The sequence below is a fragment of the Massilia sp. CCM 8734 genome, from assembly GCF_011682155.1.
Taxonomy (GTDB): Bacteria; Pseudomonadota; Gammaproteobacteria; order Burkholderiales; family Burkholderiaceae_D; genus Telluria_A; species Telluria_A rubra.
Genome location: NZ_WHJI01000021.1, coordinates 1 through 114,012 on the forward strand (window position 1 = coordinate 1; position 114,012 = coordinate 114,012).

Annotated in this window: 106 protein-coding genes (1 of these 106 only partly in view); 48 read left to right on the forward strand and 58 right to left on the reverse strand. The window is 63.4% G+C overall.

The features are described 5' to 3' along the window. Positions 1–156: 156 nt before the first annotated feature. Both rpsI and rplM read right to left on the reverse strand, forming a co-directional pair. Positions 157–549, reverse strand: coding sequence for a 30S ribosomal protein S9 (rpsI, locus tag F2P46_RS19325; RefSeq protein ID WP_054266290.1), 393 nt, complete (start codon positions 547–549; stop codon positions 157–159). A gap of 9 nt (positions 550–558) precedes the next feature. Next, positions 559–993: a 50S ribosomal protein L13 gene (rplM, locus tag F2P46_RS19330; RefSeq protein WP_054266289.1), complete on the reverse strand. Its 435-nt coding sequence runs from the start codon at positions 991–993 to the stop codon at positions 559–561. Positions 994–1,355: 362 nt separating this feature from the next. Between rplM and F2P46_RS19335 the strand changes: the two genes are divergently transcribed. The 4 genes from F2P46_RS19335 to F2P46_RS19350 all read left to right on the forward strand — a co-directional run bounded on the left by F2P46_RS19335 (position 1,356) and on the right by F2P46_RS19350 (position 5,178). Beyond that, the gene (locus F2P46_RS19335; RefSeq protein WP_166893142.1) at positions 1,356–2,762 is read left to right on the forward strand and encodes an alpha/beta fold hydrolase; all 1,407 of its coding nucleotides are present in this window, start codon (positions 1,356–1,358) and stop codon (positions 2,760–2,762) included. 14 nt (positions 2,763–2,776) lie between these two features. After that, positions 2,777–3,508 carry an ATP-binding cassette domain-containing protein gene (locus F2P46_RS19340; RefSeq protein ID WP_166893144.1) on the forward strand — a complete coding sequence of 244 codons (732 nt, stop codon included), beginning with the start codon at positions 2,777–2,779 and terminating at the stop codon, positions 3,506–3,508. Beyond that, entirely contained in the window at positions 3,505–4,689 is a 1,185-nt protein-coding gene (locus F2P46_RS19345; protein WP_166893146.1) for an ABC transporter permease, read from the forward strand. Before F2P46_RS19340 ends, F2P46_RS19345 begins: the two co-directional genes overlap by 4 nt. Positions 4,690–4,755: 66 nt before the next feature. Next, a complete protein-coding gene (locus tag F2P46_RS19350) occupies positions 4,756–5,178 on the forward strand; it encodes an OsmC family protein (protein WP_166893148.1) in 423 nt (140 codons plus the stop codon). A gap of 138 nt (positions 5,179–5,316) precedes the next feature. On the opposite strand, the gene coq7 is transcribed toward F2P46_RS19350, so the two are convergent. Together coq7 and F2P46_RS19360 are read right to left on the reverse strand one after the other, a co-directional pair. Beyond that, complete coding sequence (gene coq7, locus F2P46_RS19355) at positions 5,317–5,961, reverse strand: 2-polyprenyl-3-methyl-6-methoxy-1,4-benzoquinone monooxygenase (protein ID WP_166893150.1); 645 nt, start codon at positions 5,959–5,961, stop codon at positions 5,317–5,319. A gap of 28 nt (positions 5,962–5,989) precedes the next feature. After that, positions 5,990–6,457: a hypothetical protein gene (locus F2P46_RS19360; protein ID WP_166893152.1), complete on the reverse strand. Its 468-nt coding sequence runs from the start codon at positions 6,455–6,457 to the stop codon at positions 5,990–5,992. A gap of 98 nt (positions 6,458–6,555) precedes the next feature. On the opposite strand from F2P46_RS19360, the gene F2P46_RS19365 reads away from it, so the two are divergent. The 9 genes from F2P46_RS19365 (at position 6,556) to F2P46_RS19405 (ending at position 20,097) form a co-directional block, all read left to right on the forward strand. Next, entirely contained in the window at positions 6,556–7,335 is a 780-nt protein-coding gene (locus F2P46_RS19365; protein WP_166893154.1) for an ATP-binding cassette domain-containing protein, read from the forward strand. A 3-nt stretch (positions 7,336–7,338) separates the two neighbouring features. Continuing rightward, the gene (locus F2P46_RS19370) at positions 7,339–8,535 is read left to right on the forward strand and encodes an ABC transporter permease (protein ID WP_166893156.1); all 1,197 of its coding nucleotides are present in this window, start codon (positions 7,339–7,341) and stop codon (positions 8,533–8,535) included. Positions 8,536–8,862: 327 nt separating this feature from the next. Then, positions 8,863–9,753, forward strand: coding sequence for an ABC transporter ATP-binding protein (locus tag F2P46_RS19375; RefSeq protein ID WP_166893158.1), 891 nt, complete (start codon positions 8,863–8,865; stop codon positions 9,751–9,753). Positions 9,754–9,764: 11 nt separating this feature from the next. Continuing rightward, a complete protein-coding gene (locus F2P46_RS19380; protein WP_166893160.1) occupies positions 9,765–13,331 on the forward strand; it encodes a M1 family aminopeptidase in 3,567 nt (1,188 codons plus the stop codon). A gap of 188 nt (positions 13,332–13,519) precedes the next feature. Next, the gene (locus F2P46_RS19385; protein ID WP_166893162.1) at positions 13,520–16,987 is read left to right on the forward strand and encodes a response regulator; all 3,468 of its coding nucleotides are present in this window, start codon (positions 13,520–13,522) and stop codon (positions 16,985–16,987) included. Continuing rightward, the gene (locus F2P46_RS19390) at positions 16,987–17,814 is read left to right on the forward strand and encodes a CheR family methyltransferase (RefSeq protein WP_166893164.1); all 828 of its coding nucleotides are present in this window, start codon (positions 16,987–16,989) and stop codon (positions 17,812–17,814) included. Before F2P46_RS19385 ends, F2P46_RS19390 begins: the two co-directional genes overlap by 1 nt. Next, positions 17,811–18,425 carry a chemotaxis protein CheB gene (locus F2P46_RS19395; protein WP_166893166.1) on the forward strand — a complete coding sequence of 205 codons (615 nt, stop codon included), beginning with the start codon at positions 17,811–17,813 and terminating at the stop codon, positions 18,423–18,425. The genes F2P46_RS19390 and F2P46_RS19395 overlap by 4 nt, the downstream gene beginning before the upstream one ends. Beyond that, positions 18,422–19,600, forward strand: a complete 1,179-nt coding sequence (locus F2P46_RS19400; RefSeq protein ID WP_166893168.1) for a hybrid sensor histidine kinase/response regulator — start codon at positions 18,422–18,424, stop codon at positions 19,598–19,600. The genes F2P46_RS19395 and F2P46_RS19400 overlap by 4 nt, the downstream gene beginning before the upstream one ends. After that, positions 19,597–20,097 (forward strand): hypothetical protein, encoded by a 501-nt coding sequence (locus F2P46_RS19405; RefSeq protein ID WP_166893170.1) that lies wholly within the window; start codon positions 19,597–19,599, stop codon positions 20,095–20,097. Before F2P46_RS19400 ends, F2P46_RS19405 begins: the two co-directional genes overlap by 4 nt. Here F2P46_RS19405 and F2P46_RS19410 read toward each other — a convergent pair. Next, complete coding sequence (locus F2P46_RS19410) at positions 20,094–20,702, reverse strand: TetR family transcriptional regulator (protein ID WP_166893172.1); 609 nt, start codon at positions 20,700–20,702, stop codon at positions 20,094–20,096. The two genes, F2P46_RS19405 and F2P46_RS19410, sit on opposite strands and share 4 nt — an antisense overlap. Positions 20,703–20,814: 112 nt before the next feature. Here F2P46_RS19410 and coaE point away from each other — a divergent pair, with 112 nt between their 5' ends. From coaE to F2P46_RS19425, 3 genes are all read left to right on the forward strand, one after another. Then, complete coding sequence (coaE, locus tag F2P46_RS19415; protein ID WP_166893174.1) at positions 20,815–21,420, forward strand: dephospho-CoA kinase; 606 nt, start codon at positions 20,815–20,817, stop codon at positions 21,418–21,420. A 3-nt stretch (positions 21,421–21,423) separates the two neighbouring features. Then, positions 21,424–22,578, forward strand: a complete 1,155-nt coding sequence (gene coaD, locus F2P46_RS19420) for a pantetheine-phosphate adenylyltransferase (protein ID WP_166893176.1) — start codon at positions 21,424–21,426, stop codon at positions 22,576–22,578. A gap of 70 nt (positions 22,579–22,648) precedes the next feature. Continuing rightward, complete coding sequence (locus F2P46_RS19425) at positions 22,649–23,668, forward strand: alpha/beta fold hydrolase (RefSeq protein ID WP_166893178.1); 1,020 nt, start codon at positions 22,649–22,651, stop codon at positions 23,666–23,668. A 9-nt stretch (positions 23,669–23,677) separates the two neighbouring features. Here the strand turns inward: F2P46_RS19425 and F2P46_RS37765 are convergent, their stop codons facing one another. From F2P46_RS37765 to F2P46_RS19455, 6 genes are all read right to left on the reverse strand, one after another. After that, positions 23,678–23,899, reverse strand: a complete 222-nt coding sequence (locus F2P46_RS37765; protein WP_368737931.1) for a GNAT family N-acetyltransferase — start codon at positions 23,897–23,899, stop codon at positions 23,678–23,680. A gap of 54 nt (positions 23,900–23,953) precedes the next feature. After that, positions 23,954–24,346, reverse strand: coding sequence for an SMI1/KNR4 family protein (locus F2P46_RS19435; protein ID WP_166893181.1), 393 nt, complete (start codon positions 24,344–24,346; stop codon positions 23,954–23,956). Positions 24,347–24,494: 148 nt separating this feature from the next. Continuing rightward, positions 24,495–27,167 (reverse strand): DNA topoisomerase III, encoded by a 2,673-nt coding sequence (locus F2P46_RS19440; protein ID WP_166893183.1) that lies wholly within the window; start codon positions 27,165–27,167, stop codon positions 24,495–24,497. A 258-nt stretch (positions 27,168–27,425) separates the two neighbouring features. Next, positions 27,426–27,890, reverse strand: coding sequence for a DUF494 family protein (locus tag F2P46_RS19445; RefSeq protein ID WP_166893185.1), 465 nt, complete (start codon positions 27,888–27,890; stop codon positions 27,426–27,428). Positions 27,891–27,966: 76 nt separating this feature from the next. Then, a complete protein-coding gene (gene dprA, locus F2P46_RS19450; RefSeq protein ID WP_166893187.1) occupies positions 27,967–29,097 on the reverse strand; it encodes a DNA-processing protein DprA in 1,131 nt (376 codons plus the stop codon). A gap of 7 nt (positions 29,098–29,104) precedes the next feature. Beyond that, positions 29,105–30,208, reverse strand: coding sequence for a LysM peptidoglycan-binding domain-containing protein (locus F2P46_RS19455; protein ID WP_166893189.1), 1,104 nt, complete (start codon positions 30,206–30,208; stop codon positions 29,105–29,107). Positions 30,209–30,491: 283 nt separating this feature from the next. Here F2P46_RS19455 and def point away from each other — a divergent pair, with 283 nt between their 5' ends. Both def and fmt read left to right on the forward strand, forming a co-directional pair. Continuing rightward, positions 30,492–31,034, forward strand: coding sequence for a peptide deformylase (def, locus tag F2P46_RS19460; RefSeq protein ID WP_166893191.1), 543 nt, complete (start codon positions 30,492–30,494; stop codon positions 31,032–31,034). 217 nt (positions 31,035–31,251) lie between these two features. Beyond that, positions 31,252–32,208: a methionyl-tRNA formyltransferase gene (gene fmt / locus F2P46_RS19465; protein ID WP_166893193.1), complete on the forward strand. Its 957-nt coding sequence runs from the start codon at positions 31,252–31,254 to the stop codon at positions 32,206–32,208. A 20-nt stretch (positions 32,209–32,228) separates the two neighbouring features. Here the strand turns inward: fmt and F2P46_RS19470 are convergent, their stop codons facing one another. Then, the gene (locus tag F2P46_RS19470) at positions 32,229–32,426 is read right to left on the reverse strand and encodes a BrnA antitoxin family protein (protein WP_368737932.1); all 198 of its coding nucleotides are present in this window, start codon (positions 32,424–32,426) and stop codon (positions 32,229–32,231) included. Positions 32,427–32,725: 299 nt separating this feature from the next. On the opposite strand from F2P46_RS19470, the gene metH reads away from it, so the two are divergent. Further along, a complete protein-coding gene (gene metH / locus F2P46_RS19475; RefSeq protein WP_166893340.1) occupies positions 32,726–36,484 on the forward strand; it encodes a methionine synthase in 3,759 nt (1,252 codons plus the stop codon). 223 nt (positions 36,485–36,707) lie between these two features. On the opposite strand, the gene F2P46_RS19480 is transcribed toward metH, so the two are convergent. The 8 genes from F2P46_RS19480 to rsmB form a co-directional block, all read right to left on the reverse strand. Next, on the reverse strand, positions 36,708–37,949 hold the full coding sequence (locus F2P46_RS19480) for an EAL domain-containing protein (protein ID WP_229509356.1): 1,242 nt from the start codon (positions 37,947–37,949) through the stop codon (positions 36,708–36,710). A gap of 109 nt (positions 37,950–38,058) precedes the next feature. Further along, a complete protein-coding gene (locus tag F2P46_RS19485) occupies positions 38,059–38,832 on the reverse strand; it encodes a class II glutamine amidotransferase (RefSeq protein ID WP_166893199.1) in 774 nt (257 codons plus the stop codon). A 145-nt stretch (positions 38,833–38,977) separates the two neighbouring features. Further along, the gene (locus F2P46_RS19490; RefSeq protein WP_054266260.1) at positions 38,978–39,235 is read right to left on the reverse strand and encodes a DUF3567 domain-containing protein; all 258 of its coding nucleotides are present in this window, start codon (positions 39,233–39,235) and stop codon (positions 38,978–38,980) included. Between the two features lie 70 nt (positions 39,236–39,305). Beyond that, on the reverse strand, positions 39,306–39,710 hold the full coding sequence (locus F2P46_RS19495) for a GTPase (RefSeq protein WP_166893201.1): 405 nt from the start codon (positions 39,708–39,710) through the stop codon (positions 39,306–39,308). Further along, the gene (locus tag F2P46_RS19500) at positions 39,707–40,426 is read right to left on the reverse strand and encodes a response regulator (RefSeq protein ID WP_166870248.1); all 720 of its coding nucleotides are present in this window, start codon (positions 40,424–40,426) and stop codon (positions 39,707–39,709) included. The genes F2P46_RS19495 and F2P46_RS19500 overlap by 4 nt, the downstream gene beginning before the upstream one ends. A 65-nt stretch (positions 40,427–40,491) precedes the next feature. After that, positions 40,492–42,795: an ATP-binding protein gene (locus F2P46_RS19505; protein ID WP_166893203.1), complete on the reverse strand. Its 2,304-nt coding sequence runs from the start codon at positions 42,793–42,795 to the stop codon at positions 40,492–40,494. Positions 42,796–42,817: 22 nt separating this feature from the next. Further along, positions 42,818–43,348, reverse strand: coding sequence for a DUF4390 domain-containing protein (locus tag F2P46_RS19510; protein WP_166893205.1), 531 nt, complete (start codon positions 43,346–43,348; stop codon positions 42,818–42,820). An 88-nt stretch (positions 43,349–43,436) separates the two neighbouring features. Continuing rightward, positions 43,437–44,858 (reverse strand): 16S rRNA (cytosine(967)-C(5))-methyltransferase RsmB, encoded by a 1,422-nt coding sequence (gene rsmB, locus F2P46_RS19515; RefSeq protein WP_166893207.1) that lies wholly within the window; start codon positions 44,856–44,858, stop codon positions 43,437–43,439. 432 nt (positions 44,859–45,290) lie between these two features. Here rsmB and argS point away from each other — a divergent pair, with 432 nt between their 5' ends. From argS to F2P46_RS19550, 7 genes are read left to right on the forward strand one after another with little or no spacing between them, the layout of a single operon-like run. Beyond that, a complete protein-coding gene (argS, locus tag F2P46_RS19520) occupies positions 45,291–47,000 on the forward strand; it encodes an arginine--tRNA ligase (protein WP_166893208.1) in 1,710 nt (569 codons plus the stop codon). A 24-nt stretch (positions 47,001–47,024) separates the two neighbouring features. Further along, a complete protein-coding gene (locus F2P46_RS19525; protein ID WP_166893210.1) occupies positions 47,025–47,711 on the forward strand; it encodes an SPOR domain-containing protein in 687 nt (228 codons plus the stop codon). 15 nt (positions 47,712–47,726) lie between these two features. Further along, positions 47,727–48,407 carry a thiol:disulfide interchange protein DsbA/DsbL gene (locus F2P46_RS19530; RefSeq protein WP_166893212.1) on the forward strand — a complete coding sequence of 227 codons (681 nt, stop codon included), beginning with the start codon at positions 47,727–47,729 and terminating at the stop codon, positions 48,405–48,407. 19 nt (positions 48,408–48,426) lie between these two features. Next, a complete protein-coding gene (locus F2P46_RS19535; RefSeq protein ID WP_166893214.1) occupies positions 48,427–49,218 on the forward strand; it encodes an SDR family oxidoreductase in 792 nt (263 codons plus the stop codon). A gap of 14 nt (positions 49,219–49,232) precedes the next feature. Beyond that, positions 49,233–50,003, forward strand: coding sequence for a biotin--[acetyl-CoA-carboxylase] ligase (locus F2P46_RS19540; RefSeq protein WP_229509362.1), 771 nt, complete (start codon positions 49,233–49,235; stop codon positions 50,001–50,003). A gap of 1 nt (position 50,004) precedes the next feature. After that, positions 50,005–50,757: a type III pantothenate kinase gene (locus F2P46_RS19545; RefSeq protein ID WP_166893218.1), complete on the forward strand. Its 753-nt coding sequence runs from the start codon at positions 50,005–50,007 to the stop codon at positions 50,755–50,757. Continuing rightward, on the forward strand, positions 50,751–51,506 hold the full coding sequence (locus tag F2P46_RS19550; protein WP_166893219.1) for an SPOR domain-containing protein: 756 nt from the start codon (positions 50,751–50,753) through the stop codon (positions 51,504–51,506). Before F2P46_RS19545 ends, F2P46_RS19550 begins: the two co-directional genes overlap by 7 nt. Before the next feature lie 21 nt (positions 51,507–51,527). Here F2P46_RS19550 and F2P46_RS19555 read toward each other — a convergent pair whose 3' ends face one another. The 6 genes from F2P46_RS19555 to F2P46_RS19580 all read right to left on the reverse strand — a co-directional run bounded on the left by F2P46_RS19555 (position 51,528) and on the right by F2P46_RS19580 (position 58,615). Beyond that, a complete protein-coding gene (locus tag F2P46_RS19555; RefSeq protein ID WP_166893221.1) occupies positions 51,528–52,538 on the reverse strand; it encodes a septal ring lytic transglycosylase RlpA family protein in 1,011 nt (336 codons plus the stop codon). 13 nt (positions 52,539–52,551) lie between these two features. Continuing rightward, on the reverse strand, positions 52,552–53,664 hold the full coding sequence (rodA, locus tag F2P46_RS19560) for a rod shape-determining protein RodA (RefSeq protein WP_166893223.1): 1,113 nt from the start codon (positions 53,662–53,664) through the stop codon (positions 52,552–52,554). Positions 53,665–53,668: 4 nt separating this feature from the next. After that, positions 53,669–55,651, reverse strand: a complete 1,983-nt coding sequence (mrdA, locus tag F2P46_RS19565) for a penicillin-binding protein 2 (protein ID WP_166893225.1) — start codon at positions 55,649–55,651, stop codon at positions 53,669–53,671. Between the two features lie 15 nt (positions 55,652–55,666). Next, positions 55,667–56,179, reverse strand: a complete 513-nt coding sequence (gene mreD / locus F2P46_RS19570) for a rod shape-determining protein MreD (protein ID WP_166893227.1) — start codon at positions 56,177–56,179, stop codon at positions 55,667–55,669. Next, positions 56,176–57,330, reverse strand: a complete 1,155-nt coding sequence (gene mreC / locus F2P46_RS19575; protein ID WP_166893229.1) for a rod shape-determining protein MreC — start codon at positions 57,328–57,330, stop codon at positions 56,176–56,178. Before mreC ends, mreD begins: the two co-directional genes overlap by 4 nt. Before the next feature lie 241 nt (positions 57,331–57,571). Next, positions 57,572–58,615: a rod shape-determining protein gene (locus F2P46_RS19580; protein WP_166893231.1), complete on the reverse strand. Its 1,044-nt coding sequence runs from the start codon at positions 58,613–58,615 to the stop codon at positions 57,572–57,574. Between the two features lie 342 nt (positions 58,616–58,957). Here F2P46_RS19580 and gatC point away from each other — a divergent pair, with 342 nt between their 5' ends. The 6 genes from gatC to F2P46_RS19610 all read left to right on the forward strand — a co-directional run bounded on the left by gatC (position 58,958) and on the right by F2P46_RS19610 (position 63,926). Further along, on the forward strand, positions 58,958–59,260 hold the full coding sequence (gene gatC, locus F2P46_RS19585; protein WP_166893233.1) for an Asp-tRNA(Asn)/Glu-tRNA(Gln) amidotransferase subunit GatC: 303 nt from the start codon (positions 58,958–58,960) through the stop codon (positions 59,258–59,260). A gap of 71 nt (positions 59,261–59,331) precedes the next feature. After that, on the forward strand, positions 59,332–60,807 hold the full coding sequence (gene gatA / locus F2P46_RS19590) for an Asp-tRNA(Asn)/Glu-tRNA(Gln) amidotransferase subunit GatA (protein WP_166893235.1): 1,476 nt from the start codon (positions 59,332–59,334) through the stop codon (positions 60,805–60,807). Positions 60,808–60,863: 56 nt separating this feature from the next. Beyond that, complete coding sequence (gene gatB / locus F2P46_RS19595; RefSeq protein WP_166893237.1) at positions 60,864–62,324, forward strand: Asp-tRNA(Asn)/Glu-tRNA(Gln) amidotransferase subunit GatB; 1,461 nt, start codon at positions 60,864–60,866, stop codon at positions 62,322–62,324. Between the two features lie 152 nt (positions 62,325–62,476). Beyond that, a complete protein-coding gene (locus F2P46_RS19600) occupies positions 62,477–63,019 on the forward strand; it encodes an endonuclease V (protein WP_166893239.1) in 543 nt (180 codons plus the stop codon). A 77-nt stretch (positions 63,020–63,096) separates the two neighbouring features. Further along, positions 63,097–63,492, forward strand: coding sequence for a hypothetical protein (locus tag F2P46_RS19605; RefSeq protein WP_166893241.1), 396 nt, complete (start codon positions 63,097–63,099; stop codon positions 63,490–63,492). Between the two features lie 20 nt (positions 63,493–63,512). After that, positions 63,513–63,926, forward strand: coding sequence for a hypothetical protein (locus F2P46_RS19610; RefSeq protein WP_166893243.1), 414 nt, complete (start codon positions 63,513–63,515; stop codon positions 63,924–63,926). Positions 63,927–64,124: 198 nt separating this feature from the next. Here the strand turns inward: F2P46_RS19610 and pyrE are convergent, their stop codons facing one another. Continuing rightward, positions 64,125–64,787 (reverse strand): orotate phosphoribosyltransferase, encoded by a 663-nt coding sequence (pyrE, locus tag F2P46_RS19615; protein WP_166893245.1) that lies wholly within the window; start codon positions 64,785–64,787, stop codon positions 64,125–64,127. A 67-nt stretch (positions 64,788–64,854) separates the two neighbouring features. On the opposite strand from pyrE, the gene F2P46_RS19620 reads away from it, so the two are divergent. Then, the gene (locus F2P46_RS19620; RefSeq protein WP_166893247.1) at positions 64,855–65,625 is read left to right on the forward strand and encodes an exodeoxyribonuclease III; all 771 of its coding nucleotides are present in this window, start codon (positions 64,855–64,857) and stop codon (positions 65,623–65,625) included. A 35-nt stretch (positions 65,626–65,660) separates the two neighbouring features. On the opposite strand, the gene F2P46_RS19625 is transcribed toward F2P46_RS19620, so the two are convergent. The 13 genes from F2P46_RS19625 to F2P46_RS19685 all read right to left on the reverse strand — a co-directional run bounded on the left by F2P46_RS19625 (position 65,661) and on the right by F2P46_RS19685 (position 77,909). Beyond that, on the reverse strand, positions 65,661–66,569 hold the full coding sequence (locus tag F2P46_RS19625) for an RluA family pseudouridine synthase (RefSeq protein ID WP_166893249.1): 909 nt from the start codon (positions 66,567–66,569) through the stop codon (positions 65,661–65,663). Beyond that, entirely contained in the window at positions 66,570–67,487 is a 918-nt protein-coding gene (locus F2P46_RS19630; RefSeq protein ID WP_166893251.1) for a M48 family metallopeptidase, read from the reverse strand. A gap of 97 nt (positions 67,488–67,584) precedes the next feature. Continuing rightward, positions 67,585–68,202 (reverse strand): methionine biosynthesis protein MetW, encoded by a 618-nt coding sequence (metW, locus tag F2P46_RS19635; protein ID WP_166893253.1) that lies wholly within the window; start codon positions 68,200–68,202, stop codon positions 67,585–67,587. Next, complete coding sequence (locus F2P46_RS19640) at positions 68,199–69,353, reverse strand: homoserine O-acetyltransferase (RefSeq protein ID WP_166893255.1); 1,155 nt, start codon at positions 69,351–69,353, stop codon at positions 68,199–68,201. Before F2P46_RS19640 ends, metW begins: the two co-directional genes overlap by 4 nt. A gap of 122 nt (positions 69,354–69,475) precedes the next feature. Continuing rightward, complete coding sequence (ptsP, locus tag F2P46_RS19645) at positions 69,476–71,227, reverse strand: phosphoenolpyruvate--protein phosphotransferase (RefSeq protein WP_166893257.1); 1,752 nt, start codon at positions 71,225–71,227, stop codon at positions 69,476–69,478. A 32-nt stretch (positions 71,228–71,259) separates the two neighbouring features. Continuing rightward, the gene (locus F2P46_RS19650; protein WP_166893259.1) at positions 71,260–71,529 is read right to left on the reverse strand and encodes an HPr family phosphocarrier protein; all 270 of its coding nucleotides are present in this window, start codon (positions 71,527–71,529) and stop codon (positions 71,260–71,262) included. A gap of 61 nt (positions 71,530–71,590) precedes the next feature. After that, positions 71,591–71,998 (reverse strand): PTS fructose transporter subunit IIA, encoded by a 408-nt coding sequence (locus F2P46_RS19655; RefSeq protein ID WP_166893261.1) that lies wholly within the window; start codon positions 71,996–71,998, stop codon positions 71,591–71,593. 12 nt (positions 71,999–72,010) lie between these two features. Next, positions 72,011–72,958 (reverse strand): glutathione synthase, encoded by a 948-nt coding sequence (gene gshB / locus F2P46_RS19660; RefSeq protein ID WP_166893263.1) that lies wholly within the window; start codon positions 72,956–72,958, stop codon positions 72,011–72,013. 291 nt (positions 72,959–73,249) lie between these two features. Further along, positions 73,250–73,675: an Imm7 family immunity protein gene (locus tag F2P46_RS19665; RefSeq protein WP_166893265.1), complete on the reverse strand. Its 426-nt coding sequence runs from the start codon at positions 73,673–73,675 to the stop codon at positions 73,250–73,252. A 125-nt stretch (positions 73,676–73,800) separates the two neighbouring features. After that, positions 73,801–75,102 (reverse strand): glutamate--cysteine ligase, encoded by a 1,302-nt coding sequence (gene gshA, locus F2P46_RS19670; protein WP_166893267.1) that lies wholly within the window; start codon positions 75,100–75,102, stop codon positions 73,801–73,803. 159 nt (positions 75,103–75,261) lie between these two features. Then, positions 75,262–76,791, reverse strand: a complete 1,530-nt coding sequence (locus F2P46_RS19675; RefSeq protein WP_166893269.1) for an ammonium transporter — start codon at positions 76,789–76,791, stop codon at positions 75,262–75,264. Between the two features lie 16 nt (positions 76,792–76,807). Further along, positions 76,808–77,146 (reverse strand): P-II family nitrogen regulator, encoded by a 339-nt coding sequence (locus F2P46_RS19680; RefSeq protein WP_166893271.1) that lies wholly within the window; start codon positions 77,144–77,146, stop codon positions 76,808–76,810. Positions 77,147–77,156: 10 nt separating this feature from the next. Then, complete coding sequence (locus F2P46_RS19685) at positions 77,157–77,909, reverse strand: TorF family putative porin (RefSeq protein ID WP_166893273.1); 753 nt, start codon at positions 77,907–77,909, stop codon at positions 77,157–77,159. A 267-nt stretch (positions 77,910–78,176) separates the two neighbouring features. Here F2P46_RS19685 and F2P46_RS19690 point away from each other — a divergent pair, with 267 nt between their 5' ends. Beyond that, on the forward strand, positions 78,177–78,431 hold the full coding sequence (locus F2P46_RS19690; RefSeq protein WP_166893275.1) for an accessory factor UbiK family protein: 255 nt from the start codon (positions 78,177–78,179) through the stop codon (positions 78,429–78,431). Between the two features lie 109 nt (positions 78,432–78,540). Here F2P46_RS19690 and F2P46_RS19695 read toward each other — a convergent pair whose 3' ends face one another. Beyond that, entirely contained in the window at positions 78,541–79,104 is a 564-nt protein-coding gene (locus tag F2P46_RS19695) for a TetR/AcrR family transcriptional regulator (RefSeq protein ID WP_166893277.1), read from the reverse strand. Positions 79,105–79,290: 186 nt separating this feature from the next. Between F2P46_RS19695 and F2P46_RS19700 the strand changes: the two genes are divergently transcribed. Next, positions 79,291–79,584 carry an antibiotic biosynthesis monooxygenase gene (locus F2P46_RS19700; RefSeq protein WP_166893279.1) on the forward strand — a complete coding sequence of 98 codons (294 nt, stop codon included), beginning with the start codon at positions 79,291–79,293 and terminating at the stop codon, positions 79,582–79,584. Positions 79,585–79,770: 186 nt separating this feature from the next. Here the strand turns inward: F2P46_RS19700 and F2P46_RS19705 are convergent, their stop codons facing one another. Both F2P46_RS19705 and F2P46_RS19715 read right to left on the reverse strand, forming a co-directional pair. Beyond that, positions 79,771–82,329 (reverse strand): alginate lyase family protein, encoded by a 2,559-nt coding sequence (locus tag F2P46_RS19705; protein WP_208296696.1) that lies wholly within the window; start codon positions 82,327–82,329, stop codon positions 79,771–79,773. Positions 82,330–82,604: 275 nt separating this feature from the next. Further along, positions 82,605–84,080, reverse strand: coding sequence for a hypothetical protein (locus tag F2P46_RS19715; RefSeq protein ID WP_166893283.1), 1,476 nt, complete (start codon positions 84,078–84,080; stop codon positions 82,605–82,607). 459 nt (positions 84,081–84,539) lie between these two features. Between F2P46_RS19715 and F2P46_RS19720 the strand changes: the two genes are divergently transcribed. Next, positions 84,540–85,505, forward strand: coding sequence for a TerC family protein (locus F2P46_RS19720; RefSeq protein WP_166893285.1), 966 nt, complete (start codon positions 84,540–84,542; stop codon positions 85,503–85,505). A 158-nt stretch (positions 85,506–85,663) separates the two neighbouring features. Here F2P46_RS19720 and F2P46_RS19725 read toward each other — a convergent pair whose 3' ends face one another. The 9 genes from F2P46_RS19725 to F2P46_RS19755 form a co-directional block, all read right to left on the reverse strand. Next, on the reverse strand, positions 85,664–86,116 hold the full coding sequence (locus F2P46_RS19725) for a hypothetical protein (RefSeq protein WP_166893287.1): 453 nt from the start codon (positions 86,114–86,116) through the stop codon (positions 85,664–85,666). A 7-nt stretch (positions 86,117–86,123) separates the two neighbouring features. Continuing rightward, a complete protein-coding gene (locus F2P46_RS38280) occupies positions 86,124–86,252 on the reverse strand; it encodes a hypothetical protein (RefSeq protein ID WP_267875872.1) in 129 nt (42 codons plus the stop codon). Next, complete coding sequence (locus F2P46_RS19730) at positions 86,249–87,133, reverse strand: hypothetical protein (RefSeq protein WP_166893289.1); 885 nt, start codon at positions 87,131–87,133, stop codon at positions 86,249–86,251. Before F2P46_RS19730 ends, F2P46_RS38280 begins: the two co-directional genes overlap by 4 nt. A gap of 90 nt (positions 87,134–87,223) precedes the next feature. Beyond that, positions 87,224–87,577, reverse strand: coding sequence for a DUF4150 domain-containing protein (locus F2P46_RS19735; protein WP_166893291.1), 354 nt, complete (start codon positions 87,575–87,577; stop codon positions 87,224–87,226). 65 nt (positions 87,578–87,642) lie between these two features. Next, on the reverse strand, positions 87,643–89,016 hold the full coding sequence (locus F2P46_RS19740; protein ID WP_166893293.1) for a DUF2169 domain-containing protein: 1,374 nt from the start codon (positions 89,014–89,016) through the stop codon (positions 87,643–87,645). 11 nt (positions 89,017–89,027) lie between these two features. Next, a complete protein-coding gene (locus tag F2P46_RS37770) occupies positions 89,028–89,888 on the reverse strand; it encodes a type VI secretion system Vgr family protein (protein ID WP_229509358.1) in 861 nt (286 codons plus the stop codon). Next, positions 89,885–91,222, reverse strand: coding sequence for a type VI secretion system tip protein TssI/VgrG (locus F2P46_RS37775; protein WP_229509359.1), 1,338 nt, complete (start codon positions 91,220–91,222; stop codon positions 89,885–89,887). The genes F2P46_RS37770 and F2P46_RS37775 overlap by 4 nt, the downstream gene beginning before the upstream one ends. Positions 91,223–91,348: 126 nt before the next feature. Beyond that, positions 91,349–92,182 (reverse strand): hypothetical protein, encoded by an 834-nt coding sequence (locus tag F2P46_RS19750; protein ID WP_166893295.1) that lies wholly within the window; start codon positions 92,180–92,182, stop codon positions 91,349–91,351. A 156-nt stretch (positions 92,183–92,338) separates the two neighbouring features. Continuing rightward, positions 92,339–92,854, reverse strand: a complete 516-nt coding sequence (locus tag F2P46_RS19755; RefSeq protein ID WP_166893297.1) for an SRPBCC family protein — start codon at positions 92,852–92,854, stop codon at positions 92,339–92,341. 413 nt (positions 92,855–93,267) lie between these two features. On the opposite strand from F2P46_RS19755, the gene F2P46_RS19760 reads away from it, so the two are divergent. Beyond that, positions 93,268–94,782: a YifB family Mg chelatase-like AAA ATPase gene (locus F2P46_RS19760; RefSeq protein ID WP_166893299.1), complete on the forward strand. Its 1,515-nt coding sequence runs from the start codon at positions 93,268–93,270 to the stop codon at positions 94,780–94,782. A 35-nt stretch (positions 94,783–94,817) separates the two neighbouring features. Here the strand turns inward: F2P46_RS19760 and F2P46_RS19765 are convergent, their stop codons facing one another. Then, on the reverse strand, positions 94,818–95,321 hold the full coding sequence (locus tag F2P46_RS19765; protein WP_166893301.1) for a hypothetical protein: 504 nt from the start codon (positions 95,319–95,321) through the stop codon (positions 94,818–94,820). 108 nt (positions 95,322–95,429) lie between these two features. After that, positions 95,430–98,159, reverse strand: coding sequence for a TonB-dependent receptor (locus F2P46_RS19770; protein WP_166893303.1), 2,730 nt, complete (start codon positions 98,157–98,159; stop codon positions 95,430–95,432). A 784-nt stretch (positions 98,160–98,943) separates the two neighbouring features. On the opposite strand from F2P46_RS19770, the gene F2P46_RS19775 reads away from it, so the two are divergent. The 10 genes from F2P46_RS19775 (at position 98,944) to F2P46_RS19820 (ending at position 109,012) form a co-directional block, all read left to right on the forward strand. After that, positions 98,944–99,750 (forward strand): metallophosphoesterase, encoded by an 807-nt coding sequence (locus F2P46_RS19775; protein WP_166893305.1) that lies wholly within the window; start codon positions 98,944–98,946, stop codon positions 99,748–99,750. A gap of 267 nt (positions 99,751–100,017) precedes the next feature. Then, positions 100,018–101,295: a hypothetical protein gene (locus F2P46_RS19780; RefSeq protein WP_166893307.1), complete on the forward strand. Its 1,278-nt coding sequence runs from the start codon at positions 100,018–100,020 to the stop codon at positions 101,293–101,295. A gap of 717 nt (positions 101,296–102,012) precedes the next feature. Then, positions 102,013–102,336: a hypothetical protein gene (locus tag F2P46_RS19785; RefSeq protein ID WP_166893309.1), complete on the forward strand. Its 324-nt coding sequence runs from the start codon at positions 102,013–102,015 to the stop codon at positions 102,334–102,336. A 358-nt stretch (positions 102,337–102,694) separates the two neighbouring features. Next, positions 102,695–103,543: a class I SAM-dependent methyltransferase gene (locus tag F2P46_RS19790; protein ID WP_166893311.1), complete on the forward strand. Its 849-nt coding sequence runs from the start codon at positions 102,695–102,697 to the stop codon at positions 103,541–103,543. A gap of 66 nt (positions 103,544–103,609) precedes the next feature. Then, positions 103,610–104,155 carry a hypothetical protein gene (locus tag F2P46_RS19795; protein WP_166893313.1) on the forward strand — a complete coding sequence of 182 codons (546 nt, stop codon included), beginning with the start codon at positions 103,610–103,612 and terminating at the stop codon, positions 104,153–104,155. A 4-nt stretch (positions 104,156–104,159) separates the two neighbouring features. Further along, the gene (locus F2P46_RS19800) at positions 104,160–105,416 is read left to right on the forward strand and encodes an MFS transporter (protein WP_166893315.1); all 1,257 of its coding nucleotides are present in this window, start codon (positions 104,160–104,162) and stop codon (positions 105,414–105,416) included. Further along, entirely contained in the window at positions 105,413–106,150 is a 738-nt protein-coding gene (locus F2P46_RS19805) for an ABC transporter ATP-binding protein (RefSeq protein WP_166893317.1), read from the forward strand. Before F2P46_RS19800 ends, F2P46_RS19805 begins: the two co-directional genes overlap by 4 nt. Further along, positions 106,150–107,703: a hypothetical protein gene (locus F2P46_RS19810; RefSeq protein WP_166893319.1), complete on the forward strand. Its 1,554-nt coding sequence runs from the start codon at positions 106,150–106,152 to the stop codon at positions 107,701–107,703. The genes F2P46_RS19805 and F2P46_RS19810 overlap by 1 nt, the downstream gene beginning before the upstream one ends. 110 nt (positions 107,704–107,813) lie before the next feature. Beyond that, on the forward strand, positions 107,814–108,158 hold the full coding sequence (locus tag F2P46_RS19815; RefSeq protein WP_166893320.1) for a DUF1840 domain-containing protein: 345 nt from the start codon (positions 107,814–107,816) through the stop codon (positions 108,156–108,158). Then, positions 108,158–109,012, forward strand: coding sequence for an alpha/beta hydrolase (locus F2P46_RS19820; protein WP_166893322.1), 855 nt, complete (start codon positions 108,158–108,160; stop codon positions 109,010–109,012). Before F2P46_RS19815 ends, F2P46_RS19820 begins: the two co-directional genes overlap by 1 nt. A 20-nt stretch (positions 109,013–109,032) precedes the next feature. Here F2P46_RS19820 and F2P46_RS19825 read toward each other — a convergent pair whose 3' ends face one another. From F2P46_RS19825 to F2P46_RS19840, 4 genes are all read right to left on the reverse strand, one after another. After that, positions 109,033–109,743, reverse strand: coding sequence for a phosphatase PAP2 family protein (locus F2P46_RS19825; protein WP_166893324.1), 711 nt, complete (start codon positions 109,741–109,743; stop codon positions 109,033–109,035). Further along, positions 109,733–111,373, reverse strand: a complete 1,641-nt coding sequence (locus F2P46_RS19830; RefSeq protein WP_229509360.1) for a phosphoethanolamine--lipid A transferase — start codon at positions 111,371–111,373, stop codon at positions 109,733–109,735. The genes F2P46_RS19825 and F2P46_RS19830 overlap by 11 nt, the downstream gene beginning before the upstream one ends. A gap of 91 nt (positions 111,374–111,464) precedes the next feature. Next, positions 111,465–112,718: a HAMP domain-containing sensor histidine kinase gene (locus tag F2P46_RS19835; protein ID WP_166893326.1), complete on the reverse strand. Its 1,254-nt coding sequence runs from the start codon at positions 112,716–112,718 to the stop codon at positions 111,465–111,467. Continuing rightward, complete coding sequence (locus F2P46_RS19840; RefSeq protein ID WP_166893328.1) at positions 112,705–113,394, reverse strand: response regulator transcription factor; 690 nt, start codon at positions 113,392–113,394, stop codon at positions 112,705–112,707. Before F2P46_RS19840 ends, F2P46_RS19835 begins: the two co-directional genes overlap by 14 nt. A gap of 124 nt (positions 113,395–113,518) precedes the next feature. On the opposite strand from F2P46_RS19840, the gene F2P46_RS19845 reads away from it, so the two are divergent. Further along, positions 113,519–114,012, forward strand: the 5' end (the start) of a protein-coding gene (locus tag F2P46_RS19845; RefSeq protein ID WP_166893344.1) for a sodium-dependent transporter. 868 nt of this gene lie beyond the right edge of the window; 494 of the gene's 1,362 nt are visible here — the first part of the coding sequence; it begins with the start codon at positions 113,519–113,521; its stop codon lies beyond the right edge, outside the window.

The window sequence follows — 114,012 nt, forward strand, 5'->3', positions numbered from 1 at the left end:
CCCCCCCCCCCCCCCCCCCCCCCCCCCCCCCCCCCGGGCGGCCCCCCCGCGGCCCCCCCACCACCCCCGGTCGGGATGCAGAAACAAAAAAGCCGCCAACTTCGCAGTTGGCGGCTTTTTTGAAGGGGGCGCACCGAAGTGCGCGCCAGAGGCGAATTAACGCTTCGAGAATTGCTTTGCGCGACGTGCTTTGCGCAGACCAACTTTTTTACGCTCGACTTCACGTGCATCGCGGGTAACGAAACCGGCACGTGCCAGGTCGCCCTTCAACGATGCGTCGTAGTCGATCAGTGCACGGGTGATGCCGTGACGAACCGCGCCAGCTTGGCCGGACTCGCCACCACCGTGAACGTTGACCTTGATGTCGAAACGCTCGACATTGCCGGTCAGTTCCAGCGGTTGACGGATGACCATCAGGCCCGTTTCGCGCGAGAAGTAGTCAGCGGCAGGTTTGCCGTTAACGATGATTTGGCCGGTGCCAACTTTGATGAAGACGCGAGCGACTGCACTCTTGCGACGGCCGGTGCCGTAATTGTAGTTACCGATCATGTCAGCTCCTTACTTGAACAGCACGAGTGCTGTAGGTTGCTGGGCAGCGTGCGGGTGGGAACCTTCCGCGTACACTTTGAGCTTCTTGATCATGGCGTAGCCAAGCGGGCCTTTAGGCAGCATGCCCTTGACCGCTTTTTCAAGCGCGCGACCAGGAAAACGCTCTTGCATTTTCTTGAAGTTGGTTTCGTAGATACCACCTGGGTAGCCCGAGTGACGGTAGTACGTCTTCTCGGTTGCCTTGGTACCGGTCACGCGCAGTTTGCCTGCGTTGATCACGACGATGAAATCGCCCGTGTCGACGTGAGGAGTGAATTCGGGTTTGTGTTTGCCGCGCAACCGGAGTGCCACTTCGCTGGCAACACGTCCGAGGATCAGATCCGTCGCGTCAACCACGAACCAATCGCGCTGGACTTCATGGCCCTTAGCGGAAAAAGTTTTCATGTTGACTTCCTAAATATAAAACTTATTAAATCGCTCAAATGGTGGTTCCGCTCGACCTACCCGCGGACTCTGCCTTATTGTCTTTTCCTGAGCAAACGGAAAGCCGGCTACTATAGCGCACTTCCCACAGCCGGGTCAAGCCCTTCAAGCGCCGTTCCGGTGATGCCGAAATGACATCGGCGCCATCCCTAGATAAATCGCAAATTGCCTGCGAGCAGCCCGCCCTAGACTGCACCACAGTCGCGTATTTAATTGACGGGGAAAAACTTTCTTGACCACTGAAACAATGTCAACCTACTATGTCTGAGCGCTTATCGTCGGGAGACCTCGTGATATTGAAATACTGCCTTGCCGCTTCATTGATGTCCCTGCTGTCGACGCTGGCGGCACCCTGCCTGGCCGACGCGCTCCCGCCGGCGCGCATCTGCCACCTGCCCGGCGCCGAGGAAGGCTTGCGCTGCAGCACCTTGAACGTGCCGCTCGACTACCAGCAAAAAACCGGCGCCTCCCTGCCCCTGCACATCACCGTGGCCCCGGCTTTCCGCGAATCGGCGCGGCCCGACCCCGTGTTCGTGCTGGCGGGCGGTCCCGGCCAGGCCGGCAGCGACGTGCTGCCGGTGCTCTATTCCATTTTCCGGCGCGCGCGCGCCACCCGCGACATCGTCTTCATCGACCAGCGCGGCACCGGCCTGTCCGGCAAGCTCGACTGCGACGAGGAAGACTTGCCCGACAACCTCAGCGACGACGAGCAGAACGCCGCCATACGCCGCTGCCTGGCCGGCGTGCGCGCGCCGCTGGCGGCCTACACCACCGAGAACGCGGCGCGCGACATCGAACAAGTGCGCCTGGCGCTCGGCTACCGGACCATCAACGTCTGGGGCGCCTCCTACGGCACGCGCCTGGCCCAGGCCTATGCGCGCGCCTTTCCCGACGCCGTGCGCAGCCTGTTGCTCGACGGCGTGGCCGCGCCCGACCAGATCATCCCGGCCGGCGGACGCGACGGCCAGGCCGCGCTCGACACCCTGTTCCGCCAGTGCGCGGCCGACCCCGGCTGCAACCAGGCATATCCCGCCCTGCGCAGCGAGTTCAACAGCCTGCTGGCCAGGGTCAGCGCCACGCCGGTGCAACTGAACCTGCCCAATCCGCGCACCGCCGAGCCTTTGCAGATGAGCATGACCAAGGAGCGCTTCCTGAACACCGTGCACAACGTGCTGTATTCGGCGCTCGACGGTCGCCGCCTGCCGTTCCTGATCCACAGCGCCTGGCAGGGCCGCTGGGCGCCGTTCGTGGCGCGCCGCAATGTCGGCGCCGACCTGGCCGGCGAAGGCGGCACCGCGCTGGTACTGCACATGGCGGTGATCTGCGCCGAAGACTATCCGCGCATGACCCCGCAATTGCTGGCCGAGGACGCCAACAATTCCTTCCTCGGCAGCGGCCGGGTCGGCCAGTTGATGGAGCAGTGCAAGTCGCTCAAGCTGCCGGCCGTGCCATGGCGCACGCCGACCCCGATCCTGGCGCCGGCCTTGCTGCTGTCGGGCGCGCTCGACCCGGTCACGCCGCCGCGCCGCGCCGAGGCCGCCGCGCGCCATATTCCCAAGGCCCAGCACCTGGTGGTGGCTAATGCCGGGCACGGCATCTCCTCGCTCGGCTGCGCGCCGCGCCTGCTGCGCGAGTTTCTCGACGCCCCCTCCAGGCAGGTCGCCGCCGCCTGCCTGCGGGAAATCCCGGCCGCCAATTTCCAGGTCGGCAGCGCCGGTCCGCACCCTTAAGCACCGAGGCCACGATGATTGTCGTAGACGATGTAAAAAAACAATTCGGCGCCTTGCAAGCGCTGGGCGGGGTCAGCTTCGCCGCCGCCGACGGCCAGATCACGGCCCTGCTGGGACCGAACGGCGCCGGCAAGACCACCCTGCTGCGCCTGCTGGTCGGCCTGCTCAAGCGCGACCAGGGCAGCATCAGCATCGGCGGCATCGATCCGGCCGTCGATCCGATGGCGGTGCGCAAGGATATCGGCTTCCTCACCGACCAGTTCGGCCTGTACGAGCGCCTGAGCACGCGCGAATACCTGGCCTATTTCGGCGAACTGAACGGCATGACCCTGCCCGCGCTCCAGCGCCGCATCGACGAAGTGGCCGACCTGCTGGTCATGCACGACATCCTGGAGCGGCGCGGCAAGGGGTTTTCGCAAGGCCAGCGCATCAAGGTGGCGCTGGCGCGCACCCTGCTGCATCAACCGCGCCACCTGCTGCTCGACGAACCGAGCCGCGGCCTGGACGTGATGAGCACGCGCGCCCTGCGCACCGCGCTGGCCGCCCTGCGCCGTGAAGGTTGCTGCGTGATCATGGCGACCCACGTGATGCAGGAAGTCACGCACCTGTGCGACGACGTGATCGTCATCGCCAAGGGCCATACGGTGGCCCAGGGCTCGCCCCAGGAGCTGTGCCGCCGCACCGGCATCAGCAACCTGGAAGACGCCTTCGTCAGCCTGGTCGGCGAAGAAGGAATCTCGACATGAAGCCGGCTTTCCTCATCGTTTTTCTGAAGGAATTCAAGGAAACGCTGCGCGACAAGCGCGCGCTAGGCCTGCTGGCCCTGTTCACATTGATGTACCCGCTGATGCTCGGCTACATGCTGAACCAACAGATCAAGCGCGCCACCCAGTCCGAACGCGAGGGCATGGAACTGGCCGTGATCGGCGCAGCGCGCGCACCGAACCTGATGGCGCAGCTCAAGCAAAAGAACATCACCGTGCAAGAGGCCGGGGAGATGGATGAAGACGCCATCGGCGCGCTGCTGCGCGCGCGCAAGGTGGTCGGGCTGCTGCGCCTCGATCCCGAGTTCGGCGAACACTACCAGGCCATGCGCCCGGCCAGTATCGAGCTGTGGTACGACTCGGCCAGCGACAACAGCCAGCGCCAGCGCGATGTCGAGGAAGTGCTGCAAAACTACAGTTCGAGCATCAGCAGCGCGCGCCTGCTGGCGCACGGGGTCTCGCCCGCCATCATGACGCCGATTCGCCTGCAGCGCTACGACACCGGCAGCACGGCGGCGCGCTCGGCCGGGCTGATCGGCGCGATTCTCGGCTTCCTGTTTTTCCCGGCGTTCATTTGCGGTTTGTCGGCGGCGGTCGACAGCACCGCCGGCGAACGCGAGCGGCGCTCGCTGGAAGTGCTGATGGCGCAACCGGCCAGTCCCTGGTCGCTGATCACCGGCAAGTGGCTGGCGGCCGGTTCGCTGGCGGTGATCGGCATCACCCTGGAACTGGCGCTGGCGCACGCGGTGCTGTCCTGGCTGCCGCTGGAAGAAATCGGCATGAGCTGGCGCGTCACCTCGGCCCAGCTGGCGTGGGTGTGCGTGGCCACCCTGCCGTTGTCGCTGCTGGCCGCCGGCCTGCATATTGCGCTGGCGATGAATGCGCGCTCGTTCAAGGAAGCCCAGAGCATCCTCAGCCTGGTGACCCTGATCCCCATGCTGCCCGGCCTGGCGGTGTCGATGCTGGAATTGAAAACGGCGATGTGGATGTATGTGGTGCCGATGCTGTCGAACCAGACCCTGCTGCGCGAACTGGCCAAGGGGCAGGAACTGGGCGTGCTGCCGTTTTTGCTGACCTTTTTGAGTTCGATGCTGCCGGCGCTGGGCGCGGTGGCGTTCGCCAGCTGGCGCATGAAGAGCGAGCGCTACGTGCTGTCGGTGTAGGGCTGGCGGGCAAGGCTGGCGCGGCTCCATTACAATAGGTCGGGAACGCACTCATCGGAGAATGAAATGGAAGTCACAGTCAGCTGGAACGGCCCGTCGGGCATGAGTTTTCGGGCGCAAACGGGGTCGGGCCACATGGTCAGCATGGATGGCGCACCCGAAGGCGGCGGCCACAACCTGGCGCCGCGGCCGATGGAAATGGTGTTACTGGGAACCGGTGGATGCACGGCGTATGACGTGGTGCTTATTCTCAAGCGCGGCCGGGAAGATGTGCGCGGCTGCGACGTGACGCTCAAGGCCGAGCGCGCCGAGACCGATCCCAAGGTGTTTACCAAGATTCATTTTCACTTCACCGTGACCGGGAAGAATTTGAAGCCGGGGACGGTGGAACGCGCGGTGAGCCTGTCGCACGACAAATACTGCTCGGCGTCGATCATGCTGGCCAAGATGGCCGAGATCACGCATTCGTTTGAGATTGTGGAAGGCTGAGCCGTTTAGCCGTTTAGCCGTTTAGCCGTTTAGCCGTCGTTCCCGCGCAGGCGGGAACCCAAGTTTGCTGATCTGCCGGTGGCAACGGAACGAACTTGGGTCCCCGCCTGCGCGGGGACGACGGAGGTGGGGCGAACACTAAACGTAATACGCGGTCGTCGTCATCACCTTTGCCATGGCCGTCATCACGCCGCGTACCGGCAGCGGCACCGCCACCGCGCCCAGCGCCTGCGCGGCCGCCCCGTGCGCAATTTCGTCGATCCGCATCTGGTCCACGACCGCGCGCGACTTGGCGTCCTGCGCCGGCAGCAAGTCGAGATGACTGTTCAGATGCGCCTCCACCTGGCGCTCGGTCTCGACCACGAATCCCAAACTGCGCGCATCGCCCAGTTGCGCCGCCACCGTGCCGAGCGCATACGCGCCCGCATACCACAGGGGATTGAGCAAACTCGGGCGCGAGCCGAGCTCGGCCAGCCGCTGGGCCGTCCACGCCAGGTGATCTTCTTCCTCGCGCCCCGCTTCGGCGAACTGCGCACGCATCTCCTCGCTCTTGGCAAAGCGCGATTGCGAGTTGTACAGCGCCTGCGCGCACACTTCGCCCACGTGGTTGACCCGCATCAGGCCAACGCTGCGGCGCTGTTCGGCATCATCGAGATGGCCGTCGTCCGCGTGCGCCGCCGGGGTCGGTCGCGATGCCGAGGCCACGCCCGCGATCACGCGCAGGGCCTTGTCCATGCTGACGATCAGCTGGTCGAGTGGATGGATGGATCGTTGTGCTGACATGCGCTGCCCCGGTGGCGATAAAACACCATTATAGGACGTCCGGCCCCACCGGGTCGCCGGCTGCCGGGCCGCCCTGGCCCGCCACCGGGGCCGCCTGGGCCTCGATCCAGTCGAGCAGCGGCCCGCCGGGATCGATCCCGGAAATGTTTTTCGCCACGCCCAGGTTCAGCTGCAACAAAAAGGGGATGGTGTCGGACGGCACGTCCGGGCAATGCGCGCCGAAGGCGGCGATAAAACGGCTCGAGGACACCACCGGCACCACTTTCGCCCCGCTCATGAACTGCAGCACGCTGGTAATCGTGTGGCCCTTGCCGATGGTATGGTAAATGAACTGGTTGAAGTCCCTGTCGACTTTCTTGAAATCGATGGTTTCGGACGTCATCAGCCCGGCCAGGTAGTACAGGCCGAGGGTGACGCGGAAGTACGCGGTCCACTCGGCCGCGTTGCGCCCGCTGCTCGCGACGGCAAGAACTTTTTCTTTGATGGCACTGTCCATGGGCCCATTATCCACATTTCCGACCCGCTGTGGCGGGCTGCCGTGCTTGCGGCGGGCAATTTGTGCTGCTACCCTCACGCTTTGAGAGAAGGAACCCGATGATCGAGGTGAAACACCTGGCCAAGCGCTTCGCCGCGACGGTACACAAGGAGCGGCGCGCGCGCCAGCGCGACGTGCGCGAGAGCGATGGCTGGTTCCATGCGGTGCGCGATGTCAGTTTTTCCTGCGCCCCCGGCGAAGTGCTGGGCCTGTTGGGTCCGAACGGGGCCGGCAAGACCACCACCTTGCGCATCCTCTCGACCGCCCTGCGCCCGGACGCCGGCAGCGCCTTCATCGACGATATCGACATCGTGGCCGATCCGATCCGGGCGCGCCAGCGCGTCGGCTTCCTGTCCGGCAGCACCGGTTTGTACGGACGCTTGAGCGCGCGCGAAAATGTCGAGTATTTCGGGCGCCTGCACGGCATGGCCCCGGAGCGCCTCAAAAAACGCTGCGACGCTTTGTTCGAGCAACTTGACATGCACGCCTACGCCCACAAGCGCGCCGATGATTTGTCGACCGGCATGAAGCAGAAATGCGCCATCGCCCGCACCGTGGTGCACGAGCCGCAGGTGGTGATCCTGGATGAACCGACCACCGGGCTCGATGTGATGTCGGCGCGTGTGCTGCTCGAATTTATCGCCAGCTACAAGGCGCTGCGCATTCCCCTGATCTTTTCCACGCATCACCTGCACGAGGTGGAAAAACTGTGCGACAAGGTCTGCATCATCAACCACGGCCGCAGCGCCTTCAACGGCAGCGTGGCCGAGTTGCGCGAGCTGGGCGGCAGCCACGATTTGTACGATGCCTTCGTGCATATCGTCAACCAGGAAGGCTGAGCCATGTGGACCGTGTATTTCAAGGAATTACTGGAACTGCTGCGCGACCGCAAGACCTTCATCTTCACCCTGCTGCTGCCGATCGTCGCGATGCCGATGATTTTCGGCGGCCTGGCCTATCTGTCGTCGACCATTTTCAAGAAAGCCCAGCACAAGGAACTGACCTACGCCGTGTTCGGCAAAGAGCATGCACCGGGCCTGAGCGAGCGCTTCAAGCGCGAAAAAGGCTTGCGCGAGGTGGCGTTGGCCAATGAAGGCGCGATCAAGGCCGCCATCGACACCGACCGCATCACCTTCGCCATCGTGGTTCCCTCCGGTTTCGAGGAGGCCATGGCGGCGCACCGCCAGGCCCGCGTCACTTTGCACTACAACAACGCGGTGGCGCTCGACATGACCCATAAACGGGTGGCGGCGGTGATCGAGGCGCACAACGGGGCGCTGCGCGAGCAAGCCTTGTCGGCCATGAACATGAGCCGGGCCGAGCTGCGCTTTGCGCTCAATCCGATCGAGCTGGAAGAACTGTCCACCGCCGGCACGCGCGAGCGGATGGGCGCGCTGGTGGGCGGTTTTCTGCCCTACATCCTGCTGATGGTGTGCCTGATGGCGGCGATGTACCCGGCTATCGACCTCGGCGCCGGCGAGAAGGAGCGCGGCACCCTGGAAACCTTGCTGCTGGCGCCCATTTCGCGCACGGCGCTGGTGCTGGCCAAGTTCCTGGTGCTGTTTACGGTGGGGTTGACGTCGGCGCTGCTGATGGTGGCCAGCATGGGACTGCTGCTGGCCGTGTTCGGCGGCTCGCTCGAAGGCGGCCTGGCGCAGATGGTGCGGGCGATCGGCGCGCGCGACCTGGCGATGGTGGCGCTGATGCTGGTGCCGACGGCGGCCATCTTTGCCTCGATCCTGCTGTCGATTTCGATTTACGCGAAGAGCTACAAGGAAGCGTCGGGCATGATTTCGCCGCTGATGATGCTGTTGATCGTACCGATCGTAGTGGCCATGATGCCGGGGGTGGAGCTGAACTGGTTCTGGTCGATGGTGCCGCTGACCAATGTGTCGCTGGCCATGAAGGAACTGGTCAAGGGGACCATGGATTACCGCATGTTTTCGGCGATTTTGCTCTCCACCACCCTGATTGCGGGGGCGCTGCTGGCATGGTGCAGGTGGTGGTTCAACCGGGAGGAGGTGTTGTTTCGGAGTTAAGTTGCAGAGCCGGGAACAGACCCTGTTGGCGTTAAGTCAAGCGTATTTTTCGCCAGCTTCAACACCGTCGTTCCCGCGCAGGCGGGAACCCAAGCTTGTCGGTTCAGTCGCGGGCAGACGAGCGAGCTTGGGCCCCCGCCTGCGCGGGGGCGACGGCGCAGACGCCCGCACTCACCCCACTCCCCCAATCGTGCAATCTGAACCCATCAAAACGCCGCGCGTCGCAACAGGCGGCCCGTGTCCACTCAAATTTTATACAATGCAACTCTAGAAGTGCACCCGGCTACCCGCCGAACGTACGCACAGCGACCGTATCAGGAGTCAGGCATGGAATTACGCATCAGGAATTTATCCAAGACCTACGCCAATGGCGTAGTTGCCTTGGATAAAGTTACCCTCACCATCCCCAGCGGGATGTTCGGCCTGCTCGGCCCGAACGGGGCGGGCAAGTCGACCCTGATGCGTACCCTCGCCACCTTGCAGGAGTGCGACGCCGGCTCGGTCTTCTTCGGCGACCTCGACGTGCTCGACGACAAGGACGATATCCGCCGCCTGCTCGGCTACCTGCCCCAGGACTTCGGGCTGTACCCCAAGGTCACGGCCTACGAACTGCTCGACCATTTCGCCGTCCTCAAGGGCCTGTCGCAGCGCACCCGGCGCCGGGAAGTGGTCGATGGCCTGTTGCAGCAAACCAATCTGTTCGAAGTGCGCAACCAGCGCCTCGGCACCTTTTCCGGCGGCATGCGCCAGCGCTTCGGCATCGCCCAGGCCCTGCTGGGCGACCCGCAACTGATCATCGTCGATGAACCGACCGCCGGCCTCGACCCGCAGGAACGGGTGCGTTTCCACAACCTGCTCTCCGACATCGGCGACGACAAGACCGTCTTGCTCTCGACCCACATCGTCTCCGACGTGTCCGACCTGTGCGCCAATATGGCGATCATCAACAAAGGCCACGTGCTGCTGTGCGGCGAGCCGCAAAAGCTGATCGACGATATCGATGGCAAGATCTGGGCGCGCTTCGTCGCCAAGCACGAACTGGCCCATTTCCAGCAAGAACACGCGGTGATCTCGACCCGCCTGCTGACCGGCCGCACCCTGATTCACGTGTATTCAGAGCAAGATCCGGGCGAGGGCTTCGAGCCGGCCGCCGGCGACCTCGACGATGTCTACTTCGCCACCATCGCCGGACGCCACGTCGCGGCCAGCAACTGTTGAAGGTGGCGTCCATGTTGGCAATCGCACTGTTCGAAGCGCGCCAGCGGCTCAAGCTGCTCTCGACCTGGGTCTACTTCGGCATGTTTTTCGCGCTGGCGCTGCTGTGGATGGCCGCCGCCGGCGGGGTCTTCAAGGAAGCCCAGATCACCTTCGGCGGGCGCCTGTTCATCAACGCCCCGCGCTCGATCTCGCTGACCGTCGCCTTCCTCGGCTGCCTGGGCGTGATCGTGATGGCCGCCATGATGGGCCGCTCGGTGCAGCAGGATTTTGAGTACGACATGCACCACTTCTTCTTCAGCGCGCCGATCGCCAAGCACGATTACGTGTTCGGGCGCTTTTTCGGGGCCGCGCTGACCCTGGCGGTGGTGTTTTCGAGCATCGTGCTGGGCGCCTGGCTGGGGACCTACATTCCCGGCATCGAAGCCGACCGGCTGGGGCCGTCCGGGACCTGGATGTACCTGCGGCCCTACCTGTTCCTGACGCTCCCCAACATCTTCATCTTCGGCGCCATCTTCTTCGTGCTGGCCGCGCTGACGCGGCGCATGCTGCCGGTGTACGTGGCCAGCGTGGTGATGATGATCGGCTACATCGTGGCGCCCTCGCTGGCGCGCGACCTCGACTACAAAACCCTGGCCGCGCTGATCGACCCCTTCGGCACCACCGCCCTGATCCGCATCACCGAATACTGGACCATCGCCGAGCGCAACAGTCGCGCGATTCCCTTCGACGGCGTGTACCTGCTCAACCGCGCGCTGTGGTGCGGCTTCGCGCTGGTGGTGCTGCTGCTCGGTTACTGGCGCTTCCACTTCATCGGCGGCGCCGACGCCCGCCCGGCCGGGCGCGCGGAAGGCGAGGCCGCCCCGCGCCTGTCCAGCGTGGCCACGGCAACCCAGGAGGCGCCCGACTTCCTGGGCCGCAGCCTGGCCCTGTTGCTGCTCAAGTCGAGCTGGCTCAACTTTCGCGAATCGGTCAAGGATGTGTATTTCGCCGTGATCGCCCTGGCCGGCGTGCTGGCCGTGTTCGGCGCCTCGATCAACCTCGGCTCCCTGTACGGCACCAACACCTATCCCGTCACCTACCAGGTGCTGGAACTGATCAGCGCCGCGTTTTCGCTGTTCATGCTGGTCGTCACCACCTTTTACGCGGGCGAGCTGGTCTGGCGCGAACGCGAAGCGCGGGTCGGCCAGATGCTCGACGCCCTGCCGCTGCCGAGCTGGCTGCCGATGCTCTCCAAGCTGTTCGCCCTGGTCGGCCTGCAAGTGCTGATGCTGGTGCTGGTGATGATTTCCGGCATGCTGATCCAGCTGTTCCGCGGCTACTTCGCCATCGACGTCGGCCTGTACCTGCAAAGCCTGTTCCTGATCCAGCTGCCGCAATACGTGCTGGTGGCGGTGCTGGCGATCGCGCTGCAGGTGCTGATCAACCAGAAGTACCTGGCCTACTTCGCCATGATCTTGTACTACTTCGCCACGATCACCTTCGGCTCGCTCGGCCTCGACCATCCGATGCTGCTGTACGGCACCTCGCCCTCCTTCATGTATTCCGACATGAACGGCTACGGCCACTTCCTGGTGCGCGAACGCTGGTTCGAGCTGTACTGGGGCGGCGCGGCGCTGATGCTGCTGGTGGCCTCGCTGGTGTTCTGGCCGCGCGGCTTCAACGCCGAACTGGGCAGCCGGATCCAGCTGGCGCGCCGCAACCTGAGCCTGCCGGTGCTGGCCACCTTCGGCGCCGCTCTGGCGCTGTTCCTCGGCAGCGGTGCGATCCTCTTCTACAACCTGCACATCGAAGGCGACTACCAGACCGCCTGGCAAAAAGACCAGGGCCGCGCCCAGTACGAACTGCGCTACAAGAAATATGCGGCGCTGGCCCAGCCGCGCATCAGCGCGGTCGACCTGAAAGTGGCGATCGTGCCCGAACAGCGGCGCCTGACGGTGACCGGCGTCTACCAGCTCGACAACAAGGGCACGGGTCCGATCGACCGGGTATTCCTCAGCCAGGACCGCCTGTCCAGCCTGAAAGTGCGCTTCGGCCAGAAAATCACCCCGCTGGTGAGCGACCGCGAGCGCGGCTTTTACGGCTACCAGCTGAGCACACCGTTGCTGCCGGGGCAGCGCCTGGCGCTCGAATTCGATGTCGAGTTCGAAGCGCGCGGCATCCTCGGCCTGGAATCGGACACCCCGGTGCTCACCAACGGCACCTTCTTCAACAATAGCCAGCTGCCGCGCATCGGCTACCAGGCAGCGGCCGAGCTCGAGAACGACCGCGACCGCAAGCGCCACGGCCTGGGGCCGCACGCGCCGCTGCGTTCGCCGCTCGATCCGGTCGGCCTGGCGAACAACTACCTGGGCCAGGATGCCGACTGGATCGATTTCAACGCCGTCATCAGCACCAGCCCGGACCAGATCGCGATCGCTCCCGGCACCCTGGAAAAGGAATGGATGTCGGCCGGGCGGCGCTACTTCCATTACCGCATGGACAAGCCGATCCTCAACTTCTACGCCTTCCAGTCGGCCCGCTATGAAGTCCGGCACGACCGCTGGCAGGATGTGACGATCGACGTGTTTTACCATCCCGGACACGACTTCAACGTCGAGCGCATGATCCGCGGCGTCAAGGCCGGGCTCGAATACAACGCGAAGCATTTCAGCCCCTACCAGCACAAGGTGCTGCGCGTGATCGAGTTTCCGCGCTACGCCGCGTTCGCCCAGTCGTTTCCCGGCACGATCCCGTTTTCCGAGAGCGCCGGCTTCATCGCCCGGGTCGACGACAAGCATCCCAAGGATATCGATTACCCCTTCTACGTGGCCGCGCATGAAGTGGCGCACCAGTGGTGGGGACACCAGCTGGTGCCGTCGAACACGCGCGGCGCCACGGTGCTGAGCGAAACCCTGTCCGAGTACGCGGCCCTGATGGTGATGAAGCAGCACGTCGGCCCGGAACGCATGCGCCGCTTCCTGCGCTACAACCTCGACAAATACCTGATAGGGCGGGCGGTCGAAACCAAGTACGAGTTGCCGCTGGCACAGAACGAAAACCAGAGCTACATCCATTACCACAAGGGCGCGCTGGCCATGTACCTGCTGCAGGATGTGCTGGGCGAAGCGAAGGTCAACGCCGTGCTGCACGAGCTGCTCACCAGCCACGCCTTCCACGGCGCGCCGTATCCGAGCGTGCTGGCGCTGACCGACGCCTTGCGCCGCGCCACCCCGCCCGAGCATGCCTACCTGATCGACGACTTGTTCGACCATATCGTGCTGTATGAAAACCGCGCCACCAGCGCCAGCGCGACCAGGCGCGCGGACGGCAGGTACGAGGTGCTGGTGCGCGCCAGCGTCGTCAAGCAGCGCGCCGGCAAGCTCGGCGACGAGACCGAAGCGCCGTTGAAAGACGTGATCGAGTTCGGCGTCGACGACAAGGATGGCAAGCCACTGCTGCGCGAACGGCGCGTGGTCGAGCGCAATACCGTCAGCGTGACCATGGTGGTGGGCACGCGACCGTACAAGGCGGGAATCGATCCGGATAACAAGCTGATCGACCGCAAGCCGGGCGATAATATGATCGAGGTGGAGCAGTAGCCACGCCGCTACCTGTCCGCAATTGAGCGACAGGATCGTTCAATTGCGGAAACAACACCGCTCAAACACCGCTCACTTTGCGCGCACGGGCTTGCAGCAGTACTAACAGTTGTACAAGGTCCATCCCGAATCTTGCGCGACAAATATTTCTTTTCGTATAAACTTCCACCTTTTCCGTGGAAGCTAGCATGCCCAGCGCAAAAACGATCGACCAGACCAGCTTTCGCCGTATCCTCGCCCGCAACGTCGCGTTGCCGCTGGCGATAGGCGTCGGCAGTGCGCTCATTTTTGTCGCCGTCATTTCTTACCTCCTGTCGGTCCTGAGCATGGTGGAACACAGCGAAAAAGTCATCGGCCACGCCAATGAAGCGGCCAAGCTGTCGGTCGACCAGGAATCGGGCTTGCGCGGCTATTTGCTGAGCAACGACGAAGCCTTCCTCGCCCCTTACACGCTGTCGAAAGGCAAAGCCGCCGCCACCATGGAAGCGCTGACCAAGCTGGTGTCGGACAATCCGCCCCAGGTCGCGCGCCTGCGCCAGATTGCGGCCATGCAGGAGCAGTGGGAGCTCTACGCCAACAATGCGATCGCCCTGCGGCGCGCCAACAGCGACGTCATTACGCTGGTGCGCAGCGGGCGCGGCAAGGTCGCCTTCGACGAAATCCGCACCACCTTCAACGAGTTCCTGGCGGTCGAACAGCGCCTGCTCAAGCAGCGTAGCGACAGCGCCCAGAGCGTCACCCGCTGGGGCGTGGCCCTGTACCTGCTGGTCAGCCTCCTTCTGTCGGGCCTGCTTGCCTATTTCGGCCGGCGCGAGCTGATGCGCCTGTCGGAGGTGTTCGGCGACGCCATCGACCAGCACCGCACCCACGGCGAAGCGCTGGAACGCCAGGCCTGGCAGCGCAGCGGGCAAACCCAGCTGGCCGAACGCAGCATCGGGCACAACAGCCTGCCGAGCCTCGGGCGCGCCACGCTCGATTTCATGTCGGAATACACCGGCGCGGCCGTGGCCGCCCTGTACGCGCGCGACGAAGACGGCAGCCTGCGCCGCATCGCCGGGTACGGCATGAGCCGCGAAGAACGCGAGCGCGAAGTGCGCTACAACGGCGCCGACACCCTGGTCGGCCAGACCTTGCTGTCCAAGCGCCCGATCGTGATGGGCAACCTGCCCGACCACTACCTGAAGGTGACCTCCGGCATTGGCAGCGGCAGCCCGCGCCACCTGGTCCTGATCCCGCTCGATAACGACGGCGCGCCCAACGGCGTGGCCGAATTCGGCTTTCTCAACGAGCCGCGCAAGCGCGACCTGGAGTTCCTGGAACTGGTCGCGCCGAACATCGGCCGCGCCATCGAAGCGGCGCTGGCGCGCCGCCGCCTGCACGACGCGCTGGCCGAAACCCAGCAGCTCAACGAAGAACTCCAGGTGCAGCAGGAGGAACTGCGCACCGCCAACGAGGAACTCGAAGAGCAGTCGCGCGTGCTGGAAGAATCCCAGACCATCCTCGAGAACCAGAAGGCCGAACTGGAACAGACCAACGACCGCCTGGCCGAACAGGCCAACGCGCTCGATGAAAAGAACGGCGCCCTGGGCGTGATCCAGCACGAACTCGAAGAGCGCGCGCTCGACCTGCAGCGCGCCAGCAAATACAAGTCCGAGTTCCTGGCGAATATGTCGCACGAACTGCGCACCCCGCTCAACAGCTCCCTGATCCTGTCCAAGCTCTTGTCCGAAAACGCCAAAGGCAACCTGGAGCCGGAGCAGATCCAGTTCGCCAACACCATTTACGCGGCCGGCAACGACCTGCTCAACCTGATCAACGATATCCTCGACATCTCCAAGGTCGAAGCGGGCAAGCTCGAACTGACGCCGGAAGATATCGCCCTGACCGACCTGGCCGACGCCATGCGCCACACGTTTGCGCCGCTGGCCGGCCAGAAGCGGCTGACGTTCACGTCGCAGGTTGCGGCCGGCGCGCCGCTCACGCTGCACAGCGACGCCCAGCGCCTGCAGCAGATCCTCAGGAACCTGCTGTCGAACGCGATCAAGTTCACCGACGCCGGCGAGGTTTCGCTGACCATCGAAGCGCGTCCCGACGCCATGCTGGCCTTTGTGGTGCGCGACTCGGGCATCGGCATCGCCGCCGACCAGCACGCGATCATCTTCGAAGCCTTCCGCCAGGCCGACGGCACTACCAGCCGGCGCTACGGCGGCACGGGCCTGGGCCTGTCGATCTCGCGCGACCTGGCGGCCCTGCTGGGCGGCTCGATCGTGATCGCCAGCTCGCCCGGCCAGGGCAGCACCTTCACCCTGCTGTTACCAGGCGCGCTGCCGGCCAGCACCCCGGGCCTGCCGCAAACGCTCGCCACGACGGCGCCAGCGGCGCCGCGCACCTCGCTCTCGCCAGCGGCGGCGCAAGCGCCGGCCGTGCGCGCGCCGGTGTTCGCCGATGACCGCGGCCACACCGTGGCGACCGGGCGCAGCGTGCTGGTGATCGAAGACGACGTCACGTTCGCACGCATCCTGTTCGACCTGGCGCACGAAATGCACTACCGCTGCCTGGTCGCGCACAGCGCCGCCGATGGCCTGCAGGCCGCCAACGAATTCCTGCCCGACGCCATCCTGCTCGACCTGGGCCTGCCCGACGGCTCCGGCCTGGACGTGCTGCAAAAGCTCAAGGACAATCCGCGCGCGCGCCACATCCCGGTGCACATCGTCTCGGCCAACGACCGCGCCGAAGCGGCCATGCAGCTGGGCGCGATCGGCTATGTGATCAAGCCGGCCACGCGCGACCGCCTGAAACAAGTGTTCCAGACGCTGGAAGGCAAATTTACCCAGAAAATGAAGCGCGTGCTGCTGGTCGAGGACGACGAGCGCCAGCGCGAAAGCGTGGTGCACCTGATCGACGACGCCGATGTCGAGATCACCGCCGTGGCCACCGGCGAAGAAGCGCTGGCGCTGCTGCGCGCGTCGGTCTACGACTGCATGATCATCGACCTGAAGCTGCCCGACATGCAGGGCCATGACCTGCTGCGCAAGATGGCGGCCGAGGAAATCGTCTCCTTCCCGCCGGTGATCGTCTACACGGGGCGCAACCTGACGCGCGCCGAAGAAGCCGAACTCCTTAAATATTCGCGCTCGATCATCATCAAGGGTGCGCGTTCGCCCGAGCGCCTGCTCGACGAAGTCACGCTGTTCCTGCACAAGGTCGAATCGCAAATGTCGGTCGAGCGCCAGAGCATGCTGAAAACCGTGCGCAGCCGCGACCGCGTGTTCGACGGCCGCCGCATCCTGCTGGTCGACGACGACGTGCGCAACATCTTCTCGCTCACCAGCGCGCTGGAACAGAAAGGCATCATCGTCGAAGTCGGCCGCAACGGCTTCGAAGCGCTCGAACGGCTCGACCAGATTGCCGACATCGACCTGGTGCTGATGGACGTGATGATGCCGGGCATGGACGGCCTGGAAGCGACGCGCCGCCTGCGCGCCGACCCGCGCTTTGCCAAGCTGCCGGTGATCGCCATCACCGCCAAGGCCATGAAGGACGACCAGGAACAGTGCATGAAGGCCGGCGCCTCCGACTACCTGGCCAAGCCGATCGACCTTGACCGCCTGTACTCGCTGCTGCGGGTCTGGCTGCCGAGCATGGAGCGACTCTGATGAATGCACCGGACAGCATCACCATCGAGCTGCGCCTGCTGATGGAAGCGATTTATCTGAAGTACAGCTACGACTTCCGCGACTACTCGGGCGCCTCGCAAAAGCGCCGCGTGCATCATGCGCTGCACCAGATGGACTGCGCCAGCATCTCGGAACTGCAGTCGCGCGTGCTGCACGACCCGGACGCCTTCATGCAGCTGTTGCAGTACCTGACCATTCCGACCAGCGAGATGTTCCGCGATCCGTCGTACTTCCAGGCCCTGCGCGAGCATGTGGTGCCGCACCTGCGCACCTATCCGTCGCTGAAGATCTGGATCGCCGGTTGCAGCACCGGCGAAGAAATCTATTCGATGGCGATCTTGCTCAAGGAAGAAGGACTGCTGGAGCGCTCCATCATCTACGCCACCGACATCAACCCGCATTCCCTCGAACGGGCGCGCAAGGGCGTGTTCGCGCTTGACCGCATGCGCGCCTACACCGCCAGTTACCAGATGGGCGGCGGGCGCGCGGCGTTTTCCGATTACTACACGGCCGCCTACGACGGCGCCCTGTTCGACCGCGGCCTGGTGGAAAACGTCATCTTCGCCGACCATAGCCTGGCGACCGACAGCGTGTTCTCCGAAACCCATTTGATCAGCTGCCGCAACGTGATGATTTACTTTAACCGCAAGCTGCAGGACCGCGCCCTGGGCCTGTTCCACGAGTCCCTGTGCCACCGCGGCTTTCTGGGCCTGGGCAGCAAGGAAAGCCTCGATTTCTCGTCGCACGCGGACGCGTTCGAACCGCTGGTCAAGGCCGAGCGGGTGTTCCGCAAGGTGGCGCCATGAGCGCCGTCCATGCGAATTTCTACGCGGATCTGCTGGCCGGGCGCACCATCGACGCGGTGGTGATCGGCGCCTCGGCCGGCGGCATCGACGCCCTGCTGCGCATTTTGCCGGCGCTGCCGAAGAACTTCGCCTTTTCGGTGACGGTGGTGCTGCACCTGCCGGACGACCGCGACAGCCGCCTGGCCGAAGTCTTCCAGCAGCGCCTGGCGATGCCGGTGCGCCAGGCCGACGACAAGATGAACGTGGCGCCGGGCACCGTCTATTTCGCCCCGCCCGGCTACCACCTGTCGGTCGAGCGCGACTTCAGTTTTTCGCTGAGCCAGGAAGACCCGGTACATTTCTCGCGCCCTGCGATCGACATCCTGATGGAGTCGGCCGCCGACGCCTGGGGCAAGCGCCTGGCCGGCATTTTGCTCACCGGCGCCAGCGCCGACGGCGCCGCCGGCATGGCGCGTATTGGCGCCTGCGGCGGCCTGACCGTGGTGCAGGACCCTAAAGACGCCGAGATCGCCACCATGCCGCTGGCCGCGATCCGGCTGCGCGCCCCCGACGCCGTACTGCCCGTACCCGCGATCGGCGCGCTGATGACCGCGATGATGGAGAACCAATGAAGAGCTACCAACAAAAAATCAAGCTCCTGATCGTCGACGACCTGCCCGAGAACCTGCTCGCGCTGAGCAAGATCATCGAACAGGACGACCGCATCATCTACCAGGCCAATTCGGGCGAGGCGGCGCTGTCGCTGCTGCTCGAACACGACTTCGCGCTGGCCATCCTCGACGTCATGATGCCGGGGATGGACGGCATCGAACTGGCGGAACTGATGCGCGGCACCGAACGCACGCGCAACGTGCCGATCGTGTTCGTCAGCGCGGCCGGGCGCGAACTCAATTACGCCTTCAAGGGATATGAAACGGGCGCCGTCGACTTTCTCTACAAGCCGCTCGACATCGCGGCCGTCAAGAGCAAGGTCAACGTGTTCGTGGCCCTGTGCCAGCAGCGCAATGAGGTCAAGCGCCAGGTGGCCGAACTGGAAGAGAGCCGGCGCGAGCTGCGCGCCACCCAGGTCGAACTGGAACGCGCGGTGAAGATGCGCGACGACTTCATGTCGATGGTCGCGCACGAACTGCGCACGCCGCTCAACACCCTGTTTTTGGAGACGCAATTGCGCGGCATGCAGCTCGATAAGGGCAACATGGCCGCCTTCAGCGAAGAGAACATGCGCAAGATGGTGGCGCGCGACGGACGCCAGATCCAGAGCATGATCCGCCTGATCAACGACATGGTGGACGTCTCGCGCATCCGCAGCGGCAAGCTGTCGATCCGCCCGGCCGAAACCGAGCTCTCGGCGCTGCTTTCGCGGATCGTCAGCGACCTGGCGCAGCGCACCGAGGCCGCCGGCGGCACCATCGAGCTGCACGCGCCCGAACCGGTGGCCGGCGTGTGGGACGAATTCCGGGTCGAACAGATCATCATCAACCTGCTCACCAACGCGCTGCGCTACGGCGGCAGCAAGCCGGTGAAAATCAGCCTGGAAGTACGCGGCGCGCATGCCTGGATCGTGGTGCGCGACCAGGGCGTGGGGATCGCGCCGGAAGACCAGCTGCGCATCTTCGCGCCATTCGAACGGGCCGGCACCAAAGATGTGCGCGAGGGCCTGGGACTGGGCCTGTACATCGCGCGCCAGCTGGCCGAGTCGCACGACGGCACGCTCGATGTCGAGAGCGCGCCGAATGAAGGCGCAGCGTTCCGCCTGGCCTTGCCGCTGGCCGGATCGCACGCATGATGGTGCCGGCCCCGTACCGGGGCCTGTGGCGGCGCGAAGGCATCTGGCGCACTGACGGCAGCAGCGACACCACCACGCCGGTGCTGTGGTTCCAGTCGGCGCGCTGGCACATCGACTCGCGCGGCTTCGCCGGCGTCACCGTGGTGCAAGGCGCGCGCTGCGAATGGCATCCCGAGATTGCCTTTCCCCCGCTCGGCCCGGAGATCGATGCGGGAACGATGCGCTTCGACGGCGCCGACAGGGTGGAAGAAATTGGCATCGACGGCAGTTACCGCGAACTGTGGGTGCGCATCGACGCCGGCCCGGTGCGCGCGCAGCGGCTGCGGCGTGACGACGGCGCGCTGGCCTGGCTGATCGGCGGCGCCGGATGGACGGCATGGGCGTACGGCCATCCCGGCGGCATGGCGCAATGCGGTTTCGCCAGGGGCGATGGTGGCGCGGTGGCGCTGCCGCCAGAGGCCGGAAGCGCCTGGCGCGTGAGCGCCAGCGACGATTAGGCCGGCGGCTCGGCGTCGATAAAGCGCCGCACAAGCTGCGTGGCCAGCGGCGCCGCATACCCCACCGGCATGCTGGCCGGCGCCGCGCTGGCCAGTTGAAAGGTCCCTTCCATCAGCGCCAGCAAGGCCGCTGCCAGCGCCTCCACGTTGGCCGTGCTTTTGCGCTGCGCGGCCAGGCTGGCCGAGAGCAGTTCGCGCAGCAGCGCCATTTCGGTATCGACCGCGTGCTGGTAGGCCGCCCGCACCTCGCTCTGGCGCACCGCTTCCGCGCCGATCACCACCCACGCCGCCACCGCACCCGCATCCGCCCCTTCGCCGAGGCCCAGGCGCGCTTCGACGTACGCGGCCAGGCGTTCGTCGGCATTGGTGGCCTTGTGCGCCAGCGCAAGGTAGCGCTGCCGGGCCGCCCCGGCAAGCGCCTGCACCAGCGCCAGCAAGATCTCGGCTTTGCTGTGAAAATGGTAGTGCAGCAGGCCGGGAGCGAGCTGCGCGCGGCGCGCGATCAGCAAGATCGTGGCCTTTTCGTAGCCATGTTCGGCCATCGTATCCATCAGGGCTTGTACGATCTGCGCGCGGCGCTGTTCCGAATTGGACTTTCTCGACATGCGTGATTTCACTTAAATTGGTTTAGCAACCAAATTATACTTGTTTTTGCCGGCCGCTTTCGTTAGTCTAGTAATATTGGGTGAACGACCAAACAATCGAACGGAGTACACGATGAACGTAACTTCCCCGAAGGTATTGGTGCTGACCGGCGGGATCGGCAGCGGCAAGTCGACCTTCGCGCGCGCTTTCGAGGCGCTGGGCGTGCCCTGCATCGACGCCGATGCGCTGGCACGCACGGTGCACCAGGATCCGGCGCACCCGGCCACCATGCAAATTGCGCGCGCCTTCCCGCAGGCCATGGCGGCGGACGGCAGCCTGGCGCGCGGCAGCCTGCGCAACATCTTCGCGCTCGATGCGGCCGCCAACGAGGAACTCAAACGCCTCCTGCGCCCGGCGGTGCTGGCCCTGGCCGACGCCTGGACGCGGCTCCAGCGCGCGCCCTACGTGGTGTGGGAATCGGCGCTGGCGACCGACCAGGCCCTGCCCGCAGCGCGGGTGCTGGTGATCGATACGACGGACCAGCACCGCGCCGCGCGCATCGCCCTGCGTAATCCCGACTGGACAGCCGCGCAGGTGGCCAGCATCATCGCCATGCAGCTTGCGCGCGCCGACTACCTGGCGCATGCCGACGACGTGGTCGGCAACGACGGCACGCTTGACGACGTGCGCACCCTGACCTTGCAACTGCATCACCGATACACCGACCTGTGGAGCTGAACCTTGAAAAAAATCGCATTCTCCGGCACGCTCGACCCGATCACCAATGGCCACCTGTGGGTGATCGGCGAAGCGCGCGAACTGGCCGACGAAGTCGTTGTGCTGATCTCCGAAAATCCCTTCAAAAAGCCGCAATTCGACGTCGCCTCGCGCAAGGACATCGTCGAACGCAGCGTGGCCGCACAAGGGTGGACCAACGTCAGCGTGGTGCTGGTGCGCGGCGACTACACGGCCCGCGCGGCCAAGCGGCTGGGCATCGACTTCCTGATTCGCGGCATCCGCAACACCTCCGACTTCGATTACGAAAACCTGATCCAGCAAGCCAACGTCGATGTGCTGCACGGCGCGAAAACGCTGTTCGTGATGCCGCCGCGCGACCTGGGGTCGGTCAGTTCGAGTTTTGTGCGCGGCTTGCAGGGACCGGTCGGCTGGCACTGGACCACGCGCCAGTTCATGCCGGCGCCGGCCTACGCGGCGTGGATACTGGACTGGCTGCGCAAGGACTGGGACAGCCTGTGGCCAAGCGACGACGCCAACGCCGCAGCCTGGTTCGCGCGCCTGACCGGCGAGAGCGCGTACGGCTCCGGCGCGCGGCCGTATCACAACCTCGATCACCTGGTGCACGGGCTGACCGAGATCACGGTGTGGGCGGCCAACGCCGGCGCCGGCGCGGCGCGGATGGCGGTGCTGAAAAAGGCATTCTGGTTCCACGACGCAGTGTATGGCGGCGGCAGCGGCGCCGGATCGAACGAAGAACAGAGCGCACAGCTGTGGCTCGCCTCAGGCCTGGACGGCGATGCGGTAGCGCTTGAAGTGGCGAGCCTGATCCGCGCCACCGAGCACCTGGCGCCGGTGGCGTCGCGCCATGCGCTGCAAGACGTGATGCAGGGCGTGGACCTGGCCATCCTGGGCCAGGCGGCCGATGTGTACGATGGCTATGCGCGCGCGGTGCGGGCCGAGTACCAGCACGTCGAGGAGGCCGATTACCTGGCCGGCCGCGAGCGCATCCTGGCGCATTTCCACGCGCAGGCTGTCGCCGGCACACTGTATCCGGATGCGTACTTCGCCGACCTGTACAACGAGCGCGCCCGCGACAACCTGGCGCGCGAACTGGAAACGCTGCGCGAGCGCCAGTCGTTTGCGGGCGAATCTCCTTAAGTCATACGGGGGCAGCGCGACGACGGGCTGCTACACTCGGCACTCCGCCACTCGCCAAGGAAGTCTTCCGATGCCTGCTCGTTCCAGTCTGTCGCGCCTGTTGTGCGCGACCGCCCTTTTCATATCGCTGCCCGGCGCGCACGCCGCCGAAGATGCAAGCTACGGCCCCGAACTCGAAGGCTTCAGCTACCCGGCGCCGGTGCAGAAATTCGCGTTCACCTCGCAAAAAGCCAAGCTGCACATGGCCTACATGGACGTGAAACCGGCCACGCCGAACGGACATACGGCAGTCCTGCTACATGGGAAGAACTTTTGCGGCGCCACCTGGGAGTCGACCATCAAGGTATTGGCCGATGCCGGCTACCGGGTAGTGGTGCCCGACCAGGTGGGCTTTTGCAAGTCCAGCAAACCGGCGCATTACCAGTACACCTTCCAGCAACTGGCGACCAACACGCGTGCGCTGCTCGAATCGCTCGGCGTGCGCCGGGCGGCCATCGTCGGGCATTCCACCGGCGGCATGCTGGCGGTGCGCTATGGGTTGATGTACCCGGAGCAGACGACGCAACTGGTGCTGGTCAATCCGATCGGGCTGGAAGACTGGAAGGCGGCTGGCGTGCAGTCCATCGACGTCGACACGTGGTACGAGCGCGAATTGAAGACCACGGCGTCGAGCATCCGCGAGTACGAAAAATACACGTACTACGTCGGTCAATGGAAACCCGAGTACGAGAAATGGGTGCAGATGCTGGCCGGGATGAACCGCGGTCCGGGCAAGCAGATCGTCGCGTGGAATTCGGCGCTGATATACGACATGATCTACACGCAGCCGGTCGTGTATGAATTTCCGCTATTGAAGATGCCGACCCTGCTGCTGATCGGCGAGTATGACAATACCGCCATCGGCAAGGACCTGGCTCCGCCGGAACTGCGCCCAAGGCTGGGGAACTACCGGGTGCTGATGAAGCAGGCCGCGCAAAACATACCGAAGGCGACCCTGGTGTCGTTCCCGAAGCTCGGTCACGCGCCGCAGATGCAGGACCCGGACGCGTTTCATGCGGCTTTGTTGAAGGGAATGGCCGACGCCAGGTAGCCAGCCGCGCTAGCGCGTGGCCAGTACGGCCGTGGAATACGGCGCCAGCACGCGCCATCCCAGGGCCAGGTAGAGCGAGCGTCCCGCCTCGGTTGCGACCAGCAGGCGCTCGGACACGCCGGCCTGTTGCGCCAGCGCGTCCAGCGCCGCCATCAATGCACTGCCGAGGCCTTTGCGTTGATGCGGAGCGAAGGTTTCGATGCGGTCGAACACCGCGGCTGTGCCGTGCACCACCACGCGCCCGAAAGGTGGTCACAGATTGTGGCCACTTTTTCTCCACATCGATCACTCAACCCGGAGCCGGCATTTGTCGGCTATCCAGGATGGCAGGGACTGACTGATCGGCGCCATGTCGTCGGGATCCATGCTTCCCATGTCGACCAGCAAGACCGTGCCGGATGCCAGCGACAGCATGACGGCCTGTCCTCCACTGTCGTCGCCAATGGCAAGATAACCGGGCGCGTATTCGCCCACTTCCAGGGTCTGGTTTCGCTCGATCACATCGTCGAGCGGATACACCACCAGGCCATTGTCGAACCAGATACCGTTCGCGCATCGCAGCAGCGCCCGATACGCATCGGGCAAGCGCATGCCCAATTGCGCTTCGACCTGGTCGATCGAGGTTTCCGCTGCGGGTGGATTGATCCTGGCGAGTGACGTCAGATGAACGATATTCATTGGCATTCCGGTCTAACGCGGTGTATGTCCAATGCGGTGCCAGGTCTGACAAACGGACGCGGGCCCGGCTGAAGATACCGCAAATGCGATTTCAACAGCCGGGCCCGTGTCCGAATGTCAGACCTGGCACCGCGTGGGGTGCGGCGGATTATTCTTCCGCGACCGCTTTCTTGACGGCGGCTTTTTTGGCTGCCGGTTTTTTGGCCGCAGCCTTTTTAGCAGGCGCTTTTTTAGCCGCCGCCTTCTTGGCCGGCGCGGCTTTTTTCGCGGTGGCTGGCGCCGCCTCGTCGCCCTCGGGATCGGCTACCGCCGCTGCTTTGCCTTTAGCCGGCGCCTTGGCCTTGCGTTCCTCGAACTCGAAGCTGATCTTGCCATCCTTGCCCTTGACCAAAAACGCCTTGAACGGACGACGCGTGCGCTGCGATACAAAACCCGGCATCAGGTCGGTCTTGCCGTCGTTGAGCAGCTTGACCATTTGCTCAGGCAAAATTTCTTGCTGCAAGATGATGCGGCCGCTGCGGAAGTCGCAAGTCTTCGGCTTGGCTACGCTGTGCTCGCACACATACGCCAGGCCCATCTCGAACACGCCGCCGGCGCATTTCGGGCACGGTCCGAGCGCGGTCTGGCCGGTGAAGTCGACGCCTTCGCCATCTTCGCCACCTTCGTCGTTCTGGCCGAAATCAAATTCAAGCTTGCAATTCTTGATGTCTTCATCGCGCACGATGCGCAAAATGGCGGCAAACGGACGTCCCATTTTCGAGCGGAATCCCTGCATCGGGCCGATCGTGCGTTTTTCCAGCAACTCTTCAACTTCGGCAATCTCGAACTGGCGGCTGCCAGGCGTCTTGCTCATGTTGAATTCGCACTTGGTGCAGGCGAAACGACGGTAGTTTTCCTTGACCACGCCGCCGCAGTTCGGGCACGGCGTGTGCAGGGTCGCGTAGTCGCCCGGAATCGTGTCGTTGTTGTATTCCTTGGCGCGCTTGACGATGATTTGCGTCATCTGGGCAATTTCACGCATGAACTCGTCACGCGAAATCTTGCCCTTCTCCATTTGCGACAGCTTGTATTCCCATTCGCCGGTCAGTTCGGGCGCGGTCAGCTCGTTCACGCCGAGGCCGCGCAACAAGGTCATCAGCTGGGATGCCTTGGCGGTCGGAATCAGTTCTCGCCCTTCGCGCAACAGGTAGCGCTCGCCCAGCAAGCCTTCGATGATGGCCGCGCGCGTCGCTGGCGTGCCCAGGCCCTTGCCGGCCATGGCGTCGCGCAGTTCATCGTCGTCGATCAGCTTGCCGGCGCCTTCCATGGCGGACAGCAAGGTCGCTTCCGAGTAGCGCGCGGGCGGCTTGGTGACCAGGGCGTTCGGGCTGACTTTTTCGGTCTGCACTTTTTCGCCCTTGGCCACCGGCACCAGGTTGCCGCCGGTGTTGTCGTCCTTGTCGCTGTCGGTCGAGGCTTCCTTGCCGTAGATCGCCAGCCAGCCCGGATTGGTCATGACCTTGCCTTCAGTCTTGAACTGGTGGCCGGACACTTCGGTAAAGCGGGTGGTGACCTGGAATTCCGCAGGCGGGAAGAACACCGCCATGAAGCGGCGCGTCACCAGGTCGTACAGCTTTTGTTCCGGCTCCGACAAATTCTTCGGCGCCAGGGTGGTCGGGATGATCGCGAAGTGATCCGAGATCTTGGTGTTGTCGAAAATGCGCTTGTTCGGCTTGACCCAGCCCTTGTCGGTGATCTGCTTGGCGAACTGGTGGTAGTTATTGTTCTCCGCCAGGCTCACCATGGTGTCCTTGACGGTGTTGACGTAGTCTTCCGGCAGATGGCGCGAGTCGGTACGCGGGTAGGTCAGGACCTTGTGCTTTTCGTACAGCGCCTGGGCCAGGCCGAGCGTGTTCTTGGCCGAAAAGCCGAACCGGCCGTTCGCTTCGCGCTGCAGGCTGGTCAGGTCGAACAGGGCCGGCGCCATCGAGGTGGTCGGCTTCGATTCTTCCGTTACATTGCCCTGGCGGCCCTTGCAGGCCATGGCGATGCTGTCGGCGGCCGCGCGGCTCCACAGGCGCTCGGAGCGCTTCTCGGGGTCGTTCTCGTCCTTCTTGAAGGCCTGGTCGAGCCAGCGCCCTTCGTACACGCCGGCGGCGCACACGAACTCGGCGCGCACTTCCCAGTAATCGCGCGAGATAAATTTCTTGATCTTGTCTTCGCGCTCGACCACGATCGACAGGGTCGGCGTTTGCACGCGGCCCACGGTGGTCAGGTAGAAGCCGCCTTCCTTCGAATTGAAGGCGGTCATGGCGCGGGTGCCGTTGATGCCGATCAGCCAGTCCGCTTCGGAGCGGCAGCGCGCGGCGTCGGCCAGCGGCAGCATTTCTTCGTCGCTGCGCAGTTGCGTGAAGCCGTCGCGGATCGCGCCCGGCGTCATCGATTGCAGCCACAGGCGCTTGATCGGTTGCTTGGCCTTGGCGTTTTGCGCGATCAGGCGGAAAATCAGCTCGCCTTCGCGCCCGGCATCGCATGCGTTGATGAGTTGGGTGACATCCTTGCGCTTGATCAGCTTGTTCAAGACCTTGAGTCGGGCCTCGGTCTTGGCGATCGGGTTGAGCGCGAAATACGGCGGAATCATGGGCAGGTGGGCAAAGCTCCACTTGCCGCGCTTGACGTCGTGCTCTTCCGGTACCGCGATTTCCAGCAGGTGGCCGACGGCCGACGACAGGACATATTCGTCCGATTCGAAGTACTCATCGTGCTTGGTGAAGCCGCCCAGCGTCTTGGCGATATCGTTCGCGACGGAGGGCTTCTCGGCGATGATGAGGGTTTTGGTCATAGGTTTTCTCGTCGTACTATATTAAGTGGTTCGGCCCGCGCATCATACATGCTTGGCCGCAGCAGGCGGGATTTTGCCGTCCTGATATCGAAATTGTAACAACCCGATAGAGCGGCCAATGATAAGCGGGTTGCCGGGAAGTCCGCAAGTAGCCACTGCATGCCAAAAGCCACAATCGTGCCGGCAGCGGGGGAAAAGCGTTGCTTGGAAGGGAAAACGGGACGCAGGCGGGCGTGATACGGACGGCGCCGGCCTGACTCAATGCAGCAAGCGCGGAGCCTGCTCGTCGTCGGAGCCGAACAGGTCGTCGAACATCAGCGCGTCCGGTTCCTTGCCCTGGCTCCACAACAGCATCAGCACGATGATCTTGAGCTTGCCCAGGCCCACCGGCGACTCTTCCAGCGCCAGCGCGCGTTCGATCACGATCTCGCGCTGCACGGGGCTGAGCACGCCCGCGCTTTCGAGGAACTGGATGAAGCCGACCGCCGAACTGCCCAGGGCGTCGGATTCGCGCTGCACGTAAAACCGCGTGCCGCTCGAGGTGAACGCCAGGGTCGCTTCGTCGCCCGCCATTTCGGTCAGGTCGGTCAGCCACACGAGCGCTTCCGAGATCTCGACATCGTCGAAACCGACAGCGGACAGTTTACGCGCCAACGCGGCCGGCTCGGGGCAGGCATCGGGGCGGTAGTACGTCTCGTAAAGGTAGACCAGGATATCGAACATGGCTCTACTCTATCAGTTAAGTTCGCTAAAACACAAGCCCGTCCGTGCGCCTCTTGCGCCCCGCCGACCCGATTTTTTAGCGCTTTACACGCTGGAACAATCCGCCCGGCAATCGTTCGAGATGACCGGCAAGTTCGAGCGCCAGCAAGCGGCCCGCCAGCACGGCCGGATCGCAGCCGACCAGCGCGCCGAGCGCATCGGCGCCGACCGGATCGTAGCCGAGCGCGTCGAGCAGCGCGCGCTGCGCGGCATGCAAGGATGCGCTGCTGTCGGGTTGGCGCGCCAGGGTGGCCAGCGGCGCCACGCGCAGCGGGATCAGGATGTCGTCGACGCAGTCGACCAGGGTGGCGCCTTCGCGGATGAGGATGTGGCAGCCTTTTGAGAGCGGCGCATGGATCGAGCCGGGAATGGCGAACACCTCGCGGCCCTGGTCGAGCGCCAGCCTGGCGGTGATCAGCGAACCGGAGTTGGCGGCCGCCTCGACCACCAGCACGGCGCAGCACATGCCGCTGATCAGGCGGTTCCGGCGCGGGAAGTTGCCGGGCGTCGGCCCGCTGCCGAGCGGGTACTCACTGACCACGCAACCCTCTTGCGCAATGCGGCGCGCCAGCGCTTCGTTGCGGCTCGGATAGATGCGGTCGGCGCCGGTGCCGGTCACGGCCACGGTCGAGCCCGGACCGCGCAAGCCGCCATCATGCGCGCTAGCATCGATCCCGAGCGCCAGGCCGGACACGATGGTCAGGCCGGCCGTGCTCAGCGCGCTGGCGAAGGCGCGCGCATTGGCCGCGCCCTGCCCGGTCGCATTGCGGCTGCCGACGATGGCCACGGCCGGCGCCGACAACAACGCGACCCGGCCGCACGCGTACAACAGCAGCGGCGGCATGGCCAGTTCGCGCAGCAGTGGCGGAAAAGCGGGGTCGTCAAAGGTGAGGAGGTGGTGGTCGGGGTCGGCCAGCCAGTCGAATACGGTGTCGAGGTAGGCGGCGCAGGCGTCCGGCATGGGCTCGCACAAGGCGCGCGCGACGCTATCGGAAACAATTTCGCGCAAGGCCAGGTGGGAAGCGCTGAAGATGGATTGCGGGGTGGAAAAGCGCGCAAGCAGGCGCTGCGCTGTCACGACCCCCACGCCCGGCGTCTGCTCCAGGCGTACCCAGGCCGCCAGGCGCTCGGCCTGGCGGCGGGGGTTGGCGGGGTCCGTGTCTTGCACGGCGGTATTACTCCGGTGATCTGGCCACGTCGCCGATTTTCACCGGGTCGGTTACCTGCATGATCAAGCCGTACGATACACGGTTGAACACACGGAAAATGAACAAGGTGCCGGACTGCTCGTCAGGCAACTTGATCATCGTCTTCTTGGTGCCCAGGATGCCCGCTTTCGGCGCGCCCGGGTCGGGCACCGTTCTGCCCAGAGTGTACAACTGCAGCACGGTGCCGATATCGATTCCGTCAAGCTTGCCGCGGTTAACGCTGACCACCTGGTTCTGGCCGGCATGCGTCACACCCGAATAGATGCCCATGATGCGCGCGTCGACCTTTTGATCGGGCGGGTGCGGCATGTAGTTGCGTATGACGGTCGGCGGCGCCGGAATCAACAGGTCGCCCACGCCGATTTCCTGCTTGGAACTGGCCACCACGAAGGTGTGCGCGTCCACGCCCGGCTTGGCTTCGGCGAACAGCTTGGCCGTGCCCAGGTACACCGCTTCATAGGCGAGCAGCTTGCCGGTTTCCGGATCCTTGAGCGGGGTGCCCGGACGGAATACCTGGAAGGAACTGCCGCCCTTGAGGTCGCCGCGCACATAAATCTTGTCGTCCTGGCCGAGGAAGACGTGGCCATCCTGGGCCGCGGCGATGCGCGGCGAGCCCTTCAGTTCGTCGGCTTCGACGATCAGCGGCTGCGACAGGAACGGCTCGATCACGCCGGCCGGAATGGCCTGGATCGCATCCTTGCCCAAGCCTTCGGTACGGATCTGGGGCGACAGGCGCAAGGTGCCATTGGCGCTGCCCGAGCCATCGCCGCTACCCGGACGGGACAGCGACAAGCGGTTATTCTTGCGGTCGAAGTAAACGATCTGACCCGGATAAATCCAGTGCGGATTGCGGATTTCTTCCTTGTTCAAACCCCACACCTGGGGCCAGCACCACGGGTGCTGCAAGAACTTGCCGGAAATGTCCCACAAGGTATCGCCCTTGACCACAACGTGCTGGTCAGGAGCGTTGGGCCGGAATTCGCAGGTGGCCGCTTGGGTCGGGGCTGCGAGCAGTCCCGCAAAAAGCGCCACAACCGCTACGCGGACGCCGACTGTGCTAAAATTTTTCATTGAGATGTCCGTAAAGTGCGGCATTAACACGGAATTGCTAGCTGGACACGTCACCTTGCCAGCCACAGCGCAAGAGACAGCGCGATTTAACGCTACCCTATCGACGATATCGATGATAAGGCTTGCCGAACTGGATCAAATTCTGCACATAAATCCTTGAACTAGCAAGAAAAACCATGCTCAACCCGGTTGCGGGTCTGTTGTGTTTTTGTTGTGTTTTAGAATTCTTATGCGTATGAGCACTTGAAATTATCACCGAATTGTTATCGAAATTACTAGACCTATGGCAATACTGAATATTCTCCGCTACCCAGACGCACGCCTGCACAAGGTGGCCAAGCCGGTCACCGAATTCGGCGAGCGCATCACCAAACTGGTGGCCGACATGGCCGAGACCATGTACGACGCGCCCGGCGTGGGCCTGGCCGCGAGCCAGGTTGACGTGCACGAGCAACTGATCATTGTCGATACGTCCGAGACCAAGGACGACCTGCGCGTCTTCATCAACCCGCAAATCATCTGGGCCAGTGCTGAAAAGCAAGTCTACGATGAAGGCTGCCTGTCGGTGCCGGGCATCTACGACGGCGTGGAGCGTCCCGCGCAGGTCAAGGTCAGCGCGCTCGACGCCAACGGCAAGCCGTTCGAGTTCAGCGCCGATGGCTTGATGGCGGTCTGCATCCAGCACGAGATGGACCATTTGATGGGCAAGGTGTTCGTCGAATACCTGTCGCCGCTCAAGCGCAACCGGATCAAGGCCAAGATGCTCAAGGAAGAGCGCGGGATGGAACGCGAAGCGGCGCTGCGGGCGGCGGGTCGCCGGCACTAAAGGCGGGCGGCCGGTAGCAGCAGTCCGTCGCAGCCGAGGTCTTCAAAACCGTCGTTCCCGCGAAGGCGGGAACCCAAGTCCGTAGTTCAGTCTCCGACTGCGCCGATCACTTGGGTTCCCGCCTTCGCGGGAACGACGGTGTTTGGCGTTACTGCCGTGTTTGGCGCTGATGGCGGCCAGTCCGTTTGTACTTTGAACTGTTTAACCCAGGAACCCCATGAAAATCATCTTCGCCGGCACGCCGGAGTTCGCCGCCGTCGCCCTCCAGGCCCTGCATGAAGCCGGCTTCGAGATTCCGCTGGTCCTGACCCAGCCCGACCGCCCCGCCGGGCGCGGCCTGCAATTGCATGCCTCGGCGGTCAAGCAATACGCCTTGGCCCACGATATCGACGTGCTGCAACCGCTCTCCCTGCGCCTCGACAGCAAGGATCCCGAACGCGCCGCCCAGGCCGCCGTCGCGCACGCGCGCCTGCTGGCCACCGACTACGATGTGATGGTGGTCGCCGCCTACGGCCTGATTCTCCCGCGCAGCACGCTCGACATCAAGCCCTGCATCAACATCCACGGTTCCCTGCTGCCGCGCTGGCGCGGCGCCGCGCCGATCCACCGCGCCATCGAAACGGGCGACCTGGAGACCGGCGTGACGATCATGGAGATGGAAGAAGGCCTCGACACCGGCCCCATGCTGCTGATGGAAAGGGTGCCGATCGCCCCAAACGACACCACCGCCACCCTGCACGACACCCTGGCCGCCCTGGGCGCGCGCATGATCGTCGAGGCGCTGCGCGCGCGCGCCGCCGGCGCCCTGCACCCGGTGCCGCAGCCGGCCGAAGGCGTGACCTACGCCGCCAAGATCAGCAAGGAAGAAGCCGCGCTCGATTTTTCCCTGTCATCAAACGAACTGGCCCGCAAGATCCGCGCTTTCAACCCCTTCCCCGGCGCGCACGCCGAGCTCAACGGGGTAATCATCAAGATCTGGGGCGCCGAAGCGCTGGAAGCGGGCAGCGATGCGCCACCCGGGCAAGTGCTGGCGGCCGACGCCCAGCACGGCATCATCGTCGCCTGTCGACAAGGCACCTTGCGCCTGACGGAACTGCAAAAACCCGGCGGCAAGCGCTTGCCTGCGGCCGAGTTTCTCAAGGGATTCCCTTTGGACGGACTCAGCCTGGACTAAGCCGCCCTGCCGGTGTCAGCTTATGGCTGGGCTGCGTCGCGCTCAGCCTGCTGCGCTTCCATATGTTCGCGCAGGATCTGGTTGATGCGGGTCTGGTAACCCGGACCTGCGGACTTGAACCATTTCAGCATATCCACATCGAGGCGGATCGTGACGATCTGCTTGAGCGGCGCGGCGGCCGATGGGCGCGCAACGGTGCTGGCGTCACCGTTCTGCATGGATGCTGGCTCGGACCAGCTGGTTTGAAAATCATCGTTCATGTTTGTGTTCCCCGTAAAGACGCACTGCGGCGTCATCGATGCGATTGTCGTCTTCGCATGTAACGTAAAGATTGCAGACACCTCACGTTTTGTATCGTCTTGTATCAAGTCACTATTTAAATACAAAACGATACAAAGCGAACTCATCAATTGCCCTCCGGGAAACCAAACGGGCACGATGACGTATAATTTTAGACCCGGTCCACGCCGGTTCCGACCCGCCAATTGAAAGCACAATCATGACTACCCATCCCGCCATGTCCACGACTGAAACCCGGCTGCGCGACATCCTGTCGCGCCGGATCATGATCCTCGATGGCGCGATGGGCACCATCATCCAGCAGTACAAACTGGACGAAGCGGCCTACCGCGGCGGACCGGGCGGGCGTTTCGCCGATTTTGCGGCCCCGGCCGGCAGCGGCGCGCGCGAGCTTTTCGTCAAGGGCAACAATGAATTGCTGACCCTGACCCAGCCGCACATCATTCAGGAAATCCACGAGCGCTACCTCGCCGCCGGCGCCGACCTGATCGAAACGAACACCTTCGGCGCCACCACCATCGCCCAGGACGACTATCACATGGGCCACCTGGCGCGCGAGATGAACGTGGCCGCCGCCAGGCTGGCGCGCGCCGCCTGCGACAAGTACAGCACCCCGGACAAGCCGCGTTTCGTCGCCGGCGCGCTCGGGCCTACCCCGAAAACGGCCTCGATCTCGCCCGACGTGAACGACCCGGCCGCGCGCAACGTGACCTTCGACCAGCTGGTGGCCGCCTACCACCAGCAGGTGGGCGGCCTGGTCGAAGGCGGCTCCGACGTGCTGCTGGTCGAAACCATCTTCGACACCTTGAACTGCAAGGCGGCGCTGTTCGCGATCGACCTGTATTTCGACGAGAACCCGGGCATCGAACGCCTGCCGATCATGATTTCCGGGACCGTCACCGACGCCTCGGGACGGATCTTGTCGGGCCAGACCGTGCCCGCCTTCTGGAACTCGGTGCGCCACGCCAAGCCGCTCACCATTGGCCTGAACTGCGCGCTGGGCGCGGCCCTGATGCGTCCCTACGCCGAAGAACTGTCGCAAATTGCCGACACCTTTGTCTGCATCTACCCGAACGCCGGCCTGCCCAACCCGATGAGCGACACCGGTTTCGACGAACTGCCGGCCGACACCTCGTCGCTGCTGCGCGAATTTGCCGACAGCGGCTTTATCAACATCGCCGGCGGCTGCTGCGGCACCACGCCCGACCACATCAAGGCGATCGCCGACATGCTGGCCACGACCGCCCCGCGCGCGCTGCCCGATATCCCGGTGGCGCAGCGCCTGTCGGGCCTCGAGCCGTTCACCATCGACCAGGACTCCCTGTTCGTGAACGTCGGCGAGCGCACCAACGTGACCGGCTCCAAGGCCTTTGCGCGCATGATTCTGAATGAGCAGTACGACGAAGCGCTGTCGGTGGCGCGCCAGCAGGTGGAAAACGGCGCCCAGGTCATCGACATCAACATGGACGAGGCGATGCTCGACTCGAAGGCGGCCATGGAACGCTTCTTGAACCTGATCGCGTCCGAGCCCGACATTTCGCGCGTGCCGATCATGATCGACTCGTCCAAGTGGTCGGTGATCGAAGCGGGCCTCAAATGCGTGCAGGGCAAGGCCATCGTCAACTCGATTTCGATGAAGGAAGGCGAAGAAGAATTCATCCGCCAGGCGCGCCTGTGCCGCCGCTACGGCGCCGCCGTGATCGTGATGGCCTTCGACGAACAGGGCCAGGCCGATACGTTTGCGCGCAAGACCGAGATCTGCGCGCGCGCCTACAAGGTGCTGACCGAGCAGGTGGACTTCCCGCCCGAAGACATCATCTTCGACCCGAACATTTTCGCCATCGCCACCGGCATCGAAGAACACAATAACTACGCGGTCGACTTCATCAACGCCACGCGCTGGATCAAGGACAACCTGCCGCACGCGAAAATCTCGGGCGGCGTCTCGAACGTGTCGTTCAGCTTCCGCGGCAACGACCCGGCGCGCGAAGCGATCCACACCGTGTTCCTGTACCACGCCATCAAGGCCGGCATGACCATGGGGATCGTCAACGCCGGCATGATGGGCGTGTACGACGACATCGCGCCCGAACTGCGCGAGCGGGTCGAAGACGTGGTGCTGAACCGCCGGATTGATTCCACCGAGCGCATGATCGAGATCGCCGGCACCTTGAAGGCCGGCGACAAGCAGGATGTGCAGACCCTGGCCTGGCGCGAAGGCACGGTGCAGCAGCGCCTCTCGCACGCGCTGGTGCACGGCATCACCCAGTGGATCGTGGAAGACACCGAAGAAGCGCGCCAGGAACTGCTGCACAACGGCGGGCGCCCGATCCACGTGATCGAAGGCCCGCTGATGGACGGCATGAACGTGGTCGGCGACCTGTTCGGACAAGGCAAGATGTTCCTGCCGCAGGTGGTGAAATCGGCGCGCGTCATGAAGCAGGCCGTGGCCCACCTGATTCCCTTCATCGAAGAAGAAAAACTGCTGGAAGAAAAACGCACCGGCATTGTCGCCAAACCGAAGGGCAAGATCGTGATCGCCACCGTCAAGGGCGACGTGCACGACATCGGCAAGAACATCGTTTCCGTGGTCCTGCAGTGTAATAACTTTGAAGTCGTGAACATGGGCGTGATGGTGCCCTGCTCCGAAATCCTGGCGCGCGCCAAGGTCGAAAATGCCGACATGATCGGCCTGTCGGGCCTGATCACGCCGTCGCTCGAAGAGATGGCCCACGTGGCCAAGGAAATGCAGCGCGACCCGCACTTCCGCATGCTCAAGATTCCCCTGCTGATCGGCGGCGCCACCACCAGCCGCGCCCACACGGCGGTCAAGATCGCCCACAACTACGAAGGTCCCGTGGTGTACGTGCCGGACGCCTCACGTTCGGTGTCGGTGGCGCAGTCGCTGCTCACGCCCGAGAGCCGCGACCAGTACATCGACGACATCGCCCAGGATTATGTGCGCATCCGCGAGCAGCACGCCAACAAGAAGGCGCTGCCGATATTGTCGCTGGCGGCCGCGCGCGCCAACAAGATGGCGCTCGCGTTCGAGCCGGTGCGGCCGAAATTCATCGGCCGGCGCGAATTCAAGAACGTCGACCTGGGCACCCTGGCCAGGTATATCGACTGGGGTCCGTTCTTCCAGACCTGGGACCTGGCCGGTCCCTTCCCCGCGATCCTGACCGACGAGGTGGTCGGCGAAGCGGCGTCCAAAGTGTTCGAAGAAGGCCAGGCGCTGCTCAAGAAAATCATCGAGGGGCGCTGGCTGACGGCCAACGGCGTGGTGTCGCTGATGCCGGCCAACAGCGTCAATGACGACGACATCGAGATCTATACGGACGACACGCGCGCCACGGTGGCGTTCACGTATTACGGTTTGCGCCAGCAGGGCGTGAAACCGCTGGTCGATGGCGTGCAGCGCCCGAACCAGTGCCTGGCCGATTTTATCGCGCCAAAAGCGTCGGGTATCAAGGATTATATCGGCATGTTTGCGGTGACCAGCGGGCTGGGAATCGAAAAATACGAAAAGCGGTTTGAAGATGCGCACGACGATTATTCGTCGATCATGCTCAAGTCGCTGGCGGACCGATTGGCCGAAGCGTTCGCCGAATATATGCACGAGCGCGTGCGCACCGACTTGTGGGGTTATGCGCTGGGCGAGGACCTGAGCAATGAAGAGATGATCGGCGAGCGTTATGCGGGTATTCGCCCGGCGCCCGGTTATCCGGCCTGCCCGGAGCATACGGTGAAAGCGGCTATGTTCAAGGTGCTGCAGGCGCAGGAAATCGGCATGGAATTGACCGAGTCGTTCGCCATGTTCCCTGGGGCGGCGGTATCGGGCTTCTATTTTGCGCATCCGGAAGCGAAGTATTTCGTGGTCGGGAAGATCGGCGAAGACCAGTTGAACGACATGGCCAAGCGGCGCGGCGTGCCGAAAGAAGACCTGGAACGCTGGCTGGCGCCGAATTTGTCGTAGGAGCGCGTCGCTACTGCGACGCAGGCAGGTAACACACCTTGCCATCGTTGCGGCAATCGCCCTCGTCGTTCCGGCCAACGCCGTCGTCGTGGCGGCAATCGCCCTCGTCGTTCCCGCGCAGGCGGGAACCTAAGTTCGTATAGCCGCCAGCTGCCATGCACTTGACTTGGGTTCCCGCCTGCGCGGGAACGACGCGGCACTCGGTGAATCGTGAATCGTGCGCTTAGATCGCGTAACGCACCACCTTGTCGCTCCACTCGAAGGCGGCCACTTCCAGTTCGATCAATTCTTCGCTGGAAATCGCCAGTTCGCGCAGCGCAGGCAGCACCTGGTCATCCGACTCTTCCATGCGCTCGATGCACTCGGCCAGGTGCAACAGGTCGCCGAAAAAGCCGCAGCGCCCCAGCAGCGCTTGCGATACCTCGTCGATGACGGGAATCTGCTCGACGATGACCGTCATCGGCATCCCGAACAAGGCATCCATCAGCGACATGATGCCGACGGTGAAGGCGATCTCGGCCACGTTGCGCTGGCCGGGACGCAAGCGCTGCGCCAGCAATTCGAGCAGGCGCCCGCGTGTGGTGGCAAGCAACAACAGCGGCGTCATGCTGTTGCCGCCGCGCGAAGGCTCGGCGTACAGCATGATCTGCAGCCAGCGCTGCAACTGCCGGCGGCCGAGAATGGTCAAGGCCTGGCTGATCGAATCGATGCGGTGGCGCATGCCGATGGCGGGCGTGTTGACCAGGCGCAGCAGGTTGAGCGCCAGGGTCACGTCGCGCTTGACCGCCCGTTCGATCTCGATATTGTCGGCGTCCGAGGTCACCAGGCCCATCAATTCGAGCACCGCCAGCTGGGACGGCGACAGCTTGCGCCCGCTGATCACGGCCGGCCGGGCAAAATAGTACCCCTGGAAATAGTCGAACCCCAGGCCAAGGCAGAGGTCGAATTCCTCGCGCGATTCGACCTTCTCGGCGATCAGCTTCTTTTTTTCGCGCTTGAAACGGGGCGCGGCGGCAGTCAAGCCGGACAGCGGCATGGTGCGCACGTCGAGCTTGACGTATTCGACCATCGGCAACAGCTGTTGCACCTCGGGCGCATCGAGGCGCACATCGTCGAGCGCAAAGCGAAAGCCGTGTCCGGTCAAGTCGGCAATGCGGTCGAGCACCGCCTGGTTGACCACCATGCTCTCGACGATTTCCAGCACCACCCGCTCGCGCGGAAGGAACACGAAGATGTCGCTCATCAGCACTTCGGCGTCGACATTCAGGAAACCGAGCGCATCGCCGATGACTTTTTCCAGGCCCAGCTGGGCGGTGTGGGCAATCACGGTGGCGGTGGCGGCGACATCGTTGTCGATCTCGGCCGATTCGCCTGCCGCATTGCGGAAAAGCATTTCGTAACCGTACAAACCTTGTTGTCGGTCGAGGATCGGCTGGCGCCCCAGGTAGAAATCACGCACTGGCATCTGTTGCGCCATTAGGTCGGATTCGGAGTCGTGGCTCATCTGTCCTGTAAATATCAATAATAACAGCCGGTAATGTAACCTAATTAATACCAGTGCGCGGAGGAAATACTTATCGCTCCTGTATTGACATTCCATCCACAAACACTTTGAATTCGCCGGGAGCAAAGGCGGTCCACTGTTCGTTGGTGGTCAGCGGTTCGGTAACGATGATGGCTACCCGATCTTCCGGGGTCGTGACTTGAGAAAAATCAACACTGACATCTTCATCGGACAGGCTGGCGGTGACAAAAGGATGCTGGCGAACCACATAATGCAGCTTGGTGGAGCAATGCACAAACAGGGCCGAACCGTCCGACAGCATCAGGTTAAAGGTGCCGTGCACGGCCACCGCGGCCACCAGCTCCTGCAATGCCGCGCGCAGCACGGGCAGCGCGGGCGCGCTGTCGCCGAAGCGGCTGCGCAATTCCTGGAGCAGGAAGCAAAAGGCTTTTTCGCTGTCGGTGCTGCCGACCGGGCGGTACGGGCCGTTCAGGGTCGGCGCAAACTCCTTCAGGTCGCCATTGTGGGCGAACACCCAGTAGCGGCCCCACAGTTCGCGCACGAAGGGATGGCAGTTTTCCAGCGCAACATGGCCCTGGGTCGCCTTGCGGATGTGCGCAATGACATTTTTGGATTGGATGGGATAGCGCTTGATCAGTTCGGCCACAGGCGACTCCACCGCCGCCTGGTGGTCGACAAAATGGCGCACGCCGGCGCCCTCGAAGAAGGCGATGCCCCAGCCATCGTGGTGGGTATCGGTGCGGCCGCCGCGCATGGCGAAGCCGGTAAAGCTAAAAACAATGTCCGTAGGGACGTTGCAGTTCATTCCGAGGAGTTGGCACATGGCGCAAGAATACCATGTTCGGACGGCAATTCGGGGCGGCTGCCACCGTGGGCGGCGACCTGGCCTGCCGCTTCCTGTCCGCCAGCGGCAGACAGGACGGTGAAACGATGCCCGTTCAGTGCCGGGCCTGCAAACATGTGTGCAATTAGTGCAACAGCACGGGTTGGCTCATCAGCGAGTCATACGAGCCCAGGAAGTCATCGATCTCTTCCATGGTCGGTTCGCTGGCGATCAGGTTGTTGACGTCGCGCCTGAACGATTGCGCAAGTTTGCCGCCGATAAAGGCTTCACGACGACCGGATTTGTCGACGATTTCATAGCCGCCGAAGCGCAAGGCTTCGAGATTGTGATCGACGCCGAATTCGACCACACTGTACTGTTCACTGTTGTAGATCATGTTCATTATTGCTCCTTCGCTCGATCAGACGTTCCACTGTGCTCAACAGGGCAGGTGGGGCTATGCGGACCGATTTTCAAGTGCGCAGGTCCGCTGTCAGTTCCAACAGCTGATCGTATGGCGGGTCTTGCAGCCACGATCGCAACTGATCAAGGTGGTCCGTGGCGGCCAGCCCGATGAACAGCCGCTCGGGGCGCAGACGCAGGATCCGGTTTAATGTTACACGCAAAACGAGATTGCCGGTGCAGCAAAGGCAGCCAGGCGCGATGCGGTGAACATGCAGGGAGTCGGAAGGAGACAGCAGGGTTTGGCCGGATGGCAAGCCTTCGAGCACGACGGCGACCAGCCCGCGCAGCGGGTCGGCAGCGCCGGCCTGAGCGCCGGCCTGCGCCAGGCGCGCCGCGATGGCCGCCTCGCGCTGCGCCGCCGGGCCGCCCGTGACCAGGGTCAGGGCGGTCCGGCGCGCAGGGGGTGCGCTCATCCGTTCTTTTTAGCCAGCTTGCCCGGCTCGACGCCGAGTTGCTTGAGCTTGCGGTACAGGTGAGTGCGTTCCAGCCCGGTCTTTTCGGCCACGCGGGTCATGCTGCCCCCCTCGCGCCCCAGATGATGCTCGAAGTACATGCGCTCGAAAGCGTCGCGCGCCTCGCGCAGCGGCAGGTCGAAACTGAGGTTGAAACCGTGCCCTTCCCCGTTCGGCATGCCGCCCATGCGCGGCGCGATGGCCGATTGCGGGGTTTGCGCCGAAAACATGGCCGAGGCCGTCATCGGGCTTTCCTCGGGCTGGGGCGCGAGCATCGGACGCGGCGCGATCACCGGCGCGCGCACCACTTCCTGGGCCCGTGTCAGGCCCTGCTGCACCGCCTTGAGCAACTTTTGCAGCGCGATCGGCTTCTCGAGGAAGTTGAGCGCGCCGATCCGGGTTGCCTCGACCGCCGTATCGATGGTCGCGTGACCGGACATCATGATGACCGGCATGGTCAGCAAGCCGTCGCGCTGCCACTCCTTGAGCAGGGTGACGCCGTCGGTATCCGGCATCCAGATATCGAGCAGCACCAGGTCCGGTGCCCCCGCCGCGCGCGCATCGCGCGCCTGCTGCGCGTTTTCAGCGAGCGTGATTGCATGGCCTTCGTCGCCCAAAATTTCCGAGAGTAACTCGCGGATGCCCATTTCATCATCAACTACGAGAATGTTTGCCATGTGTTTGCCTTCCTCTTTTTGCCCGCTCCAATGGCATGCAGCGCATACCGCTCACAGCCGCGATTTTATTCTTGATTCAACGCTTGTGCCACAACGCTGGCCGGTGCTAACTTTAACAGTAAAATCAACACTGACGCGCCAGTTCCGTCACTCCGGTTCTGTATCTCTATCTTGCCGCCGTGTTCATCGATGATTTTCTTCACCATCGGCAGTCCCAGGCCGGTTCCGCGCACCTTCGAAGTCACATATGGCTCGAATGCGCGCGACAGGATTTTAGGGGCGAATCCCGGCCCGTTATCGACAATCGACAAGCGCACCGCGGTACCGGCCCCGTTCGCGCCGTGGTAATGAATCGCCTCGGTGGTGATATCGATGCGCGCCGGCGCTGCATCGGGGCCGCGCTCGCTCATCGCATCCTGGGCGTTTTGCAGCAGGTTATGGATCACCTGGCGCAATTGGGTCGCATCGCCCATCACCGATGGCAGCTTATCGGCCAGCTCGGCATGAATAATATCGCTTTCATCGCCGGATAGGTATAAATGCAAGATTTCGCCCACCAGCGCGTTCAGGTCGAGCTTGTCGAGCACGGCCGGCGGCGCCTTGGCGTAGTCGCGGAAGTCGTCCACCATGCGCTTCATGGCGTCGACCTGGTTGACGATGGTCGCCGTGCCCTTGTTGAGCAGGTCGCGGTCGGTCCCTTGCAGGCGCGACTCGAGCTTCATCTGCATGCGCTCGGCCGAGAGCTGGATCGGCGTGAGCGGGTTTTTGATCTCGTGCGCCAGGCGTCGCGCCACTTCGCCCCAGGCCATCGAGCGCTGCGCCGAGATCACATCCGAAATATCGTCGAACACCACGATGTAGCCGCTGCCGGCGCCCACCGGCAGGCGCGAGCCGCGCGCCAGCAGGGTGATGTCATGGTCGTCGTTGGTGCCGAGCCGGCGCGGGATTTCGATCTCCTGCTGCCAGTGGGTGCGCTTGCGCGCCGAACCGGCCGCGCTCTGCGCGCTCTGGGTCGAAAAGGCCTTGGCGATAGCTTGCGCGAACACCTCCAGCCCCTCGATCGCGGCCAGCGCCATGCCCATGTGGCCGGCCACGTCGTGCTGCAGGATGCGCTCGACCGCCTCGTTCGAACTGACCAGTTTCGAATCGGCGTCCAGCACGATCACCCCGGCCGACATATTTTCCAGCACCGATTCGAGGTGCGCCTTGGCGCTCTGCAGGGCGGCGCGGTTGCGCTCGACCGCGCTGCGCGCCTCGAACAGCTGGCCGGTCATGGTGTTGAACGATTGCGTGAGCGTGCCCAGTTCGTCCGAGGTGGCCACGATCGGGCGCGGCGACAGGTCGCCCTCGGCCACCGCGCGCGTGCCCTCGGCCAGCACCAGCAGCGGCTGCGCCAGTTTGCCGGCGATCACAAAGGCGCTGGCGATCGCCCCGAAGATCGCCAGCAGCAAGGTCAAGGTGAGCGTTTCGATATACATCTTGCGCAAGCCGGTGCGCGCCACGAAGCGCTCCTGGTATTCGCTGTAGGCGGTGCGCAGCACCTCGGCGTTGAGCGCCAGCTTGACCGGCACCGCCTGGATCAGCTGCAAGAAGCGCGGCGAGGCCCCGGGCGGCTCGGGAATGGCCAGCACCACGCGCAGGCGCAGGCTGGTGGCGCCATCGAGCGGGCCCGGCGCGCCCCCGTGGTTGCCGCTGGTATCCTTGAAGTCGCGCTCCACCCCGCCCTCGGCCACCGAATACCCGCCCGGCATCACCGCCTGCAACAGCATGGCCGGCGTCGGCAGGTCGGCCTTCAGGTCGACCCGTGGGGCGGCCGCGCTGGTGATCAATTTGCCGTCCTGGCCGATGATGACCGCGCTCAGCATCCCCTCCTGCTCCTGCACCAGGCGCGTGAGGATATCGTGCGACGCGACTTCTTCCTGGCCGGCGATGGTGGCCGCGCTGATCTCGCCGATGGCCCCCAGTTCGCTGCGCGCCTGGTCGAGCGCGGCCACGCCCAGGCTCACGCCCGATTCGAGCGCCGCCTCGATCTTCACGTTGAACCACGACTCGATCGAGTTCGACACGAACTGCACCGACACCAAGAAGATGACCAGCCCCGGCAAAATGCCGATGCCGGCGAACAGCAGCACCAGGCGCGTCATCAGGCGCGAGCCGAACTTGCCGCTCTTGTAGCGCACATACAGGCGCGCCAGCGCCACCACCACGAACACCAGCAGCGCGCCGGCCACGGCCGCGTTCAGGCCGAGCAGCCAGGTATAGTAACGGTCGAAAAAGCCCGAATTGTCGGAGGCGGAGGCGAGCAGGAACAGCAGGATGCTGACGACGGCGGCGCCGACCATCACGGCATAGCGCAAGACCTGTTTCACGCTGGTTCCAGTTCCACGTTGATCATTCCGCCGTATAGGGGAAGGTTTTGTTCTTGGAAGCGAGGCGCCAGTCGGAATTATTGAGCGCGTTGACCTGCATCGGCTTGGGCAGCAATTCCCGGTCCATGAACATGCGCAGGGTGACGTTATAGGTCTCGCCGCGCTTGAGCGCCGATTTCGGCGCGATCACCCAGCGGCTGGGCCGGCGGATCAGCACCATCGCGTCGTCCAGGGTCGGAAAGCTCTGCGCCATGCTGCCCAGCACCGATACATGGTACTGGCGCGTGAGCACGTTGTACCAGATGCGGATGGTCTGGCGCGCCGAGACAGCCTTGTCGTCGTACCAGTACCAGCGCGGGCGCGTCAGTTCAATTTCGGTGGTGAAGTACAGCTGCACGCCATGCTTGATGGCGTCTTCCAGGCCCTCGTTGAGCTCGAACGCATAGCTGGCCGCGAGGCGGTAGCCCTCGTCGGTCGCCTCGATGTGGGCATGCGTGATATCGACCACTTCCGCCGCCCGTGCCGGACCGAACGCGCATGCGGACGCGAACATCAGCAGCAGCTGGCAGGCCAGGAGTCGGAAAAATCGTAATGTCACAGGAGGGACAGAGCCTTAAAAGTTCGCATAGTCGAAGGACCCGTTACGTCGCGTTTTTTTGAAACAGGGCGTAGAACAAACCGTCATGATCCTGCATGGCGGTACCGGTCGGAAGCAACTGTCCCGGCGCGGCGAGGCGAGTCGCGTTGTGGCGCACCGCGAATGCGGCGGCCTGCGCCTCCGATTCCTGGGGCCAGAGCGAACATGTCACGAACAGCAATTTACCATTCGGGCGCAACATCTGCCAAAGGTTGTCGAGAATTTTGGCCGAAAGTGTTGCAAGTTGGAGTGCATCGCCCTTACGCCGCAACCAGCGGATGTCCGGGTGGCGCCGCACGATGCCCGAGGCCGTGCACGGCACGTCGGCCAGGATGCGGTCGAACTGCTGGCCGTCCCACCAGACGCTGGTCTGGGCTTCGAACGCTTTGAGCGTGGCCGACAAACCGAGGCGTTCCAGGTTCTCGCCCACGCGCTCGAGGCGCTTGGGGTCCGAGTCGAGCGCGGTCAGGTCCAGCTGCGCCAGTTCCAGCAAGTGGCACGTCTTGCCGCCCGGCGCGGCGCAGGCGTCGAGCACGCGCATGCCGTCCTGCACATCGAGCAGCGGCGCGGCCAGCTGGGCGCCGGCGTCCTGCACCGAGGCCAAGCCGTCCTCGAAACCGGGAATCAGGGCCACGCCCAGCGCTTTTTCGAGGCGCACGGCCGACGGGCCGATGCGCGTGGCGGCCATGCCTGCGTCGGCCAGCAACTGTATGTATGCCTCGACCGTGGCCTTGCGCTGGTTCACGCGCAAGGTCAACGGCGGCTGGGCGTTGCCGGCCGCCAGGATGGCTTGCCAGTTGCCCGGATAAGCCGCTTTGGCGGCGTCGATCCACCACTGCGGATAATTGAACTGCGCGACCGGCTGCGTCAAGGCGCTCTTGAGCAACTCCTCGCGTTCGCGCAGGAAGCGGCGCAGCACGGCGTTGACCATGCCCTTGGCGTGCGCCATGTCCGGATGCGAACTGGCCACGGTGACGGCCTGGTCGACCACGGTAAATACTTCGTAGGGCGGCTCGGCGCCGTCGGGCGTATCGATCAGGGTCAGGGCGCAGCACAGCAGGCTGGCCAGCATCGGCGGCTCGGGCGCCTTGGAGGTCATCAGGCCGAGCAGGGTTTCGCTGCGGCCGAGCTGGCGCATGGTGCGGTAGGCGATATCCTGGATCGCCCCGCGCGCCTGGGGCGCGGCGGCGGTCACGCCGAAGGCGGTCAAGAGCGCCTGCGGCAAGGCGGCGCCGGCGCGCACCTGGGCCACGGCATTGGCCGCGCCGAGCAGGCACAGCGCGAGCGAATCGGGTTTCAGGTCGGGGCGGTAGCCGGGCTGGAGCACCGGTTTGACCTCGTAACTCGCGCGCATGCGCGGCGCGGCCGGCTTGGCGGTTTTGGCGGCGGCGGGTTTGATGGAGAGCGTCGGGCGCTTGTTCGTCATGGTCGGGGTCAGCTCGGCTACTTAATAAAGGCGCAATTGTACCGGTTTAGGTCCCGCACAGGCTTAAACGATCCTTTATGACAACACATTCTTCCAACGCCCAACGCCCGCCCTCCCAAAATCCGACAACCGGGGTCTGACCTCTGATTCGAAACATATTTCTAAGCATCAGCAATTTTGCATGCAAAAACGGTTCGCTCCGGGCACCACAGCCTTGGGCGCCACGCCCGAGTCGGATCATTGTTGCCGCCAAGCGAAAAGACAACGTTTTCATTGCTAATCAGAGGTCAGACCCCGGTGGGGAGCTTGTTGGCGGGGGTGGCGTTGTCGGTGGGTTGCGAGGGCGGACTCAGAGGGGCGGCAAACCAGTATAATTGAGCTACTATTGCCCGTGGCACTGCCACCGCTCGACTACTCTACAGATCACCGCTCATGCTCGCCTCACAAAAACAAGAAATCGCCGCCCTGTTCCAGGCCGCCCTCGCCCCCGTCCTCGATGGCACCGGCATCTCGCCGTCCGTCGTCCTCGAGCGCCCGCGCGATCCGTCGCACGGCGACATCGCCTGTAATATCGCCATGCAGCTGGCCAAGCAGCTCAAGATGAACCCGCGCGAACTGGCCCAGAAAATCGTCGCTTCCCTGCTCGAGAACCCGGCCGGCAAGGCCCTGGTCGAGAGCGCCGATATCGCCGGCCCAGGCTTCATCAACCTGCGCGTGGCAGCTTGCGCCAAGCAGTCGGTGGTCAAGGCCATCCTCGCCGAAGGCCAGGCCTTCGGCCGCAGCGACGCCGGCGCCGGCAAGAAGATCATCCTCGAATTCGTCTCGGCCAATCCGACCGGCCCCCTGCATGTGGGCCACGGCCGCCAGGCCGCGCTGGGCGACGCCCTCGCCGCCCTGTTCGACGCCCAGGGCTATGCGGTCACCCGCGAGTTCTATTACAACGACGCCGGCGTGCAGATCGCCACCCTGGCCAATTCGGTCCAGGCGCGCGCGCGCGGCTTGAAGCCCGGCGACGCCGCATGGCCCGAGTCGGCCTACAACGGCGACTACATCGCCGATATCGCCACCGATTACCTGGCCGGCAAAACCGTCTCGGCCAGCGACGGCTTGCCCGCCACCGCCAGCGGCAATGTCGACGACCTCGATTCGATCCGCCCGTTCGCCGTCACCTATCTGCGCAACGAGCAGGATATCGACCTGCAAGCGTTCGGCGTGAAGTTCGATAACTACTATCTCGAGTCCTCCCTGTACGCCGACGGCAAGGTCGAAAAAACCGTCGAGGCGCTCATCAAGGCCGGCAAGACCTACGAGCAGGACGGCGCGCTGTGGCTGCGCACCACCGACTACGGCGACGACAAGGACCGCGTGATGCGCAAGTCCGAAGGCGGCTTCACCTACTTCGTGCCGGACGTGGCGTACCACGTCGTCAAATGGCAGCGCGGCTTCACCCAGGCCATCAATATCCAGGGCAGCGACCACCACGGCACCATCGCACGCGTGCGCGCCGGCCTGCAGGCGGTCGGCCTGGAGATCCCGCAGGGCTATCCCGACTACGTGCTGCACAAGATGGTCACGGTCATGAAAAACGGCGCCGAGGTCAAGATCTCCAAGCGCGCCGGCTCCTACGTGACCGTGCGCGACCTGATCGAATGGTCGGGCGACGGCGACATCGCCAAGGGCCGCGACGCGGTGCGCTTCTTCCTCATTTCGCGCAAGGCCGATACCGAATTCGTGTTCGACGTCGACATCGCCCTCAAAACTTCGGACGAGAACCCGGTGTATTACGTGCAGTACGCGCACGCGCGCATCTGCCGCATGCTCGAACAGTTCACGGGCGATATCGCGTCGCTGGCGTCGGTCGACCTGGCGCCGTTGACCGCGCCGACCGAAATGACCCTGCTGGCGACCCTGGCCGCCTATCCGGAAATGCTGGCGCGCGCCCAGGCCGAGCTCGGCCCGCACCAGGTGGCGTTCTACCTGCGCGACCTGGCCGCCAACCTGCACAGCTTCTACTTTGCCGAGCGCGTGCTGGTCGACGACGAGGCCCTCAAGCTGGCGCGCCTGGCGCTGATGGTCGCCACCCGCCAGGTGCTGCGCAACGGCCTGGCCCTGATCGGCGTGTCGGCGCCGGAAAAAATGTAACCGCTAATGCGATTGAAAGCTCCAATGACACGCGATTCCCGCCCTCGGCTCAAGCTCTCGTTCAAGTACCAGCAAGGCAATACCCTCACCGGCATCGTCATCGGCCTGATCGTGGGCCTGGTGATCGCTGTCGCGGTCGCGCTGGCGATCACCAAGGGTGCGACGCCGTTTACCGATAAAACCGGCAAGGCCGGCAAGATGACGGAACCGACCGCCGGCCAGGCGGCCGATCCGAACAAGCCGCTGTACGGGAACAAGGACGCGGCGCGCGCGGCCAACAAGCAGATCACCGACAAGCCCAAGCCAGGCACCCCGGCCGAAGCCGATCCGCTCGGCGCGGCCATCGCCAATATGAAAGAGAAACCGGCCTTGGCGGTCACGCCGCCGCCCGCACCGAAGCCGGCGCCAACCCTGGTGGCCGCCGCCCCGGCCCAGAACGTGGCGCCGTCGGCCGCCGCCGAACCGGCCGAGGACAAGATCACTTACTACCTGCAGGCCGGCGCCTTCCGCGAAGTGGGCGACGCCGAGAACACGCGCGCCAAGCTGGCGCTGCTCGGCTTCGAAGCGGTCATCAGCGAGCGTGCCAACGACAGCGGCGTGCTGCACCGGGTGCGCATCGGCCCCTTCGGCCAGGTCGAGTCGATGAACAAGGCGCGCGCCAAGCTGGTCGACGCCGGCATCGACGTGGCCATCGTACGCAACCAGAAATAACCACGGATCACACACATGCCTACTCTTTTCAAGATCATGCTCGCGCTGGCGCTAGGTGGTCACCTCGCCAGCGCGGGCGCCAGCGCCACCGCCTCGCCCGAGCAGCCGTCCAGCGGCGTCGAATACGCCACCCTGGCCGCGACCCAGAACACCGACGCCGGCCAGAAGATCGAAGTGACCGAGTTTTTCGCCTACTACTGCCCTCACTGCGCCAGCTTCGAGCCGGTGCTGGCCGAGTGGGTCAAAAAGAACAGCGACAAGATCGTCTTCAAGCGCGTCCACCTGGGCCATACGCCGGCCGTGGTGCCGCAGCAGCGCCTGTACTACACGCTCGAATCGATGGGCATCGCGCCGCAGTACCACGCCAAGGTGTTTACCGCGATGCATGAGCAGCACCAGCGCTTCGGCAACGACGAGCAGGTGTTCGACTGGGCCGCCGGCGCCGGCATCGACCGCGCCGCCTTCACCAATGCCTACCGCTCCTTCGGCATCCAGGCCAAGCTGGGACGCGCCAACGGCATGGTGGCCGCCTACAAGGTCCAGGACTGGCCGAAGATCGCCATCGCCGGCCGCTACCTGACCTCGCCCACCCAGGCCGGCTCGGCCGTGACTGACGCCAGCGAAGCGCAGCAGCAGCAGATGGCCCTGCAAGTGATGGATCACCTGGTCGCGAAAGCGGCCGCGGAAAAAAAATAGCCATGCTTGGCCGCGCCCCATGAACCGCGTGTTCATCACCGGCGCGTCGAGCGGACTGGGCGCGGCGCTGGCGCGCGAATACGCCGCGCGCGGCGCCACGCTCGGCCTGGTCGCGCGCCGCCGCGAGGCGCTCGACGCGCTGCGCGCGCAGTTGCCCCATCCGGAACGGCACTTGGTGTACGTGCTGGACGTGACCGACCGCGCCGCACTGGGCGCCGCCGCCGTCGATTTCATCGCCCGCTGCGGCGGGGCCGATATCGTCATCGCCTGCGCCGGCATTTCGGTCGGCACCCTGACCGAATACGCCGAAGACATGGCGGTGTTCGACGCCATCATCGCCACCAACGTCGGCGCCACCGTGGCCACCTTCGCGCCCTTCATCGCCACCATGAAAGCGCAGCACACGCCCTGCCGCCTGGTCGGTATCGGCAGCGTGGCCGGGGTGCGCGGCCTGCCCGGCGCCGGCGCCTACAGCGCGTCGAAGGCGGCTGTGCGCGTGTATTGCGAGTCGCTGCGGCTCGAACTCAAGCCGCACGGCATTGGCGTGGTGACCATCGCGCCGGGCTACATCGACACCCCCATGACCAAGCATAATTCCTATCCGATGCCGTTCCTGATGACACCAGGGCGCTTTGCCGCCAAGGCCGTAAAGACCATCGCCGCCGGCGCCACCTACCGCGTCATCCCGTGGCAGATGGGCGTGGTGGCCAAGTTGCTGCGGCTGCTGCCCGACGTCTTGTACGACCTGGCCTTCGTCAACGCGCCCCACAAGGCGCGCACGGCAAGCAATGCCAGCAAGGGCGCGCCATGAACGAGACCTTCGCCATGGATGCGGGCGCGATCGCACGCCACTATGGCGCGCCCGCCGGCGCGATCGACATCGAAGTGGTCACCGAAACCGGATCGACCAACGCCGACCTGCTGGCGCGCGCCGCCGGCCTGCGCCGCCCAGTGCTGCGCGTGGCCCTGCACCAGACGGCCGGACGCGGACGCGCGGGCCGCAGCTGGCTGTCCGCGCCCGGCACGGCGCTGACGTTTTCGCTGGCCTGGCATTTTGCCGGGCCGCTGCGCGAGCTGGCCGGGCTGCCGCTGGCGGTCGGCGTGGCGCTGGCCGACGCCCTCGGCGCGCTCGATGTGCCGGTCCAGCTCAAGTGGCCCAACGACGTGCTGCGCGACGGCGCCAAGCTGGCCGGGGTGCTGATCGAAACCCAGGCCGCCCCAAGCGGCGGCGTGTGGGCGGTGATCGGCGTCGGCCTCAATCTGCTCATGCCCGATGAAATCGAACAGCGCATCGGCCGCTCCGTGGCCGCCGCCCCGTGGCTGGCGCAGATGGACCGCAACGCGCTGATGGCGCAGCTCCTGGGTGCGCTGGCGGCCAACCTGGGCCAGTTCGCGCAGGACGGCTTTGCGCCCTTTTGCGCGCGCTGGAACCGCCTGCATGCCTGGCAGGGCGTGCCGGTGGTGATCATCGACCGCGGCGTGACGCTGCACGAAGGGGTGGCGGCCGGCGTGGACGATTGGGGGCGCCTGCTGCTCGACACGGCCGCCGGCCGCATCGCCATCGTGGCCGGCGACGTGTCGCTGCGGGAGGCCTAGCATGCTGCTATTGATCGACGCCGGCAATACGCGCATCAAGTGGGCCCTGGCCGACGAGGGCGCAGCGCCAGGCCAATGGCTAGCCAGCGGCGCCGTCACCCACGCCGACATCAATCACCTGCCGGCCAACTGGCCGGCGCAGGGCGTCACGCGCGCGCTGGTGTCGAACGTGGCCGGCAGCAAGCTGCGCGACCAGTTACAGCTGATGATGCCCAGCACCGACGTCACCTGGTTCGCATCAAAGGCGCAGCTGGCCGGCCTGCGCAACGCTTACCGCGATCCTTCCCAGCTCGGGTGCGACCGCTTCGCCGCCGCGCTCGGGGCGCGCGCACTCATGCCCGGCCAGGCCGTGATCGTGGCCACCTGCGGCACCGCCACCACCATCGACGCGGTCAGCGCCGACGGCGTGTTTTTGGGCGGGATGATCCTGCCCGGCCTGGGCCTGATGGCCACCTCGCTGGCGCGCAATACCGCGCAACTGCCCCAGGTGGCGCCCGGCGCCACCCTGCCGGCCGGCTTCGCCGACAATACCGCCGACGCCATCTTGTCCGGCTGCCTGTCGGCGCAGGCCGGCGCCATCGAACGCGCCTGCGCGCTGCACGGCGCCAGCGCCTGCATCGTCTCGGGCGGCGCGGCGCAGTACATCGGTCCCGTGCTGCGCCTGTCGATCGGCCACCGGATCGTCGATAATATCGTCCTGATCGGCCTTCATTCCACCGTCACGTCTTCGCCACTCCAGGATAGCCCGTGTTGAAATTCATATTTTGGACCCTTCTTGCCATCAATGCCGTGCTGTTCGCGTTCGGCCAGGGCATGCTCGGCAACTTCAGGGAAAACGAGCGCGAGCCGGCCCGCATGCGCAACCAGGTCGGCGCCGAAAACATCAAGCTGGTCGCGGCGCGCCCGCCGCCGCCGCCGCCGGATACCACCGTGGAGGTCGAGCCGGTCGCGCCGCCGCCAACGCCGGTGCTGGTGATGAGCAAAGCGCCGGCGCCGGCAGTTCCGAAGCCGGAACCGAAGCCGGAACCGAAGCCGGAGCTGCTCGCCTGCACCCTGGTGGGAAACTTTGCGCCGCCGGATGCGCGCCGCTTCGAAGCCTTGCTGGCGCCGCTGGCGCTGGGCCAGCGCCAGACGCGCGAGAACGTCGGCGTGCCCGAAGTGACCAGCCATATCGTGTTCATTCCTTCGCCAGGCAGCAAGGAAGCGGCCGACCGCAAGGCGGCCGAACTGAAGGAACTCGGGATCACCAGCTATTTCATCATGAACGACAACAGCCCGATGAAATACGCGATTTCGCTCGGTGTGTTCAAGTCGGAGACGTCGGCCCAGACCTTGCTGGCGACCTTGACCAAGCAGGGCGTGGTCGGCGCCAAGGTGGCCGGGCGCACCAGCCAGGCGACCAAAATGGCGTACCGCTTCCGCGCGCTGGAACCGGCGGCCAAGGCCAAGGTCGATGCGGTGCTGGCACGTTTTCCGGATCAGCAGGCGCGCAGCTGCAAATAAGGCGGCGGGAGTGCGGCCCGCTCAGCGCTGCACGATGATCGGTTTGAGGCGCAAGGTCGACGGCAGGTCGCGCAGCGCCCGCATGGCCTCGTCCCGGCTCGCGAACGGACCGCTGAACAGCCGGTGCAGCGCACCGCCCTGCACCACGGCCACGCCGGACAGCGCGCCGCCGGTGGCCGCGATCTGCGCGCGCACCTCGGCCGCCTTGTCGGCGCGGCTGAAGGCGCCGAGCTGCAGATAGAACCCGGATGGCGGCGCCGCTGGCGTCAAGGCCTGTGGCGGCGCCGGCGTGAGCACCAGCGCGCTGCTTTCGCCCGGCGGCGGCATGTCCACCGCCATCGTGTTCACTTCCCCGTCCGGTTCCGGCGCCAGGCGCCGGATGGTGGCGATGCGCTCCTGCGCGTTCGGCAGCAGCCTTTCGATTTCCACCGTGTGACTGCCCTTGCCGAGCAAGCCGAGTTTGAGCGCGGCCGTATACGACACGTCGACCACCCGGCTCGAATGAAACGGCCCGCGGTCGTTGATGCGCACCACCACCTGCTTGCCGCTATCGAGGCTGGTGATGCGCGCGTACGATGGAATCGGCAAGGTCGGATGGGCCGCCGTCATCTTGTACATGTCGTACAGTTCCCCCGACGAGGTTTTCTGGCCGTGGAATTTTTTGCCGTACCAGCTGCCCACGCCGCGCTGCCTGAAGGGCTGCTCGCCCAACATCGGGGTATAGGTTTTGCCGAACACGACGTAGGGCCGGTTGGCGTAGCGCGCGTAGGGCTCGTTCTTGACCACGGCGTCTGGCACGTCGTTCAGGTTGGGCGGCGGATTGTCGCCCGGGCCGTCATCCTGGTAGTAGCCGCCGCGCCCGGAACCGGCGCGCGGCAGGGATGGCAGCTCGCCATGCTTGGCCGGCTTGGCGCCCGGCGACGGGAACGGCAGGATGCGCCGGTGGCCTTCCGAATCGGTCCCGCAGGCGCTCAGAAAAAAGGCCAGTGCGCATAGCGCAATGGAAGGTGGAAGCGTTTTTGATACCGCCATCGTGGCTCCGTGGTCAGGTTTGCACCAGCTTGCGGTGCCGCTGGATACTCATCAGTATACCTGCCCCGAGTCCGAGGGTCACAAAAGCGGTCCCGCCATAGCTCATGAACGGCAGCGGCACGCCCACCACCGGCAGGATGCCGCTGACCATGCTCATGTTCACAAAGGCGTACGTAAAGAAGATCATCGTGATCGCGCCGGCCAGCAAGCGCGAAAACAAGGTCGGTGCATTGGCCGCGATCATCATGCCGCGTCCGATCAGCAGCAGGTACAAGAGCAGCAGGCCGAGAAAGCCGATCAGCCCGAATTCCTCCGAAAACACGGAGAAGATAAAGTCGGTGGTGCGCTCGGGGATGAATTCGAGGTGGGCCTGGGTGCCCTTCATCCAGCCCTTGCCACTAACGCCACCCGAGCCGATCGCGATGGTCGACTGGATGATGTGAAAGCCCTTGCCCAGCGGGTCGGCGTAGGGATCGATCAGGGTCATCACCCGTTCGCGCTGGTAGTCGTGCATCAGCGACCAGGCCACCGGCAGGCTGGCGGCGCCGGCCACGAACAAGCCAATCAAGGCCTTCCACGACAGGCCGGCCAAAAAGATCACGTAAAAACCCGAGGCCAGCACCAGCAGCGACGTGCCCAGGTCGGGCTGCAGCTGGATCAGGCCGACCGGCACGGCCAGCAGCGCGGTGGCGATGATGAACGAATGCCAGCGCACCAGCCCCGCCTTCTGGTGGAAGTACCAGGCCAGCATCAGCGGCATGGCGATTTTCATGATCTCGGACGGCTGGATGTCGAAGCCGATGTGCAGCCAGCGGCGCGCGCCCTTCTTGATCACGCCGAACATGAACACCGCAACGAGCAGGGTCACGCCGATCGTGTAGACCGGCACGGCCAGGCGCATCAGCGTCTGCGGCGGCACCTGGGCCGCCAGCCACATGACCACGAAGGCGATCATCATGTTGCGCAACTGGCCTTCGATGCGGCCGGGAAAGTCAGCGCCGGCCGAGTACATCGTCACCAGGCTGGTACACAGCAGCATGAAAATGACCATGGCCAGCGGCGCGTCGAATACCAGCAGGTAGGGTTTGGCGCGTCGCCATAGCGAGCGTCGTTCGTTCAGGCGCATGGCGTCAGTCCTTTGGCGCCGGCGTTTCGGCGCCCGGCTTGTATGGCATTTCGGTGGCGGTGTCGGCCTTGAATTCTTCGAGCGGCACCAGTTCCACATCTTCCTTCGGCACCTTGGTGCCGTCCTTGCCGGCCGGGCGCTTGCCCAGCAGGTAGTAGTCGAGCGCCTTGCGCGCGATCGGAGCGGCCACCGCGGAGCCGAAGCCGGCGTTTTCGACGATCAGCGCCAGGGCGATGCGCGGCTTGTCGGCCGGCGCGAAGGTGATGTACAGCGAATTGTCGCGCAGTCGTTCGTTGACGTTCTTGGCGTTGTACTTTTCGCCGCGCCGCAGGCCCACCGCCTGCGAGGTGCCGGTCTTGCCGGCCGAGACGTAGCCGGCGCCGGCGAACACGGTCTTGCCGGTGCCGCGCTCGGAGACGCCGACCATGGCGCGCTTGATGAAATCGATATTTTCCTGGCGCAGCGGGATGCGCGCGCTTTCCTTCGGCACCGTCAGGGTGCGCGCGCGCGTGACGCTGTCTTCGACGATCTTGACCAGGTGCGGCTTCATCACCACGCCGTTGTTGGCCAGCGTGGCCACCGCGTGCGACAGCTGCAGCATGGTGTAGCTGTTGAAACCCTGGCCGATCGAGACGTTGACGGTATCGCCGCCGACCCAGGTCTGCATCAGCTTGTTTTTGGCGAAACGGCCGCGCTTCCAGTCTTTCGACGGCAACACCCCGGTCTTTTCGTTTTCCAGGTCGATCCCGGTTTTCTGGCCGAAGCCGAACGGCTTCATGAAGTCGTGGATGGCGTCGATCCCGAGTTCGTTCCCGAGCTGGTAATAATAGGTATTGCATGAAATGACGATCGAATCGGTCATGCTGACCATGCCGTGCCCGCCCACCTTGTCGTCCTTCCAGGTGTGGCCGCCCAGGGTGAAGTAGCCGGCGTCCGAAATCGTGTGGTTCTGGGTGCGCTTGCCCAGTTCCAGCGCGGCCAGCGCCATGAACGGCTTGAAGGTCGATCCGGGTGGATAGGTACCCTGCAGCGGGCGGTTCATCAGCGGGCGGTCGAGCGAGGTATTGAGTTCGTTCCAGCTCTGGGTGTCGATGCCGTCGACGAACAGGTTCGGGTCGAAGCCGGGGCGCGAGACGTAGGCCAGGATGTCGCCCGTCTCCGGCTCGATGGCGACCAGCGCGCCGCGGTATTCGCCGAAGGCGTCTTCAATGATCTTTTGCAGCTCGATGTCGATCGAGAGGATCAGGTTGCTGCCGGGGGTCGCTTCCGTGCGCGACAGGATGCTGACCGCGCGCCCGCTGGCGGTGCGGATGATCTTCTGGTAGCCGGTGCGCCCGTGCAGCTGCTCTTCGTAGCTTTTTTCCAGCCCTTCCTTGCCGATATGGTCGGTGCCGTTGTAGTTCGCCTTGTCGGGCCGCTCGTCGAGCTCCTTCGATTCCTTCTGGTTGATGCGGCCGATGTAGCCGATCACGTGCGAGGCCGCTTCGCCCAGCGGGTACTGGCGGAACAGGCGCGCCTGCACCTCCACGCCGGGAAAACGGAAACGCTGGGCGGCGAAGCGCGCCACTTCGTCGTCGGTCAGGCGGGTGCGCAGCGGCACGCTCTCGAAGTTCTTCGACTCGGCCAGCAAGCTCTTGAACCGCTTGCGGTCCTTCGGTTCGATCTCGATCAGCGTGGAGAGCTCGTCGATCACCGAGTCGAGCGTGTTGCGCAGCTTGGACTGGGTGATTTCGAGCGTGTAGGCCGAGTAGTTGCGCGCCAGGACCACGCCCTTGCGGTCGACGATCAGGCCGCGGTTGGGCACGATCGGGACGATGGCGATGCGGTTGTCCTCGGCCTGTACCGCAAAGCCGTCGTGCTTGACCACGGTCAGGTTGACCATGCGCCCGATCAGCACGGAAAAGCTGATGAACACCAGCACCATAAGCGCCAGCACGCGCATGCGGAACAGGTGGATTTCGCGGTCGTTATTGGTTAATTCAGTCATGACGCATCCGCACCATCAGATCGGGCGGGTATGGTCGCGGTCCACGGCGCGCCGCTGGGGCGCGAGCAGCATCCAGGTAATCACCGGCCACAGGGCAATGGCCACCACGCTTTCGATGAAGTGCGTCCAGTCGGGAAATTTGCCCGAGACGATCACGCGCACCACCAACTGGATCGCCTGGGTGGCCAGCAGCAGCGGAAACACGTGCAGCGCCTGGGTCAGCACCGGGAACCACAGCACGCGGCGGTGGATCATGATGGCCAGGTAGGACAGCAAGGTGTAGGCCAGCGCGTTCTCGCCGAGCAGGGTCGCTTCGTGCACGTCCATCAGCAAGCCCATGAAAAAGGCCACGCCGATGCCGACCTTGCGCGGCTGGTGGATGCCCCAGAAAACCAGCACCAGCGCCACGAAGTCGGGCGCGCCGACCCAATGCCCCCAGGGCAGCAGATTGAGCATGAAGGCGCAGGTCAGGCTGAACGTAATGAACAGCGGGCTGACGGGCAGCAGGATGTAATGCGGGCGGTTCATCGGTTCGTATCCTTGGGTGCGGGCGCCGGCGTGGCGGCCGGTGCGGGCGTGGCGGCCGGTGCGACAGCCGCCGGTACCGGCGTGGCCGTCCTGGCCGGCGTGGGCGCCGCCTTGACCGGCGTGGCGCCCGCCCTGGCCGGGGTGGCGCCCGTCTTGGCCGGGGTGGCGCCCGTCTTGGCCGGGGTGGCGTCCGTCCTGGCCGGCGGCGTTTTCGGCGCGTCGGCGGCAATCGGGACGGCGCCCTCTTTAATCGGTGTCATTTTCTGCAGGTTCTTCTTGGCCGGCACGGGCGGCTCGTCGTCCGGGCGCTGCGGCAGTTGCGGCAGCGTGGTCAAGATCAGCAGGTGGCGATTGCGGTCGATGCCGGCCAGCGGCTGGCACACCACGCCGCCAAACGCGCCGGCGCCGCTGGTCTCGACCTTGCTGACCTTGGCCACCGCCAGGCCGGCCGGGTAGACCCCGTCCATGCCCGAGGTGATCAGCACGTCGCCGACCTGGATGTCGGCATTCGGCGCGACAAAGCGCAGGTCGAGCGTGCCGGACTGGCCGCGCCCGTAGGCCACGCTGCGCAAGCCGTTGCGCAGCACCTGCACCGGAATGGCCTGTTCGCGGTCGGTCAGGAGCGTTACTTCAGAGGTGAACGGGAACACGCGCGTGACCTGGCCAACCACGCCGGCGTTGTCGATCACCGGCTGGCCGAGCGCCGCGCCGTGCTGGCTGCCGCGGTCGAGCACGATTTTACGGGTGGCGCTGTCGCGCGCGTCGTACAGGATTTCGCCCAGCATGGTCTTGACCGGCACATGCTCGCGCGCGCCGAGCAGTTTGCGCAACTGGGCGTTCTCGGTGCTCTGGAGCTGGGCTTGCTGGAGTTTTTCGGCGACCGCGACCTGCTCGATCTTGAGGTCGCGCACTTCCTGCTTGAGCGAGGAAACGGAAGAGAAATAGCCGCCCATGTTCGCCAGCGCGTCGCGCGGCATCAGGGCCGCCATCTGCAGCGGATAGAGTACCGTGCCGGCTACCTTGCGCACCGAGGACAACACCTGGACGCGGGCATCGATCATCAGCAGGGCGATCGAAATAAACGCAAAAACCGTCACCTTGACCCGGGCTGGGGCGCCTTGCTTGAAGAGTGGCGGAGGACTGTATTCCATGAAATCCAATAAGCGGGACTAAGGGCCAAGCGAGGGCCAGGCGAGAGCCCGGCGGGGCAACATCCGGGGACGGCGCGCCATGGTCAGACCTGCGGCTTGCATGCATTGTTCAATTGGGTCTGTCCCTGGTATCCCAATGCATTGCAAGCCGAAGATCTGAACGGTACGCCAGCCACGCCGGCAGTGCAAGCCGACACATCGCCGCGCGCGCGGCGCGCGGCGCGGCCTGCTTGCGATGACATTACTCGTACGAGAAGATCGAGCCCAACTTGTCCATCCGCTCGAGCGCCATGCCGGAGCCGCGCACCACGCAGGTCAGCGGATCTTCGGCCACCAGCACCGGCAAGCCGGTTTCTTCCATCAGCAGGCGATCGAGGTCGCGCAGCAGGGCGCCGCCGCCGGTGAGCATCATGCCTTTTTCGGCGATGTCGGCGCCCAGTTCCGGCGGGGTCTGCTCGAGCGCGTTCTTGACGGCCGAGACGATGTTATTGAGCGGATCGGTCAGCGCTTCGAGGATTTCGTTCGACGAAATGGTAAACGAACGCGGAATGCCTTCGGACAGGTTGCGGCCCTTGACTTCCATTTCCTTCACTTCCGAACCGGGGAAGGCGGAACCGATCGACTTCTTGATCGCTTCGGCCGTCTGTTCGCCGATCAGCATGCCGTAGTTGCGACGGATGTAGTTGACGATGGCTTCGTCGAACTTGTCGCCGCCGACCCGCACCGAGCCCTTGTAGACCATGCCGCCGAGCGAAATGATGCCCACTTCGGTGGTGCCGCCGCCGATGTCGACCACCATCGAGCCGGTCGCTTCGGATACCGGCAGGCCGGCGCCGATGGCCGCGGCCATCGGCTCTTCGATCAGGTACACCTGGGAGGCGCCGGCGCCGAGCGCCGATTCGCGGATCGCGCGCCGTTCGACCTGGGTCGAACCGCAGGGAACACAGATGATGATGCGGGGGGAAGGACGGAATACCTTGGAGTCGTGCACCATGCGGATGAACTGCTTGAGCATCTGTTCGGTGACGGTGAAGTCGGCGATCACGCCGTCTTTCATCGGGCGGATCGCCTCGATATTGCCCGGCACCTTGCCGAGCATTTGCTTTGCCTGTTTGCCGACCGCCTGGATCGTCTTTTTGCCGTTCGGGCCGCCTTCCTGGCGGATCGCAACAACCGAAGGTTCGTCGAGGAGAATGCCTTCCCCGCGCACATAAATCAGGGTGTTCGCCGTACCGAGGTCAATGGCCAGATCGCGGGAAAAGTAGCTGCGTAAAAAACCAAACATGAGTGTCCTGATGCGCAACGGACTGCGCGTAAGCATTAAAATGAGTAGAGAAACGCTACGAAAAATACAGCCGCCGCGCGCTGACTACCCGCACCGGCACGGCTGTTTGGATGCTGCGGCCACTCCTATTCGGCGCCGACAACGCATTAGCCCGCCATTCTACCTTATAATTTGCGCGTTAATCGCTGAAAAACCGGTGTTTTGCGCGCCTATTCCCCCTGTGAGATCAGGGCCTTTAGGAAGCTTTTATCGGCTTTAGCGCTCTGTTATCGAAACTTCACTATTCGTCCACAGTTTATTTGTCCACACTTTTTTGAACGCGGCCCGCGCCGCGCAAATTCCATGTCCCTGACACTTTCAGAAGTAGTACGCATCGCCAATCTGGCCCAGCTCGAGATGGACCAGGCCTACGCCGAGACCGCCCTGGTGGAATTGAACGGTATTTTCGCCCTGGCCGAGCAGATGAAGAACGTCGACACCAGCGGCGTGGAGCCGCTCTCGCACCCGCTGGCGGCGATCCTGGGCAAGCTGCCGCTGCGCCTGCGCGACGACGTCGTTACCGAGGAAAACGCGCGCGTAGCCTACCAGGCGCCGGCGCCGAAGACCCAGGACGGCCTGTACCTGGTGCCGCAAGTGATCGAATAAGGTCCCCTGAGGTCGCCCTCGTCACCGAGCCATTTGAGCCAACCCGAAATCACGTCAGTCGAGCATCCGCCATGCATACAAATACCATTCAACAGCTGTCCGCGCTCCTGCACGCGAAGCAGATCTCAGCCCTTGAGCTGACCACCCACTTCCTGCAACGCGCCAAGGCGAGCGAACTGAACGCCTTCCTGCAGGTCGATGAAGCCTTGTCGCTTGAACAAGCCAAAGCCGCCGATCTGCTGCTGGCGTCCGGCAATGCCGGCCCGCTGGCCGGCATCCCGATCGCGCACAAGGATATTTTCGTCACCAAGGGCTGGCGTTCGACCGCCGGCTCGAAGATGCTGGCCAACTACACCAGCCCGTTCGACGCGACGGTCGTGGACAAGTTCAGGCACGCCGGCATGGTCACCCTCGGCAAGCTCAATTGCGACGAATTCGCGATGGGCTCGTCGAACGAAAACTCGGCCTTCGGCGCGGTCAAGAATCCATGGGATACCCTGGCCGTGCCGGGCGGCTCCTCGGGCGGCTCGGCCGCGGCGATCGCCGCGCGCCTGGCGCCGGCCGCCACCGCCACCGACACCGGCGGCTCGATCCGCCAGCCGGCCGCGTTTTGCGGCGTGACCGGGATCAAGCCGACCTACGGGCGCGTATCGCGCTTCGGCATGATCGCGTTCGCCTCCTCGCTCGACCAGGGCGGCCCGATCGCCCGCACGGCCGAAGACTGCGCGATGTTGCTCAATGAAATGGTCGGCTTCGACCCGCGCGACTCGACCAGCCTGACTGCCGAACAGGGCAATGTGCGTGAAGACTTCACGCGCGACCTGAACGCGCCGCTCAAGGGCTTGCGCATCGGCTTGCCAAAAGAATATTTCGGCGAAGGCCTGGCGGCCGACGTCGAACAGGCAGTGCGCGCCGCGCTCGACGAATTCGTCAAACTGGGCGCGACCCTGGTTGACATTTCGCTGCCGAAAACGTCGCTCTCGATTCCTGTTTACTACATCATTGCCCCGGCCGAAGCGTCGTCCAACCTGTCGCGCTTCGATGGCGTGCGCTACGGCCACCGCGCCAGCGAGTACAAGAGCCTGGAAGAGATGTACAAAAAATCACGCGCCGAAGGTTTCGGCCCGGAAGTGCAGCGCCGTATCCTGGTCGGCACCTATGTACTGTGCCACGGCTACTACGACGCTTACTACCTGCAAGCCCAGAAGATCCGGCGCCTGATCGCCGACGACTTCCAGGCCGCGCTGGGCAATACCTGCGACGTGATCATGGGGCCGGTCGCGCCGACCGTCGCCTGGGACCTGGGCGACAAGGCCAACGATCCGGTGGCCAACTACCTGGCCGACATTTTTACCCTGTCGACCAGCCTGGCCGGTTTGCCGGGCATGTCGGTGCCGTGCGGCTTCGGCCAGGGCGAGAAGAACAGCAAGCGCCCGGTGGGCCTGCAAATCATCGGCAATTACTTTGCCGAAGCCAAGCTGCTCAATATTGCCCACCAGTACCAACTGGCGACCGACTGGCACACCCGCGCGCCGGCCGGCATCTGATTTCGCCGGGTGCGCACAAGGTGCGCACCGGCAACCTGACAAGAAAAGAGAACACTATGCAATGGGAAGTCGTCATCGGTCTTGAGAACCACGTGCAGCTCACGACCAACTCCAAGATTTTCAGCGGCAGTTCGATTCAGTTCGGCGCCGAGCCGAACACCCAGGCCAGCCCGGTCGACCTGGCTTTGCCGGGCGTGCTGCCGGTGATGAACCGCGGCGCGGTCGAACGCGCGATCCGCTTCGGCCTGGCGGTGGACGCCAAGGTCGCGCATGAATCGGTGTTTGCGCGCAAAAACTATTTTTATCCGGACTTGCCGAAGGGTTACCAGATCAGCCAGTTCGCCGATCCGATCGTCATCGGCGGCAAGATCACCTTCGGCTTTGAAAAAGATGGCCAGTTCCAGACCAAGACCGTCAACCTGACGCGCGCCCACCTGGAAGAAGACGCCGGCAAGTCGCTGCACGAAGACTACGCCGGCATGACCGGCATCGACCTGAACCGCGCCGGCACGCCGCTGCTGGAAATTGTGTCGGAACCGGAAATGCGCAGCGCGGCCGAAGCCGTGGCGTACGCCAAGGCGCTGCATACCCTGGTCGTGTGGCTGGGCGTGTGCGACGGCAACATGCAGGAAGGCTCGTTCCGTTGCGACGTCAACGTGTCGGTGCGCGAGGCCGGCACGACCGCGCTGGGCACCCGCTGCGAGATCAAGAACCTGAACTCCTTCCGTTTCATGGAAGAAGCGATTGCTTATGAAGTGCGGCGCCAGATCGACCTGATCGAAGATGGCGGCAAAGTGCAGCAAGCAACCGTGTTGTGGGATCCGGACGCCAAGAAAACCACGGTGATGCGTTTGAAGGAAGACGCCCAGGATTACCGCTACTTCCCCGATCCGGACTTGCCGCCGCTGCTCATTTCGGACGAATGGATCGCCCGCGTCAAGGCCGACATGCCGGAATTGCCGGCCGCGATGCGCGCGCGTTTCGCGGGCGACTACAGCTTGCCGGAATACGACAGCCTGTTCCTGACCTCGTCGAAAGAAATGGCCTCGTACTTCGAAGCCGTGGTCGCCAAGACCGGCAAAGAGCAAGCCAAGACCGTGGCCAACTGGCTGATGGGCGACGTGGCCTCGACCCTGAACCGCGAAAACGTCGAGATCGCCGATTCGCCGGTGGAAGCGTCGCAACTGGCCGTGATGATCAAGCGCATCGCCGACGGCACGATTTCCAACAAGAGTGCCAAGGAAGTGTTCGCGGGCATGTGGGAAGCCAGGTCGAACGACGAGAACATCGCCGATGTTGTCATCAAGGAAAAAGACCTGGTGACCATCTCCGACAGCGGCGCGCTGGAAAAGATCGTCGATGACGTGCTGGCGGCCAACGCCAAATCGGTCGAGCAATATCGCGCCGGCAAGGAAGCAGCCATCAACGCGCTGATCGGCCAGGCCATGAAGGCATCCAAAGGCAAGGCCAACCCGGCTGAGCTGACCGAGTTGCTCAAGAAGAAACTGGCAGGCTAGCAGGCTGTCGTGCCGCCATCCCCCGCCCACCGGTGGGGATGGCGTTGTTCCATACTGGCGCCGGCGCGCCTCCTCCCCCTTGCAGCGATGGCGGCCTGTACCCGGATGCATCGTTCGGCAAGCGCGGGACCACAAGGGATGACAGGCAATTCATGATACTTGCGGTGGATGTGCAATATGAGCAGGACTGCGGGTATGTCGCGGGCCTGCTGTTCGAACGCTGGGATGCCATGGCGCCCGTGGCGACGTTCAGCAAACAGCAGATGGGCGTGGGCGAGTATGTTCCGGGGGAATTCTACAAGCGCGAATTGCCGTGCATCCTGGCGCTGCTCGGTGAACTCGACCAGCTTCCCGAGACCATCCTCATCGATGGCTTCGTGTTCCTCGACGGCCATGCGCACGCGGGACTGGGCAAGCATCTGTACGATGCGCTGGACGGCAAGGCCAAGGTCATCGGCGTGGCGAAAACATCGTATGCCGGCATCGGCGACGACTATAAACTGCTGCGCGGCGACAGCATCAAAGCGCTGTTCATCACCTGCATCGGGCTTGAGCTGGCAGCGGCCAGGGAACACATCGCGGCCATGCACGGACGGCATCGCATGCCGGTGTTGCTGAAAACGGTGGACCGCCTCTGCCGCGAGCAGGCACTGGCGGGCGCGACGGGCATTGCGCAGGATGTAAGGCAGGGCTGAACGCGATTGAGGACGCGCAAACAAGCGTTCTATTCGCAGGTCAGACTGAATGTCCCCCATCCTCCTGGCCATTGATCATGCTTGCCATCGCCGAACTTGAAGAGCTTGCCCGCACACGCCTGCACGAGGCCACCGCTCTCCTTATCGCACGACAATTCGACGGATCGTCCTACCTGAGCGGCTACGCCGTCGAGCTGATCCTGAAAGCGCGGATTTGCGTCAACCTGGATTGGAAGGGATATCCCGAGACGCGCAAGGAGTTCGAAAGCTATACCTCACTTCGCACTCACCATCTTGACACACTGCTTCACCTGACTGGCCTTCAAAGAAAAGTCCGAACCAAATATGATCACTACTGGTCCAACATTTCCGAGTGGTCGCCAGAGGACCGCTATCGCCCGTCAGGTTTCGTGACTGAAAAGATCGCGCGCGCCAGGGTGGCTTCCGCTTCGTTTCTTGTGAGGCATTTATGAGCGAAAAATTGAAGAGTTTAGTGGATAAACTCGCCCTTATCGAACGCGAGATATCCAAGGAAAAAGGCGAGTTGACGTTTTTTGGGCTGCTTAAACAATGGTCACCGACCGAATCCTGGAATCTCGTCGTCTCGTCGAGCTGGTCCGACAGAGATGGGCATCCCGACGCAATCAACTACATCGTCGACAAATACTACGCTGTCTGTGACGACTCCGAACGCGTCCTGATTGCCAGCGTAGTGATCGTCGACACGGACGACGACGACCTGGAAGACCTTCTGGACGCATACGACGTCGAGCACGGCATGTTGAAAACACGAAAAAAACGCTATTTCGACGAGGAGTTCGAACGCGGCTATATTTTCACATGCAAGCTGCGACCCGCGGCCAAACAGCCGATCTCGTGCCAAAACGCTGCTGATCAGCTCGGCTAAAAGTCATGCGAATTGCGACGGTTGCCCCCGACAATGCGCATCTGCCCGACCTGCCCGCTCACTCTATCGTTGAGCAACGCGACCTCGCCGGAAAAACCAGCGGCCAGGTCAGGTGCACCTTACTGCCGTTTATCGTAGCCGTACGATATATCGAAACGCCGCCTTCTGGCACGATCTACGTCGCGAACTTTGCTGGCCCTACACCCCGTAGCGGGTCCGGTACGCCGACACCGCATCCTTGTATTGCGCCATATCCGGATCGGCCCCGGCCGCGTTCAGGTAGGTGAACAAGTCGTCCAGGTTCCCGATCGACACCACTGGAATATTGAACTCCTGGCTGACCTGCTGCACTGCCGAACTCGGGGACAATGCGCCATCCGTGCCCGAGCGTTCCATGCGGTCGAGCGCGATCAGCACGGCGCACGGCTCGGCGCCGGCGGCGCGGATCATGTCGACCGATTCGCGCACCGAGGTGCCCGCCGAGATCACGTCGTCGATGATGACGACCTTGCCCGCCAACTTGGCGCCGACGATGGTGCCGCCCTCGCCATGGTCCTTGGCTTCCTTGCGGTTGTAGGCGAACGAGGTGTTGTGTCCCTTGCCGGCCAGCGCCACCGCCGTGGCCGACGCCAGGGTGATGCCCTTGTAGGCCGGCCCGAACAGCATGTCGAATTCGATTCCCGAGTCGATCAGGGTTTGCGCGTAAAACTGCGCCAGCTGGGCCAGGGTGGCGCCGTCATGGAACAGGCCGGCATTAAAGAAATACGGCGACTGGCGGCCCGCCTTGGTGGTGAACTCGCCGAAGCGCAACACGCCCGCCGACACTGAAAACGCGATAAACTGTTGGCGCAAATTATTCACGACGACCTCATTTGTTCATATAGAAAAGTGGCGCTATTTTACGCCACCCTCCTCACCCCCTGGAACCATGCCAAAAATTATTTCCGCGAACCTGAACGGGATCCGCTCCGCTCACAAGAAGGGCTTTTTCAACTGGATGGCGAACCAGACCGCCGATTTCGTCTGCGTCCAGGAGCTCAAGGCGCAGTTGCCCGACATGACCGAGGAATTCCTGATGCCGGGCGGCTACCACGGCCATTTCCATTACGCCGAGAAAAAAGGCTACTCGGGCACCGGCATCTACAGCCGGGTTGCGCCGGACGCCGTGCGGATCGGCTTCGGCAGCCCGGAATTCGATGCCGAAGGCCGCTACGTACGCGCCGATTTCGGCAACCTGACCATCATTTCGGTCTACTGCCCGTCCGGCTCTTCCTCGCCGGAACGCCAGGAAGCCAAGTTCCGCTTCATGGAATTGTTCCTGCCGCACCTGCTTGAACTGCGCGCCGAGGGCCGCGAGGTGGTCATCTGCGGCGACTGGAACATCGCCCACCACGAGATCGACCTGAAAAACTTCAAAGGCAACAAGAAAAATTCCGGCTTCCTGCCGGAAGAGCGCGCCTGGCTGACGAAGGTTTTCGATGAAGTCGGCTTCGTCGACGTGCATCGCGGCATTGACAAGCGGCCCGAGCAATACACCTGGTGGAGCAACCGCGGCCAGGCGTACGCCAAGAACGTCGGCTGGCGTATCGATTACCACGTGGCAACGCCCGGCATCGCGGCGCAGGCCAAGGAAGTGTCTATCTACAAAGATGAGCGCTTTTCGGACCACGCACCGCTGATCATCGATTACCGCCTCTGAGAAGGCACGCCAAGGCGGGGCGCTAAGGCGGGGCGCTACAGGGCGCGCTGGCTCTCGAAGCGGCGCGGCTGCCCGGTCACGGGGTCGTCAAAGCCGATTGCGCGCGCCAGCAGCTTGAGCGGGTTGGCGAAGTCATCGCCCTTGCACGGCAGCGCCACCGGATAAAACGCGTCGTTCAGGATCGGCGCGCCCAGGGCGGCCATATGCACCCGCAACTGGTGCTTGCGGCCCGTATGCGGCTGCAAGCGGTACAGCATGGCGTCACCGTGCGGCTTGATCACATCGACCACGCTCTCCGAATTCGGCTCGCCCGCCACCTCTTGCATGCGGAAAAACGGATTTCCCTCCACCATGCGGCTGCGGTGAACCAGTGGAAAATTGAGCGCCGGCAAGGGCGCAGCCAGTGCTTCGTACTCCTTGTGCACGCTGCGCTTCTGGAACAGCGACTGATAAGCGCCACGGGTGGCTTCCTGGTGCGAAAAAATCACCACTCCGGCCGTTTCGCGGTCGAGCCTGTGGATTGGCGTGAGCTGCGTCAACCCTGTCTTGTTCTTCAGCCGCACCAGCAAAGTTTCGTGCAGGAAGCGCCCACCGGGTGTCATCGGCAAGAAATGCGGCTTGTCGACCACCAGCAAATGCGCGTCGCGAAACAGGATCTGTTCCTCGAAAGGAATCGGCGTCTCGGCCTCGAGCTCGCGGTAATACCAGATGCGCATGCCGCGCTTGAGCACGCTGTCGGGGCCGAGCACGGCGCCGCCGGCGTCCACCACTTCGCCGCGCGCCATGCGGTCGCGCCAGAGCGCCTCGCCCACATCGGGAAAATACCCCGTCAGGAAAGCCAGCGCGCCGCCAGTTGGGTTGTCGTCGAGCCACAAATAACTGGGTGCGACGCCATCGCGGATGGGCAGCGGAACGTGCGCGTTGGCGTCGGCCTGGCGTCCCATTTAGTCGGTCGCGTTGCTGCGGTACGGCGGCAGTTGCCCGACCGTGGTGTTCTGGCTGCGCGCGTACAGCGGCAGCAGCACGCTCATGTGCGCCTGCATCTGGCGGATGCGTTCCTTGCCGCCCGGGTGGGTCGAGAGCCAGGCCGGCGGCGCGCCATTGTTTTGCGCTGCCATTTTCTGCCACAGGATAATGCCGGCGCGCGGGTCGAAACCGGCGCGCGCGGCCAGGTCCAGGCCGATCAGGTCGGCTTCACGTTCATCGTCGCGCGAGAATTTGAGCGAGGCGAACTGCGCGCCGTACTGGGCCACGGTGTCGGTGGTGGCAGGGTCCAAGCCGAACACTTGCGCGACGATGGCGCCGCCCAGGCGCGCACCGACATTGGTCGCGGTCGACTTGACCGTTTGCCCGCGCCCGTGTTCGCGCAGTGCGTGCGAAATTTCGTGGCCCATGATGGCCGCCACCTCATCGTCGGTCAGCTTCAGCTTGGTCAAGATGCCGCTGAAAAACGCGATGCGCCCGCCCGGCATGCAAAACGCGTTCACCTGGTCGGAGGAAAGCAGATTCACCTGCCAGTTCCACTTGGCCGCTTCCGGATTCCAGCGCGTGGCGTGCGGAATAATGCGCTTGGCGATGGCGCGCAGGCGGATCACCTCGGGATGGTTGTCGGGCACCAGCGCGCCCTTCTGCTGAGCCTGGCCCATCAGTTGCGTGTATTGCTGCGCCGCTTCTTCATCCATGCGCTCGGCCGAGGCCAGCACGCGGTAGCCCGGCATCTTGCGCACCTGGATGCCATCCTGCACCGTGGCCCCGGACTTGCCCTTCGCCTCGGTCTTGATCGGCATCGGCAAGGGCTGGGCGCTGGCCAGGGTCGAACAGGCGAGTGCCATGGCCAGTAACATTGGTCTGATCTGTTTCATGTATCGTTTCTATACTGTGTATTTGATAACAACATCATCGCAGGAAACCGGCGTTCATGCGCACACGATAAGCGCGCGCCGGTTTGCCTGCGTGATCTTATGCCGCCGGACGCGCTTTCTTGCGTAGCCGGAACACCGCCAGGCTGCCGCGCAGGTTGGGCAGGAACGAGACCGGCTTGCCATCGGCCAGCGCGACCCGCTCCAGCACTTCGAGGCCGCATTCGTCCGCCAGTTCCTCGAAATCGTAAATGGTCGCGCAGCGTACGTTGGGCGTGTCGTACCACTGGTACGGCAGCGACTTGGAGACCGGCATGCGGCCGTGAAGCAGCGCCATGCGGTGCGGCCAGTAGGCAAAATTGGGGAACGAGACAATCGCTTCGGCGCCGACCCGCACGATATCGCGCAGCAGCGCCTCGACGTTCTGCATCATCTGCAAGGACGACAGGCACAGGACCGTGTCGAAGGAATTATCGGAAAACAGGCCGAGGCCTTTTTCCATGTCCTGCTGGATCACGTTGATGCCGCGCCGCGCGCTGGCCAGCAGCGAGTCGTCGGCGATTTCGATGCCGTAGCCGGTGCAGCCCTTGCCGCTCTGGAGATAGCGCAGCATGGCGCCGTCGCCGCAGCCCACGTCGAGCACGTGCGACTGCTCCGGCACCCAGTGCGCGATGAACGCCAGGTCGGGGCGCAGGCTGGAGAGGTCTTGAAAATTCATGCTTGCCCTTTCACCGGCATGGCTTCCCAGATGCGCTGATAGTAAGCGCGCACCATGTTCATGTAACGCTCGTCCTCGAGCAGGAAGGCGTCGTGGCCGTGGGGGGCGTCGATTTCGGCGTAGGTCACGCGGCGCCGGTTGCATACCAGCGCCTCGACGATCTCGCGCGAGCGCTCGGGCGAAAAGCGCCAGTCGGTGCTGAACGAGGCGACGAAAAACTCGGCCTTGGTGCCGGCCAGCGCGCGTGTGAGAGAGCCGCCGAACTCGCGCGCCGGATCGAAGTAGTCGAGCGCCTTGGTGATCAAGAGGTAGGTATTGGCGTCAAAGTACTCCGAGAACTTGTCGCCCTGGTAGCGCAGGTACGATTCGATTTCGAAGTCGATGCCGAAGTCGAATTTGTAGTCGTTGTTTTCGGCGGCGTTACGCAACTTGCGGCCGAATTTTTCGGCCATGTCGTCGTTCGACAGGTAGGTGATGTGACCGACCATGCGCGCCACGCGCAGGCCGCTTTTCGGCACCACGCCGTGCGCGTAGAAGTCGCCCCCATGGTAATCCGGGTCCGACAGGATCGCCTGGCGCGCCACGTCGTTGAAGGCGATGTTTTGCGCCGACAGCTTGGGCGTGGAGGCGATGACGACGCAGTGGCGCAGGCGGTCGGGGAACATGATGCTCCACGCGAGCGCCTGCATGCCGCCCAGCGAGCCGCCCATGACGGCGGCGAACTGCGCGATGCCGAGGGCGTCGGCCAGGCGCGCCTGCGCGGCGACCCAGTCTTCCACCGTCACCACGGGGAACGAGGCGCCGTAGGGTTTATTGGTGGCGGGATTGAGGTGCATCGGGCCGGTGGAGCCGAAGCAGGAGCCGAGGTTGTTCACGCCGATGACGAAGAAGCGGTCGGTGTCGAGCGGCTTGCCGGGACCGACCATCGTGTTCCACCAGCCGGTGCTTTTCGGATCGCCCTCGTAGGTGCCGGCCACATGGTGCGAGGCGTTCAGGGCGTGGCAGACCAGCACCGCGTTCGACTTGTCGGCGTTGAGGATGCCGTAGGTTTCGTACACCAGGGTGTACTCGGCCAGGGCGCCACCGCCCTGCAACCGCAGCGGTTCGGCAAAGCGCATCGCTTGCGGGGAGACTATTCCAATGGATGACATGAGATTCGAAAAAATGATAAAACCGCTAAACTAAAAACCGTCGTTCCCGCGCCAAGGCGGCCCTCGGCGCGGGAACGACGCGACTGGGGCGGAGAACGACGGGGGAGCGGAACTACCTGTGGTCAAATCACCTGCAACTGCTGCACCGCCTCCACAATTGCGTGCGGCTCGGTGGTGCGTAAGATCTTGCGCGTTTGCGGGGTGATGGTGCTCAGGTCGCAATTGAGAATTTCCTGCTTCACCGACAACAGCTGCGCCGGATGCATCGAGAATTCGCGCAGTCCCATGCCCAGCAACAGGCGCGTCAACTTCACGTCCCCGGCCATCTCGCCGCACACCGCCACATCGATCCCCGCCTTCTTCCCCGCCATGATGGTCATCGCGATCAACTGCAAGATCGCCGGATGCAGCGGGTCGTACAAGTGCGCCACTTCATAATCGACGCGGTCGATCGCCAGGGTGTACTGAATCAGGTCGTTGGTCCCGATCGACAAAAAGTTCATGCGCTTGACGAACATCGGCAGCGCCAGCGCGGCCGCCGGAATCTCGATCATGGCGCCGACGTCGATCCCCACATCGTACTTTTGCCCCGCCTCGCGCAACTGCGCCTTGGCCTGCTCCACCATCGCCAGGCACTGGTCGATCTCGAACACGTGCGACAGCATCGGGATCAGCAGGCGCACCTTGCCGAACGCGGAGGCGCGCAAAATCGCGCGCAGCTGCGTCAGGAACAGCTGCGGCTCGGCCAGGCAGTAGCGGATCGCGCGCAGCCCCAGCGCCGGATTGAGCGCAGTATGCTCGGTCTGGTCGAGCGGCTTGTCGGCGCCGATGTCGAGCGTGCGGATCGTGACCGGCCGCCCCTTCATCGCCACGACCGCCTTGCGGTACTGCTCGAACTGTTCGTCCTCGCTCGGAATCTTGTGCGCTTGCCCGCTGCGGCCCATGAACAGGAACTCGGAGCGGAACAGGCCCACGCCTTCGGCCCCGCACTCGAGCGCGTGCGGGCAGTCGTCCGGCAGCTCGATATTGGCCAGCAAGGTGATGACGGTGCCGTCGCGCGTGATGGCCGGGGTTTTCTTGAGCTTCGAGAGCTTCTTGCGCGCCTTGAGCATGGCCGCCTGGCGCGCGCGGTACTGCTCCAGCACCAGGGTGCTCGGATTGCAGATCACCACGCCGGCGTCGCCGTCGATGATGACCCAGTCGTCCTGTTCGATCAGCTGCGACGCCTGCGACATGCCCACCGCCGCCGGAATATCGAGGCTGCGCGCCACGATCGCCGTGTGCGAGTTCTGCCCGCCCACGTCGGTGACGAAACCGATGAACGAGCGGTCGCGGAACTGCAGCATGTCGGCCGGCGAAATATCGTGCGCGACGACGATCATCTGCGGCTGGAATTGATCGTCCGTCACGGGCGGCGGCGCCAGTTGGGCGGTGCCCATCAGGACCTTGAGCACACGCTCGGCCACCTGCTGGATATCGGCCTTGCGCTCGCGCAGGTACGGGTCTTCGATTTCGTCGAACTGCGCCGACAATTCGTCGATCTGCGTCACCAGCGCCCACTCGGCGTTGTAGTGGCGCGTGCGGATGATGTCGAGCGGCGCTTCCGAAATCATCGGGTCCGACAAAATCAGCGCGTGTACGTCGATAAAGGCGCCCAGCTCCGTCGGCGCATCCTTGGGCAGGTCGGTCCACAGCGCCTGCAGGCCGCGATGCACTTCCGCCAGCGCGTCCTGCAGGCGCTTGACCTCCGCTTCGAGCTGTTCTTCGGGCACCAGGTAGTGCTTGACGTCGAGCGCGGCGGGCGTGAGCAGGTGCGCGCGGCCGATCGAGATCCCGCGCGAGACGGGAATGCCGTGCAGCGTGAACGATGCCATGGACATGCCGGTAGAGGTGCGCCCGACCGGCATTACTCGCCTTCGCCGAATTTATCGTTGATCAGCGCGGTGAGCGCCTCGACACATTCCTTTTCATCGGCGCCATCGGCTTCCAGGGTGACCTTGGCGCCCTTGCCGGCGGCCAGCATCATCACGCCCATGATCGACTTGGCGTTGATGCGGCGCGCGTTGCGGGTGAGCCAGACGTCGCTCGAGAACTTTGCCGCCAGCTGCGTGAACTTGGCGGAGGCGCGCGCATGCAAACCCAGCTTGTTGATAATTTCAAGATCTAGTTGAATCATTTTTTTGTCGTCTCTTCACACGGATCGCATACCGGTGGCCGCAGCCACCACCCACAGCTTTTTACGTCGGTCCTACCCTGATACGGTTATCGACCCGCACCGCCCCGCTTTGCGCGCCCGCCAGCGCCATCTCGACCACCACGTCGAGCGTGTCGCGCCGGTAGGTGATCGCGCGCAGCAGCATCGGCAGGCTGATGCCGGCGATGACTTCCACATGCCCGGCGTCAGCCAGGCAATTGCAGCAGTTGGCCGGCGTGCCGCCCTTGATATCGGTGATCACCAGCACGCCGCTGCCGTCGTCAAGGCGGCAGATCGCTTCGCGCGCCAGCTCGTTGACCTCGGCCAGGTCCTGGTCGGCGCTGACGTCGATCGCCTCGAAATGCTCGGTGGGACCACGGAACACGTGCGCCACTGCGGCCACGAAAGCCTGGCCGAGCGGTGCATGGGTCAATAACAGAATACCTACCATAATATGTTTGCCTTACTTTCCCTGGCTGCGCCGCTCGACGGCGTCGATGAACATCGCCGCCACGTCGAAGCCGGCCTGGTCGAAGATCTCCTGGAAGCAGGTCGGGCTGGTGACGTTGACTTCGGTGAGGCACTCGCCGATCACATCCAATCCTACCAGTAACAGGCCGCGCTCGGCCAGCACCGGGCCGAGGCTCCCGGCGATGTGCAGGTCGTGCGCGCTCAAGGGCTGGGCCACGCCGATGCCCCCGGCGGCCAGGTTGCCGCGAATTTCGCTCCCCTGCGGGATGCGCGCCAGCGCGAACGGCACCGGCTTGCCGTCGATGACGAGAATGCGCTTGTCGCCCTTGACGATCTCGGGGATGTAGCGCTGCGCCATGATGGTCTGGGCGCCATTGAGGGTCAGCGTTTCGATCACCGAGCCGAGGTTCATGCCGTCGGCGCCGATGCGGAAGATGCCGGCGCCGCCCATGCCGTCGAGCGGCTTGAAGATCACGTCGCCATGCTTGGCGTGGAAGGCGCGCAGGCGCGCCGCGTCCGAGGTGACCAGGGTGGGCGAGGTGAATTCGGTGAACTGGGCGATCGCCAGCTTTTCGTTATGGTCGCGGATCGCGGACGGCTTGTTGAAGATGCGCGCGCCCTGGCGTTCGGCCAGTTCGAGCAGATAGGTGCCGTACACGTACTCCATGTCGAACGGCGGGTCCTTGCGCTGGATCACGGCGTCGAACTCGGACAGGCGCATCGCGGCCTTGGGCGCGGCGCGGTACCAGTCGTCGGCCTCGCCGGTCAGGGTGATCTGCGCAATGTCGGCGCTGACCACGCCCTCTTCCAGGGCCATGTCGCGCTGCTCGAAGGCGTAGACCGCATGGCCGCGCCGGGCCGCTTCGCGCATCATGGCGAAGGTCGAATCCTTGTACGTCTTGAAGCCGGACAGCGGATCGGCGAGGAAAGCGATTTTCATGGGCGATTCCATTGAGGGTAATGACTGATTTTAGCCGGAAACGCCAATGTTGGCTTGGATGGGGCCGGATGGGCGAGTGGCAGCGGCCGATGGCACATTGTTCTGCCTCGGGATAGCCACGTCTTGCGCCGGCGGCGGGGTCGATTGCGTGCATGCCTGCGCAACATTGATGCGGACGGCCAGTTTTCCAGCACAGCAGGGCCTGTATCCTACGATGCTTACGAAACTATTGCCTCCCTGGCAATTACCGTATTGCGTAGGCTGGCCAGCTCACGCCTGTTGTCGGACAGTTCATTCGTCAAGCGGCTCGTCCGGCCAGCCATCTTCCAGGGTTGGAATGCAAGGAGAAAGAAACGGATCAGACATCTCGGACAGCGTTCCGCGTGCAAGGCGCCACACCTGGAAAGCATTTTCCTTTCCAGCATCGGTCTCATCATCATGCACATACAGGAGTCCATAGGAGTCAGGCAGTTCGCTTGCCACCCATTGGAACAATTCGAGGACGTTGCGATAGCGATGGTTGCGCAGGCCATGTGCATAGAGAACGATCAACTCGTTTCCAGTCATTTTCACTTCGAAAAGAGAGAACTGATCATCGGCTGCGCGAATCGCCTCGCGCACCCGTTCGAGCGCGACCGCCTCCAACGCCTGTCGACGGTCCTGGTTCAGGCCGGGATCGGGCACGCGAATCGTCGCCCATCCATGGAATTCAAACATGTCTTTCCTTCGCTACCTACGCTGGCGCGAACGAGAGCCGGTCAAGCGTGCATCTGGAACAGGCGACCCTGTCCTTGTCCCGGTGGTTCAGGGACTTGCCCGCCCAACCCGCTCCTGCCAGCGCCTCAATACACCTCAGGATTCGGATCGGTCCGTTCCATCTCGAGCGAGGCCGCAATCAGTCCCAACCTTGCCACCACGCCATACACATAGAAGCGGTTCGGCGCCGCCGTCCCCGGCTTGGCTTTCAGGTCCGGCACGGCATGCTGCTGGGCAAACGCCAGCGGCACGTATTGCGAACCGGGCGCGTTCAGGTTCTGGTCGATCCCGCGCTCGGCGTGAATCCGGTAGAAGCCGCCCACCACATAGCGGTCGATCATGTACACCACCGGCTCGGCCACCGCATCCTTGATGTTCTCGAAGGTCGGCACGCCTTCCTGGATGATGACGTCGCTGATTTCCACGCCATCCTTGATGACCGACATCTTCTGGCGCTGCGCGCGCGTCAGTTCGCGCACCTCGCTGGCATCCTTGATCGTCAAAATACCCATGCCGTAGGTGCCGGCGTCGGGTTTCAGGATCACGAACGGCTTTTGCTCCTTGATCCCGTATTCCTTGTACTTCTTGCGGATCTTGGCCAGCAGCATGGTCACATTGTCGGCCAGGCATTCCAGGCCCTGGTCTTCGTCGAAATTGATCGCGCCGCATTTGCTGTGGAAAGGGTTGACCATCCACGGATCGACATCGATCAGCTTGCCGAACTTCTTGGCCACTTCGTCGTAGGCGGCCAGGTGGTTGCTCTTCCTCCGCAGCGCCCAGCCCGCGTGCAGCGGCGGCAGCAGCGATTGCTCGTGGATATTTTCCAGGATCGACGGAATGCCCGCCGACAGGTCGTTATTGAGCAAAATGGTGCACGGATCGAAATCCTTCAGACCCACGCGGCGCCCGTTGGCGGACCTCACCAGCGGCTCGACCACCAGCATGTTCCCGTCCGGCAGCGCCAGCGGGGTCGGCTGGGTGATCTCGGGCGACAAGGAACCCAGCCGCACATGCAGGCCGGTCTGGCGGAAAATCTGCATCAGGCGCGCCACGTTCTGCAGGTAATGCGGATTGCGCGTGTGCCCTTCCGGCACCAGCAACAGGTTGCGGGCGTCTGGGCAATATTTGTCGATCGCGGCCATGGCGGCCTGCACCGCCAGCGGAAGCATCTCGGTGGCAAGATTGTTGAAACCGCCAGGGAACAGGTTGGTATCGACTGGGGCCAGCTTGTAGCCGGCGTTGCGCAGGTCGACCGAGCAATAGAACGGCGGCGTGTGCTCCTGCCACTCCATGCGGAACCAGCGCTCAATGGCGGGCGTGGCCGCCAGAATTTTCTTTTCGAGGTCGAGCAGCGGGCCAGTCAGGGCCGTGACGAGGTGGGGAACCATGAATGAGACGTCCTTAAAGGCTGCTTGCTGAAAATGTTGAACTGCTCAAATCGGGGCGGAACCGGCTTTTTAAAGTCCCGGCAGAGCCCATGAAGCAAAAAGGCGCCCCGCAGGGCGCCTGGATCGACCCGCTTGCGCGGGCCGGGGCAACAAAATGAATCAGGAATGGTAGGCCGATTCGCCATGGCTCGTGATGTCGAGCCCTTCCCGTTCTTCTTCTTCCGGTACGCGCAGACCGATCACCAGGTCCACCAGTTTGTAGGCAATGAAGGACACCACCGTCGACCACAGGATCGTGGTGCCGACCGCGGTCAGCTGCGTGATCACCTGGCCGCCGATCGAGTAATCCGCCGATGCCTTGTTGGCAACGTAGTCGAAGATGCCCTGTCCGCCCAGCGATGGCGCCGCGAACACGCCGGTCAGCAGCGCACCGAGGATACCGCCCACGCCGTGCACGCCGAACACGTCGAGCGAGTCGTCGGCGCCGATCAGGCGCTTGAGGCCGTTCACTCCCCACAGGCAGATAATACCAGCCAGCAAACCAATGACCAAGCCGCCCATCGGACCGACGAAGCCGGCCGCCGGGGTGATCGCCACCAGGCCGGCGACCGCGCCGGAGGCGGCGCCCAGCATCGATGGCTTGCCCTTGGTGATCCACTCGCCGAACACCCACGACAGGGTGGCGCAGGCGGTGGCCAGCAGGGTGTTGATGAAGGCCAGCGCGGCGATGTCGCCCGCTTCCAGCGCCGAGCCGGCGTTAAAGCCGAACCAGCCCACCCACAACAGCGAGGCGCCGATCATGGTCATGGTCAGCGAATGCGGGGCCATGGCTTCGCGGCCGTAGCCGACGCGCTTGCCGATCAGGATGGCGCCCATCAGGCCGGCCACTGCCGCGTTGATGTGCACCACGGTGCCGCCGGCGAAATCGAGCGCACCTTTTTGGAACAGCCAGCCGGCTTTGGCGGTTTCGGTGGCCAGGGTGGCGGCGTCGGTGATGGCGTCCGGGCCGGTCCAGAACCAGACCATGTGGGCGACCGGCAGGTAGCCGAAGGTGAACCACAGCACCATGAAGGCGAGCAAGGCGGCAAACTTGATGCGTTCGGCAAAGGCGCCCACGATCAGGCAGCAGGTAATCGCGGCGAACGTGCCCTGGAAAGCGACATAGATGAACTCGGGAATGACCACGCCCTTGCTGAAGGTGGCGGCGTAGGCAAAGGCGCCCTTGGCCGGGTCCCAGATGCCGTTCAGCAAAGCCCGGTCGAAGCCGCCGATGACGGCGTTGCCCGGCGTGAAGGCGACCGAATAGCCGTAGATGCACCACAGCACGATGATCAGGGCAAACACCACGAACACCTGCATCAGCACCGACAGCATGTTCTTGGTGCGCACCAGGCCGCCGTAAAACAGGGCCAGCCCGGGAATCGTCATCAGGATCACCAGCACGGTGGCGATGAACATCCAGGTGGTGTCGCCTTTGTGCGGCACCGGGGCTGGCGCGGCGGCGGGGGCGGCGACGCTGGCGCTGACGGCGGCCGGCGTGACAATGGCGGTGGCCGGCGCTTCGACCGGCGTGACCACGGCCGCCGTGGTGTCAGGCTTGGGCGCATCCTGGGCCGAGGCCGGCAATACGCCGCCGATGGCGCACAGCACGGCCAGTCCGGCCAGCCATGTTGTTATCGTTTTATTCATCAGTATTCCCCTAAGCTTAAAGTGCTTCGTTGCCGGTTTCGCCGGTCCGGATACGCACGACCTGTTCCAGGTTATAGACAAAAATCTTGCCGTCGCCAATCTTACCCGTGCGCGCGGCGCGTTCGATGGCTTCGATGGCTTGTTCGACGATGGCGTCGTCAACGGCCGCCTCGATCTTGGTCTTGGGCAGGAAGTCGACCACGTACTCGGCGCCCCGATACAGCTCGGTGTGGCCTTTCTGGCGCCCGAAGCCCTTGACCTCGGTAACGGTAATCCCTTGCACATTGATGGCCGAGAGCGCTTCGCGCACTTCGTCCAGCTTGAAGGGTTTGATAATGGCGGTGATCATTTTCATGGCTGGCCTCTTAGAAAGTTTTGGACACGGTCAGCACGGCGCGCGAACGGCCCAGGTCCTTGCCGTTGACCGGGCTGACATACAGGTCGGTGTTGGCGCTGATGACGGCCAGCGCGACCGATGCGAATCCGAAGTCCTTGGTCAGGCCGATCTTGGCGTCGTTGTAGCTCAGGGCATCGTTGTGGGCCACGCGCTGGCGGCCGAGGTGCAGGTTGAGTACCAGGCCGGTGGCCAGCTCGAGGTTGGCGCCCAGGTCCAGGTAGCCGCTGCCCTTGCTGTCGGTGGTGCCGAACAGGTTGGTCGTCGCGTGCGAGTATTTGATGTAGGCCGGCCCCATCCCGACCTGGCCGTACAGCTCGAAGGTATTGGCGTTCGGATGCAGTCCATTGGAAGGGAAGCCGTAGTACAGGCCGCCCACGTCGTAGCTGATGCCCTTGGCGATCTCGCCTTTCTTGCCGCCGTACAGGTCGATTTCGACATCGCCGTCGCCGCCCAGGTCGCTGGTCCACTTGATGGTCGAGGCCCACACGCCGGCATACGCGCCGCTCGGGTTGTGGGTGTAGTCGGCGCCGCCCTGCACCGCCGGCTTCATGCGGCTTTGCGACAGGCCGCGATAGCGGTAATCGCTGGTCACGGCGGCGTTGAAGCTCACTACATTGTCGGGCACGGGCTCGTCGGCAGCCTGGGCCAGCGGGGCTCCCAGGGTTGCCAGCGCCAGGGTCAGCGCGGCGGCGAGAGACAACGGAGTACACAGCTTGTTCATGGCGGTTCCCTTATGGTTTTTTAACAGAGACGGCGGTTGGGGTTTAAAATGAAGCCTGGAGCATGCACACTGCTTATCTACCCATTAGCAGAACTCGTGCCAGCTCCGCTGACGCCCGGACGCGACTTGTATTTGCGCCTGGCGTCCCCAACTTGCTGTTAATAAACAGTAAAATTTCCGCGATTCCGGTCGCGGCCGGCATACATGCACCAAACTGGCCCACCCGCCGCACCGCTGCGGTGCGCTACCGATTTCACGAGGATTGCGATGGATATGAACAGTTTTTTCAACGACTTGCAGGGCAAGATCAACCAGGCCATCGAAAGTTCGCCTGCCAAGGATATCGAGAAGAACGTCAAGAGCATGATGACCCAGGGCTTTTCCAAGCTCGACCTGGTCACGCGCGAGGAATTCGATATCCAGGCGCAAGTGCTGGCCAAGACGCGCGCCAAGCTCGAAGCACTGGAACAGCGCGTGGCCGCGCTCGAAGAACAGCTGACCCCGGCCAAGCCGCAGGTCTAAGCGCGGGCGGGCTGAGCGCCCGCATGCGTATTATCAAATCGGCCAGCCAACGGCCGAGGTGTCGCTTTGCCGCGCCGCCGGGCGGGGCAAGGCGCGGCGCACATGCGCGTTAGCGCTGCATCAGCAGGCGTTCGACGGCATCGATCTGGGCGGCGGAAAAGGCGTTCCGGCCCGCTTCGCGCGTCAGCAATTCGCCCATCGCCCAGGCGTAGATCAGCTGCGCCCGCGTGCCTGCCTCGGGCGCCTCAAAACCGGCTTCCACCAGCAAACTCGCCACGAAGGCGACGCGCCGTTCGTGCACCCGGCGCAACACCTGGGCCGCGCCCGGGTCTTGCGCGCCGAGCGTGTTGATGGCGTCATACAGGCCCACATCGAGCTGCCCCACGTTGGCCAGCAACAGGCGCAAGCGCGCCGGCGCATCCGTCGCGGCCAGTCCGATGCTGTCGATGATCTGGTCGGTGGCGATCGATTCCCAGCGTTCCAGGACCGCCAGCGCAAAGCTGGCGGCGCTGTCGAAATGCCAATAAAAGCTGCCCCGGCTCACGCCCATCCGCTTGCACAGCGGATCGGCCTTCAAGGCCTGCGGCCCGTCCTCGCGCAAGACGGCCAGGCCGAAGTCGAGCCAGGTCTCGCGCGATAAACGTGGCTGTCCGGGCGAACGGGGCGACGACATAGAAAACTCCCAAAAATACGATGGCGGCGTCCGGACGGGCGCGCGGCATGCGGTCTCATGCGCCGGCATCATAACTTACCGTCGGCAAACCCAACAGACCATACATCGTGTATAGTCAGACAATACACTATGTATGGTTGGCCGCAACCGTGGCCAGCCGGCAGTTGTCATCCCAGGGAGCACACCATGTTTGCAAGAGTCGCCCATGTTCAAGCCAAGCCAGAAAAAATCGGCGAGGTCGTTGCGCTGTACACCAGTTCGGTAATGCCGGTTCTTCAACAGCTGCATGGATTCAAGGGGACGTATCTGTTGACCGATCCGGATACCGGCAAAGGCATGTCGATCACCTTGTGGGAGACCGAGGCCGACCGCCTTGCCAGCGACAGCGAGGCAGCCTTGCACGGACCGATCGTCCAGGTCATGCCGCTGCTGGCCGCGCCGCCCGTCGTGCTGGGGTTCGACGCCATCGAGGTGGTGTAAACGGCGGGCGCGGCAACTGACGGCGCTGTATTTCGCTGTGCGTCATGCTGCCGTCATCTGGGAGGATTATTCTGACGCTGTTGGTGACGTGCTCCAGCATGTCCCACAGGTTAGTCCGGTGACCTCGAACACCGGCACCAGACACATGCAGCCGGATGCCCTCCGGCTGCTTTTTTTTGCCTGCAATCAGCGCGCTGGCACGCTCGCCACCGCCGATGGTCCGCTCAGGCCGCTGTAAGTCGATGCCTTGACCATATAAAAATAGGCCTCCTTGCCGGTCGCGCCGGTGTCGGCGAAACTGGTGCCGGTCAGCTCGGTGCCGACCCGCTCGAACGGCCCTGCCACCGTAGCCGAGCGCAATACGTCGTAGCTGCGCGCCATCGGGCTGGCCGCCCACTGCACGGCCACCCCGCCCTTGCTTGCGCTGGCGCTCACTTTGGCGGGCGGCGCCACCATGCTGCCGGGCTTCGATCCGGTCTTCACGTTCTCGAAACTGGCGGTGGTGGTGACGAACGGATCGCCCGAGGCCGTGAAGATACCGACGTACAAGGTATCGGACAATTCCGGATAAATGATCGTGCCGATGGCCGACCAGTCGGTCCCGCCATTGGCCGACAAATAGGCGTAGATAAAGTTACCGTGCCGCACCAGCCTGAGCGACATCGGCGCCACCGCCGTCGGGAACCGGCGCGCCGCGTGGTAACCGCCGTAGAACTGGGTGCCGACGCGCCAGAACAGATGGGTGCCGTTGCCGGAGCTGGCCGGCGCCACGTAAATCTGGGCCGCCGCCGTGGCCGGACGCGCATCGAGCGCGCTGCGCATCATGATGCCGGCCACGCCGTTGGCCAGCGCGCCGGGATCGGTGATGGTGGCGATCACTTCCGAGTCGCCCTTGAGCTCCTTGTAGGCAAAGTGATAGCCCTTCTCGGCGCCCGCGCCGGAGGCTGTCATCTTCCAGCTGGCGCCGCTGTTGGTGGCGCTGCCCGGGGCCCTGACGTTGCCCAGGTCGGCCTGCGTGAAGCTGGTGGCCGCCGTCATCGCCGGCGCCGTGAACGGCAAGGCGATGGCGCGCGCGCTCGAGGTGTCGGTGGTGCGACGCATCACCTGGCCCGAGTACGGCCCGCTGTAGGGGCCGGCTTCGCCATTCGATTTGGCCAGCTCGCGGTATTCGCCGATATTCGGCGCCTTCAATCCCTTGCGCACCACGTAGTGCGTGTACAGGGTTTCGAACAGGTTGGCCGGCATGGTGCGCAGTGGAACGCCGCCGATGCGGTCGTAGTAGCCGTAACCGCATGAGACCGGGGTGAAGGTGAATGGCTTGCCGAGGTTGAAGTTGGCATAGTATTCGCCGGCCGTCAGCAGCCGGTTGTTACGCAGCGAATACAGGTCGATGCCCTGCTTCCAGGCGGTTTCGGCAATCGCACCGTAGGTGGCCAGCTGGCCGTGCGCGTGGCCCTGGTCGCGCCCGGTGTCGCCCACTTCGCCGCTGGACATGACCTGGTCGAGCCCGCCCGGATCGCTCAGATACGCGTTGATGACCTGGTCGAACTTGACCGGGCTGTCGAGGAACACGGCCACCGCCAGCGCGGCCTTGAGCGCCAGGCCGCCCTGGTTGCACGGCTTGAGCAGGCTGCCGTTTCCGAGCCCGGTGCCGATGGCGGAGCTTCCGCCCACTTGCAGGCGGCGCCACCAGACGTTTTCCAGCCACGACTTCATGTGCGCGGTGTGGGTCGCGGTCCAGCCGGGATACAGGCCGCGCAGGATGTCGGCAGCGATGATGGCGCGGCCGGAATAGTCGCCCAGCATCAACGCCGTCTCGACGCCGTCGAGCGAGGTGTTGGTGGTGGCCCAGGCGTCCAGGATCGACATCGACTTTTCCGCGTGCGCGCTGTTGCCCGACACGTACCACATCAGCGCGTGGTTGTAGGCCATCTGCATGTCGCGCTCGAACTCGGCGCGGTTGAGGTCGATATTCCGGTTGGCGGTGGCGAACGGGCCGCGCATCGCGTAATTGAGGGGCGTGCGCCCGCCCAGGAAATGGTAGCCGCTGGCCCAGGGCTCTTCGCCGGCGAGCACGTGCGCCTTGTACTGCGCCAGGTCGGCCGCGTTGTAGCCGATGCCGGGATGGACGAAGTTGGTCACGCCGGTGGTCCAGGCGGCGGCCACCGCCGGTGGCGCGACGACCGGCGGAGTTACGACCGGCGGTGCGATGACGGGTGGTGCCACAACCGGTGGTGCGACAACTGGAGGAACCACAACCGGTGGTGCGATGACTGGAGGAACCACAACCGGCGGCGCGACAACTGGAGGAACCACGACCGGTGGTGCGATGACTGGCGGTGCCACCACTGGTGGCTTCTTGACGGGCGGGGTGACGACCGGCGCAGCGACGACGGGCGGGGTGACCGGCGTGACGACGACGGGCACAGGGACGGGCACGGCAACCGGTGACGCCACGATCACGCCCGGTGTGGCGCTCACGGGATCCCCAACCGGGCTCGCATCGACCACCAGAACGGCATCGGGCGCGGCTTCCGGCGGCCCTGCCGCCGGCAGGCTGTGGGACACGGCCGGCGCCGCCGCTGGCGCTGGTGCTGCCGGCGTCGCTACCAGGGCGCTCGGCGGCGGATCGATCATGGCGACGCTACCAGGCGCCGCTTTGTTGGACGATGAGCCGCCGCAGGCGGACAGCAGCAGCGATAGCGCCAGGAAGGACAAGGCGGGACGATGAATCACGGGGGGCATGGCGAACTCCGGCAGGGCAATTGAGATGAATGGATCAGCCCAGAGCCGTGACGGTCACGCGGTGTCCGACGGATTAACGTTGTCCAAATGTAATTTCGACGGAAATATAACAATCGATTACAAAATTGTCAACACATTCTATATGTATAAACAATGGGGGATGGCGCACGCGCTTTTTTCCGCATGGCTGACTTGTGCTGGCGGCGCTGATCGGCCTGCGCGGTGGCAAGCCAAGGGGGACGCGCTGCATGGCGCGTCGTCCCCTGATGAAAAAACTATGCCAGTTCTTGCGGATTGGCTTGCTTCCACGCTACAAATTGTTTCGTGAAAACCGCGAACAGCGCGTCGTAGATCTCGACCGGATCGTCGTCGAGCACGGGCTCATCGTGACCGTACTGTCCCTGGCGCTTGCCGAACATGGCTTTCAGGTCGGCATTGATCCAGATGCCGTCCATGTGATGGAAGTAGATGGAGGCAAACTGGCGCAGGCCGGGCTCATCCGTCAGGTGGGTGTCCCACAGGCCGCGCGTCAGGCCAAGCTGCACCAGTTGCGACGGCCGCGCTTGCCTGCTGCGCATGGCATCGATGAGTGCATCCTGGCCGGGGAACATGCTGCGCTCGAGCCAGCCGTTTTCCAGCGCCCATTGTACGAACAGGCCGGCGCCGCTGTTATGTTGCTTGGCCGCCTCGGGCGACGCCAGCTCGCGTCCTTGCCTGATCTGCACGCAGGCATTGGTGCGGCCATTGTTCATCCACAACTTGAGCTCGGTGTCGCGCGCGCCATCCAGGGTCAGGGTGCATTCTTTTTCCACCTCGCCATCCTCGTCGACGGTTTCCTTGTAGTGCTGCGGCAGCTTGAGCGCAATGGCGTCCCACAGCGCGTCGCCGTGCACGCCGAACAGGACCGGCTCGCTATAGGCCTCGCCGAGAAACACGCTGTCGAGGAAAGGGCAGATTGCCTTGCTGCTGATCTGCACCGGCGCGTAGTTCGGGTTCAGCACCTTGCGGCTGAACAGAAAGCTGATGTCGGCTTTTTTCGCCGTCAGCCAGATAGTGTCGTCGCGTTTGGCGTTGCCGATGGACTGTGGCGGGGCCTTGCCGAACACCTCTTCGGCGAGCGCGCACAGTTGCGGGTCGGCGGCGGTGCGGCCCACCAGGCTGCTCAGCATCTTGAGACGCTCGCCCATGCCTTCGATATGGTCCAGGTAGCCCGGCGCCATGGCGGGAGCGGCACCGTGCTGGGTTGGCGGTGCGCGCCGTTCGGGAGGGTCGCCTGCGGCGTAGGCGGAAAAATCGAATTGCCCGCTGACGGCAGGCGCGGCGATCTTGCTTTTGTTGAGCCAGGAGGTGAATGCCTTGCGCGCCGCCACTTGCTCTGTCTCGCGCTCGTCGTCGGGGAGATCGATCTCGGTCTCGGTTTCGCCCGCATCAATGGCCAGCAGAAAAGCTTCGAACGAGTCGGCCAGCGTGCGCAGTTCGCCTTCGGAACCGATCAGCACGACAGCAGGCGGCTCGACCGCTTCGCACAGGCCGACCAGGGAACCGTCGGGCAGGCTGAGGAAGGCCCAGGTGCTCGCGCCCCAGCGCTCCATGCCTTCCCAGGCATCGCCGCCGGCCAGGTTTTCCGGGGCCAGTTCGAAATAGCCGAGGTCGCCGTACTCATAGGGTGCCAGCCAAGTGAAGAATTTGGCCATCAGGGCCGGCACTGGCCGGCCGATTTCTTTTTCCCATGCCGCTACGTCAAAATCCATCGATATTCCTGTTCTCTGAAAGCATGTGCAAATGCCGCCGGTCGCGTTGCCGCGCGGCGGGTGTATGGATGCATTGTATGCCCTAAGTCGGCGGGCGCCGATTTAGCTTGCTTCCGGCCCCGGACCGGGCCGGCCGCCTTGACCACATATTCGCTTGCAATACATCGAATTATCCGACCTTTCATGACGTTATATTCGAGTTGTACGATGCTTTTGTGCGACATATAGTGAACCTGTTGACCCAACAGGAGGAAATCATGCGTGTCACTATCCAGGCAAACGGATTCGTACTCACCGAGGCATTACGCTCATACACCGAGCAGCGGCTGTCGATGGCATTGGGCCGGGCCACGATGGGCCGGGCCACGATAGGCCGGGCCACGATAGGCTGTGCCGGCTACGCCGGGCCGTGGTAACGACGCGGCAGGCTAAGCGACTAACGACGATGGAGAGCATCCAATGAACGGTTTAGAAACAATTGCAAGCGCCCCCATGTGGGCAGGGTTTGTCGGCTTCGTGCTGGTTATGCTGGCCCTCGACCTGTTCGTATTCGGGGGCAACAAGGCGCACAAGGTCAGCGTCAAGGAGGCCGGCGCCTGGTCGCTGGTGTGGGTCAGCCTGGCCTTGTTGTTCAACGGCGGCCTGTGGTGGTACCTGAAGGGCACGGTGGGCGCGGAGATCGCGGACCAGAAAGCGCTCGAGTTTTTCTCGGGTTACCTGATCGAGAAAGCGCTGTCGGTCGATAACGTATTTGTGTTCCTGCTGATCTTCACCGCCTTCCAGGTACCCCAGCAATATCAGCGGCGCGTGTTGATCTACGGCGTGCTCGGTGCGATTGTCATGCGCGCCGTGATGATCTCCGCGGGTGCGTGGGTGGTCAGCGAGTTCAGCTGGGTGCTGTACCTGTTCGGTGCGTTCCTGCTCTTTACCGGCCTGCGCATGCTGGTGGCGGTCGACGAGGAACCGGATGTGGCGAATAACCCGATCCTGCGCTTTGCGCGCCGGCACTTGCGTGTGGCCGAAGACGAGCACGGCGAGCGGTTTTTCATCAGTAAAGATGGATTGCGCTATGTGACGCCGCTGTTCCTGGTGCTGCTGTTGATCGAAGTGACGGACCTGGTGTTTGCGGTCGACTCGATTCCGGCGATTTTCGCCATTACGACCGATCCCTTCATCGTGTTCACGTCGAACATGTTCGCTATTTTGGGCTTACGGGCGCTGTACTTCCTGCTGGTGGACGTGGCCGACCGCTTCCACTTGCTCAAGTATGGCCTGGCCATGGTGCTGACCTTTATCGGCGCGAAAATGCTGATCATGCCGTGGTATCACGTGCCGGTACAAGCCTCGCTGGCAGTGGTGGCGGTGCTGATTGCGGCAAGCTGCGTGGCCAGCCTGTTTATCACCCGCAAGGATGACAAGAAGTAAGCACGAAGAAGGAAAGGAGGTCCGGTGCGCCGGGCCTCTTTTTACACGCCCGCATCATTCCTGAGGCGAACGTGCGTGCCAACCTTGGTCGTCAAATCAACATGCCCGCTCACCTCAGTCTCTGACAGCAGGAATTTGCAAATTTTTGCAAAAGGCCATCAGAATTCGAAGCGGTTCATCTTCTTCAGCGTTTCGTCCCATCGACCTCTGGCGAATACCGTCACCGCCTTGTCCTCTTCATCGTCGTCGTGAAAGCCGGTCATCGTGATACCCAGGTTAAAGAGAACGATAAAGCCTACATGTTCGTAAGGCGCGCCATCGAGTTCGATCATCATCTTGAAAATTTTCTTGCTGGGCTCAAGAAAAAGCGGGCGGCCTTGGAATGTCAGTTCAGTCAGTTGCCTGGAAAATCCCAACTCGACCAGTCCGTTGTTCAGCTTGCCATAAGTTAATCCTATGCCAGTTCCAAACCTTCTTTCGTGCCTTTCTCCCAGCATATTTGTTCTTACCACACTCGGAACACCGGCATGCTGGATGACCTCGTCGGGCCTCATACCGAAAAGTAGATCTCCCACGCCAATATAGGATTTGATTTCGTAGTTTGAGCTCATACAATCCTCATTTGAGTAAACCGTTCTTTTCCAGACACTTGAAATACTCAAGCATCTCATGCATCGCCTCGTTATACCTCTTCGGATCGCCAGCTTCGCGTGCCACTCGACGCACGTCATCAATCTCAATTCTCATGGCTTTCCGCCATTCGCCACGCTTGAGCAATTCCCTGATTCTTTCACGGTACGCTTCACCTTCAGCGCCCGCGTTACCGTTGCTTTGAGTTGCCCCATGATCATCAATTTCCATTTGAATCGCCGGCCCCATCTTCCTTTCCAAAGGACTAACCTTGTCCGCTGGCATATGATGTGAATCTTTTTTGTCGCCGGTCGGCTGCGTGGTTTTGCTATGCGCGCCTCCCCTGTACGGCCCCTTGCCGCTACCTTGAAGCAGGTGATCGCACGGACCAGGCTTCCTCTTTTTGACCGTCGTATCCTTCTTCGGGTTCTTGCCGCCGCCAGCTTTTTTGCCTGCGACGCGGCCGCTTTGGGAGCTGCCGCCTGTTTGCCGATTTTAGCCGCTTCCACCGCCTGCGCCGCTGCCTTTGCCTCCTGGGCCGCCTGCGCAGCCTTGACCGCCTGCGCGGCGTCTTCCGCTGCCTTGGCCGCCTTGGCAGCTGCGGCCAGCTTCGCCGCCTCGTCAGCCGCCCTGGCGGCCTTCGCGGCGGTGCCGATGGCCTTGGCGTCTTGTGCGATTTCAACGGCCCCTTTGACAACCCGGCCCGCTGTGGTGACCACCTTCCCACCCGGGATCATGCTGACCGCAGCGATGCCCGCCTCGACCGGGTTTCCTTCGGCCAGGTAAAGCGCTGCATCGAGGCCGCCCGTTATCAATGACAAACCAGGAACGAAGCTGGCCAGTCCTAACCCGCCGTGAACCCACGGACTGACGGCATTCCACGCGGACGTTTCCTTTGCGGTTGCGGGGCCAATGGGGGGATTCGCGCCCTTGCCGCTCGCGTCCACCTTGGTGGTCGATGGCGGGACTTTTGCGACAAATTTGCCTGCGACGGTCATATGGCCCCCGTTTTTCCGGGAAACACGGCGCGACCTTGGCCGGAGGGCCGCTCGTCCGCGTTGCGGCTTGGGTGAATGAACGCGCCCATGTCACCTGGCCAGGTTCATTTCGCACAGATCGCCGTGGCGCACGACCAGCTTTTTCTCGACACGCACGCTTTTTGAACTGCTGGTCGCCCGCACGCGCCCTTTGTTGACGCCGGACTTCATGCCGCCGCCGACGCCCGCTTCATTGCCCGTCACGGTGGTGACGATGCTGTCGCTGAGCAGAAAAACCGGATCGCCATTGAACCTGACGTGCCGCGCCACCTCGATGCTGTTTTCAAGATCGCCAACGATGGGATAGGGAACCGGCACCATGTTCGGCCCCATCGGCGTTTTGCAAATATCGGGAGCGAGCCCGATCACCATGAATGAACTGTCCTTGCGTGCACCGAGTGGCATGGGAACTCCTGGTCGGGTTGTCCTGATACGTCACGATGGAAAAGGGATTGCCACGAAGGCCGGCGCTACGGCCGCTGCGCCTCGCGCATCGACGCCAGGTCGTCCCTGGCGATCATGCGGGCTTCCAGTACGCGTACCGCCGGTTCGACCGCCATGGTGGCGCGCCACACGCAGACGAGGGTGGCCGGTTTGTCGGGCCTGGAATGATCGGGACTGGCGTCAATCACGACGGTGTCCAGCCGCGCCGGCAGTTCGCCCAGCACCCCGCTCTCGAACCGCGCCAGCACGAACGGCAGATGCCCGGGCAGCGTGAAAGTCAGTTCGGTATCGCCGCCGGCGCCTGTTGTCGCGCCGGGTGTGGCGGGCGTACACAGATTGGTGAGCGAGATCGTTTCGTCACCATCCAGATAGGGCGTTACCTGCTGGTCCGGCGCCACGCTGTTCCAATAGCGGAAATCGAAGTCGTGCGGAAGATTGGGATGACGCTCGTCCAGCCATTGCTGGTCGTAGGTGCCGGCGAACGGCAACCGTCCCGCCCACGCCCGGCCAATCACGCCCGAGCCTTGAGGCGCGTAAAGCGCCCCGAAACGTTTAATCCGCTGGTGCGGCGCTTCGATTTGTGGCGCTGCGATGCGATGCGGCTTTGCCGCTTTCAAAAACCATGCCGGGGCATATCCGCAACCGATCGGATTGTCCGGAAAAACCTCGTGAGCGATAGCCGGCACGTCGTCATTTGCCGACAACGCCGATGGCGGTTGCGGAGAACGGCCCGTTAGCCTGGACCGTTTCGGCACCCGCCTGGCCTCGCGCGCGCTCACCAGAATTTTGCGCTCGCCGCCATACGCGTATTCATAGCGCAGCGGCACCTCCACGACCGGCGCGGGTGCAGTCAGTTTCCAGGCCGGCACTGTAAATCCGCGCAGAAGACGCGTCAGCCAATGGCGTTTTCGCCATTCGCGCGGCCCCGTGACGATCAAGCGCTTTTCCAGAATACGGCGCGGCAAGCGGGCCTGTGCCTGCGCACGCGCGCAGGCATCGCGCCACTGGTCGAGCGCAGCGGGTGATGCACTCTGGGCGGGATTGAGGCCGTACGGTTTTGGCGGATACTCCGGTTGTTGCGGCACATCGGTCACCATCAGGCCAACATTGAACGTGGCGCAAGGCCGCATGCGCGGCGCAAACCCATTGGCGATGACGATGATGTCGGTATGCGGCTTGAAAGGCGCAAAGTCCGATTCCTGGCGCACGCTGGAGCGATTGATCTCGCCAAAGTACGCGTCGGTCGCCACCAACGGCGTTTGCTCGTCCGCGAACGCCAGCGTGCCGTCACTGGCGATAACGAAGGTGATGCGGATGACAACCGTGTGGAACAACATATCGCGCTGGTCGACCGAGTCGAACGCGATCGCCGGGAACGGCGTCTCGTTAACAAATTCCATGATGGCGGCGCCTAGTTAATGTCGACGTCTTCGCCGGAAATCTGCACCGGCCCTGTCGCTTCGAAAACGAATTGCGAACCGTTGATCAACACCGTCCCGTCGGCCTTCATGACGAAACTGGCCTTGCCGACCGTGATCGACAATTCATCTCCGGCGCTGATGGCAATCGACTTGCCCACCTTGGTCGTCTGGTTCACGCCGACGACAGTGGCCATGACCATGCCCACGTTCAGGCTGTAACCCAAGCCCACGTTTTCCATCCGTCCAAGCCCCACGTTTTGCATGTACGCCATGCCGATGGTTTCGGTCTTCATCCGCGCCACGTTGACCGACCAGTTCTTGCCGATGCGGTCTTTCCGGTTTTTTCCGACAGTCTTGACGCGGTTACCGCCGATGCCGATCTGTTCGTTCTTGCCCACGGTTTCCGTGCGGTTGTCGCCGATGCCAATCGTCTCGTCATGGTCGACCCGCTCGGTGCGGTTGTTGTGCACCGTGACCGACTCGTCGCGGTCCACCGTTTCGCTGCGGTCGCGCTTGATGTGACTGGTCTCGTCGCGGTCGATGGTCTTGCGGCGGTCGTTGCCGACCCATTTGTCCTCGTCGTGCTCGACTTCGGTCAGTTGATCCTTCTCGGCATGGATCCACAGTTGCTCATGGTCTTTCTTGTCTTCGAAGCGCAGCGCGTTGGCGTGCTCGTAGCTACCGTCTGGCGTCGAACGCGTCAGCACCCCGCTCTGGGTCTTGTTGTCCGGCAGAGTCCACGGCGGCATCGTGTCCGCGTTTGGCACCATGCCCGTGATAATCGGGCGATCGGGATTGCCATCCAAAAATTGCACGATCACTTCGGTGCCGATGCGCGGAATGGATGTCATGCCGAAATGCGATCCGGCCATGGGGTTGCGACGCGGATCCAGGCAGAGCTCTTCTGGTCGTTCTGGCCGACCCGGTCCCAATGAAACTGCACGCGTACGCGGCCGTATTGATCGGTATGGATTTCTTCCTTCGCGGGACCGACCACCGTCGCGGTCTGGATTCCATGAATTTTTGTCTCGACACAATATTCGCCGCGTGGCGCCCGCCATGGAATGATTTTGCGGATCGCCGTCAGACGATTGGCGTAATGCGATGGTGCGCTCTTCTTGACGTGGTAATTATTGCTCGCGCTGTGGTGTACTTCGGTGACCAGGAATTCCCGCGCCTGCTCATCGCCGCCACGCGGGTCGGTGTCGAAATGGCCGCTCAGGCGGAACCAGCGGCCCGGTTGCAGGTAGCGGTTGTTGCCGCTGCCATCGAACTGCTTGCCGGCCGCTTCCATCGCTTCCATCCGCAACTGGGCCAGCTTGCGCGCATCGCCGCTGCCCTTGAAGCCGAACGCCCCGGTATATTCGTACGATTCGATATTGGGCACATCGCCTTGCTGCTGCACGGTCGGCAAGGAGGTGCTCGCCGGCCGTGGCGCCTTGAAGTCGTACGAGGCAAGTACGACTGTACTTTGCATGATCGTGCGCGCGGGCGACCACTCGCCGATGCCGTCTTCCTCCACCGCGCCGGCGTGGCGCTGGAACGGCACCTCTGGATGTCCATCGATCGCTTGCGCGCTGGTCGAATCGTCCGACAGGACCAGCGTGTGTCCTTGTGGCGTGTGTTCGAACCAGTACAGAATGCCGGCATTGACCCAGCGCCGCTCGAGATAATTGCGGTCGGATTCATCGAACTGGCACGCATCCGTCATGACACCGGCCGCGCCCCGCACGCGCCACTCCCACTCGGCCAAGGCGCCGTAATCGCCAAAGATGCTGGCGGTTTGCTGGTACAGGGTCTGGTGATGGAACAGGTAATTGTCCTTGCGCATACCCAAGTAGCTGTACCAGGGTCCCAGCCTGGCTTCGTAGAAGGACAGGCCGCCGTCGACGGTCTTGAGGCCGAAGCTGAACACGCGTCCGGTGAAGTAGCGCATGCTGCCGTCGCCCCTGACCAGTTGCACGCACATCATTTTGCCTTGCAGGTCTTTCAGGGGAATGCCGGTATCGTCGGAAAGCAGTTCCACCGTGAACGTGAACGGGCGCGACAGGCACTCCACGGCATCGATGCTGTTGACGAGCAATTCGCTGCCGGGACTGTCGCCGTTCGGAAACGAGAGCCGCAGGATGCGGTGGTGCTGGCGGTCGTGAAGAAGCCCTTGCAACGTCTGGCGCGCTTCGCCCATGACGATTCCTTTTGTCGGTTGACGATCAACTATTTTCGTTGAGCTCGTCAAGAGCCGACATACGCGGGATCAACAGTCAGGTTTGCAGGTGCGGGAGCGCGCGCCCTGCCGCTGCGGTCACTTGATTCAGCTCAACAGCGTCTTCAACAGCGCTTTCTCGCTATCGGTGAAGTCGGCCACTGTCATCTCCTCATCAAGCAGGATCATGTAGCGGGTCCCGCTGGCCAGCAGGGCGATGGCCACGTTCTGGCTCCACGGCAGGAACAAGGGAGCGTCGCCGTAGCGCAACACATTCACGCCATGCCGCTCGACGCCATCGATATCGGCCGAGAATTTGACGTTGCGATCCTCATCGCATTCGTAGACACGGGCCAGCACCGGCCGCAGCACGACTTCCCGTCCTTGCAGGCGGCTATGGCGGAACTCCTTCCAGGCCTCGCTGCAGACCGCGTACTCAAACAAGACAAGCAGTCCCGCCAGCAGCAGGAAGGAAATGATCCGGTTACCCAGATGCTCGGTTGCGATCGAGGTGGTGATGCGCTCGGGATGCGTGGTGCTGCGCAAGACATCCACCTTGGTGCCGTGGCTGAAACCGAAGAACGAGGTATGTTGCTCCACCGTTAAAACGGCCTCGCGTGCCGGGTCGGGTCGATAGGATATTTTTGCATCGCAACTGATAAACACCATCTTCGAGATCTTGCAGGAGCCGGTCAGATCAGCCTCCGACTCGACGACGACCGAATCGAACCATGCGAGCCGTGCGTCCCTGACGATGTCAGGCAGCCAGAACCAGATGAAGAAGGCGGCTAAGGCCACGCCAAACAGGCTCGAGACTGCTTTCCAGAAGTACTTGCCGCGCACGCCGCTATGGTTGACCTTCCTGGCCCGGACTGGAAATGTTTTCAACAGCAACTGCTGTTTGTCGGCCGGAGAAAGTGTTTCGGGAGCGGGAATGGTCATGCAGGAACCTTTTGCGGAACGGCGACGGGCGGTGCGCGCATCGTTAAGCAAAAGATAATAACATTTATTCAACGCAATTTATATACCTGGCGCCCCGACTGGGCTTGGCGATGTGGAAATGCAACGCGTGGAACAGCGACACCTGCGTCGCCACCGTTACTGCGTATCGATGGCGCCAGCGCCGTGAAAGTCGCGCTGCCACGCTTCCACCTCGCCGGCGTGCGCGGACAGGAAAGCATGCATGCGCGCAAACCGCTTGACCGTCTGGCGGCGGAACACAAGGTGCACCACCGGTTCGACCAGCCAGCGCAGCACGCGCGGACCGGCTTCGATGTTGTAGGTGTAGATCAGCAGCGAGCCGCCGCCGGGGGCGCTCTCGTGCTTCATCGAGGCCGCCCACTTGGAAAAGGGAAAGGACGTGCCGACCATGCGCGCCGCCGCAAGGCGCGGGCGCTGGTAACTGATGAATTCGGTACGCATCGATAACGCACGCAGCAGTCCGCCGCCGGTGCTGGCGCTGACCGCGCCGACCGACGGGCAAGGCGCGCCGCCGTCGACCTCGGTGTGCGAGACCAGGCTGTCCCAGCGCGCCCGCCATTGATGATAGTGAAACACGTCGAACACCACCTCGCACGAGGCCGGCATGGGGAAGACGATGCGCTCATGCGCCATGGCGCACCACCCTATGCGCCTGCAGCCGCAGATAAGTGCAAGGCCGGCGGCCGACGGCGGCACAGCTGGCGTGGTGCTTGAGCACCATGTAAGCGTAGCGGGTGGCACCGGCGCCCTCGTCTGCCATCAAAGTAAAAAACATCTATTTGCGCGCTCTCCACAATGTCATGTCCAATGGGCCAAAGTCTTAGTTTATCGTGCCCGGTGATGCTGAACCGCCGGCTATTGTAGTCGCCATTGCTTTGCGCCATTGATTACTCTTGAGCGCCATCAGCGGTGACTTGACGCGCCCTGGTCCTCACCGGACTGGCCGCATTGCGGGCAATCCTCGCGCACACCTTTGGCTCGCATCAAGCGGGCAAGGCCGGGCAGGCCGCACCATCGGCAATTCCAAGCACTCATCAGGAATTCCCATGAGCCTCGCCGTGTTACGCAGCCGCGCCCTGGCCGGCATGGAAGCGCGCGCCGTCAGCGTCGAAGTGCATCTGGCTAACGGCTTGCCGAAATTCACCATCGTCGGCTTGCCGGACGCCGAAGTGCGCGAATCGAAAGACCGGGTGCAGGCCGCGCTGCAAAACGCCGGCTTCCAGATCCCCGCGCGCCGCATCACCGTCAACCTGGCCCCGGCCGACCTGCCCAAGGAGTCCGGCCGCTTCGACTTGCCGATTGCGATCGGCATCCTGGCCGCCTCCGGCCAGATTCCCTCGCGCGGCCTGGAACGCTACGAGTTCGCCGGAGAGCTGTCGCTATCGGGCGAGCTGCGCCCGATCCGCGGAGCGCTGGCGATCACCTTCGCCATGCAGCGCGAAGCCGGTGCGCATCGTGGCTTCATCCTGCCGCAAGCGAATGCCGACGAAGCGGCGCTGGTGGCCGACGCCGTCATCTACCCGGCCGCCACCCTGCTCCAGGTGTGCGCCCACTTTGCCGCCAGCGATGACGCCTGCCGCCTGGGCCGCCACCAGCCGCGCGCGCTCGCGCGCCTGCCCGACTATCCGGATTTTTGCGACGTCAAAGGCCAGCATACGAGCAAGCGCGCGCTGGAAGTGGCGGCGGCCGGCGCGCACAGCGTGCTGATGGTGGGGCCGCCCGGCGCCGGCAAAACCATGCTGGCGTCGCGCTTTCCCGGCCTGCTGCCGGGCATGAGCGACCAGGAGGCGCTCGAATCGGCGGCGGTGCAGTCGCTCACTGGCGGCTTTTCGGCAAGCAACTGGAAGGTGCGGCCGTTTCGCAGCCCGCATCACACCACCTCCGGCGTGGCCCTTGTGGGCGGCGGCGCGGTGCCGCGTCCCGGCGAAATTTCGCTCGCCCATTGCGGTGTGCTGTTTCTCGACGAACTGCCCGAATTCGACCGGCGCGTGCTGGAAGTGCTGCGCCAGCCGATGGAATCGGGCCGGGTGACGATCTCGCGCGCGGCGCGCCAGTCGGACTTCCCGGCGCGCTTTCAATTGATCGCGGCGATGAACCCCTGCCCTTGCGGCTTTCTGGGCCATCCGTCGGGCAAGTGCGATTGCACCAGCGACGCGGTGCTGCGCTACCAGGGCCGCATCTCGGGGCCGCTGCTCGACCGCATCGATATCCAGATCGAAGTGGCGGCGCTGCAGCCCGATACCCTGCTGGCCGACGCCGACGGTGAACCGAGCAGCGCCATCGCCGCGCGCGTGGCGCTGGCCCACCAGCGCCAGCTGGCGCGCCAGGGCAAGCAAAACCAGGGCTTGATCACAGGAGAAGTGGAAAGGCACTGCCGGCCGGACAAGGCCGGCGAGGCGGTGCTGCGCCAGGCCATGCTGCATCTGAACTGGTCGGCGCGCGTGTATCACCGCGTGCTGAAGGTGGCGCGTACCATCGCCGACCTGGCCGATGCGCCGGTGATCCTGGCCGAGCATGTTTCCGAGGCGATCCAGCTGCGGCGCGGGCTGCGCGAGCCGTGAGGGTCGGGCGGCGATAAAATGCGCAGTCCGCCCGGCTATCCTCGCTGCGCAAGCCGGTCGGCGGATGCCAGGAATTGTCTCGGATTCAGGACAAACCTCGATGCCGCCGATGCCTGCAGCGCATCGCTCACGCATTCCAGCACCGGGGACAGAATGCGCCCGCCCTCGCACAGGACGATGCAGCAGTGCGCGTCGCGGGCTGCGGCGACAACGGCAGCGAGCAGCGCCGCGTTGACGTTGCGGCAATCGAGCCGGACATGCACGCTGTCGTCCCATATCTGGATATGGTCGGTTTTCTCGTCGCCATACATGGTCGCCGCGTCGCTCCACGACGGTGCGCGCGGCAGCAGGCTGTTGGCCAGCATCTGTAGCTGCGTGTTGTCGATACCTTCCCAATAGTTCGGAACAAGCTCGGCCTGATCGAACGATATCTCAAACGCATTATCGGCATCTCCGGGTAGCACGTCGATCATCTGCCCGTGTATTCTGACAATGCCAGCAACCGGCATCACGATCAATCCAAACTGCCAGACAGCCATGCGGCGCTCCTATCGCTTTGTCCAGACGAAAAAACAGCCGGATCAACCGCCGCCTCGCCCCGCAGGGTGGACGGCAGCCGCTCCGGCTGCGGTGCTGCTAACCAGCAATTAGAACGTGTAACGTCCTGCCAGGGTGAAGTAACGGCCAACCGCGCCCGTCTGGTGCAGCGACGGGTTGTAGTTGATGCGGCCGTAGGTCTGCACGTCCAGCGGTGCTTTTTTGTTCAGCAGGTTGCTGACCGACGCGGTGATCTCGAAGTTTTTCGAGAACGCCCATTTGCCGAAGGTGTCGAGCGTGGTGAACGAGGCGATACGGCAGTTCAGCAGCGCGACGCCAGCTTCATCGGAATCGAGGCACTCGCCGCCGACCTGGTTGGTGTTGCTGATGCTGCTGACGTAGTTGACGTTGCCGGTGATCTGGAACGGACCATTTTCCCAACCCAACACGAAGCGGACCTTGGTCTTCGGCGTGCCGCCGTTGCCCGACAGGTTGACGTCGCCGTGGGTACCTGCGAATTCGTAGACGGTGCCGGCGGCATCGGTACGGGTGAATTCTTTCATGTAGGTCACGGTGACGCCGGAATTGAGCTTGCCGTTGTTGCCCAGGTTGAGGCGGCCGCGCAGATCGAGGTCGACGCCCGACGTCTTGGTTTCACCGGCGTTCAGATACGGTGCCTTGACCATCAGGATCTGGCCAGGCAGGTTCGGGAAGTTGGTGGTCGCTTCGCCGCGTACGATTTCAGCATCCGGGTAGCCCGCTGGGTTCTCGACCACGGCGCCAGGATCGGAACCACTGATTTCACCCGTACGCACGATCTGCCACAAGTCCACCGACAGGTTCACGTTCTTGATCGGCTCGATCACCATGCCCAGGCTGTAGCTCTTCGACTCTTCCGGCTTGATGTTCTTGTTACCGACGGTGATCGCGCCAACCGATTGGGCCGAGCAGTCCGCTGCCAGCTTGGTGACCGGGCAACGGATCGGATCGTTGGCAATGCTGGTGAAGGCCGCCACCGCGCTGTCGCCGTTTTCGGCGGCGCTCGGTGCGCGGAAGCCTTCAGCATACGTACCGCGGAATGCCAGGGTCGAGTTCGGGGTGAACTTGAAGCCCACTTTCGGCGTCGTCGAGCGGCCATAATCGGAGTAATCATCCGAACGCAGCGCGAATTGCAGTTCCACCGTTTTCAGGATCGGCACGGCCAGCTCGGTGTACAGCGCGGTCACGTCGCGCGAACCCTTCGATGCCGAATAACCCAGGCCGGCGATATCGTTGGTGTCGGTGAAAGGCGTCGCCTGGCTGTCGGTTTTTTCCTTGCGGTACTCGGCGCCGACGGCGATGCCCATCTTACCACCAGGCAATTCCATCAGTTCACGCGATGCCTTGAAGTCGAACGAGGTGCTTTTCGTGATACCCGAGTTGTACAAGGTTGGCGATATCAGGGCCAGCACATCGGCGTTGTTGATGACGCCCTTGCCGATACGGAAGGTACCGTTGTTCAGCGCCGTGCGCATCGCGCTGGTGCGGTAGTAGCCGTTTTGCGTCTTGTCGGTCTTGCTTTCCGCGTACAGCACGCCGGTGTCGTAATCCCAGTCGGCGAAGTTGCCCTTCACGCCGGCAAGGATGCGGGTGACCGTCGATTCCATGTCGGATGCGCGTGGACGCGATGCGTCTACCCAGCGCGGCCGTGCCGCCACGCCGAGGATGTTGTCCGGGTGGTTGGCCGGCATCAGCAGCTGGTCGGGGCCGGAGCCGGTGTTGTTGACGCGGGCGTTGACCAGATCGAAGCCGGCGCCGGTCAGGCCGGACGGGGTGGTGTAGGTTTTCGCTTCCGACTTGAACACGCCGACTTCGGCGTAGGCGCGGGTGGTTTCACCCAGCGCCAGCGTGCCGCGGGCGAACACGTTCAGGTTTTTGGTTTCTGGCTGGATGGTCGCGTAGTCGACCGGATCCCACAAGCAACCGCCACGCGTGTTGTCGTGCAAGGTGCCGCCGGTCGGATCGAGATTGATCGGATCGCAGCTGCCTGGCAGGTTGGTGACGTGGCCGTTCGGCGCGCCTGCGGCGTTTACCGGACGCAAGGTGCCGAGGAAGCTGCTGCCGCCGGCGTTACCGGCGCTGGTGTGGCCGTTGCGCTGGTCGCGGCCGCCCCATGGACGCGCGTCAGCCTGGCCCAGCCATTTTTCGCGGCTGTTCTGGTCAATGCGTTTTTGTTGTTTGGCGTCCACCGTCAAGAAGACGTTGTATTTGTCGGCCTGCAGGTCGCCGAAGCCAACCGCGCCGGAAATGCTGTTCACGTTGCCGTCGCGCTCGCCGGAGATGCCGGTGCTGGCGGAAATGGTTTTACCAACATAGTTCTGGCGCAGGATCACGTTGACCACGCCGGCGATCGCGTCGGAACCATAAATGGCCGAGGCGCCGTCTTTCAGGATGTCGATGCGATCGACCGCGTCGAGCGGGATCGAATTCAAGTCGACGAAGCTGCGCTGGCCATCGTCGCCGAAGCCGTACGGCGCGGTGCGGCGGCCGTTGATCAGCACCAGGGTCGAACTCACGCTCAGGCCGCGCAGGGACACGCCCGATGCGCTGCCGGCGAAGCCGTTGGTAAACGAACCGCTGATACTACCGTTGTTATCGGCGGAAATACTGCGTACGACTTCGGCAATCGAGGTCTTGCCGGTTTGCTCGATATCCTTGCGGCTGAGCGTCTGCACAACCGAAATGGTTTCCGCTTCGGCGCGCTTGATGCTCGAACCGGTAATTTCCACTTTTTGCATGTCGCCTGCGCTCTGCGCATTCGCCATCTGCATGCTCAGGGCGATACCGCCACCAATAAACATCACACGAATCGACCGCGACAATCTTGTCTCCACCATCATTGCAAAGCTCCTCATTTTGTAAGTGTATGAACGCGTTTCGCTCTCGTGAGGCGAAACGGCCACCGATTAATTATATTTATAGTCGTCTCTCGGACGCGTTCGCGAGATTTGCCGGAAATTCAAATCTTCGATTGCATATATAACCATTACGAACTCTTTCCTGTCAATTATTGATCTTGTACATATATCTAGAAAACAACAATTGATGCCCCAACCCTGCGGGTTTTCGCGCCGTTCACGCAGTCTTGAGAACGGGCAATCATGCATATTTGACGGTATATGCATGCAGTTACCATCTTTTTATGCGTATTTATACACATTTTTTGACGTCGGGAGGATTTTCGCAGGATCCCCGGCCGGCCACGATTTCGGTAAAAGGCGCGTTCGTTAAGATTCACTTAATTCGCGCCGATTAAACCGAAAGTAAATACGGACATGCTTTTCGGGTAACAATACGGCCCTGCGCGGTATTCACCGGCACCATTTCCGGCGCCTGTAAAGCGCACGGATTGGGCGGCGCGGCGGCTTAGTACGCCGATAAATGAACGCCGCGCACGCGCGCTCTAAAACGCCTTTGCCGGGAGTGCCAGTTTGCCGAAAAAACGCGTGCGGCCGGGGACCGGCGGCAGCGTTTCCCGCTTCACCGAGGCGTTGCGCGCATGCCCCCCGCCGGGCCACGCCGGGCCCCTGCCGGGCCGCCAATAGGCTAGTATGAAAGATTGACTTCATCCTCCCCGCCGTTCCCATGCGCCTGCTCATCCTTTCCGACCTGCATCACGAACTCTGGCGGGCCGAAGCGCCGCGCATCGATCCGGCGCTGTCCCGGCCCGATGTGGTCATCCTGGCCGGCGATATCGATACCGGCGCCAGGGCCGTGCCCTGGGCCGCGCACAACTTCGCCGGCTTGCCGGTGCTGTACGTGCACGGCAACCACGAAGGCTACGGCCACAATCTCGACACCGTGCAAGCCGAGTTGAAAGCGGCCAGCGCCGAGTCCGGCAACGTCCACTTCCTGTCCTGCGACGAAAAAATCATTGGCAATGTCCGCTTCCTGGGGGCCACGCTGTGGACCGATTTCCGCCTGTTCGGCGACGACGACCGCCAGGCCGCCATGCGCGAAGCGGAGGCGGTCATGAACGATTACAAGCGCATCCGCCTGGCCGGGATGAACTACCGCAAGCTGCGCGCAGCCGATACCGCCATGTTCCACGCCCTCCAGCTATCCTGGCTGCGCACCCGGCTGGCCGCGCCGTTTGCCGGGCCGACCGTGGTCATCACCCACATGGCGCCATCGATGCGCTCGGTACCGGAGGCGTACGCGACGTCGCGCTTTTCGGCCGCGTATGCCTCGCGGCTGGACGAGCTGGCCAGCCGGGCCGACCTCTGGGTACACGGCCACATGCACGATCCGGTCGACTACCTGATCGGCAAATGCCGGGTGGTGTCGAACCCGTGCGGCTACAAGACCCGCACCGGCGGCACCGAGAATGCCCGCTTCGATCCCGGCTTCATCGTCGAGCTGGACGAAGGCATCGGCGTTTCCCAGACATAAGGCAGCGCATGGCATCGTCGAGCATGGACGCCTGACCTCCTCGGGCATACTCGACCAGATGCGCGCTCGGTCAAAAAACATCTACCGCGAAAACGTGTTCCCGTACCTGACAAAGCGCTTTTCGACGCCACTGATGATATAGCGATTCGCAAATGAGTGAAGCCAACGCTACCAGCAACTTTAATCGCACGGAATGCTAAATTTGGGATTCCCATACCTGCAAAATGAAGTATAACTATTGCAATAAGATTAACTTTTGGATGCAAAATGTGGGTTTTCACGAGTGTTGCAGATTGGATTGATGAACAAGGAAAAAGCGCCGCTTCAGTATTGGATCAGTTGGTCGAAGACTCACATTACAATCACGGTGTAATGATTGCAGCCGCCACAACGCACTCATTCATGAAACTTTGTGCATCAATGTCGGACATTTTACGCTTGGGCGATGGCGTTAAAAAGGGTGGAGTGTCTGGCTTTTTTGCCGATGGGATGAGGTTCATCGCTATCTTCCCGGTCGGCAAAGCCACACAAATGGCGAAATCTGCAGTACTGCTAAACAGAGCGAAGGTCATCCAAGACATTGCGCCAAGAGCAGGAATTTGCTCTTGGGTGGGTACGACCAAGGCATTGGCACAAACCGGGCATCATGCCAACGGAAAACTCTATGCACATGTTGCCGACTTAGCGGCCGCTGTGGGTATCTCGATTGATCGGCTTGGCGGGGTCGCTCTGGAAACGATGGCGCACAATCTGCAAAATCTGGGGGCGAGGATAGGAAACTTGGTATCAGTTCGCAATCTTGAGGAAATTTTGGCGAAGGGTTTGCTGAAGCGAGATGGAAGTGTAGTCCTTATTTCAGTAAGGTTGATGCGTGCTGGCAAGGACATTGGCGGCCATTTGATCTACGCGTTTTATGACACCTTGGGGCGGTTGCGATTCATGGACCGGACTATAGTTTCAAAAAACCAAGGTACCTATGCAAGCCTGGGTGAACTGGGCATCAAGTATGGAGCAGATGCGATGATTCCAAGGGCGGCATTGCCAATCTATAATATGTTCGTTAAATCCGTCGCTTACCAGACGCCAACGTTAGTGCTTCCAATTGCCGCCGTAGTAGCACAGTATCAGGAGAAAAAGCCTCAAGTGGCGAAGTCCCCTTCAAAAAATAACACATCTACAGACCTCAAATTGTCCGCAAACACCCAAACACAGGAACGCGAGATGAACATCGATTTTCTGCCAGTACCCGAGCTGGCTTGCCCCCAATGCGGAGCTACCAATTGGCGACATTTCGATCTACCTGCTAACACCTGCTTACAACATGAATTGTTGCAAAACTGCGAGAGACTCATCAATGTAACCGTCTATGTGTTTATTGCGGTAGGCTTCCTTTTCATTTTTCCCGCTCTGCAAGAGCTTGCTTTAATTGCCGTTGGAATGCTCTTATGCCTCGCGCCAACAATCTTTCTTTTAATGCGATTGGGCGGTCATATCAGGTCGACAATTCATTTGTGCGAAAGTTGTGGTTTTTTCAGCTCAGAATAATTTTGCGGCTGCGCCACTCCTAGCTAGCCGGTGATCAGCACCGTTCCTGCGTATAGCCGGGAACAGACCCACACCACATGCTTGATCACCCGTGAACAGAAGTCACAGTTTATCAATCAGAAAAATACCGTCGGATTTTCATTGTCGGAGAGTGAGAATGAAGGGGATGTATGGCTCTCGGAAGCACATGAAGCAAAAATTCCGATACGTAAAGAAGTGAAGTCGGCATGTTGATCGATGTAGGGACGCGTGGAATAATGGTCCCATCCGTAGCGGGCCGATCTTCAAAGCCAGACATGTTTTGCTTACACTGCTTATCGACGATAATCGACTGCTTATTTCATGGTTTCTGTCGCATTGTTGAACGAACGACGGAATTTTCCTGGAGCGGCACGATGGCCCTCAAACTGGACGGACCATTCAGAATCACATCGAGAGGAAATCGCATCCCTTTGAAGTTGAGCATGTCGATTCGTCTTAGATTCGGGTGCCGCAACTTATATGATTGTCCGGCTGACGTTCGCTAATGCAACAGAACCATCTATAATATGTTCGCTAAATCCGCCGTTTACCAGATGCCGAGCATAGTGCTTCCAATTATCGCTGTAGTAGCACAGTATGAAGACAAAAAACCTCAAGGGGCGAAGTCCCCTGCAAAAAAATAACCCATCTACAGTGCGCAAATTGTTCACCAGCACTCAGATATAGGAACGCCAGATGAACATCGATTATATGCCAGTTCCCGAAATGGTTTGTCCTCAATGCGGAGCTAGCAAATGGCGACATTTCGATATACCTGGTAACACCCGCTTACAACATCAATTGTTGCGAAACGGAAAAATACTCATCACTGCAAGCGTCTCTGGATTTATTGCGGCAGGCTACCTTCTCATTCTTCCCGCTCTGCAGGCGCTTGGATTTATTGCTATTGGAGTACTTTTGTGCCTCGCGCCATCGATCTTCCTTGTACTTCGATTGAGCCAACATATCAGGTCGACACTTCATTTGTGCGAAAGTTGCGGTTTTTTCAGCTCTGAATAACTTTGCGGCTGGGCCACTCCCAACCAGCCAGTAATCGGCAGCGTTCCTGCGTACAGTAGGGAACAGACCCACACCACATGCTTGATCATCCGTGAACCGAAGCCACAGTCAAGATGGAAGCTTGTCTGCCCAAACACGCAATTGCGGCGCCGGCTCGACCGTTCAAGCCCAGCGGACAGGCAGGTCGCCGCGCCATCGCGCCTCGCGTGCAAGCTGTTGTTAAACCTGATTGCAAAATTGCATGCACGGAAGATTTCCTGATGTTAGTATGCACATCGGGCATCGGCGCCAGACCGGGCGCAGCCCCGTGCCCGCAAGCATCCGCCAGCGGCCAGCAAACCTTGTCGGGGTACCCATCTTGGTTCAGCGTTTTTCTCCTTTACTGGCCGTGCAGGGCCGCGAACACGATCTCGACTATGCGCCGGCGCCCTGGGTGCTCAAGCAATGCGCCGAGACCGACATCATCTTCCTGGCCAATCCGCCCGCCTACGAAGAACTGAGCGAAACCTACGCCTACGAAGTGACCTTCAGCAAGGAATCGGCCGCGCGTAAGCAAGCCGAGCCGATACGCTACGCCTTCAGCACCATGCTCAAGCACTTCCGCGCCAGGGTCTTGAAGCGCAACAAGGTGCTGGGCATCCTGAACCAGTTGATCGCCGCCTCGCCCTCGGCGCGCATCAACGTGCTCGACGTCGGCTGCGGCTGGGGCGAGCTGCTGCAAACCCTGATGACCTCGCTGCCGCCGGCCCTGCGCGGCCGGGTCGCGCCGCACGGGGTGGAAATTTCGCGCGCGCTCTCGACCCTGTCGGACGACAAGCTGCGCCCGCTGGGCGGACGCTGCGTGCACGCCTCGGCCCAGGATGGCGTACTGCGTTTCGAGGAAGACTATTTCGACATCATCGTCATGGCCTCCTACCTCGAACACGAAGCCAGTCCGCTCGAAGTGCTGGAAAACTGCCGCAAGCGGCTCAAGGCGGACGGCACCATCATCGTCAAGGTGCCCAACTTCGCCTGCTACAACCGGATGATCCGCGGCCCGCGCTGGAGCGGCTTTCGCTGGCCCGACCACGTCAACTACTTCACGCCCAAGACGCTGCGCGCGATGGCCGCGCGCGCCGGCCTGGACGTGGTGCGCATGAGCGCGCTCGACACCACCCCGTTCAGCGACAATATGTATGCCTTGCTGCGCACCAGCAAGGCGCAATAACCCAGCGCCATCACCCGGGGCCATCATCGCGATCAAGAGGCTGCGCATTCCTGCTAACATTGGCGAATGCGAATCTCTTCTTTCAAACCTCTCATCCTCTCCCTGCTGGCCGGCGTGGCCCTTGCCGCGTGCAGCCCCCAATACAACTGGCGCGATTACAGCAGCCAGGATGCGCCCTTCCGCGTGATGTTCCCCGACAAACCGGCCACCCACGCGCGCGACGTCGACCTGAACGGCATGACGGTCAAGATGACCATGACCGCGGCCCAGGTCAATGGCACCATGTTCGCCGTCGGCAGCGGCGAAGCGCCCGACGCCGACAAGGCCGAAGCGGCCGTGGCGGCCATGAAGACGGCGCTGGTGCGCAATATCGGCGCCACCATCAACAGCGAAAAGCAGGGCAAGGCCTCGGCCGCCGCCGGCAGCGCCACTGCGCGTTCGAGCGCCATCGACATCGACGCGAGCGGCGTGCAGAAAGGCGTGCCGATGCGCCTGGTCGGCCATTTCGAGTCGCGCAACAAGCGCTTTTACCAGGTCATCGTGATGGGCAAGGAAAAGGACATCTCGCAGGAACAGGTCGAGATGTTCATGTCCTCGTTCAAGCTGCAATAAGAACGTGACCGGGCACGTGACGGCGACCCTGGGCGGTGCGCGCGCGGCGCGCGTGTTCCTGTGCTTTGCGCTGGGCTACCTGCTGTCGTACGCGCTGCGGGCGGTCAACGCCGTCATCGCGCCGGCGCTGGTGGCCGAGATGGGCTTGTCGAACGCCGACCTGGGACTGCTCTCGTCGGCCTATTTCGTCGCCTTCGGCGCCATGCAGCTGCCGCTCGGCGTGTGGCTCGACAAATACGGCGCGCGCCGCACCGAATCGACCCTGCTTCTGTGCGCCGCCGTGGGCGCGGCCGTGTTTGCGAGCAGCAGTTCGCTGGCCGGCCTGTGGCTCGGGCGCGCCCTGATCGGGATCGGCGTGTCGGCCTGCCTGATGGCCGCCTTCAAGGCCTACCGCCAGTGGTTTCCGCTCGAACGCCAGAGCCAGCTGGCCAGTTGGATGCTGGTGGCCGGCACCTCGGGCGCGCTCACCGCCACCGTGCCGGTGACCATGGCGCTGCCAGCGATCGGCTGGCGCGGCATTTTCTGGGTGGTCGCGGCCCTGCTGCTGGCGGTCGCCGGCGCGATCTTCTTTTCGCTGCGCGAGGTCGAACGCCAGTTCGACAGCGGCGCGGCCAAGGCTGGCGTGGCGCTCGCCGATGGCGGCTACCGGCGCATTTTCGGCAGCGCCTATTTCTGGCGCATGGGCGTGCCGGGCCTGCTCAATCACGGCATTTTCTTCGCGCTCCAAACCCTGTGGGCCGGGCCGTGGATGACGACCGTGCTGGGCAAAAGCGCGCAGCAGACCGGCTCCATCCTGTTCGCATTCAATGCCGTGCTGCTGCTGTCCTACCTGGCGCTAGGCTGGGCCGCGCCGCGGCTGGTGGCGCGCGGCTGGAACACGCACCGCATCATCGGCCTCGGGATCGGCGGCATGGTGGCCACGCAGGCGGCCATGCTGGCCACCAGTGCGCCGCTGGCCTGGCTGCTTTGGCTGCTGCTGGCGGCCTGCGTGCCGGTCACCACCCTGGTGCAGTCGCACGTCGCGCTGGCCTTCCCGGCCGCGCTGGCGGGGCGCGCCAACTCGGCCTACAACCTGCAACTGTTCATCGGCGCCTTTGCCACCCAGTGGGGCTTCGGCGTGGCGGTCGACCTGTTCAAGGCGCACGGCGCCCCGGCGCCCGACGCCTTCCGCGCCACCCTCGCCATCGCCGTGCTGCTGCAGGCCGGCGCGCTGGCGTTCTTCACCTTCAGCCGCGCGCAACCCGGAAACGCACGACCATGAACCAAGACAGCGGCGCCGCCCTGAAGCTGACGGCACTGAGCAAGCACTTCGGCCGTCCGGCCGTCGACCAGCTGGACCTGACGGTGCGGCGCGGCGAACTGTATGCGCTGCTCGGCCCCAACGGCGCCGGCAAGACCACCACCTTGCGCATGGTGGCCGGCCTGCTGGCGCCCGACGCCGGCCGCATCGAGGTGCTCGGGGTGGACCTCGCGCGCGACCCGGCGGCGGCCAAGCGCAACATGGCCTACCTGCCGGACGACCCGATGCTGTACGCCAAACTGAAACCCACCGAATACCTGGAATTCGTGGCCGGCCTGTGGGGCATCGACGCCGGTCAAGCCGAGCCGCACGCACGCCGCCTGCTCGACTGGCTCGACCTCGCCGCGCACGCGCACGAACTGACCGAAGGCTTTTCGCGCGGGATGAAGCAAAAGCTCGCGCTGGCCGGGGCGCTGATCCACGAACCGCGCCTGCTCATCCTGGACGAACCGCTCACCGGGCTCGATGCGGCCGCCGCGCGCCAGGTCAAAGACCTGCTGCTGGCGCACGTGGATGGCGGCGGCACCGTCATCCTCACCACCCACATCCTGGAAGTGGCGGAACGGCTGGCGCAGCGCATCGGCATCATCGAGCACGGGCGCCTGATCGCCGAGGGCACGCTCGACCAGCTGCGTGCGCAGACCGAGGGCGGCACCCTGGAAGACGTGTTCCTGCAGTTGACAGGGAAACGCTGATGGCGCGTCCCGGCAGCGCCCTGTGGCTGCTGCGGCACGAGCTGCGCCTGGCCATGTTCGACATGCTGGGCATGCGCAAGGATGCGGCCAGCATGGGCATCGGCAAGAAGACGCTCGCGGTGTGGCTGATCCTCGCCACGCTGATGCACGGCTTCGCGTTCATGGCGCTAAGCCACGCTACGATCCCGGCCGGGCCGCCGGCGCATGCGCTGCTGAAGATGGTCGGCGCACTGATGGCCGGTATTTTCACGCTCATGCTCTCGACCGGCCTCAATGCCAGCGTGACGGCGCTGTTCGAGCGGCGCGACCTCGACCTGCTGCTGTCGTCGCCCATCCCGTCAACCAGCGTGTTGAGCGTGCGCCTGGCGGCGATCGCGGCCAGCAGTTGCACGCTGTACCTGTTTTTCCTGGCGCCGTTCGCGCATGCAGGCATCGTGCTCGGGCAGTTCCGCTGGCTGGGAATCTACCCGGCCATCATCGGCATGACGCTCACCTCGTCATCGGTCGCGATGCTGCTCACGCTGGGGCTGGTGCGCTGGCTGGGCGTGCGGCGCACGCGCGTGACGGCGCAACTGCTCGGCGCACTGTCGGGGGCCGCGGTGTTTTTGCTGACGCAGGCATTTAACAGTGCGTTCGGGCCGGACGTGCAGCGCATCGTCACGCGCCTGGCGTCGCTGTTCGACCAGGGCGCCACGCTCGGCGTCGACAGCGTCGCCTGGCTGCCCGCCAGGGCGGCGCTGGGCATGCCGCTGCCGGCCTTGCTGATGCTCGCCACGGGCGGCGCGGTGTTCCTGCTGACAGCGCGCCTGACCCATCGCCTTTTTTTGCGCGGCGTGCTGCAGGCCGCCGGCGCGGCGCGGGTAGCCAGGGCGCCGGCTGGGGGCGTGCGCCTGCGCTTCGGGCGCGGTCTCGCGCGCACCGTCATCGTCAAGGAATGGCGCCTGATCTGGCGCGACCCGCAACTGATCGCGCAGGTGGGATTGCAACTGATGTACATGCTGCCTTTGCTCATGCCGCTGCTGTTCGGGCGCGCGGTCTCGCTGCCGACGGTGGCGGCGGCGCTGGTGTTTTTATGCGGCACGCTCAGTTCCTCGCTGGCCTGGATCGTGATCGCCGCCGAAGACGCCCCCGACCTGCTGCGCGGCGCCCCGTGCAGCCAGGGCGCGATCCGGCGCGCCAAGCTGGCCGCGGTGGCGATCCCACCGCTGGCGGTGGCGCTGCTGCCGCTATGCTGGCTGGGCATGCGCCAGCCAGCCGCGGCGGCCATCATGCTGCTTGCCTGCGCCATGTGCGCATGCAACAGCGCGCTGGTGGTGGCCTGGTGCAGCCCGCCGGCCGCGCGCGGCGACTTCAAGCGGCGCGGCAAGTCGAACCTGGCCCGCACCGTCTTCGAACTGCTGACCGGCGCCGGCTGGGCAGGCCTGAGTTTCATCTTGATGTACGGCCAGGCGCACGGCTGGAAAGCGTCGGTCGTGGTCGGGTCCGTCATGACCACGCTGCTGCTGATGGCCTTCGCGGCAACGGCACGGTTTTTCCGGGTGAAACCCGGTTGAGCCGGCGCGCTACGTGAGGCACTACGTGAGGCACAAGCGGCGTATCGTCACGACCGGAAGCGCCGGTTCGTGTTATCGTTTCACCATGTACGCATAATTAGAAAGTTCCTATGTTAATTACCTTTACCTCCAAAGCAGCATCAGAAGTTTTGATGTACAAGGAACACGCAAAACGCATCCTCGACCTGCTCCATAAAAACGTCGACCAGGGTGTCATCACGGCAGCCGAAGCGCCGCATGCCTTGCAAGTTCTCGAGCAAGAAATCGCCGAGAGCCGCCAGCATGTCGTGTCCGAAGATGTCGAGCGCGATGTCCATGCGCATCACAACGAAGACGGCGACGACGCCAACCACGAAGAGATCCAGGCGGTCAGTTTTTCGACCCGTGCTTATCCGCTGGTGGAAATGCTGCGCGCAGCCAAGGCCGGCGGTCACGACGTGGTCTGGGGCGTCTGATGTCCGCGCTGGTGGCGCAACACAGCCACCAGCTCGTTGCCGCCGACGGCACACGGCTGCATGTCAGCGACTACCTGCTGCCGGCCGCGCCGCTGCGCGCCAGCGTCGTGATCATGCATGGCCTCGGCGAGCATAGCGGACGCTATCGCCACCTGGCCGCGTTCTTCAACGATTGCGGCCTGTCGGTGCGCTGCTACGACCACCGCGGCCATGGCCGCTCGCAAGGCAAACGCGGCGACGTCATCAACGGCGATCCGCTGCTGCAGGATGCCGAAATCGTCATCGACGACTTTGCCGCGCACTTTCGCCGGCCTCCCTTTTTGTTCGGCCACAGCATGGGCGGCTTGTTCGCGGCGCGCTTCGCCCTGTCCGGCGTGTCGCCCTTGCGCGGCCTGATCCTGTCGTCGCCCGCCCTGGCGCTGCGCTTGTCGCGCCTGCAACTAATGCTTCTGAAGGCCTTGCACGCGCTGGCGCCGTCGCTGGCGGTGCCGAACGGCTTGCCGGCGCGCTGGCTGTCGCACGATGCGGGTGTCGTGGCAGCCTATCAATCCGATCCGCTGGTGCATGGCAGGATCAGCGCGCGCCTGATGCACTCGATGCTGCGTTCAATCGATTATTGCCACGCGCACGCCGGCAAGTTGACAGTGCCGGCGCTGTTGCTCGCCGCCGGCGACGACCGGCTGGTCGACCCGGACGGCGTGCGCCGCTTCGCCGCGCACTTGCCGCCCGGCCTGGCGCAGCTGCATGTGTACGAGGGCATGTATCACGAAATTTTCAACGAGCTCGACGCAGCCCGCCCGCTGGCGGACCTGCGCGCCTGGCTCGTCGCGCAAGACGCCTTGCAGAACAACTAGCCGGCTTCGTCGGTATGGATTCAAGAAAGCTGAATATTTGCATTTCGGCTGAGCAAACACTTGCGCTCGGTCAGTAGCAGGTACAACAGGCTGACGATCAGGCAGGTCCACCACATCGACCAGAGCGTGTGGGTGAGAAAGTGGGCGCCGCGCAGTTGCTGCACCCAGCCCAGCGCAAAACCGAGCCCGAGCATGGCCGCGCCCACGCGCAGGGCCGTGCGCGGCCGGTGCGGCAGCCAGAACACCGCCAGGGACACCAGCCACAGCGCGCTCGACGCGTGGCCGGCCGGCATGCAATGGCCAAGCGAGGCGTACGGCAAGGCCGACTGGAACAGGCGCACATAGGTTTCGCCGCCGCCGAACAGCGCCAGGTCCCACGGGCAATGCGAGGCGCTCATATATTTCAGCGCGCTGATCCAGGATGGCGCCAGCAGCGCCGACAGTGCCACCACGCGCAGGCGCAGGCGGAAAGGCGTGGCCCAGGCCGGGCGTGGCCAGAGCAGGTCGAACAAGGCGGCCAGCACCATGCCGCCCGCCAGGGTCAGCAATGCCGCCTTGGCCCAGACATGGCTGACCGTTTCGGCAAACCACGCATGGCGCCAAGGAAAAGTGCCGCTGGCCGGATCGAACATGGCTTGCGCCAGCATCAGGTCGAGGTCGGTGAAGGCGTTGATCCATGCGATCGCCAGTGCGCTGCCCGCCAGCGCCAGGAGCAGCCGCTTACGACTCATGCGTGCATGGCCCGAAGATGTCGAGGCCCGGATTGTAGACGGCCGTGCTGATGCGGTGCATGCCCAGCACCGAATGGAATACATTGTCGTGCGAGAACGATTGTCCGGTGCGCGCCGCCAGGCAGCGCTGGTCGATATGGAAGCGCGAACGGAAGCCCTCCGACAGCCACAGCATGAACGGCACTTCGCGCTGCTCGGCCGGGGAAATCACATACGGCGCTCCGTGCAGATACATATTGTGTTCGCCGAGCGATTCGCCATGGTCGGAAAAATACAGCATGGCGGTATTGAGCTGTTCCTTCTCGCCGCTGGCCTTGAGCAATTCGATGGCCTGGTTGAGGAAGTGGTCGGTGTACAGGATCGAGTTGTCGTAGGCGGCCACGATCGATTCGCGCGAGCACGATTCGAGCTGGTTGGTCCGGCATACCGGGCCGAAGCGCTGGAAGGCGGCGGGCGCGCGTTTCCAGTACGCGGGGCCGTGGCTACCTTTCTGATGCAAGACGATGACCAGGTCCTTGCGCGCCTTGCGGATCAGCTCGGGCAAGCCGTCGAGCAGGCGTTCGTCGTAGCATTCGTCGTCGACACACCATTTGTTGCCGGGATCGGCTTTCGACAGGTCTTCGACATCGACCCGGTCGCAGGTCCCTTTACAGCCAGAATTATTGTCGCGCCACAGGACGCCGAAACCGGCATGCGACAGCACGTCGAGCAAGCCCTGCTGCGCATGGGCCTTGTCGTCGGAATAGTTTTCGCGGCCCAAGGCCGAAAACACGCAGGGTACCGACACCGCCGTGGCCGTGCCGCACGATTGCACGTTGGTGAAGTTAAGCAAATCAGCTTGTTTCGACAGTTCCGGATTGGTGAGACGGGCGTAACCGTTGAGCGAAAAATTGGCGGCGCGCGCGGTCTCGCCAAGCACGATCAGGGTGACCGAGCGAGCGCTGTTGCCGCCGGCGCTGGCGCGCCTGGTCGCGTCCATGCCCAGCGGCGCGACCACCAGCGCCTGGGCGCGGCGCTGCTTGACGTAGCCGTTGATGGCCTGGATGTAATTCGTCGGCGCCAGCAAATAGCGTAGTTCGCGGTGCTCGCGCAGCGCGGGCGCCAGGCTTTTGAAGAACAAGAACAGCAATATCGCCGCCACCAGCAAGGAGCCGCCGATGTTGGCGGCCTGCAGCACCAGGCCACGCTTGCCCGCGCAAAACACGATCTGCGTGCGCCAGACCAGCAGCGAGGGCAGGATACCCAGCAAGGTGATGGTCAGCAGCAGCTTCCAGTTCAGCAATTCGAGGGCTTCGTGGACATCGGTTTCGAGCAAGTTCTGGATCATCGACTTGTCGATCGCGGTGCCGTACTCGTTCATGAAGTAGTACGTGGCCGAGGTCGCCATGAACAAGACGACCAGCACGGGCTTGACGATGAAACGAAAATTGATGAGGTTCAGGCAGGCATTGAACAAGAGCACCAGCAAGGCGAAACTGCCCAGGTGCAGCGGCAGGTGCGACAGCCCGAGGCCGCCGGTAGCGCTGAAAAACGTGCGCCAGAAGGTGGCGTTGCAAGCGGTGAGCAGGAATACCGAGGCGCCCAGGATGAGCAGGGAAGCGTGGATGCGCGGTGCGGTGTTCAATGTCAACGGAATCTCCAGGGTCAGCGATGCCACCTGGCAAGGCGACACATGCTGGCGAAGATACCGTTTTGAACATCAAGCCGGCGTCAACCGGGCGTTAAGATTTCGTTAAAGCAGGATTGAAGCGGATTTCGAGAATGCTGCCGCCGCCCACGCGTTCGCTGTACACGAGGGTGGCGCCGAGGTACTCGCAGATGCGGCGCACCAGGGCCAGGCCGAGGCCCGCGCCTGCGGAACCTTTCGCCACCGCCGCCGGTGCGGCGCCCTGGGCCGGGTCGAAGATGGCGCGCACGGCCAATGGCAGGCCGGGGCCGGTATCTTCGACCAGTACCGATTCGGCGCCAAGCCGGACCGCGACCTCGCCCTGCGCGGTGTACTGGCAGGCATTGCGGATCAGGTTGCCGACGGCCGCCACCAGCAATTCGGGCGGCGCGGCGATGGCGAAGGCGGGACCGCCGAGGAAGCGCAGCGCGACCGGCGTGCCGGCAACCAGCGACTGGGCGCGCTCGGTTTCGGCGCGGGCGATCTGGTCGACGCTGGTGACGGGATGGGCGATGCGGTCGCGCGAACGCGCCAGGGTCAGCAGCACGTTGACGCAGGCGGACGCCTCGTTGGCGGCGCGCAATATACGCTCGGCCGCGGCGGCGGTGGCCGGATTGGCATCCGGCTGGGCGAGGATGATTTCGGCCGCGCCCGTGATCACGGTCAGCGGCGTGCGCAATTCGTGGCTGACGTCGCCGGTGAACAGGCGCTCGCGCTCGAGGTAGGTGCGCAGCTCGCTGGTGTGGGCGGCGAAGGCGCGCGCCAGCACGCCGAGTTCGTCGCTGCGTTCGAGCAGCGGCAATTCGGTGGAACTTTCGCGCACGGCGGCAGCCAGGGTGGTAATCGGGGTCACGAAGCGGCGCCCGATGAAGCCGCCCAAAAACAGCGAAAACAGCATGATCCCGATAAAACCGACGCCGAACATCGAATAGACGACCAGTTCGATCTTTTCATAATCGCTTTCGTGGTCGACCACCACATAATTGCCGGCGTCATCCTTGCCCGCAAGAACGTGCAAGCCGATGCCATCGACATGCACTTCGCCTACGCCTTCCGGCAAGTTGCGCAGCGGCGGGGGAATGGCGTTGCCGTGGTGGAAACTCAGGCCGGCGGGCATGGCGACCGGCAAGCCGCCGGCATGGCGCGGTGCGGCCCAGGCGGCGGCCTCGGCAAGGCGATTATCGACCAGGTGGACCTCGATGCCTTCGACCGCGACGATGGCGATGGCCGCCAAAAAGAGCGAGGAGCCGAGCGCGAACAGCAGGTAGGCGACGGCGATGCGGCGGCGCAGGGAATCAGGCGGCCTCATCGGCGCTCACCAGTTTGAAACCGAGTCCGGGGACGGTGCGCAGCATGGGAAAAGGAAACGGTTTGTCGAGAGCCTGGCGCAGGGCATGAATATGGGTGCGCAAGGCATCGCTGTCGGGGCGGTCGTCGCCCCAGACCGCTTGTTCGATCACGTGGCGCGGCACCACGTTGGGCGCCTCGCGCATCAGGCGTTTGAGGATGGTGTAGCCGGTTTTGGTCAGGGCCAGCGGGATGCCGGCGCGGGCCGCTTCGTAGGTGCCGGTGTTAAAGCTCAGCTCGCCGACGCGCAGGATGGCGGCGCCACCGACGGCGCCGTTGGCGCGGCGTAGCAAAGCCTTCAGGCGGATGTCGAGTTCGACCAGGGAAAATGGCTTGACCAGGTAATCGTCGGCGCCACTGTCGAAGCCGGCGACCTTGTCTTGCAAGGTGTCGCGCGCGGTCAGCATCAGGACCGGGATGTTGCTTTTGAGTTCGCCACGGAGTTTCTGGCAGATATCCAGGCCGGTCAGGCCGGGCAGCATGACGTCGAGAACCACCACGTCATAGGTGTTCTGGGCGGCCAGCGCCAGGCCGGCATAGCCATTGGCGGCCGAGTCGAGGATGTAGCCCTTCGGTTCCAGGAAACCGTACAGGTTGGCCACGATGTCGGGATTGTCTTCGATGATGAGGATGCGCATGGGGGTATTCTAGTGCACTGCGCCTGTTGGGGGGCAAGGCCAGCCGGCGGCGGGCATGGGCCGGACTGCGTATGTTCCCAACTGCTACAATCACTGCCTTTTTTCAATGTGACAGATGGCAGCAATGACTCAGGATTCTATCAAGCGTGGCGGTTTCAGTTCCAGTTTCGGGGTATTGGCGGCAACGCTCGGCTCGGCCGTTGGCCTTGGCAATATCTGGAAATTCCCCTATTTGACGGGCGCCAACGGCGGTGCCGGTTTTTTGCTGATCTATGTGCTCTGCACGTTGGTGGTCGGTATTCCGGTCATGATCGCGGAAATCACCATAGGGCGCGCGGCCAAGGCCAATCCGATCACTGCGCTGCAGCGCTTAAACCCGGGCAAAGCGCCGTGGTGGCTGATTGGCGTGGCGGGCATGGCCGCCGCTTTCCTGATCCTGTCGTTTTATTCCGAAGTGGTCGCGTGGGTGTTTGCGTATGTCATCAAGGCCATCGACGGTTCCATTCTCAGTAGCGAACGGCACGTGGCGGAGAACGCCTTTGGCGCGCTGATCGGCGATCCGGTTCAATCGCTGTTGTGGCAATGGTTCGTGCTGGCGTTTATCGGCGGCATTTTGCT

What these genes read in the sequence shown, in the direction of transcription:
- rpsI (WP_054266290.1), bottom strand. Translation starts at nt 549, where the DNA reads ATGATCGGTAACTACAATTACGGCACCGGCCGTCGCAAGAGTGCAGTC.
- rplM (WP_054266289.1), bottom strand. Translation starts at nt 993, where the DNA reads ATGAAAACTTTTTCCGCTAAGGGCCATGAAGTCCAGCGCGATTGGTTC.
- F2P46_RS19335 (WP_166893142.1), top strand. Translation starts at nt 1,356, where the DNA reads ATGTCCCTGCTGTCGACGCTGGCGGCACCCTGCCTGGCCGACGCGCTC.
- F2P46_RS19340 (WP_166893144.1), top strand. Translation starts at nt 2,777, where the DNA reads ATGATTGTCGTAGACGATGTAAAAAAACAATTCGGCGCCTTGCAAGCG.
- F2P46_RS19345 (WP_166893146.1), top strand. Translation starts at nt 3,505, where the DNA reads ATGAAGCCGGCTTTCCTCATCGTTTTTCTGAAGGAATTCAAGGAAACG.
- F2P46_RS19350 (WP_166893148.1), top strand. Translation starts at nt 4,756, where the DNA reads ATGGAAGTCACAGTCAGCTGGAACGGCCCGTCGGGCATGAGTTTTCGG.
- coq7 (WP_166893150.1), bottom strand. Translation starts at nt 5,961, where the DNA reads ATGTCAGCACAACGATCCATCCATCCACTCGACCAGCTGATCGTCAGC.
- F2P46_RS19360 (WP_166893152.1), bottom strand. Translation starts at nt 6,457, where the DNA reads ATGGACAGTGCCATCAAAGAAAAAGTTCTTGCCGTCGCGAGCAGCGGG.
- F2P46_RS19365 (WP_166893154.1), top strand. Translation starts at nt 6,556, where the DNA reads ATGATCGAGGTGAAACACCTGGCCAAGCGCTTCGCCGCGACGGTACAC.
- F2P46_RS19370 (WP_166893156.1), top strand. Translation starts at nt 7,339, where the DNA reads ATGTGGACCGTGTATTTCAAGGAATTACTGGAACTGCTGCGCGACCGC.
- F2P46_RS19375 (WP_166893158.1), top strand. Translation starts at nt 8,863, where the DNA reads ATGGAATTACGCATCAGGAATTTATCCAAGACCTACGCCAATGGCGTA.
- F2P46_RS19380 (WP_166893160.1), top strand. Translation starts at nt 9,765, where the DNA reads ATGTTGGCAATCGCACTGTTCGAAGCGCGCCAGCGGCTCAAGCTGCTC.
- F2P46_RS19385 (WP_166893162.1), top strand. Translation starts at nt 13,520, where the DNA reads ATGCCCAGCGCAAAAACGATCGACCAGACCAGCTTTCGCCGTATCCTC.
- F2P46_RS19390 (WP_166893164.1), top strand. Translation starts at nt 16,987, where the DNA reads ATGAATGCACCGGACAGCATCACCATCGAGCTGCGCCTGCTGATGGAA.
- F2P46_RS19395 (WP_166893166.1), top strand. Translation starts at nt 17,811, where the DNA reads ATGAGCGCCGTCCATGCGAATTTCTACGCGGATCTGCTGGCCGGGCGC.
- F2P46_RS19400 (WP_166893168.1), top strand. Translation starts at nt 18,422, where the DNA reads ATGAAGAGCTACCAACAAAAAATCAAGCTCCTGATCGTCGACGACCTG.
- F2P46_RS19405 (WP_166893170.1), top strand. Translation starts at nt 19,597, where the DNA reads ATGATGGTGCCGGCCCCGTACCGGGGCCTGTGGCGGCGCGAAGGCATC.
- F2P46_RS19410 (WP_166893172.1), bottom strand. Translation starts at nt 20,702, where the DNA reads ATGTCGAGAAAGTCCAATTCGGAACAGCGCCGCGCGCAGATCGTACAA.
- coaE (WP_166893174.1), top strand. Translation starts at nt 20,815, where the DNA reads ATGAACGTAACTTCCCCGAAGGTATTGGTGCTGACCGGCGGGATCGGC.
- F2P46_RS19425 (WP_166893178.1), top strand. Translation starts at nt 22,649, where the DNA reads ATGCCTGCTCGTTCCAGTCTGTCGCGCCTGTTGTGCGCGACCGCCCTT.
- F2P46_RS19435 (WP_166893181.1), bottom strand. Translation starts at nt 24,346, where the DNA reads ATGAATATCGTTCATCTGACGTCACTCGCCAGGATCAATCCACCCGCA.
- F2P46_RS19440 (WP_166893183.1), bottom strand. Translation starts at nt 27,167, where the DNA reads ATGACCAAAACCCTCATCATCGCCGAGAAGCCCTCCGTCGCGAACGAT.
- F2P46_RS19445 (WP_166893185.1), bottom strand. Translation starts at nt 27,890, where the DNA reads ATGTTCGATATCCTGGTCTACCTTTACGAGACGTACTACCGCCCCGAT.
- F2P46_RS19455 (WP_166893189.1), bottom strand. Translation starts at nt 30,208, where the DNA reads ATGAAAAATTTTAGCACAGTCGGCGTCCGCGTAGCGGTTGTGGCGCTT.
- def (WP_166893191.1), top strand. Translation starts at nt 30,492, where the DNA reads ATGGCAATACTGAATATTCTCCGCTACCCAGACGCACGCCTGCACAAG.
- fmt (WP_166893193.1), top strand. Translation starts at nt 31,252, where the DNA reads ATGAAAATCATCTTCGCCGGCACGCCGGAGTTCGCCGCCGTCGCCCTC.
- F2P46_RS19470 (WP_368737932.1), bottom strand. Translation starts at nt 32,426, where the DNA reads ATGCAGAACGGTGACGCCAGCACCGTTGCGCGCCCATCGGCCGCCGCG.
- metH (WP_166893340.1), top strand. Translation starts at nt 32,726, where the DNA reads ATGTCCACGACTGAAACCCGGCTGCGCGACATCCTGTCGCGCCGGATC.
- F2P46_RS19480 (WP_229509356.1), bottom strand. Translation starts at nt 37,949, where the DNA reads ATGCCAGTGCGTGATTTCTACCTGGGGCGCCAGCCGATCCTCGACCGA.
- F2P46_RS19485 (WP_166893199.1), bottom strand. Translation starts at nt 38,832, where the DNA reads ATGTGCCAACTCCTCGGAATGAACTGCAACGTCCCTACGGACATTGTT.
- F2P46_RS19490 (WP_054266260.1), bottom strand. Translation starts at nt 39,235, where the DNA reads ATGAACATGATCTACAACAGTGAACAGTACAGTGTGGTCGAATTCGGC.
- F2P46_RS19495 (WP_166893201.1), bottom strand. Translation starts at nt 39,710, where the DNA reads ATGAGCGCACCCCCTGCGCGCCGGACCGCCCTGACCCTGGTCACGGGC.
- F2P46_RS19500 (WP_166870248.1), bottom strand. Translation starts at nt 40,426, where the DNA reads ATGGCAAACATTCTCGTAGTTGATGATGAAATGGGCATCCGCGAGTTA.
- F2P46_RS19510 (WP_166893205.1), bottom strand. Translation starts at nt 43,348, where the DNA reads ATGTTCGCGTCCGCATGCGCGTTCGGTCCGGCACGGGCGGCGGAAGTG.
- rsmB (WP_166893207.1), bottom strand. Translation starts at nt 44,858, where the DNA reads ATGACGAACAAGCGCCCGACGCTCTCCATCAAACCCGCCGCCGCCAAA.
- argS (WP_166893208.1), top strand. Translation starts at nt 45,291, where the DNA reads ATGCTCGCCTCACAAAAACAAGAAATCGCCGCCCTGTTCCAGGCCGCC.
- F2P46_RS19525 (WP_166893210.1), top strand. Translation starts at nt 47,025, where the DNA reads ATGACACGCGATTCCCGCCCTCGGCTCAAGCTCTCGTTCAAGTACCAG.
- F2P46_RS19530 (WP_166893212.1), top strand. Translation starts at nt 47,727, where the DNA reads ATGCCTACTCTTTTCAAGATCATGCTCGCGCTGGCGCTAGGTGGTCAC.
- F2P46_RS19535 (WP_166893214.1), top strand. Translation starts at nt 48,427, where the DNA reads ATGAACCGCGTGTTCATCACCGGCGCGTCGAGCGGACTGGGCGCGGCG.
- F2P46_RS19540 (WP_229509362.1), top strand. Translation starts at nt 49,233, where the DNA reads ATGGATGCGGGCGCGATCGCACGCCACTATGGCGCGCCCGCCGGCGCG.
- F2P46_RS19545 (WP_166893218.1), top strand. Translation starts at nt 50,005, where the DNA reads ATGCTGCTATTGATCGACGCCGGCAATACGCGCATCAAGTGGGCCCTG.
- F2P46_RS19555 (WP_166893221.1), bottom strand. Translation starts at nt 52,538, where the DNA reads ATGGCGGTATCAAAAACGCTTCCACCTTCCATTGCGCTATGCGCACTG.
- rodA (WP_166893223.1), bottom strand. Translation starts at nt 53,664, where the DNA reads ATGCGCCTGAACGAACGACGCTCGCTATGGCGACGCGCCAAACCCTAC.
- mrdA (WP_166893225.1), bottom strand. Translation starts at nt 55,651, where the DNA reads ATGACTGAATTAACCAATAACGACCGCGAAATCCACCTGTTCCGCATG.
- mreD (WP_166893227.1), bottom strand. Translation starts at nt 56,179, where the DNA reads ATGAACCGCCCGCATTACATCCTGCTGCCCGTCAGCCCGCTGTTCATT.
- mreC (WP_166893229.1), bottom strand. Translation starts at nt 57,330, where the DNA reads ATGGAATACAGTCCTCCGCCACTCTTCAAGCAAGGCGCCCCAGCCCGG.
- F2P46_RS19580 (WP_166893231.1), bottom strand. Translation starts at nt 58,615, where the DNA reads ATGTTTGGTTTTTTACGCAGCTACTTTTCCCGCGATCTGGCCATTGAC.
- gatC (WP_166893233.1), top strand. Translation starts at nt 58,958, where the DNA reads ATGTCCCTGACACTTTCAGAAGTAGTACGCATCGCCAATCTGGCCCAG.
- gatA (WP_166893235.1), top strand. Translation starts at nt 59,332, where the DNA reads ATGCATACAAATACCATTCAACAGCTGTCCGCGCTCCTGCACGCGAAG.
- gatB (WP_166893237.1), top strand. Translation starts at nt 60,864, where the DNA reads ATGCAATGGGAAGTCGTCATCGGTCTTGAGAACCACGTGCAGCTCACG.
- F2P46_RS19600 (WP_166893239.1), top strand. Translation starts at nt 62,477, where the DNA reads ATGATACTTGCGGTGGATGTGCAATATGAGCAGGACTGCGGGTATGTC.
- F2P46_RS19605 (WP_166893241.1), top strand. Translation starts at nt 63,097, where the DNA reads ATGCTTGCCATCGCCGAACTTGAAGAGCTTGCCCGCACACGCCTGCAC.
- F2P46_RS19620 (WP_166893247.1), top strand. Translation starts at nt 64,855, where the DNA reads ATGCCAAAAATTATTTCCGCGAACCTGAACGGGATCCGCTCCGCTCAC.
- F2P46_RS19625 (WP_166893249.1), bottom strand. Translation starts at nt 66,569, where the DNA reads ATGGGACGCCAGGCCGACGCCAACGCGCACGTTCCGCTGCCCATCCGC.
- F2P46_RS19630 (WP_166893251.1), bottom strand. Translation starts at nt 67,487, where the DNA reads ATGAAACAGATCAGACCAATGTTACTGGCCATGGCACTCGCCTGTTCG.
- metW (WP_166893253.1), bottom strand. Translation starts at nt 68,202, where the DNA reads ATGAATTTTCAAGACCTCTCCAGCCTGCGCCCCGACCTGGCGTTCATC.
- F2P46_RS19640 (WP_166893255.1), bottom strand. Translation starts at nt 69,353, where the DNA reads ATGTCATCCATTGGAATAGTCTCCCCGCAAGCGATGCGCTTTGCCGAA.
- ptsP (WP_166893257.1), bottom strand. Translation starts at nt 71,227, where the DNA reads ATGGCATCGTTCACGCTGCACGGCATTCCCGTCTCGCGCGGGATCTCG.
- F2P46_RS19650 (WP_166893259.1), bottom strand. Translation starts at nt 71,529, where the DNA reads ATGATTCAACTAGATCTTGAAATTATCAACAAGCTGGGTTTGCATGCG.
- F2P46_RS19655 (WP_166893261.1), bottom strand. Translation starts at nt 71,998, where the DNA reads ATGGTAGGTATTCTGTTATTGACCCATGCACCGCTCGGCCAGGCTTTC.
- gshB (WP_166893263.1), bottom strand. Translation starts at nt 72,958, where the DNA reads ATGAAAATCGCTTTCCTCGCCGATCCGCTGTCCGGCTTCAAGACGTAC.
- F2P46_RS19665 (WP_166893265.1), bottom strand. Translation starts at nt 73,675, where the DNA reads ATGTTTGAATTCCATGGATGGGCGACGATTCGCGTGCCCGATCCCGGC.
- gshA (WP_166893267.1), bottom strand. Translation starts at nt 75,102, where the DNA reads ATGGTTCCCCACCTCGTCACGGCCCTGACTGGCCCGCTGCTCGACCTC.
- F2P46_RS19675 (WP_166893269.1), bottom strand. Translation starts at nt 76,791, where the DNA reads ATGAATAAAACGATAACAACATGGCTGGCCGGACTGGCCGTGCTGTGC.
- F2P46_RS19680 (WP_166893271.1), bottom strand. Translation starts at nt 77,146, where the DNA reads ATGAAAATGATCACCGCCATTATCAAACCCTTCAAGCTGGACGAAGTG.
- F2P46_RS19685 (WP_166893273.1), bottom strand. Translation starts at nt 77,909, where the DNA reads ATGAACAAGCTGTGTACTCCGTTGTCTCTCGCCGCCGCGCTGACCCTG.
- F2P46_RS19690 (WP_166893275.1), top strand. Translation starts at nt 78,177, where the DNA reads ATGGATATGAACAGTTTTTTCAACGACTTGCAGGGCAAGATCAACCAG.
- F2P46_RS19695 (WP_166893277.1), bottom strand. Translation starts at nt 79,104, where the DNA reads ATGTCGTCGCCCCGTTCGCCCGGACAGCCACGTTTATCGCGCGAGACC.
- F2P46_RS19700 (WP_166893279.1), top strand. Translation starts at nt 79,291, where the DNA reads ATGTTTGCAAGAGTCGCCCATGTTCAAGCCAAGCCAGAAAAAATCGGC.
- F2P46_RS19705 (WP_208296696.1), bottom strand. Translation starts at nt 82,329, where the DNA reads ATGCCCCCCGTGATTCATCGTCCCGCCTTGTCCTTCCTGGCGCTATCG.
- F2P46_RS19715 (WP_166893283.1), bottom strand. Translation starts at nt 84,080, where the DNA reads ATGGATTTTGACGTAGCGGCATGGGAAAAAGAAATCGGCCGGCCAGTG.
- F2P46_RS19720 (WP_166893285.1), top strand. Translation starts at nt 84,540, where the DNA reads ATGAACGGTTTAGAAACAATTGCAAGCGCCCCCATGTGGGCAGGGTTT.
- F2P46_RS19725 (WP_166893287.1), bottom strand. Translation starts at nt 86,116, where the DNA reads ATGAGCTCAAACTACGAAATCAAATCCTATATTGGCGTGGGAGATCTA.
- F2P46_RS38280 (WP_267875872.1), bottom strand. Translation starts at nt 86,252, where the DNA reads ATGAGAATTGAGATTGATGACGTGCGTCGAGTGGCACGCGAAGCTGGC.
- F2P46_RS19730 (WP_166893289.1), bottom strand. Translation starts at nt 87,133, where the DNA reads ATGACCGTCGCAGGCAAATTTGTCGCAAAAGTCCCGCCATCGACCACC.
- F2P46_RS19735 (WP_166893291.1), bottom strand. Translation starts at nt 87,577, where the DNA reads ATGCCACTCGGTGCACGCAAGGACAGTTCATTCATGGTGATCGGGCTC.
- F2P46_RS19740 (WP_166893293.1), bottom strand. Translation starts at nt 89,016, where the DNA reads ATGGAATTTGTTAACGAGACGCCGTTCCCGGCGATCGCGTTCGACTCG.
- F2P46_RS37770 (WP_229509358.1), bottom strand. Translation starts at nt 89,888, where the DNA reads ATGACATCCATTCCGCGCATCGGCACCGAAGTGATCGTGCAATTTTTG.
- F2P46_RS37775 (WP_229509359.1), bottom strand. Translation starts at nt 91,222, where the DNA reads ATGGGCGAAGCGCGCCAGACGTTGCAAGGGCTTCTTCACGACCGCCAG.
- F2P46_RS19750 (WP_166893295.1), bottom strand. Translation starts at nt 92,182, where the DNA reads ATGACCATTCCCGCTCCCGAAACACTTTCTCCGGCCGACAAACAGCAG.
- F2P46_RS19755 (WP_166893297.1), bottom strand. Translation starts at nt 92,854, where the DNA reads ATGGCGCATGAGCGCATCGTCTTCCCCATGCCGGCCTCGTGCGAGGTG.
- F2P46_RS19760 (WP_166893299.1), top strand. Translation starts at nt 93,268, where the DNA reads ATGAGCCTCGCCGTGTTACGCAGCCGCGCCCTGGCCGGCATGGAAGCG.
- F2P46_RS19765 (WP_166893301.1), bottom strand. Translation starts at nt 95,321, where the DNA reads ATGGCTGTCTGGCAGTTTGGATTGATCGTGATGCCGGTTGCTGGCATT.
- F2P46_RS19770 (WP_166893303.1), bottom strand. Translation starts at nt 98,159, where the DNA reads ATGTTTATTGGTGGCGGTATCGCCCTGAGCATGCAGATGGCGAATGCG.
- F2P46_RS19775 (WP_166893305.1), top strand. Translation starts at nt 98,944, where the DNA reads ATGCGCCTGCTCATCCTTTCCGACCTGCATCACGAACTCTGGCGGGCC.
- F2P46_RS19780 (WP_166893307.1), top strand. Translation starts at nt 100,018, where the DNA reads ATGTGGGTTTTCACGAGTGTTGCAGATTGGATTGATGAACAAGGAAAA.
- F2P46_RS19785 (WP_166893309.1), top strand. Translation starts at nt 102,013, where the DNA reads ATGAACATCGATTATATGCCAGTTCCCGAAATGGTTTGTCCTCAATGC.
- F2P46_RS19795 (WP_166893313.1), top strand. Translation starts at nt 103,610, where the DNA reads ATGCGAATCTCTTCTTTCAAACCTCTCATCCTCTCCCTGCTGGCCGGC.
- F2P46_RS19805 (WP_166893317.1), top strand. Translation starts at nt 105,413, where the DNA reads ATGAACCAAGACAGCGGCGCCGCCCTGAAGCTGACGGCACTGAGCAAG.
- F2P46_RS19810 (WP_166893319.1), top strand. Translation starts at nt 106,150, where the DNA reads ATGGCGCGTCCCGGCAGCGCCCTGTGGCTGCTGCGGCACGAGCTGCGC.
- F2P46_RS19815 (WP_166893320.1), top strand. Translation starts at nt 107,814, where the DNA reads ATGTTAATTACCTTTACCTCCAAAGCAGCATCAGAAGTTTTGATGTAC.
- F2P46_RS19820 (WP_166893322.1), top strand. Translation starts at nt 108,158, where the DNA reads ATGTCCGCGCTGGTGGCGCAACACAGCCACCAGCTCGTTGCCGCCGAC.
- F2P46_RS19825 (WP_166893324.1), bottom strand. Translation starts at nt 109,743, where the DNA reads ATGAGTCGTAAGCGGCTGCTCCTGGCGCTGGCGGGCAGCGCACTGGCG.
- F2P46_RS19835 (WP_166893326.1), bottom strand. Translation starts at nt 112,718, where the DNA reads ATGAGGCCGCCTGATTCCCTGCGCCGCCGCATCGCCGTCGCCTACCTG.
- F2P46_RS19840 (WP_166893328.1), bottom strand. Translation starts at nt 113,394, where the DNA reads ATGCGCATCCTCATCATCGAAGACAATCCCGACATCGTGGCCAACCTG.